General features: G+C 44.8%; 117 protein-coding genes, 1 riboswitch and 2 other annotated features (1 of these 120 running past the window's edge). Of the genes, 34 read left to right on the forward strand and 83 right to left on the reverse strand.

Going from position 1 to position 115,343, the window contains the following annotated elements:
• Positions 1-156: 156 nt before the first annotated feature.
• The 4 genes from AB1K89_RS03730 to AB1K89_RS03745 form a co-directional block, all read right to left on the reverse strand.
• Positions 157-1,005 (reverse strand): GNAT family N-acetyltransferase, encoded by an 849-nt coding sequence (locus AB1K89_RS03730; RefSeq protein WP_413053454.1) that lies wholly within the window; start codon positions 1,003-1,005, stop codon positions 157-159.
• 123 nt (positions 1,006-1,128) lie between these two features.
• Positions 1,129-1,569, reverse strand: a complete 441-nt coding sequence (locus AB1K89_RS03735; RefSeq protein WP_413053455.1) for a hypothetical protein — start codon at positions 1,567-1,569, stop codon at positions 1,129-1,131.
• Between the two features lie 6 nt (positions 1,570-1,575).
• Entirely contained in the window at positions 1,576-1,944 is a 369-nt protein-coding gene (locus AB1K89_RS03740; protein ID WP_413053456.1) for an ASCH domain-containing protein, read from the reverse strand.
• Positions 1,945-2,051: 107 nt separating this feature from the next.
• A complete protein-coding gene (locus AB1K89_RS03745; RefSeq protein WP_413053457.1) occupies positions 2,052-2,795 on the reverse strand; it encodes a FixH family protein in 744 nt (247 codons plus the stop codon).
• 161 nt (positions 2,796-2,956) lie between these two features.
• Here AB1K89_RS03745 and AB1K89_RS03750 point away from each other — a divergent pair, with 161 nt between their 5' ends.
• The 7 genes from AB1K89_RS03750 to AB1K89_RS03780 all read left to right on the forward strand — a co-directional run bounded on the left by AB1K89_RS03750 (position 2,957) and on the right by AB1K89_RS03780 (position 8,477).
• The gene (locus AB1K89_RS03750; RefSeq protein ID WP_252502536.1) at positions 2,957-3,634 is read left to right on the forward strand and encodes a response regulator transcription factor; all 678 of its coding nucleotides are present in this window, start codon (positions 2,957-2,959) and stop codon (positions 3,632-3,634) included.
• The gene (locus AB1K89_RS03755) at positions 3,634-5,043 is read left to right on the forward strand and encodes a sensor histidine kinase (RefSeq protein ID WP_413053458.1); all 1,410 of its coding nucleotides are present in this window, start codon (positions 3,634-3,636) and stop codon (positions 5,041-5,043) included. The genes AB1K89_RS03750 and AB1K89_RS03755 overlap by 1 nt, the downstream gene beginning before the upstream one ends.
• A complete protein-coding gene (locus tag AB1K89_RS03760) occupies positions 5,043-5,612 on the forward strand; it encodes an SCO family protein (protein WP_413053459.1) in 570 nt (189 codons plus the stop codon). Before AB1K89_RS03755 ends, AB1K89_RS03760 begins: the two co-directional genes overlap by 1 nt.
• Positions 5,613-5,684: 72 nt before the next feature.
• A complete protein-coding gene (locus AB1K89_RS03765; protein ID WP_413053460.1) occupies positions 5,685-5,984 on the forward strand; it encodes a hypothetical protein in 300 nt (99 codons plus the stop codon).
• Between the two features lie 71 nt (positions 5,985-6,055).
• Positions 6,056-6,376: a YflT domain-containing protein gene (locus AB1K89_RS03770; RefSeq protein WP_413053461.1), complete on the forward strand. Its 321-nt coding sequence runs from the start codon at positions 6,056-6,058 to the stop codon at positions 6,374-6,376.
• Between the two features lie 165 nt (positions 6,377-6,541).
• Positions 6,542-6,913, forward strand: coding sequence for a hypothetical protein (locus AB1K89_RS03775; RefSeq protein WP_413053462.1), 372 nt, complete (start codon positions 6,542-6,544; stop codon positions 6,911-6,913).
• Positions 6,914-7,055: 142 nt separating this feature from the next.
• Complete coding sequence (locus AB1K89_RS03780) at positions 7,056-8,477, forward strand: tyrosine phenol-lyase (protein WP_413053463.1); 1,422 nt, start codon at positions 7,056-7,058, stop codon at positions 8,475-8,477.
• Positions 8,478-8,525: 48 nt separating this feature from the next.
• On the opposite strand, the gene rlmN is transcribed toward AB1K89_RS03780, so the two are convergent.
• The 10 genes from rlmN to hisZ all read right to left on the reverse strand — a co-directional run bounded on the left by rlmN (position 8,526) and on the right by hisZ (position 16,614).
• Entirely contained in the window at positions 8,526-9,593 is a 1,068-nt protein-coding gene (gene rlmN / locus AB1K89_RS03785; RefSeq protein ID WP_252502529.1) for a dual-specificity RNA methyltransferase RlmN, read from the reverse strand.
• An 86-nt stretch (positions 9,594-9,679) separates the two neighbouring features.
• Positions 9,680-9,871, reverse strand: coding sequence for a hypothetical protein (locus tag AB1K89_RS03790; protein WP_252502528.1), 192 nt, complete (start codon positions 9,869-9,871; stop codon positions 9,680-9,682).
• 79 nt (positions 9,872-9,950) lie between these two features.
• Positions 9,951-11,024, reverse strand: a complete 1,074-nt coding sequence (gene hisC, locus AB1K89_RS03795) for a histidinol-phosphate transaminase (protein ID WP_413053464.1) — start codon at positions 11,022-11,024, stop codon at positions 9,951-9,953.
• On the reverse strand, positions 11,017-11,667 hold the full coding sequence (gene hisIE, locus AB1K89_RS03800) for a bifunctional phosphoribosyl-AMP cyclohydrolase/phosphoribosyl-ATP diphosphatase HisIE (RefSeq protein ID WP_413053745.1): 651 nt from the start codon (positions 11,665-11,667) through the stop codon (positions 11,017-11,019). Before hisIE ends, hisC begins: the two co-directional genes overlap by 8 nt.
• Positions 11,658-12,422 carry an imidazole glycerol phosphate synthase subunit HisF gene (gene hisF, locus AB1K89_RS03805; RefSeq protein ID WP_413053465.1) on the reverse strand — a complete coding sequence of 255 codons (765 nt, stop codon included), beginning with the start codon at positions 12,420-12,422 and terminating at the stop codon, positions 11,658-11,660. Before hisF ends, hisIE begins: the two co-directional genes overlap by 10 nt.
• Positions 12,385-13,134: a 1-(5-phosphoribosyl)-5-[(5-phosphoribosylamino)methylideneamino]imidazole-4-carboxamide isomerase gene (gene hisA, locus AB1K89_RS03810; RefSeq protein ID WP_413053466.1), complete on the reverse strand. Its 750-nt coding sequence runs from the start codon at positions 13,132-13,134 to the stop codon at positions 12,385-12,387. Before hisA ends, hisF begins: the two co-directional genes overlap by 38 nt.
• Positions 13,135-13,147: 13 nt before the next feature.
• On the reverse strand, positions 13,148-13,732 hold the full coding sequence (gene hisB / locus AB1K89_RS03815) for an imidazoleglycerol-phosphate dehydratase HisB (protein ID WP_413053467.1): 585 nt from the start codon (positions 13,730-13,732) through the stop codon (positions 13,148-13,150).
• On the reverse strand, positions 13,722-15,008 hold the full coding sequence (gene hisD, locus AB1K89_RS03820) for a histidinol dehydrogenase (protein ID WP_413053468.1): 1,287 nt from the start codon (positions 15,006-15,008) through the stop codon (positions 13,722-13,724). The genes hisB and hisD overlap by 11 nt, the downstream gene beginning before the upstream one ends.
• A complete protein-coding gene (hisG, locus tag AB1K89_RS03825; RefSeq protein WP_413053469.1) occupies positions 15,005-15,640 on the reverse strand; it encodes an ATP phosphoribosyltransferase in 636 nt (211 codons plus the stop codon). The genes hisD and hisG overlap by 4 nt, the downstream gene beginning before the upstream one ends.
• A complete protein-coding gene (hisZ, locus tag AB1K89_RS03830) occupies positions 15,640-16,614 on the reverse strand; it encodes an ATP phosphoribosyltransferase regulatory subunit (protein WP_413053470.1) in 975 nt (324 codons plus the stop codon). The genes hisG and hisZ overlap by 1 nt, the downstream gene beginning before the upstream one ends.
• 106 nt (positions 16,615-16,720) lie before the next feature.
• Between hisZ and AB1K89_RS03835 the strand changes: the two genes are divergently transcribed.
• On the forward strand, positions 16,721-17,515 hold the full coding sequence (locus AB1K89_RS03835) for a histidinol-phosphatase HisJ family protein (protein ID WP_413053471.1): 795 nt from the start codon (positions 16,721-16,723) through the stop codon (positions 17,513-17,515).
• Positions 17,516-17,601: 86 nt separating this feature from the next.
• On the opposite strand, the gene AB1K89_RS03840 is transcribed toward AB1K89_RS03835, so the two are convergent.
• The 8 genes from AB1K89_RS03840 to AB1K89_RS03875 all read right to left on the reverse strand — a co-directional run bounded on the left by AB1K89_RS03840 (position 17,602) and on the right by AB1K89_RS03875 (position 27,619).
• Entirely contained in the window at positions 17,602-18,183 is a 582-nt protein-coding gene (locus AB1K89_RS03840; RefSeq protein WP_413053472.1) for a YdcF family protein, read from the reverse strand.
• 63 nt (positions 18,184-18,246) lie between these two features.
• Positions 18,247-18,912, reverse strand: a complete 666-nt coding sequence (locus AB1K89_RS03845) for an ABC transporter ATP-binding protein (protein WP_413053746.1) — start codon at positions 18,910-18,912, stop codon at positions 18,247-18,249.
• A 1-nt stretch (position 18,913) separates the two neighbouring features.
• Positions 18,914-20,044 (reverse strand): ABC transporter permease, encoded by a 1,131-nt coding sequence (locus AB1K89_RS03850; protein WP_413053473.1) that lies wholly within the window; start codon positions 20,042-20,044, stop codon positions 18,914-18,916.
• On the reverse strand, positions 20,041-21,264 hold the full coding sequence (locus AB1K89_RS03855; protein WP_413053474.1) for an ABC transporter permease: 1,224 nt from the start codon (positions 21,262-21,264) through the stop codon (positions 20,041-20,043). The genes AB1K89_RS03850 and AB1K89_RS03855 overlap by 4 nt, the downstream gene beginning before the upstream one ends.
• A gap of 18 nt (positions 21,265-21,282) precedes the next feature.
• The gene (locus tag AB1K89_RS03860; RefSeq protein WP_413053475.1) at positions 21,283-22,872 is read right to left on the reverse strand and encodes a hypothetical protein; all 1,590 of its coding nucleotides are present in this window, start codon (positions 22,870-22,872) and stop codon (positions 21,283-21,285) included.
• A gap of 203 nt (positions 22,873-23,075) precedes the next feature.
• Positions 23,076-24,284: an argininosuccinate synthase gene (locus AB1K89_RS03865; protein WP_413053476.1), complete on the reverse strand. Its 1,209-nt coding sequence runs from the start codon at positions 24,282-24,284 to the stop codon at positions 23,076-23,078.
• A gap of 165 nt (positions 24,285-24,449) precedes the next feature.
• Positions 24,450-25,829: an NADP-specific glutamate dehydrogenase gene (gdhA, locus tag AB1K89_RS03870; protein ID WP_413053477.1), complete on the reverse strand. Its 1,380-nt coding sequence runs from the start codon at positions 25,827-25,829 to the stop codon at positions 24,450-24,452.
• Between the two features lie 506 nt (positions 25,830-26,335).
• Positions 26,336-27,619 carry a glycoside hydrolase family 18 protein gene (locus tag AB1K89_RS03875; protein ID WP_413053478.1) on the reverse strand — a complete coding sequence of 428 codons (1,284 nt, stop codon included), beginning with the start codon at positions 27,617-27,619 and terminating at the stop codon, positions 26,336-26,338.
• 159 nt (positions 27,620-27,778) lie between these two features.
• Here AB1K89_RS03875 and AB1K89_RS03880 point away from each other — a divergent pair, with 159 nt between their 5' ends.
• Positions 27,779-28,417, forward strand: a complete 639-nt coding sequence (locus AB1K89_RS03880; protein ID WP_413053479.1) for a spore coat protein — start codon at positions 27,779-27,781, stop codon at positions 28,415-28,417.
• Between the two features lie 202 nt (positions 28,418-28,619).
• Here AB1K89_RS03880 and AB1K89_RS03885 read toward each other — a convergent pair whose 3' ends face one another.
• Positions 28,620-29,519 carry an RluA family pseudouridine synthase gene (locus tag AB1K89_RS03885; RefSeq protein WP_413053480.1) on the reverse strand — a complete coding sequence of 300 codons (900 nt, stop codon included), beginning with the start codon at positions 29,517-29,519 and terminating at the stop codon, positions 28,620-28,622.
• Positions 29,520-29,625: 106 nt separating this feature from the next.
• On the opposite strand from AB1K89_RS03885, the gene AB1K89_RS03890 reads away from it, so the two are divergent.
• Positions 29,626-30,288: an HAD family hydrolase gene (locus AB1K89_RS03890; RefSeq protein WP_413053481.1), complete on the forward strand. Its 663-nt coding sequence runs from the start codon at positions 29,626-29,628 to the stop codon at positions 30,286-30,288.
• Positions 30,289-30,610: 322 nt separating this feature from the next.
• Complete coding sequence (locus AB1K89_RS03895; protein WP_413053482.1) at positions 30,611-30,769, forward strand: tRNA U-34 5-methylaminomethyl-2-thiouridine biosynthesis protein; 159 nt, start codon at positions 30,611-30,613, stop codon at positions 30,767-30,769.
• A 576-nt stretch (positions 30,770-31,345) separates the two neighbouring features.
• Here the strand turns inward: AB1K89_RS03895 and AB1K89_RS03900 are convergent.
• The 6 genes from AB1K89_RS03900 to AB1K89_RS03925 all read right to left on the reverse strand — a co-directional run bounded on the left by AB1K89_RS03900 (position 31,346) and on the right by AB1K89_RS03925 (position 35,629).
• The gene (locus AB1K89_RS03900; protein ID WP_413053483.1) at positions 31,346-31,660 is read right to left on the reverse strand and encodes a DMT family transporter; all 315 of its coding nucleotides are present in this window, start codon (positions 31,658-31,660) and stop codon (positions 31,346-31,348) included.
• Positions 31,660-32,001: a DMT family transporter gene (locus tag AB1K89_RS03905; RefSeq protein ID WP_413053484.1), complete on the reverse strand. Its 342-nt coding sequence runs from the start codon at positions 31,999-32,001 to the stop codon at positions 31,660-31,662. The genes AB1K89_RS03900 and AB1K89_RS03905 overlap by 1 nt, the downstream gene beginning before the upstream one ends.
• A gap of 99 nt (positions 32,002-32,100) precedes the next feature.
• Positions 32,101-32,706, reverse strand: coding sequence for a TetR/AcrR family transcriptional regulator (locus AB1K89_RS03910; protein WP_413053485.1), 606 nt, complete (start codon positions 32,704-32,706; stop codon positions 32,101-32,103).
• Positions 32,707-32,798: 92 nt separating this feature from the next.
• Positions 32,799-33,512 (reverse strand): YetF domain-containing protein, encoded by a 714-nt coding sequence (locus tag AB1K89_RS03915; RefSeq protein WP_413053486.1) that lies wholly within the window; start codon positions 33,510-33,512, stop codon positions 32,799-32,801.
• Between the two features lie 116 nt (positions 33,513-33,628).
• A complete protein-coding gene (gene metA, locus AB1K89_RS03920; RefSeq protein ID WP_413053487.1) occupies positions 33,629-34,537 on the reverse strand; it encodes a homoserine O-acetyltransferase MetA in 909 nt (302 codons plus the stop codon).
• 73 nt (positions 34,538-34,610) lie between these two features.
• A riboswitch (SAM riboswitch) is annotated at positions 34,611-34,717 on the reverse strand.
• A gap of 54 nt (positions 34,718-34,771) precedes the next feature.
• Positions 34,772-35,629: a YitT family protein gene (locus tag AB1K89_RS03925; RefSeq protein ID WP_413053488.1), complete on the reverse strand. Its 858-nt coding sequence runs from the start codon at positions 35,627-35,629 to the stop codon at positions 34,772-34,774.
• Between the two features lie 196 nt (positions 35,630-35,825).
• On the opposite strand from AB1K89_RS03925, the gene AB1K89_RS03930 reads away from it, so the two are divergent.
• Complete coding sequence (locus tag AB1K89_RS03930; protein WP_413053489.1) at positions 35,826-36,104, forward strand: AbrB/MazE/SpoVT family DNA-binding domain-containing protein; 279 nt, start codon at positions 35,826-35,828, stop codon at positions 36,102-36,104.
• 90 nt (positions 36,105-36,194) lie between these two features.
• Positions 36,195-36,923: a glycerophosphodiester phosphodiesterase gene (locus AB1K89_RS03935; protein WP_413053490.1), complete on the forward strand. Its 729-nt coding sequence runs from the start codon at positions 36,195-36,197 to the stop codon at positions 36,921-36,923.
• 199 nt (positions 36,924-37,122) lie between these two features.
• On the opposite strand, the gene AB1K89_RS03940 is transcribed toward AB1K89_RS03935, so the two are convergent.
• Positions 37,123-37,440: a thioredoxin family protein gene (locus AB1K89_RS03940; protein WP_413053491.1), complete on the reverse strand. Its 318-nt coding sequence runs from the start codon at positions 37,438-37,440 to the stop codon at positions 37,123-37,125.
• Positions 37,441-37,586: 146 nt separating this feature from the next.
• Between AB1K89_RS03940 and AB1K89_RS03945 the strand changes: the two genes are divergently transcribed.
• Positions 37,587-38,567 (forward strand): M23 family metallopeptidase, encoded by a 981-nt coding sequence (locus AB1K89_RS03945; protein WP_413053492.1) that lies wholly within the window; start codon positions 37,587-37,589, stop codon positions 38,565-38,567.
• Between the two features lie 37 nt (positions 38,568-38,604).
• Here AB1K89_RS03945 and AB1K89_RS03950 read toward each other — a convergent pair whose 3' ends face one another.
• Positions 38,605-40,650 (reverse strand): prolyl oligopeptidase family serine peptidase, encoded by a 2,046-nt coding sequence (locus tag AB1K89_RS03950; protein WP_413053493.1) that lies wholly within the window; start codon positions 40,648-40,650, stop codon positions 38,605-38,607.
• Between the two features lie 99 nt (positions 40,651-40,749).
• On the reverse strand, positions 40,750-41,265 hold the full coding sequence (locus AB1K89_RS03955; protein ID WP_413053494.1) for a DUF3231 family protein: 516 nt from the start codon (positions 41,263-41,265) through the stop codon (positions 40,750-40,752).
• 374 nt (positions 41,266-41,639) lie between these two features.
• Positions 41,640-41,860, forward strand: a binding site (T-box leader).
• 52 nt (positions 41,861-41,912) lie between these two features.
• Here AB1K89_RS03955 and AB1K89_RS03960 point away from each other — a divergent pair.
• Together AB1K89_RS03960 and serA are read left to right on the forward strand one after the other, a co-directional pair.
• Positions 41,913-43,076, forward strand: a complete 1,164-nt coding sequence (locus tag AB1K89_RS03960) for a pyridoxal-phosphate-dependent aminotransferase family protein (RefSeq protein WP_413053495.1) — start codon at positions 41,913-41,915, stop codon at positions 43,074-43,076.
• Positions 43,073-44,659, forward strand: a complete 1,587-nt coding sequence (gene serA / locus AB1K89_RS03965) for a phosphoglycerate dehydrogenase (RefSeq protein ID WP_413053496.1) — start codon at positions 43,073-43,075, stop codon at positions 44,657-44,659. Before AB1K89_RS03960 ends, serA begins: the two co-directional genes overlap by 4 nt.
• A gap of 46 nt (positions 44,660-44,705) precedes the next feature.
• Here serA and AB1K89_RS03970 read toward each other — a convergent pair whose 3' ends face one another.
• A complete protein-coding gene (locus tag AB1K89_RS03970) occupies positions 44,706-45,500 on the reverse strand; it encodes an HAD family hydrolase (RefSeq protein WP_413053497.1) in 795 nt (264 codons plus the stop codon).
• A 68-nt stretch (positions 45,501-45,568) separates the two neighbouring features.
• Positions 45,569-47,617 carry a catalase gene (locus tag AB1K89_RS03975; RefSeq protein ID WP_413053498.1) on the reverse strand — a complete coding sequence of 683 codons (2,049 nt, stop codon included), beginning with the start codon at positions 47,615-47,617 and terminating at the stop codon, positions 45,569-45,571.
• A 139-nt stretch (positions 47,618-47,756) separates the two neighbouring features.
• Between AB1K89_RS03975 and thpR the strand changes: the two genes are divergently transcribed.
• On the forward strand, positions 47,757-48,314 hold the full coding sequence (gene thpR / locus AB1K89_RS03980) for an RNA 2',3'-cyclic phosphodiesterase (RefSeq protein ID WP_413053499.1): 558 nt from the start codon (positions 47,757-47,759) through the stop codon (positions 48,312-48,314).
• A 19-nt stretch (positions 48,315-48,333) separates the two neighbouring features.
• On the opposite strand, the gene corA is transcribed toward thpR, so the two are convergent.
• Entirely contained in the window at positions 48,334-49,296 is a 963-nt protein-coding gene (gene corA / locus AB1K89_RS03985) for a magnesium/cobalt transporter CorA (RefSeq protein ID WP_413053500.1), read from the reverse strand.
• A gap of 275 nt (positions 49,297-49,571) precedes the next feature.
• On the opposite strand from corA, the gene AB1K89_RS03990 reads away from it, so the two are divergent.
• The 3 genes from AB1K89_RS03990 to AB1K89_RS04000 all read left to right on the forward strand — a co-directional run bounded on the left by AB1K89_RS03990 (position 49,572) and on the right by AB1K89_RS04000 (position 50,942).
• Positions 49,572-49,877 (forward strand): DUF3243 domain-containing protein, encoded by a 306-nt coding sequence (locus tag AB1K89_RS03990; protein WP_413053501.1) that lies wholly within the window; start codon positions 49,572-49,574, stop codon positions 49,875-49,877.
• Positions 49,878-49,985: 108 nt separating this feature from the next.
• Positions 49,986-50,687 carry a DUF421 domain-containing protein gene (locus AB1K89_RS03995; protein WP_413053502.1) on the forward strand — a complete coding sequence of 234 codons (702 nt, stop codon included), beginning with the start codon at positions 49,986-49,988 and terminating at the stop codon, positions 50,685-50,687.
• A 69-nt stretch (positions 50,688-50,756) separates the two neighbouring features.
• A complete protein-coding gene (locus AB1K89_RS04000) occupies positions 50,757-50,942 on the forward strand; it encodes an H-type small acid-soluble spore protein (RefSeq protein ID WP_060206206.1) in 186 nt (61 codons plus the stop codon).
• A 90-nt stretch (positions 50,943-51,032) separates the two neighbouring features.
• Here AB1K89_RS04000 and AB1K89_RS04005 read toward each other — a convergent pair whose 3' ends face one another.
• The 3 genes from AB1K89_RS04005 to AB1K89_RS04015 form a co-directional block, all read right to left on the reverse strand.
• Complete coding sequence (locus AB1K89_RS04005) at positions 51,033-51,767, reverse strand: sulfite exporter TauE/SafE family protein (RefSeq protein WP_413053503.1); 735 nt, start codon at positions 51,765-51,767, stop codon at positions 51,033-51,035.
• 96 nt (positions 51,768-51,863) lie between these two features.
• Positions 51,864-52,256: a hypothetical protein gene (locus tag AB1K89_RS04010; protein WP_413053504.1), complete on the reverse strand. Its 393-nt coding sequence runs from the start codon at positions 52,254-52,256 to the stop codon at positions 51,864-51,866.
• Between the two features lie 19 nt (positions 52,257-52,275).
• Positions 52,276-52,713: a GNAT family N-acetyltransferase gene (locus AB1K89_RS04015; RefSeq protein WP_413053505.1), complete on the reverse strand. Its 438-nt coding sequence runs from the start codon at positions 52,711-52,713 to the stop codon at positions 52,276-52,278.
• 142 nt (positions 52,714-52,855) lie between these two features.
• On the opposite strand from AB1K89_RS04015, the gene AB1K89_RS04020 reads away from it, so the two are divergent.
• Positions 52,856-54,310 (forward strand): alanine/glycine:cation symporter family protein, encoded by a 1,455-nt coding sequence (locus tag AB1K89_RS04020; protein ID WP_413053506.1) that lies wholly within the window; start codon positions 52,856-52,858, stop codon positions 54,308-54,310.
• A 68-nt stretch (positions 54,311-54,378) separates the two neighbouring features.
• Here AB1K89_RS04020 and helD read toward each other — a convergent pair whose 3' ends face one another.
• The 4 genes from helD to AB1K89_RS04040 form a co-directional block, all read right to left on the reverse strand.
• Positions 54,379-56,616: an RNA polymerase recycling motor HelD gene (gene helD / locus AB1K89_RS04025; RefSeq protein ID WP_413053507.1), complete on the reverse strand. Its 2,238-nt coding sequence runs from the start codon at positions 56,614-56,616 to the stop codon at positions 54,379-54,381.
• 177 nt (positions 56,617-56,793) lie between these two features.
• Positions 56,794-58,482, reverse strand: a complete 1,689-nt coding sequence (locus AB1K89_RS04030) for a methyl-accepting chemotaxis protein (protein ID WP_413053508.1) — start codon at positions 58,480-58,482, stop codon at positions 56,794-56,796.
• A gap of 140 nt (positions 58,483-58,622) precedes the next feature.
• Positions 58,623-59,306, reverse strand: a complete 684-nt coding sequence (locus tag AB1K89_RS04035; protein WP_413053509.1) for a GNAT family protein — start codon at positions 59,304-59,306, stop codon at positions 58,623-58,625.
• Positions 59,303-60,415: a mandelate racemase/muconate lactonizing enzyme family protein gene (locus AB1K89_RS04040; RefSeq protein ID WP_413053510.1), complete on the reverse strand. Its 1,113-nt coding sequence runs from the start codon at positions 60,413-60,415 to the stop codon at positions 59,303-59,305. Before AB1K89_RS04040 ends, AB1K89_RS04035 begins: the two co-directional genes overlap by 4 nt.
• An 86-nt stretch (positions 60,416-60,501) precedes the next feature.
• Here AB1K89_RS04040 and AB1K89_RS04045 point away from each other — a divergent pair, with 86 nt between their 5' ends.
• Positions 60,502-61,746, forward strand: coding sequence for a transcriptional regulator (locus AB1K89_RS04045; protein WP_413053511.1), 1,245 nt, complete (start codon positions 60,502-60,504; stop codon positions 61,744-61,746).
• 47 nt (positions 61,747-61,793) lie between these two features.
• On the opposite strand, the gene nhaC is transcribed toward AB1K89_RS04045, so the two are convergent.
• From nhaC to AB1K89_RS04095, 10 genes are all read right to left on the reverse strand, one after another.
• Positions 61,794-63,239: a Na+/H+ antiporter NhaC gene (gene nhaC, locus AB1K89_RS04050; protein ID WP_413053747.1), complete on the reverse strand. Its 1,446-nt coding sequence runs from the start codon at positions 63,237-63,239 to the stop codon at positions 61,794-61,796.
• A 320-nt stretch (positions 63,240-63,559) separates the two neighbouring features.
• On the reverse strand, positions 63,560-63,973 hold the full coding sequence (locus AB1K89_RS04055; protein WP_413053512.1) for a VOC family protein: 414 nt from the start codon (positions 63,971-63,973) through the stop codon (positions 63,560-63,562).
• A 75-nt stretch (positions 63,974-64,048) separates the two neighbouring features.
• The gene (locus AB1K89_RS04060) at positions 64,049-64,747 is read right to left on the reverse strand and encodes a hypothetical protein (RefSeq protein WP_413053513.1); all 699 of its coding nucleotides are present in this window, start codon (positions 64,745-64,747) and stop codon (positions 64,049-64,051) included.
• A gap of 25 nt (positions 64,748-64,772) precedes the next feature.
• Complete coding sequence (locus AB1K89_RS04065) at positions 64,773-65,669, reverse strand: ATP-binding cassette domain-containing protein (protein ID WP_413053514.1); 897 nt, start codon at positions 65,667-65,669, stop codon at positions 64,773-64,775.
• A 16-nt stretch (positions 65,670-65,685) separates the two neighbouring features.
• A complete protein-coding gene (locus AB1K89_RS04070) occupies positions 65,686-66,840 on the reverse strand; it encodes a hypothetical protein (protein WP_413053515.1) in 1,155 nt (384 codons plus the stop codon).
• A 27-nt stretch (positions 66,841-66,867) separates the two neighbouring features.
• Positions 66,868-68,076, reverse strand: a complete 1,209-nt coding sequence (locus AB1K89_RS04075; protein ID WP_413053516.1) for a hypothetical protein — start codon at positions 68,074-68,076, stop codon at positions 66,868-66,870.
• A gap of 280 nt (positions 68,077-68,356) precedes the next feature.
• On the reverse strand, positions 68,357-70,399 hold the full coding sequence (locus tag AB1K89_RS04080; protein WP_413053517.1) for a TRAP transporter permease: 2,043 nt from the start codon (positions 70,397-70,399) through the stop codon (positions 68,357-68,359).
• Positions 70,392-70,913: a DUF1850 domain-containing protein gene (locus AB1K89_RS04085; protein ID WP_413053518.1), complete on the reverse strand. Its 522-nt coding sequence runs from the start codon at positions 70,911-70,913 to the stop codon at positions 70,392-70,394. Before AB1K89_RS04085 ends, AB1K89_RS04080 begins: the two co-directional genes overlap by 8 nt.
• An 88-nt stretch (positions 70,914-71,001) precedes the next feature.
• The gene (locus AB1K89_RS04090) at positions 71,002-71,982 is read right to left on the reverse strand and encodes a TAXI family TRAP transporter solute-binding subunit (RefSeq protein WP_413053519.1); all 981 of its coding nucleotides are present in this window, start codon (positions 71,980-71,982) and stop codon (positions 71,002-71,004) included.
• Positions 71,983-72,142: 160 nt separating this feature from the next.
• The gene (locus tag AB1K89_RS04095) at positions 72,143-72,697 is read right to left on the reverse strand and encodes a phosphatidylglycerophosphatase A family protein (RefSeq protein WP_413053520.1); all 555 of its coding nucleotides are present in this window, start codon (positions 72,695-72,697) and stop codon (positions 72,143-72,145) included.
• A 181-nt stretch (positions 72,698-72,878) separates the two neighbouring features.
• On the opposite strand from AB1K89_RS04095, the gene AB1K89_RS04100 reads away from it, so the two are divergent.
• The 3 genes from AB1K89_RS04100 to AB1K89_RS04110 all read left to right on the forward strand — a co-directional run bounded on the left by AB1K89_RS04100 (position 72,879) and on the right by AB1K89_RS04110 (position 74,644).
• Complete coding sequence (locus AB1K89_RS04100) at positions 72,879-73,604, forward strand: alpha/beta hydrolase (RefSeq protein ID WP_413053521.1); 726 nt, start codon at positions 72,879-72,881, stop codon at positions 73,602-73,604.
• An 83-nt stretch (positions 73,605-73,687) separates the two neighbouring features.
• The gene (locus AB1K89_RS04105; RefSeq protein ID WP_413053522.1) at positions 73,688-74,203 is read left to right on the forward strand and encodes a YjcG family protein; all 516 of its coding nucleotides are present in this window, start codon (positions 73,688-73,690) and stop codon (positions 74,201-74,203) included.
• A gap of 3 nt (positions 74,204-74,206) precedes the next feature.
• Complete coding sequence (locus tag AB1K89_RS04110) at positions 74,207-74,644, forward strand: GNAT family N-acetyltransferase (RefSeq protein ID WP_413053523.1); 438 nt, start codon at positions 74,207-74,209, stop codon at positions 74,642-74,644.
• Positions 74,645-74,719: 75 nt separating this feature from the next.
• Here the strand turns inward: AB1K89_RS04110 and AB1K89_RS04115 are convergent, their stop codons facing one another.
• The 7 genes from AB1K89_RS04115 to AB1K89_RS04145 form a co-directional block, all read right to left on the reverse strand.
• Complete coding sequence (locus AB1K89_RS04115) at positions 74,720-75,025, reverse strand: hypothetical protein (protein ID WP_413053524.1); 306 nt, start codon at positions 75,023-75,025, stop codon at positions 74,720-74,722.
• A 176-nt stretch (positions 75,026-75,201) separates the two neighbouring features.
• On the reverse strand, positions 75,202-75,456 hold the full coding sequence (locus AB1K89_RS04120; RefSeq protein ID WP_413053525.1) for a stage VI sporulation protein F: 255 nt from the start codon (positions 75,454-75,456) through the stop codon (positions 75,202-75,204).
• Positions 75,457-75,471: 15 nt separating this feature from the next.
• The gene (locus AB1K89_RS04125; RefSeq protein ID WP_413053526.1) at positions 75,472-75,609 is read right to left on the reverse strand and encodes a YjcZ family sporulation protein; all 138 of its coding nucleotides are present in this window, start codon (positions 75,607-75,609) and stop codon (positions 75,472-75,474) included.
• Positions 75,610-75,684: 75 nt separating this feature from the next.
• On the reverse strand, positions 75,685-76,038 hold the full coding sequence (spoVAE, locus tag AB1K89_RS04130) for a stage V sporulation protein AE (protein WP_371922519.1): 354 nt from the start codon (positions 76,036-76,038) through the stop codon (positions 75,685-75,687).
• An 18-nt stretch (positions 76,039-76,056) separates the two neighbouring features.
• Positions 76,057-77,058 carry a stage V sporulation protein AD gene (locus AB1K89_RS04135; protein ID WP_413053527.1) on the reverse strand — a complete coding sequence of 334 codons (1,002 nt, stop codon included), beginning with the start codon at positions 77,056-77,058 and terminating at the stop codon, positions 76,057-76,059.
• Entirely contained in the window at positions 77,052-77,507 is a 456-nt protein-coding gene (gene spoVAC, locus AB1K89_RS04140; RefSeq protein WP_413053528.1) for a stage V sporulation protein AC, read from the reverse strand. The genes AB1K89_RS04135 and spoVAC overlap by 7 nt, the downstream gene beginning before the upstream one ends.
• Complete coding sequence (locus tag AB1K89_RS04145) at positions 77,507-77,905, reverse strand: hypothetical protein (protein WP_413053529.1); 399 nt, start codon at positions 77,903-77,905, stop codon at positions 77,507-77,509. Before AB1K89_RS04145 ends, spoVAC begins: the two co-directional genes overlap by 1 nt.
• Positions 77,906-78,027: 122 nt before the next feature.
• Here AB1K89_RS04145 and AB1K89_RS04150 point away from each other — a divergent pair, with 122 nt between their 5' ends.
• Complete coding sequence (locus tag AB1K89_RS04150) at positions 78,028-78,591, forward strand: CotY/CotZ family spore coat protein (protein ID WP_413053530.1); 564 nt, start codon at positions 78,028-78,030, stop codon at positions 78,589-78,591.
• A 111-nt stretch (positions 78,592-78,702) separates the two neighbouring features.
• Here the strand turns inward: AB1K89_RS04150 and AB1K89_RS04155 are convergent, their stop codons facing one another.
• Positions 78,703-79,041 carry a hypothetical protein gene (locus AB1K89_RS04155; protein ID WP_413053531.1) on the reverse strand — a complete coding sequence of 113 codons (339 nt, stop codon included), beginning with the start codon at positions 79,039-79,041 and terminating at the stop codon, positions 78,703-78,705.
• 107 nt (positions 79,042-79,148) lie between these two features.
• Positions 79,149-80,522 carry a magnesium transporter gene (gene mgtE / locus AB1K89_RS04160; RefSeq protein WP_413053532.1) on the reverse strand — a complete coding sequence of 458 codons (1,374 nt, stop codon included), beginning with the start codon at positions 80,520-80,522 and terminating at the stop codon, positions 79,149-79,151.
• A gap of 88 nt (positions 80,523-80,610) precedes the next feature.
• On the opposite strand from mgtE, the gene prpE reads away from it, so the two are divergent.
• Positions 80,611-81,351: a bis(5'-nucleosyl)-tetraphosphatase PrpE gene (prpE, locus tag AB1K89_RS04165; protein ID WP_413053533.1), complete on the forward strand. Its 741-nt coding sequence runs from the start codon at positions 80,611-80,613 to the stop codon at positions 81,349-81,351.
• Here prpE and AB1K89_RS04170 read toward each other — a convergent pair.
• Genes AB1K89_RS04170 through AB1K89_RS04185 form a run of 4 tightly spaced genes read right to left on the reverse strand, consistent with a single transcriptional unit; the run spans position 81,339 to position 84,148 of the window.
• Positions 81,339-82,256, reverse strand: a complete 918-nt coding sequence (locus AB1K89_RS04170; protein ID WP_413053534.1) for an RluA family pseudouridine synthase — start codon at positions 82,254-82,256, stop codon at positions 81,339-81,341. The two genes, prpE and AB1K89_RS04170, sit on opposite strands and share 13 nt — an antisense overlap.
• A gap of 7 nt (positions 82,257-82,263) precedes the next feature.
• Positions 82,264-83,064: an NAD kinase gene (locus AB1K89_RS04175; protein WP_413053535.1), complete on the reverse strand. Its 801-nt coding sequence runs from the start codon at positions 83,062-83,064 to the stop codon at positions 82,264-82,266.
• Positions 83,036-83,740, reverse strand: coding sequence for a GTP diphosphokinase (gene yjbM / locus AB1K89_RS04180; protein WP_252502454.1), 705 nt, complete (start codon positions 83,738-83,740; stop codon positions 83,036-83,038). Before yjbM ends, AB1K89_RS04175 begins: the two co-directional genes overlap by 29 nt.
• Positions 83,741-83,755: 15 nt before the next feature.
• Complete coding sequence (locus tag AB1K89_RS04185) at positions 83,756-84,148, reverse strand: UPF0738 family protein (protein WP_413053536.1); 393 nt, start codon at positions 84,146-84,148, stop codon at positions 83,756-83,758.
• Between the two features lie 144 nt (positions 84,149-84,292).
• Between AB1K89_RS04185 and AB1K89_RS04190 the strand changes: the two genes are divergently transcribed.
• From AB1K89_RS04190 to AB1K89_RS04200, 3 genes are all read left to right on the forward strand, one after another.
• The gene (locus AB1K89_RS04190; protein ID WP_413053537.1) at positions 84,293-84,994 is read left to right on the forward strand and encodes a lytic transglycosylase domain-containing protein; all 702 of its coding nucleotides are present in this window, start codon (positions 84,293-84,295) and stop codon (positions 84,992-84,994) included.
• Between the two features lie 94 nt (positions 84,995-85,088).
• Positions 85,089-85,481, forward strand: coding sequence for a globin domain-containing protein (locus AB1K89_RS04195; protein WP_413053538.1), 393 nt, complete (start codon positions 85,089-85,091; stop codon positions 85,479-85,481).
• On the forward strand, positions 85,478-86,284 hold the full coding sequence (locus tag AB1K89_RS04200) for a DsbA family protein (protein ID WP_413053539.1): 807 nt from the start codon (positions 85,478-85,480) through the stop codon (positions 86,282-86,284). The genes AB1K89_RS04195 and AB1K89_RS04200 overlap by 4 nt, the downstream gene beginning before the upstream one ends.
• A 652-nt stretch (positions 86,285-86,936) precedes the next feature.
• On the opposite strand, the gene pepF is transcribed toward AB1K89_RS04200, so the two are convergent.
• The 5 genes from pepF to AB1K89_RS04225 all read right to left on the reverse strand — a co-directional run bounded on the left by pepF (position 86,937) and on the right by AB1K89_RS04225 (position 92,968).
• Positions 86,937-88,751: an oligoendopeptidase F gene (gene pepF, locus AB1K89_RS04205; RefSeq protein ID WP_413053540.1), complete on the reverse strand. Its 1,815-nt coding sequence runs from the start codon at positions 88,749-88,751 to the stop codon at positions 86,937-86,939.
• A gap of 52 nt (positions 88,752-88,803) precedes the next feature.
• On the reverse strand, positions 88,804-89,958 hold the full coding sequence (locus tag AB1K89_RS04210; protein WP_413053541.1) for a competence protein CoiA: 1,155 nt from the start codon (positions 89,956-89,958) through the stop codon (positions 88,804-88,806).
• Positions 89,959-90,068: 110 nt separating this feature from the next.
• Positions 90,069-90,722, reverse strand: a complete 654-nt coding sequence (mecA, locus tag AB1K89_RS04215; protein WP_413053542.1) for an adaptor protein MecA — start codon at positions 90,720-90,722, stop codon at positions 90,069-90,071.
• A 241-nt stretch (positions 90,723-90,963) separates the two neighbouring features.
• Positions 90,964-91,362, reverse strand: a complete 399-nt coding sequence (gene spxA, locus AB1K89_RS04220) for a transcriptional regulator SpxA (protein ID WP_060206922.1) — start codon at positions 91,360-91,362, stop codon at positions 90,964-90,966.
• 400 nt (positions 91,363-91,762) lie between these two features.
• Positions 91,763-92,968, reverse strand: coding sequence for a putative glycoside hydrolase (locus AB1K89_RS04225; RefSeq protein ID WP_413053543.1), 1,206 nt, complete (start codon positions 92,966-92,968; stop codon positions 91,763-91,765).
• Between the two features lie 206 nt (positions 92,969-93,174).
• Positions 93,175-93,409: a binding site (T-box leader), on the forward strand.
• 200 nt (positions 93,410-93,609) lie between these two features.
• On the opposite strand from AB1K89_RS04225, the gene trpS reads away from it, so the two are divergent.
• Complete coding sequence (gene trpS, locus AB1K89_RS04230) at positions 93,610-94,596, forward strand: tryptophan--tRNA ligase (RefSeq protein WP_413053544.1); 987 nt, start codon at positions 93,610-93,612, stop codon at positions 94,594-94,596.
• Here the strand turns inward: trpS and AB1K89_RS04235 are convergent.
• The 3 genes from AB1K89_RS04235 to AB1K89_RS04245 form a co-directional block, all read right to left on the reverse strand.
• Entirely contained in the window at positions 94,553-94,771 is a 219-nt protein-coding gene (locus AB1K89_RS04235; protein WP_413053545.1) for a YuzI family membrane protein, read from the reverse strand. The genes trpS and AB1K89_RS04235 overlap by 44 nt on opposite strands.
• Before the next feature lie 89 nt (positions 94,772-94,860).
• Positions 94,861-96,096, reverse strand: coding sequence for a beta-ketoacyl-ACP synthase II (gene fabF / locus AB1K89_RS04240; protein ID WP_413053546.1), 1,236 nt, complete (start codon positions 96,094-96,096; stop codon positions 94,861-94,863).
• 98 nt (positions 96,097-96,194) lie between these two features.
• Positions 96,195-97,127, reverse strand: coding sequence for a beta-ketoacyl-ACP synthase III (locus AB1K89_RS04245; protein ID WP_413053547.1), 933 nt, complete (start codon positions 97,125-97,127; stop codon positions 96,195-96,197).
• A 187-nt stretch (positions 97,128-97,314) separates the two neighbouring features.
• Here AB1K89_RS04245 and AB1K89_RS04250 point away from each other — a divergent pair, with 187 nt between their 5' ends.
• Positions 97,315-97,500, forward strand: coding sequence for a DUF2929 family protein (locus tag AB1K89_RS04250; RefSeq protein ID WP_413053548.1), 186 nt, complete (start codon positions 97,315-97,317; stop codon positions 97,498-97,500).
• 101 nt (positions 97,501-97,601) lie between these two features.
• Here AB1K89_RS04250 and AB1K89_RS04255 read toward each other — a convergent pair whose 3' ends face one another.
• The 3 genes from AB1K89_RS04255 to AB1K89_RS04265 form a co-directional block, all read right to left on the reverse strand.
• The gene (locus tag AB1K89_RS04255) at positions 97,602-99,749 is read right to left on the reverse strand and encodes an ATP-dependent Clp protease ATP-binding subunit (protein WP_413053549.1); all 2,148 of its coding nucleotides are present in this window, start codon (positions 99,747-99,749) and stop codon (positions 97,602-97,604) included.
• Between the two features lie 274 nt (positions 99,750-100,023).
• Positions 100,024-100,332, reverse strand: a complete 309-nt coding sequence (locus tag AB1K89_RS04260; protein ID WP_413053550.1) for a metal-sulfur cluster assembly factor — start codon at positions 100,330-100,332, stop codon at positions 100,024-100,026.
• A gap of 50 nt (positions 100,333-100,382) precedes the next feature.
• On the reverse strand, positions 100,383-101,144 hold the full coding sequence (locus tag AB1K89_RS04265) for a serine aminopeptidase domain-containing protein (protein WP_413053551.1): 762 nt from the start codon (positions 101,142-101,144) through the stop codon (positions 100,383-100,385).
• Positions 101,145-101,348: 204 nt separating this feature from the next.
• Here AB1K89_RS04265 and AB1K89_RS04270 point away from each other — a divergent pair, with 204 nt between their 5' ends.
• Positions 101,349-102,167, forward strand: a complete 819-nt coding sequence (locus AB1K89_RS04270; RefSeq protein WP_413053552.1) for a Cof-type HAD-IIB family hydrolase — start codon at positions 101,349-101,351, stop codon at positions 102,165-102,167.
• A 22-nt stretch (positions 102,168-102,189) separates the two neighbouring features.
• Positions 102,190-103,041 (forward strand): DegV family protein, encoded by an 852-nt coding sequence (locus tag AB1K89_RS04275; RefSeq protein ID WP_413053553.1) that lies wholly within the window; start codon positions 102,190-102,192, stop codon positions 103,039-103,041.
• Positions 103,042-103,107: 66 nt separating this feature from the next.
• Here AB1K89_RS04275 and AB1K89_RS04280 read toward each other — a convergent pair whose 3' ends face one another.
• The 7 genes from AB1K89_RS04280 to AB1K89_RS04310 all read right to left on the reverse strand — a co-directional run.
• On the reverse strand, positions 103,108-104,559 hold the full coding sequence (locus AB1K89_RS04280; RefSeq protein ID WP_413053554.1) for an alpha-amylase family glycosyl hydrolase: 1,452 nt from the start codon (positions 104,557-104,559) through the stop codon (positions 103,108-103,110).
• Positions 104,560-104,899: 340 nt separating this feature from the next.
• Positions 104,900-105,274 (reverse strand): YisL family protein, encoded by a 375-nt coding sequence (locus AB1K89_RS04285; RefSeq protein ID WP_252502434.1) that lies wholly within the window; start codon positions 105,272-105,274, stop codon positions 104,900-104,902.
• Between the two features lie 72 nt (positions 105,275-105,346).
• Complete coding sequence (locus AB1K89_RS04290; RefSeq protein WP_413053555.1) at positions 105,347-106,246, reverse strand: fumarylacetoacetate hydrolase family protein; 900 nt, start codon at positions 106,244-106,246, stop codon at positions 105,347-105,349.
• An 81-nt stretch (positions 106,247-106,327) separates the two neighbouring features.
• The gene (locus tag AB1K89_RS04295) at positions 106,328-107,518 is read right to left on the reverse strand and encodes a DUF418 domain-containing protein (RefSeq protein ID WP_413053556.1); all 1,191 of its coding nucleotides are present in this window, start codon (positions 107,516-107,518) and stop codon (positions 106,328-106,330) included.
• The gene (gene addA / locus AB1K89_RS04300; protein ID WP_413053557.1) at positions 107,515-111,234 is read right to left on the reverse strand and encodes a helicase-exonuclease AddAB subunit AddA; all 3,720 of its coding nucleotides are present in this window, start codon (positions 111,232-111,234) and stop codon (positions 107,515-107,517) included. Before addA ends, AB1K89_RS04295 begins: the two co-directional genes overlap by 4 nt.
• Positions 111,212-114,703, reverse strand: coding sequence for a helicase-exonuclease AddAB subunit AddB (gene addB / locus AB1K89_RS04305; protein ID WP_413053558.1), 3,492 nt, complete (start codon positions 114,701-114,703; stop codon positions 111,212-111,214). Before addB ends, addA begins: the two co-directional genes overlap by 23 nt.
• Positions 114,704-115,198: 495 nt before the next feature.
• Positions 115,199-115,343, reverse strand: the final stretch of a protein-coding gene (locus AB1K89_RS04310) for a TVP38/TMEM64 family protein (protein ID WP_413053559.1). The gene runs 479 nt beyond the window's last position; the window shows 145 of its 624 coding nt (coding positions 480-624); the start codon falls outside the window, past its right edge; its stop codon occupies positions 115,199-115,201.

Here is a 115,343-nt window from a genome sequence, read left to right on the forward strand (position 1 = left end):
GTTGTTGTATTAAGGGTCAATACCCGTTTTTCAACGTAAGGTGTTTTTATTTGTCTCAATTTCTTATGTCAGTGCCACCTGAGGCGGGCTTTTTTGTGTACGAAGACGGCGGCTTTGGGTGCGGAACCACTCACTTTGAGCGCGCAGAAACCTATTTTATTTCTCAAAACCAATATGGATCGAGTCGGCAATATGTTTGTATCCAATTTCCTTATAGATCTTATTCGATGTCGGATTCATCATATCGGTGTAGAGCACGCAAAATTCATAGTCCTGCAACAGCTCCTTCGAACCTTGCGCGACCATCGTCCGGGCGTACCCCTTCTTCCTCTCCTCTTTCGGCGTAAAGACGAGCGAGACGGTGACGCTATTTTGAGTAGGTCTAGCTTTCTTCATCATCGAGACGACTTTCCCTTCATCTTCCCATAGGAATACTTCCCGCGCTTCAAGGAATGCGGCTACTCTCCCTTTAATGAGTTCCGGCGATGTCCTTACTAGGTTCGTATCTTCCTCGAATAATGCAAACCATTTTTCAATTAAGGTTGCATCCGCATCGGTTGCAAACCTCCAACTTCCCGGGCTCATTTCAAGTGTTCCCTCAACTTCATCCAACCGATAAAGCCCTTGATCCATGAGCAGTTTTTGCGTCTCCCCTGTTTGATGCTCCCATGCGTTTGCAAAAGTTGTCGCCCATTGTTTCAAACTGATGATAGACGGAACCATAATTGAATTCCTGCGCAATTCCTGGATGATGAAATCAATCACTTCATCCTTCTTACTTTCATCCACAATGACCAGATTCAATGGATGCGGCGGGGTCATTTGCAAAAGTGCAAGAACATTTCCTCTATTCGTAACGGCAGCCATAAAAGGATTTTCATATTTCCCCGCTTTTATCGCCTGCAGGATGCCATAGAAAAGACTGAAGACATCCTCTTTTTTTGCGATGATCGGTTCCGCCACTTCTGCAAATTTCTCAGCATCCTCGTATTGAATAAACTCCATCCAAATCTCCCCATTTCGTTTCTGAGCATTATATACTTGAAATAGAGAATTGTCACTCATCTTTTTCATAGAAATAAAAAAGGATATGCATCGGCCCTCTGCATATCCTCATTTTATGTAATTTTACCAAAGCACCGGTTTTTGCACCATGAGCCAAAGCATGATGAGCATCAATCCGATATAAATCCAAGATGTCCTCGTCAGTACGGTCAGAATTTCCCCTTTATTGCTATCGGGCAAATGATATCTTCTAAGTACCTTCGTGAATCCACTTGATAAAAAAACGCCGGATACTAGCAAGATAGCAAGGGTCGCAATGACCCAAGACGTGTACCAAGGCCACGGACCGGTGAGTAATAGCAATGCACCCGATACGACGAGCAGATGGCCGGCGTGCATGACGAGCCTAATAATGACATTGATAATCGTCAAGTATGCATTCTCGGTTGAAAGATCGACGTTCCGCAGCCTTTTAATCGTCGGCATTAATAAAAATAATGGACCGATGGCAAGTACTGCGGAGACGACGTGGACAAATACAATTGTCCCATACATGTATTTCATGCCATCTTACTTTTCGACTGGGCTGAACTCGTGAACCCAGACGCTCATTGTAGGAAGCCAAGGCATTTTCGGATGCAAGTCAAGAATTGATTGCTTGTAATCCTCCATGTTTGCAAACCCTTCCTGTTTCGCATGTTCATCTGTCATTTCCCCAAGCGTTTGCTTGTAGAGCTTATCGATTTTAAACTCTTTGCCATCCAATACCATGATTTCATCCGGATACGCATAGACGCCGTTCCGCCTTGTCGCTGTTTTTTCACCTTTCAATACTCTCTCGACATCCGCTGGAATGGTGACAAGCCGTTCAACCGAACAAGTCTTTTCCGGTAAATTATTCATCGTGCATCGCTCCTCTTCTGAATCTACCTCTATCATATCGATTCCCCATGTTAAATTCCATACACAGCAATCAAAACTTACGTTCATCATACGGAATTTCACATGAAAGTCACAATCCTCCACTTAGGTTATTCAATAATTGCCTACTTCACATCAAATGTAAATTCTTCGTGTTCATGCAAGCCTTCTTCATTTTTTACGTGGATTTTGACAGTATACGTGCCTGCCTCTTCGAATAGATGAACTGCGTTATATTCACCCGGCTTCACTTCATCGGCATCAATCCAAAGATGCTTTTCACCGAGAACATCGCTCGAAACCTCATATCGGACATCAGCTTTTTCAAGTGGTTGTCCATCGATCTCCAAATGGGTCATCATTTCCGTCTCTTTGCCAGCCACCGCGTTTTCCGGCTTCACAAAATGGAGAGCAAAACCTTCCGCATGTCCATGGTCATGACTTTCGCTCGGTTCCGAATCTCCGACTTGTGCGCCTTCACCGATTGTCACTTGCTTCACGGGCATCGTGTGCAGATTTTTTGCGTCTACATGTACTTGGATATGGAACAGTCCATCATGGTCAAATGAAGTTTCAGCTGTATAGGTGCCATCCTTTTCGTTCACGGATTCAATCATGACCGAATCGTCTTTCTTCCCTTCCTCCCACACTTCATAGACGACTTTATCGGCATCGACAACTTTTTCATCTCCGTATGTTACTAGGGCTTCCATATTTACTGTGTCACCGACTTCTGCCTGTTCGGTCACAGTCAACTCGACTTCCAAAGGCAGCACTTCGACTGCAGAGCCGTCATCTACGTCTTTTCCGCAAGCGGATAATATACCTAATCCGATAATTAGTCCAAACAGTTTGTATCTCTTTTTCATGATGTTTCCCTCCACCTTTTTCTTCTTTTAAATAAACGGATTTACCTAATATGATATTATCAAGTAAATACGAAGTAATTATGAAGTGCACCTTTTCATAAGTATTTCACAACTACCGAGTATATTATAATTGATTATATCTGTGAAATGAGGATATTTTGATGAACCCGTATACGATTTTAATAGTAGATGATGAACAACAAATGAGAAATTTAGTACGCACTTTCCTTGTCCCGGAAGGATATGTCGTTGAAGAGGCGACAGACGGCATGGATGCCTTATCCAAAGTGTATAAACTACAACCCCATTTATGTATTGTAGACGTCATGATGCCGTATATGAATGGTTTTGATTTTGCCAAAGAATTGAAACGGACAACGAATATTCCAATCATCTTTTTATCCGCAAGAGGAGAGGAATGGGACAAGGTAGAAGGCTTGAAGATTGGCGGCGATGATTATATCGTCAAGCCGTTCATGCCAGGCGAGCTCATTGCAAGGGTTGAATCCGTCCTAAGAAGATCGTATCAACACCAACGTATGTCACGGGTGTTGACAGTCGGTCCGATCGCCATCGATCATCTTGCACATAAGGTTACCTTGAATAACGAACCGGTTTCGTTAACGGTGAAGGAGTTCGGCATCCTTGAGACACTTGCAAGGAAACCCGGCCGTGTCTATACGAGGGAACAGATTTTGAGCCTCGTTTGGGGAGATAATCATAAAAGCACAGACCGGACGATTGATACGCATATTAAGACATTGCGATTGAAATTAGGAGAAGCGGGAAGCATGATTGAAACGGTATGGGGAATCGGATACAAACTTGAGGTGAAATGATGAAAAAGCTCACATTGAGCAAAAAAATATTAGTCATCTTACTATCGAGCCTTGCGTTCACGATTCTTTTTTCATTCTTCTTCATTCATTTCCTTTATTCCAAGCTCTATTTGGCGAGTATTGAAGAATCGATCGTCTATCAAGGAAAACGGACTGCATCCCATTACCATTATGGAGAGTTGAGCGACGAAATCATTGATAAGATCCAATGGTATAACATCGTCTCCGAATATGAAGTGATCGTCGTCGACCACCTGGATGACCTATCTTCGTACTTCCCCTATAAGATCAATTATGAAAATCTTGTAGATAATGCCGATCGTGAAAGTTTGAACAAAGGTGCCTACATAATGAAAAAAGGATATGTCGAGGAGCTCGACCGTGAAATTCTCGGAGCCATTTTTCCAATCAAGGGCGAAACAGGCTTAATCGGTTTCATTTACATATACGTCCCACTCGCGGCTATCCAAGATGTCTTCCGAGAGAGCATCCCGATACTGGTCATCGTCGGCACATCGTTCTTTTTCGTCCTTTTCCTAGGTTTAAATTGGGCATGGCAATCGCTGTTCAGGCCGTTGCAGGACCTTCAGCGGCTATCGGCAGAAGTTTCAAAAGGAAACTATAGCAGCCGGGTTGAAACCGATCGGGAAGATGAAATCGGCCAATTGACGAATGCTTTCAACTTAATGAGCCTGTCGCTGGAAGAACAGGAGAAGCGGAAGAAAGAATTCACGTCCAATCTGGTGCATGAGCTACGGACGCCTTTGACGTATATCGGAGGGTATACACATGTATTGAAGGAAAAGATCTTTTCATCACCTCAGGAAGCGGAAAGCTACTTGACGACGATTGAAAAAGAGACAATCCGATTGAATAAATTAATTAATGATCTCGTCGAGCTGAATCATCTCCAGGAGGATTTATACGTGCTCGTGGAAGAACCGATTGTCATCTCGCAAATCATTTTGGACACGCTTGATTTGTTCAACATCTTAATTTCTGAAAAAGGATTGGACGTGCAACTCGATCTGGAAGAGGATCTGATCCTTACTGGAGACCCGAAAAGGATTGAACAGGTTCTCTACAACATCATTGACAACGCTGTTAAATACTCCGTCGACGAAGGGATATTGCGCATTCAGCTAATTTCTGTCGGGGAAATTATCGAATTTAAAGTGACAAATGATGGGATTGTTATACCGGAAAATGATATTGACAGAATCGGGGAACGTTTTTTCCGCACTGACAAAGCTAGGAACCGGACGACTGGAGGATCTGGACTCGGCCTGTCGATCGTAAAGGAGATCATCCGGCTCCACGGCGGCACTTTTTCCATCCAAAGCGCCCCTGCCACTGGAACTACGGTCACTGTCCGTTTTGTGAATACGATGAAAGATGGAGATGAATAATGAAAACAATGAAATTGCTGTCCGTTTTTGTCATTGCCCTATTTCTTTTGTCTGCATGCGGCCAGCCGAAGCAAACTGGCAGACAAGTCACCTCTTTCTCATTCACCGATCAAAATGGCAAGCCGTTCGGCACCGATCAACTTGCCGGAAAAGTGTGGATCGCGGATTTTATCTTCACAAACTGCAATTCTGTCTGTACTCCGATGTCACACAAAATGGCTGATTTACAGACAACATTCAAAGAGAACGGACTCGAAGTGGAGCTCGTGACGTTCACAGTTGATCCGGAAACCGATACGCCTCAAGTGTTGAAGGAATATGTCGGCCAGTTTTCGGATGACGAATCGAACTGGCATTTACTGACGGGCTATTCACAAGAAACAATCGAGCAATTGGCAATGAATCAGTTCCAGACGATTGTGCAAAAGCCTAATGAAACCAGACAAGTCATCCACGGAACCAATTTTTTCATCATCGATCAAAGAGGTATTATTGTGAATGAATATAGTTATGTCGAGGAATCCTTTGATGAGCAGATGATCGATGAAGTGAAGCGCCTCGTGAAATGATGTCGGATTGATTGGCTCTGAAGCATAAAGCTGGTAGCATGGAAACAATAATAAATACCGGGAGGAATCCGCTTGAAAGACTCAATATCATCTCTAAATTATTTTACAATCGAGCGGTCAATTGATTGGTTTGAGCAGAAGCATCGGCAAACAGCCCGCACCCTTCTGCTATATGAGGAATCGATTGCCTCGTCGGATCATACGTTTTCTTTGGAGCATGTGCATGATGTCTCATATCGCCCATTTTCTAATGGAACAGGGCTTTTCTATCTTCATACGAACCGCGGGGTTTTCACGTTCGGTGTGAATGAAAACCCGAAAGAATTCATCAATTCATACAGGCAACTCAAAGGAGACCCTTTCGCTTTTTGACTCTTCCGTTTGTTTAATTTGTCCCAGTAGAGGTATAGATAGTACAAATACAAATGGGAGGTAATTTTACTATGGTCTTGAAAAAAATCGTTGAGAATGCCGTGCAGGCAAAAAAGGAAATTGAAGAATTGGCAACACAAGGTTACACGCATGATGACATTTATATTTTCGCCCACGATAAAAAAAGAACTGAGCATATTACGGATGCCCTTGATACGGAAAGCGTAGGCATGAAAGAGCAAGGATTCCTCGACAGCATGAAAAACATGTTCACATCCCGTGGAGACGAGCTCCGCAGCAAGATGGAGGCAGCTGGATTGACAGCAGAAGATGCCGCCGATGCGGAAAAGGAACTCGATCACGGAAAACTTGTACTGATTGCGAAGAAATAAATAAGGTGTAATGCACACTTTTGAGTGAAGCAGCTAAATATACGGCCGTTCCTTTCTAGGATGTACTCCTAGAGGGGGACGGTCGTTTTAATTTGCATTGTCACTTCCCCCTACACTTCCCCATCGTTTTCCGTTATGATATGTACTGAAAGCGGGTGCACTTCATTGGATAAGAAATTATGGAAAATAGGTTTTTTTACCGGTTTGACTTCCTTCGTACTGCTCATCTTAGGAATTCGGACCATTTTAGGGACTGAATTGGTGTTCAAAAATTACCTGACGTTCGCTGTATTCAGTTTGACTGTCGGTATTCTAGCATCTTCCCTTCTCTTCTATAAATTTAAAATCGCCTTCAGAATTTTCATGGCTGCCCTTATACTAGGCTTCGTTGAGTTTTTCAGGAGCTTCCTTATGGATAAGAACGGATTTGGCGATTTAATCGGTGTCCTTTCCTTATTCATCATTTCGACTTTCGGATTCGGGCTCGCCATTATTGTACAATTCATCGTTATCGGCATACAAAAAATAAGAAAATAGGAATGGATGAACGGCCGCCTCATATATATGGAGTGCGGCCTTTTATCGCTATTGAATAGAACTATTTCAAATTAATTGAATAATAGTTTTTCAAGGGATATAGTGAAATTGGGGAGAATTTTTTATAAAGGGGATGTTTTTATTGAAAAGAAGAACTGCTGAACCTTATAAGATTAAAAGCGTGGAGACGCTCTCCATGCTATCTTACGAGGAACGCAAAGAGTCTCTCGAACGCGCAGGGTATAATACGTTTTTAATTGACTCAGATGATGTGTACATCGATCTGCTGACGGACAGCGGAACAACGGCGATGAGTGATGCACAATGGGGAGCGCTTATGACAGGCGATGAAGCGTATGCCGGCAGCAAGAGCTGGAAGCGGCTCGAGCAAGCTGTCCGTGATGTATACGGCTATCGATACGTATTGCCAACACATCAAGGTCGTGGAGCCGAAAATATTTTGTCGCAGTTGAAAATTAAAGAAGGCGATTATGTGCCCGGCAATATGTATTTCACGACGACGCGTGCCCACCAGGAGATGAATGGCGCCACGTTTGTCGATATCATCATTGACGAAGCACATGATCCATCGATCGACCTCCCTTTCAAAGGGAATGTCGATCTGGATAAACTACGTAATTTGATTCAGAAAGTCGGAGCTGAAAAGATCCCTTACGTCTGTCTTGCCGTCACGGTAAATCTAGCAGGCGGACAGCCCGTCAGCATGCAAAATATGAAAGAGGTATATGAGCTGTGCAAGTCCCACAATATCGACGTCATGTTCGACGCGACACGCTGTGTTGAAAACGCTTACTTTATTAAGGAGAGGGAGATTGGGTACGCGGATCGCCCTGTGTCAGAAATATTGAAGGAAATGATGTCTTATTCCGACGGTTGCACGATGAGCGGGAAAAAGGATTGCCTTGTGAATATCGGTGGCTTCCTCGCGATGAACGACGAGGATCTCTATATCCGTTCACGTGAGCTCGTTGTCGTCTATGAAGGGATGCCTTCCTATGGCGGTATGGCTGGCCGGGATATGGAAGCGATGGCAATCGGCATACGTGAAGCGGTCGATGACCATTATATCGAGCATCGTATCGGCCAAGTGAGGCATCTCGGGCAACAGCTGTTGGATGCCGGCATTCCGATTGTGCAGCCCATTGGCGGCCATGCGGTATTTTTAGATGCGCGTGCTTTCCTTCCCCATTTGCGTCAGGAGGAATTTCCGGCCCAGGCGCTTGCCGCTGCCCTTTACTTGGATTCCGGTGTCCGCAGCATGGAGCGCGGCATCGTTTCCGCGGGACGGGATATACAGACGGGCGAGCATAACCGGCCGAATCTTGAGCTCGTACGCCTGACAATACCGCGCAGAGTGTATACGAATAATCATATGGATGTCGTCGTCGATTCGATTTTGGCATTATATGAGAAAAGGGATGCAATTTGCGGGTTGAGCATGGTCTACGAGCCGCCGACACTCCGATTCTTCAATGCAAGATTTGCGCCGCTGTCGGAAGATGGAGAGTTGATTAGTGAGGAAAATAGGAAAATCAACGCGTAACAATACAAAAACGCATGCCAATTATTTTTCAGGCATGCGTTTTATAATTTATTTTACCGTTTTTTCTTTTTTAATTTGCTTGCTTCGCAGTTGTCCGCAAGCCGCGTCGATATCGGAACCTTGTTCCCATCGTACTCCGCAGTTGATGCCACGTTTTTTCAGCGCTTCGTAAAAAGACTTGATCGCTTCCGGTTTGCTTCGTTGGTATTGTCCGTGCTCATCGACCGGGTTGTACGGGATGAGGTTGACGTACGACAAATGACGTTTATTATAAAGCAGTTTTGCCAATTGCTCGGCTTCAGCGATATGATCGTTCACGTCATCCAATAGGATGTATTCGAAAGTGATTCGGCGGTTTGTCGTTTCCAAATAGTAATCGATAGCTTCCATCAGCTTTTCAATCGGATATGCTTTATTGATTTTCATAATGCTCGTCCGTAGTTCATTGTTCGGCGCATGGAGAGATACCGCCAAATTGATTTGGATATTTTCTTCCGCGAACTCGCGGATTTTCGGTGTGAGGCCGCTCGTTGAAACGGTAATATGGCGCGCACCGATCGATAAACCTTTCTGGTCATTGATGACACGGAGGAAGTTCATCAAATTCGTGTAGTTGTCGAACGGTTCGCCAATTCCCATTACGACGATGTGGCTGACTCGTTCCCCTTTGCCGACCTCGTCAAGGTGCTGTTGCACTTTCATAATTTGACCGACGATTTCCCCGCCATCCAAATCCCTGTTTTTCTTCAATAAACCGCTGGCGCAAAAACTGCATCCGATATTGCATCCAACCTGTGTCGTAACACATACTGAATATCCGTATGGGAATTTCATCAATACAGTTTCAATCAAGTTCCCGTCTTGCATTTTAAATAGGAATTTGATCGTCCCATCTTCTGAAACTTGCTTTACGGATTGCTCGAGCGTCTGTATAACAAAATTCTCATCCAATACTTGAAGGCATTCTTTATTTATATTCGTCATGTCTGCAAAGTTGGTGACACGCTTTTTATAAAGCCAGTCCCACACTTGTGCAGCACGGAATTTCTGTTGTCCATTTTCGACAAGCCAATCTGTCAGCTGTGCCAATGTCAAGCCGTAAATTGATTTTTTCATGTCAATTCCTCACTTCTCACTTTTGCATTCAGTCAGTATAACATAAAAGGAGTAAAAACAGAAGAAAAAAGCTGCATCATATAATGTCAGCTTTCGTTAGTTTGGCTCATTCGCCTCGTTTTATCCTGTTTTATTTTCATGACGAGAACGAGTACATTCATGAGTGCTAAGACAGTGAAGAAAATGGCAATGCCAGTCTGTCCTTTTGTGAATCGGTCAATTGCAAAATAGCCCAAGAAAATGATTAATGCAATATCGATGAATTTCGGTGTTGTCATCTGGATGCTCCTCCTTTACGCCAAAACTTCCGTTTGACAACAGTATAGCAGTTCCCTATCCCGTATTGCCATCCTCTTTTTAACGTTGCCTAGGGACTGGCAGCAATTGTTGGAGTTTTCTTAGTAGACTATGAATCTGTTCGTCTGTGCCAATTGAAATCCGCAAATAGTTTTCAATATCAGGTTGATTGAAATGGCGTACGAGGATTCCCTCTCCTTTCAACTGCATATATAACTCGACTGCTGCTCTTTCGGCATGCGAGGCAAAGACGAAGTTCGCTTGTGACGGTAAAACGTGGAAACCCATTTCCTCTAAAGCCTTTATGAGCCGCTGCCGTGTCTTTTTAATTTTCTTTACCGTGTAGTCGAAGTATTCCCGGTCCTTGAATGCAGCAGTCGCACCTGCAATCGCAAGCCTGTCGATCGTGTAGGAATTGACGGAATCCTTGATTCTAACAAGCGCCTCAATTAAGTCAGGATGCCCAATTGCATAGCCAACACGCATACCTGCCAGCGAACGGGATTTTGAGGTCGTCTGGACGACGAGGAGATTGTTATACGACTTTACCAATTCCACAGCAGAGACTGTTGCAAAATCGATATACGCCTCATCGATGATGACGACGGTGTCGGGGTTATTGATTAAGATCGATTCAATCGATGAAAGCTCCATATAAAGGCTCGTCGGCGCATTCGGATTCGGAATGATGACGCCTCCTTCAGATCCGAAGAAAGATTCCGCACGTAATGTGAAGTCTTCATTCACACGGACGAGCTCATATGGAATGTTAAACAGTTTGGCATATACCGGATAAAAGCTGTATGTGATATTCGGAAAGCGGATCGGCTTGCCAGGATGAAAGAAGGCCATGAATGAGAAGGCGAGCACTTCATCCGACCCGTTTCCTACGAAAACTTCGTCCTTTGACATACCGTACGTCTCCGCAATGGCGAGTCGCAATCCATCCGCTGTCGGGGATGGATACAACCGGAGCTGTCCCTCCAACTCTTCCAAAATCGCTTCTCTCACGAGCGGACTTGGTGGATAAGGGTTTTCGTTCGTATTCAATTTGATGATGTCCGGTACATTCAATTGTTCGCCCGGCACGTATGGCTCGGCTCGTTTCACCATATCGCTCCAAAACTTATTCATTCCGGGACACCTCATCATTCTTTGGCCTTCTATCCTCAAGAATCGCCTTCACGTCATCGACCGTCACATCTAGCAGTTCCATTAGGACAAGTGTGTGATACGTCAAATCCGCAAGTTCATTCGTCAATTCATCCTTATCGTTATTTTTTGCGCCGATGACGACTTCCGTAGATTCCTCCCCGATTTTCTTCAACACTTTATCCACTCCTTCACGGAACAGATACGATGTATAGGAGCCTTCGATTGGGTTCGCGCGTCTGTCCTTGATTTCATCCGCGATTTCATGCACTACGCCGCGTACCGAACGGTTCTCTTCAAACCCGATAGTATGAAAGCAGCTTGTTTCACCTTTATGGCATGCAGGTCCTGAAGGTGCCACTTGAAGTAGGATCGCATCGTGATCACAATCAATGGATAGCCGATTGATGATTTGCCGATTGCCGGAAGTTGCGCCTTTATTCCAAAGCTCTTGCCTGGAGCGGCTGTAAAACCAAGTTTCTTTCGTTTCAACTGTCTTTTGGATGGATTCCCGGTTCATGTAGGCGAGCATGAGCACTTCGCCTGTCCGTTCGTCCTGGACAATTGCGGGAATCAAGCCGTTTTGATCAAATGAAAGTACATCTATATCGATATTCATCGTAATTCATTCCCAACAACTTGTTTTTGTTCTTTTAAGTACGTTTTTAATTCCCCGATATGGATTTCTTCGAAGTGGAATACTGAAGCGGCAAGTGCAGCACTCGCCTTTCCTTCCGTCAATACATCCACGAAATGCTCGGGCTTGCCTGCTCCACCGCTAGCAACAATCGGTATGCTGACCGCAGCTGCCATCGCCTTATAGAGCTCGATATCATAGCCATCCTTCACGCCGTCTTCATCGATGCTGTTGACGACGAGCTCACCGGCACCCAATCGCTCGCCTTTTTCTGCCCACTCGATTGCATCCAGTCCCGTCTCTTCCATGCCGCCTTTTGCAAAGACGGTCCATTTTGCGGGGCCGGTTTTCTTGACGTCCATTGAAAGCATAATACGCTCTGAACCGAATTTCTCCGCCGCTTCTTGTATGAGCTCTGGATTCAATAAAGCGGCGCTATTAATGGACACTTTATCCCCGCCGATACCTAAGATTTTCTCCACATCATCGGCTGTGCGGATACCTCCTCCGACGATGAAAGGAATAGAGACTTCCTTTGCAATCTCTTCAATTAAATCGAGGAACATTTCCCTGTTTTTCGTCGAGGCGGATATATCGTAGAAGACCAGTTCATCCGCGCCATCTGCGACATATTTTTTCGCGAGCGCAAGCGGGTCAGCAACCTCGATTACGTCAAGGAACTTTCTCCCTTTCACGACTTTCCTATTATCGACGTCCATGCAAGCTATAATTCGTTTTGTCATCGCTGTAGCCCCCCAATGCAGTTTCCAAGGATAGATTCCCTTCATACAATGCCTTTCCGATAATGGCGCCATACAGATCCATCTGTTTCAGCTTGGCGATGTCTTCAGTCGTCGAGACGCCGCCGGAAGCGATGATGTCCATATCGGATGCTTTGTTGATTACATATAATTCATCGAAATTTGGACCTTCCAACATCCCATCTTTCATGATGTCGGTATACACAACCGTTTTGACGCCGATGTCCTCAAGCCATCGCAACAATTTTACCGCTTTGACGTTCGTCGTTTCCGTCCAGCCGTCAGTCGCAACGAATCCATTTCGTGCGTCGATCGACACTGCGATTTTCTCGGCATATTTGGCGACCGCGTCTTCGACGAACTGTGGGTTTTGAATAGCAGCCGTTCCGATAATGACTCTGCTGACGCCGCGTGCGGTAAGTGAATCGACCGTTTCCATCGATCTTATCCCTCCGCCGACTTGCACAGGGATTTTCACAGCCTTCGTAATTTCCCTAATCGCTTCAGCATTCAATGAATCCCCGGTTTTTGCTCCGTCCAAGTCGACGACGTGTATGTACTCGGCGCCTTGCCTTTCCCATTCCTTCGCCATTTCAGATGGCGATTCATGATAGACGGTTTCCTTTGCGTAATCACCTTGTATAAGACGGACGCATTTGCCTCCTCTAATATCGATTGCCGGAAATAAAATCATCGTCGACTCCCCCTTATAAAATTCCCTTTGTCGATGGAATCCCTTCAATTTCAGGATTGATTGAACTCGCAATGCGCAATGCCCTTCCAAAACTTTTGAAAATCGATTCAATAATGTGGTGGCTGTTTTTCCCGTATTGCAAACTGATATGCAACGTCACATTTGCATGTCTCGTGAATGCTAGGAAAAACTCTTCCACCAGCTCGGTATCAAAGTCCCCTACTTTATCTTTCAATCCTTCTACGTTGTAGACGAGATAAGAGCGTCCGCTTATGTCGAGTGATACAGTTGAAAGTGCTTCATCCATCGGTGTTGAAACCATCGAATATCGTTCAATGCCTTCCTTCTCTCCAATGCAGCGATTGAATGCCTGGCCAAGCACGATACCGATATCTTCGACGGTATGGTGCTGATCGACGGCGAGATCGCCATCACACGCAACCTTCAGATCGAATCTGCCGTGTTTCGCAAACAAAGTCAGCATATGGTCGAGAAAACCGACCCCCGTCCGTATATCCGTTTTACCAGTTCCATCGATTGAAAACTCCAATTCAATCGAAGTTTCCGCAGTGCTTCTCGATATCCTTTCACTTCTCATTACGCTCCCCCTTCCGCAACCGGATTGATTCGGCGTGAGCAGTTAATCGTTCCGCTTCCGCCAATAATATTATGTCATCCGCCACTTCCTTAAACGCTTCCTCTGAATACTGGATGATGCTCGACTTTTTGAGAAAATCGCAAACGCCTAACGGAGACGAGAATGCGGCGGTTCCGCTCGTCGGCAATGTATGGTTCGGTCCAGCCATATAATCGCCCAATGCTTCGGGAGAGTATGGGCCGAGGAAGATTGCCCCCGCGTTCCGGATGAACGGCAGTTGCGCCATCGGATTCTCCACCATGATCTGCAAATGCTCTGGTGCGATCCCGTTCACTACTTCGATTGCTTCCGTCAGCGAATCAACGACGATGATCCTGCCAAAATCGTTTATGGAGCGGCTCGCTATTTCCACTCGCTCCATTTCGGGCAACCGTTTTTCCACTTCCGCGACAAGCTTTCGGGCAAACTGTTCGCTAGTTGTCACACAAATGGCTGCCGCCCGCTCGTCATGCTCCGCTTGAGACAATAGATCTGCCGCCACGTACGCAGCGTTTGCCGTTTCATCTGCCAACACACAAATTTCGCTCGGACCCGCGATCATGTCGATTCCAACGTCACCGAATACCCATTTTTTCGCTCTAGCAACATATGCATTACCCGGTCCTGTTATTTTCATCACTTTCCGGATTGTTTCCGTGCCATATGCCATCGCCGCAATCGCCTGTGCACCGCCCACTTTATAGACGACTTCCACACCAGACTCCTTCGCTGCGACCAAAACGTGCGGATTCACTTTTCCGTCCGGTTGCGGTGGTGTCGTGATGGCAATATGACCGACTCCGGCGATTTTTGCAGGGATAACATTCATAAGGACAGTGGATGGGTAGGCCGCCTTCCCGCCAGGCACGTAAATACCGGTCCGCTCGATGGGAGTCACTTGTTGACCGAGCATAATGCCTTTCTCCTGTCGGATGAACCAGGAACGTTCCTTCTGTTCTGTATGAAAATCAATGATCCGTTGTTTCGCTTTCAGTAGAGAGGCGATGAAGGCCTCCGAAACGAGCGTATAGGCCTCGTCGAATTCATCATCAGTAACGATGAAGTTTTCCAACTTTACTCCGTCGAACCGCTCGGTATACATTTGTAAAGCCGTATCCCCGTTCATGCGGACGTCATTGATGATCGACAGCACTTTCTGATCAAATTCCAGATCTATGGATTGCTCGTTCCGCTTCTCAATTTCTACTGCATAGTCGGCTGCCGTAATGATTTTCATGAATACACCTCCAGCCCTGTCTTGACGTCAGCAATGAAATTTTGGATACGCTCTGTTTTGATTGCGAAGCTTGCTTTATTCACAATCAATCTTGCACTCACTTCCGCGATTGTCTCGAGAACAACCAATCCATTCTCTTTCAAGGTAGCACCTGTTTCGACGATGTCGACAATGACGTCAGCCATTCCGATGAGCGGCGCTAATTCAACCGACCCATTCAACTTGATAATCTCGGTGCGGATACCTTTTTGATTGAAATGCATTTTTGCCAGACTTGGATATTTTGAAGCTACAGTCAGTTGAGAACTGTTAACTAGGTTTTCTCCCGGGAACCCTGCTACCGATAGTTTGCATTTCCCAATGCCAAGATCCAGTAGTTCATATACATCTTTCGGGTCTTCAAGCATGACATCCTTGCCGATCACCCCGATATCCGCGGCGCCGAGCTCCACATACGTCGGGACATCAACCGCCTTCACGAAAATCAGCTTGACGCTTCGTTCTTCGTCTGTGAAGATGAGTTTCCTACTTTTTTCATCAAAGTCCGAAAATAGGATTCCAGCAGTCTCAAGCAGTTTAATCGCCTGATTGGCAATCCTGCCTTTTGCCATCGCGACAGTCAAACTTTCCATCATGCCTCCTCCTTTCCATGGACTATTTTCTGGTTATCGGAAGCCTTCAATAACGTTTCAACTTCGCAAGCAAATCCGATTGCCGGCAAATCAGCATCAAATTCATGGCCCAAACGATCATATCGCCCACCCATCAATACCGGCTTGCCGAAACGTCCGACGTACCCTTGAAAAACGATGCCCGAGTAGTAATCCATTCGGTTGATTAATCCGAAATCGATGACAATATGTTCGTCAAACCCGTGTAACGTCAACCGCCTGCAAACCTCATCGAGATAGGAAAGGGTAGCTTGCATTCGGGAAGTGTTGGCAACTTCCTTTGCACGGTCCAGAACTTCCTCCGGCTTTCCGTAAAGTCTAGGAATTTGCGTGACGGCATGTTTGATTGCCTCGTCTGCATCCAGAGTCGTCAGCAGCGCTTCAATTTCAACACTGTTTTTCGCCCGTATAAATGCCTTCAGACGATCGCTTTGGTATTCTGTCAACTTAAGCTGAGTGATCAATTCATGGAAGAAGGCGGTATGCCCAATCTCAATTTTAATGTCATCGAACTTCAAATCCTTCATCGTCTCGAGTGCCAATAAGATCGTTTCCGCATCGACCTCCGGCGACCTTTTGCAAAAATATTCAATCCCCGCTTGTGTCCTCTCGGTTTTTTCTGCCGAGTCGGGCGATCTTCGAAACACTTCCTGAACATAATAAAACCGGTGTTCACTTGTCAGTTTGCGGTGTGCATGAGACAATTCCTGTGTAATCGGTATTGTAACGTCCGGTCTGAGGACGAATACCTCCCCCGATGGATCGATCACTTTCACCATCTCTTTCCGATTGACGGAACTCGTCACCTTTGAATAGAGGTCATACCGTTCGAAAGCCGGAGTTTTAATTCGTTGGAACCTATTTGCAGAAAATCGATTGCTTAATGTACCGATCACTTGCTCGAACTTTTCAGCATCAATCAATTCTGAATTCATTTACATACCACCTCGCTTGTAGACTTCATCACTTTACTACGTTAAAGTTATAACGTACTATAAATCTATTTTTTAATTTTGTCAACCGATAGGAGGAATTTTTCAAATGTTTGATTACCATATGCATAGTTCATTTTCTGGAGATTGCAAAGTAGATATGGAGGATATGGTGAAAGGGGCGATAACAAAGGGCCTTTCTGAGATATGTTTTACGGAACATATCGATTATGATTATCCTGATGAATCGATTGAATTTGATTTCGATAAGCGGAGATATGGTGAGCGTATCGATGAATTACGTAAGCGATATGACGGAATGATCCGTATTAAGAAGGGTGTCGAGATTGGTGTGCAGCCGCATTTATTGGACCGTTATGACAAAATGCTGAAAGCGGAGAATTTTGATTTCATCATTTGCTCCATGCATACAGTCGAACGGAAAGGATTGCATTACGGGGATCTTTTCAGAGGGATTACGGTGGAGGAAGCCTCTTTGAAATATTACAATGAATTGCTGCATTGCGTGAAAGACTTTACAAACTACTCCATTTTAGGACATGTTGATTTGATCAAACGGTATGCGCCTGAGGTCGTCGATAATGATTTCCACGATGTGTTGCGCGAAATCTTTAATATTATCATTCCAGCCGGAAAGGGGATTGAGTTGAATACGTCCGGAGTCCGTTATGGTTTGCCGAACGGATTGCCGAGTGATGATGTGTTAAAGCTGTATAAGGAATGCGGCGGGGAGATCATAACGCTCGGTTCGGATGCGCACAAGCCGGAAGATATCGCATTCGATTTCAACGAGTCGCTTGAGCTGTTGCGTTCAATTGGTTTCCGATACATTTCAACGTTCGAAGGATTGAAACCCACTTTCCATCCGATTGATATGCTTTGAAGATTCGCTTTAGACGCTTGCCATTTGAGATAACAAATAAAAAGGACTGCCTCGGAATTAATTCCGGTGCAGTCCTTTTATTGAAATCATTTCCCTACAATAACCGTCTTGATCAGGGCAAGCCGTTCCCTTATGTGATACTTCGCTTCCACTGATTTCGGTGTCTTGGCTGGCAATGCGTCCGTCTCGAGATCGAGGCTATCCGCAATCATCCTTGCCCGTGCGAGATGAAAATCGCTTGTAATAATCGTTACGGCATTTACATCCTCCGGCAACAGTTTCTTGGAATACAAAAGATTCTCGTACGTCGATGTCGACTCGGTTTCGAGCAGGAGCCTTTCTTCTTTCACGCCATTCTCCGTCAGGTATCGACGCATCGCTTCCCCTTCGGCAATGTCTTCGTCCGGACCTTGACCGCCCGACAAGATGAAGTTCACGTCAGGATAGGTTTCCGCATAAGATAGCGCTTTTTCCAATCGGTAGCGCAACGTGAGTGAAGGCGTTTCCCCATTCACTTTGGCACCAAGGATGAGCGCATATTCATTTGATCCATCTGCCACAGGCTTCTGGCCATCTGCCATCCATTTGCCCAACAACAACCATGTTCCAAAGCAGAGCAACACTGCTGCAATTCCGATTGTCATCCCCAACTTCTTTGTTTTCGTCACTTGATCACCTATTCAAGTCAATTTTAGTATATGAGGGGCTCGGCGGAAAAATGGCTAATTCCGTCATGATAGCTGTCCCACTTTGATTCCGCGTTCCTTCAGCAAAGTTGGATAAAATGGATCATCGCCAATTGAATAGACACGGTCGCATACATTCGTAATTTCATCCATGTCATGCGACGTATAAAGAATCATCTTTCCTTCCTTCTTAGCCAAATTCAGCAAATAGCTGCCGATTTCTGTTTTTGATTTCAAATCAATGCCGACAGTCGGTTCATCCAATAAAAGAAGAATTGGGTCATGCAGTAGGCTTATTGCCAAGTTGAGCTTGCGCTTCATTCCACCTGATAGCGTATGGACCGGTTCCTTCCACTGAGTCAACTGCATATCGAGACAGAGGTTCCTGCACTCTTCCAGCGATTGCCTTTTCCACGAAAGCTTTTCGAAAAAACGCATATTCTCTTCGACTGTATACTCTTCCCAAACTGAAATGTCCTGGGGTACATACCCGATCATCTGCCGTAATCGCTTGAAATCATCCGCGTATCGCTTACCATTTAAACGCAATTCGCCAGCGGTAGGTTCCAGTGCTGTCGCCAAGATTTGCAATAATGTCGATTTTCCGGCACCGTTCTCGCCGACAAGGCCGACAATTTCCCCTGCTTTCATTTCAAATGAAATATTTTGCAATACACTTTTCCTTCTGTATCGCTTTTGGACGCCTTTCACTTCAAGCAATCCGTTTCCCCCCTTTCATCATCCAGGCAGCTAGCATCAAAATTAACAACGAGAGCCAGGCGATCGGGACCGTCGTCGTCATCAATGAGCGTACGGGACTGATAATCTCCACCCATTGCGCTCTTTTAGACAATGCATCAAGCGGCACGACAGCCCCTCCTGTAACGGTCAGTAAAAGGGCTGCGGCAATTCCTGTCATATAGTACATGAACAATTGACGAAAAACGATTGCAAACAGAAATGCGAAAAGATTCAATGTCATTCTAAATGCGAGCATAGGGAGGATGAAAGACAATGTAACGGGATCCTTTAAGACAAAGTGGAAAACAAACAAAGTAAGCCCGTCCGACAAGATCGTTAATAATGAATACAAACCTAACATCCGAACTGCATGGCTTTTAAACGATGTTGACGTAAACAGCCACCTTACTTGCATCGAAGGCCGGCTTTCCTTGATCATCCAATCGAACAGGAAAAAGGCGGCGATAATCGTAAAAAATGCCCAAACCCCTCTGCCGTTCAATAATTCGAGCGGCTTTTCATCGGACCGTCCTTCTTGCTTACCGTATGAAAAGCTCGTTTCAAGCAGGCTTTCATTCTTCTGCTTCTCTACACTTCTTTGAATGATTTCTTCGTAATCCCATTCATACTCCATGCCATATTCAAGGAACAGCTGACGGATGACCATGGCCGCTTTGGACCTTGAAACATCTTGCTGCGCCAACGACATGATCGTTTCGGAAATCGCCGGATATGCGAAGGAGCGATTGGAAGAATATGCTTCTATTAACCCGTTCCGACGATTCGCCAACACAGATTCGCCGTAGCCTTCCCGAATGACGAATACACTGTCAAGTTCGTGTTGCTTCAACTTATGTAAGGCATCGTCCAGCTCCATATAGCGAACAGACAACATCTCATTTCTCTCTATTTCTTGTGCCAATTGCATTGCCAACGTTGAGGTATCTTCAACGATGAGCGCAATGGGCACTTTTGACTCCTCCTGTAAAGCGCCGAATGTCTTCATGACGACAACCGTCAACAGAATCGGGGCAAGCAGCCACCAAATGACACTTTTCCATTCCTTTTTCAATCTGAAAAATTGAGCGGGCATTCGCATCATCGGTTCCACCTCTCTTTCCAACTGACCGACATCCAAACGACGACGAATGCAATAATCGAATAGATTGCCAACGATGTGTAATTCGCATAATTACGCCCTTCCAGCACTAGATCTATCATCCATCCAAGTGCGATCGGTGAAAATAGAAATGGGAGGAGATCTTGAAACGACTGCGGAAAATACAATGTCGGAATCAATGCACCGCTCACGAGAACGACGCTGAATACGAAGATGCATTGCAGGAAAAGCCCTATCCTTTTGGATGCTGACACTACATCGATGAGCGCAATGCCACATAGCAAGATAAAGGCATACAACAATGCAAATAAACCGAAGCGCACCATGTCGATAAGGAAAAATTCAACTTGGAGCAATTTAATTATTATTAAAAAAGTGATTCCCCCGAGCAAAGAACTAACAAATAGGGAGACGAGCAGCCTCCCCGCCACCCGCTGGCCAACCGTTACGCCGAAGAGCTTCATCCTTATAGCCATCGACTTAGACTCAACATCGGCCAATACGATGTAAAATGATAACAGCCAGAAAGAAAAGACGATGAGCCAACCTGATAATACAAAATAATTGGTTGGCGACGAGGTTGCCGAGTTCTTCAATTCTTCTTCATCTAATAGCTTATCTTTTCCTAATGTAAAGAGCGTAAAATCGACAAATTGCTCAAACATCATCTCCATCCGCTCTTCACGAGGCATCGGAGTCTCTTTTGCATAGTCATTGATTACAAGAATATTCGCTTGTGCAGCGGCAATGTATCTGGCCAAGCTATCGACTAGCTGTTTCGTGATGAAGCTGTCGACAGGCCTCGATGGATTTCCGATCATCGGGATTGTCACAGATTCTCCTTCGTACAAATCGTCCGTAAAATTTTTCGGCAATGAAAAAGAAGTGCTAATTTCATTCCGTTCAATTAACAGCCTGGCTTCCTCTCCCGACGCGGGAAAGATTTCTATTGTATTTTGACCGTTTGTTGTCTCCGTCAGCAAAGAGCTGATCAGCTTCGATTCCTTCGTCCCGTCTTCGTCGACCAAAGCGACACGAATCGGTGAATTCTCAGTAGGTACAATCAGCCCTGCTGCAAGGCCGACTAACAATCCGATCAAACAAAGCGGAAATAGAAAAAGAAGAAGAAGGGTCGCCCGCTTCTTCCTCAGCTGTTTCAAGTATTCATTCGTAAAAAACATTGTTTTCTGTATCGATTGCAAACAGCCCACTTCCAATCATTAGAAGTTTTCAAGCTCGCTTTGGAGGTCACCCATTAGTTCAGTAACCCACTTCTCGAACTCTGCAGCCAATTCATCTTCTAGGTCATCCATTTCGTCACTGCTCATCTTACCGACGTCTACGAGATTTTTGGATTCGTCCGGCATCTCCACCTTCTTCACGACTTTTCCTTCCTGTTTCAAGCGAAGATAAATTTCAGATTCGGAAATGGATCCGGATGGATCTATGATTGTGAAGTCGTGATCCGCCTTCATCGAATCTTTTTCATGAGTCGCTTTGCCGCTCCAAACAAGCTTAGGGGCAAAATCTTCGTCAGATACCGAGAATTCGCGGTTGAATGTACGGACTTTTCCGTCCAATTCTTCCTTTCCTTTATACGTAATGGTCGTATCTTCAACGGTGATGGTAATCGTATCATCCGACTTTCCATCTTTCCACGTCAAGTCCCCTTTGAAATCGATGACTGCGTCTTCCTGCATAGTAGGGTTCGTGCCGGTGAATGAATACTCCCATTTCTGGCTGGAATTATCCAGTAACTGGACGCCTTCGATTTTCAATGTGGCGATATCGTCTTTAGTTTCACCGATTGACATAGCGAACTCTCGCTTGACGATGCTGCTGGACTTATGCCAGATTGTGGACTCGATGCCATTGGGGATATGCCATCCATTCACCTTATCGATTGCTTCGTCTAGTGAGTCTTCGAAATCACGAACGAGCTCGGTCAGTTTCCGATCGGAAATATCGTCTGTCATCGTCGAAAAGGCGATCTGTTCCTTCAATAACGCCTTCAACTTTTCATCTTCACGGGCTTTCTTGAAAAGATCCACAAGCAGAGACTTAACTTGTTCTTCGGAAAGTTTCATTGCTACTTTTTCCGTCTTCATCTTCTCGCCGAACAGTTCAATTTCTTCTTTTTCATTTGTAAACGCGTCTTCTGGAAGCTCATGATAAAGGTATTCCATATACTCCTCTTTCACGTATGTTTGGAATTCCCCGTCCATGGAAAATTGCTCTTCAAATAAGCGGGATAGACCGAGCTTATCTGGACCTTCATAAAAAGCATCCGTTTCCCTCATCATTTTCCCGTAGTCCTCATCCATGAAAAACAGGAGTTTATCTGTAAACGGCAATGCCGCCATCATTTTCTCAGGCGTGAAATACAAGGTTGCGAAGTCCGTTGAAACGCTTCCGAATTTCCCACTGAAATTCATTTCCCATTCCTTCTCCACAGGATCTTTCACTTGCGACATGGAAAATGTTGTATTGTTGAGGATTCTTTGCAGTTCAACCATGTCATAACCAGCGCTCGGATCGTTCCATTCCGCTGATAAGTCATAGGTCGATTCAACCGGCTTTTTCTTCTGGACATCCAACCAGTCTACTTCATTTTTATATCGTTCTTCGAAAAGGTCACCGATTTGAGTGAACGTCTTAGTTTCAGCCAATAAGTATTTCACTTTTGGCGACTTGTTAAATAAAAAGAAAGCTGAAACGGCACCGGCACCTATTACTAACACGGCTGTCAGCACGGCAATCAATAATGCGGGCGATTTCCTCTTCACTTTTGTTTCTTGAACATTCTCCACTAAACTTCCTCCCTATCGTAAATATCTTGCAAAGATTGGTAATCTCATACTCATAGAAATTCTACTATAAAAAAAGGATAATTGTTCCTTAAATTATAAATTGATTATTTATAGCTAGTTAGCAAGCATGGGGATTCCAGACTATTAACCGCATATGACAGTAAAAACCTCCTGCAATTACTATCTGCAGGAGGCATGGTCGATTAGTTTTTCACTTTTTGTTTCTTATTCACCGTGCTGTGCACTTCAGTCGGAAGTCCCCATAGTTGGATGAAGCCGACCGCTGCCGATTGGTCGAATTCGTCATCAGACGTATATGTCGCCAGTTTTTCATCGTAAAGGGAATTGGATGATTTTCGGCCTTCGACGATTGCATGCCCTTTGAATAATTTAACACGGACAACACCGTTGACGTATTGCTGCGTATCTTTTACGAATGCTTCCAATGCATTTCGCAATGGTGAGAACCACAGTCCATTATAAATCAGTTCACTGAGCTTCTGGGAGACGAGCGGCTTGAAGTGGGCGACGTCTTTGACGAGCGTAATGTCTTCCAATTCCTTATGCGCCGTCAGTAAAGTCACTGCGCCTGGACATTCGTACACTTCGCGGGATTTGATGCCGACGAGACGGTTTTCGACATGGTCGATTCTTCCAACACCATGCTTTCCGGCAACTTCATTCAACTTCAAGATCAGTTCGCTTAATGGGTACTGTTTTCCGTTAATGCTGACAGGCACCCCTTTTTCAAACTCGATTTCAATAATATCCGGTGTATCAGGCGCGTCTTCGATTGATGCAGTCAAACCGAATGCCTCTTCCGGCGGCGCAGCCCATGGGTCTTCTAAAATACCGCATTCGTTGCTACGACCCCATAAGTTTTGGTCAATGGAATAAGGGCTGTCGAGATCGATTGGAATAGGGATATTCTTCTCTTTCGCATAAGCGATCTCCTCTTCACGCGACCAGCTCCATTCACGGACGGGTGCGATGACTTCAAGCGTTGGGTCTAGCGCTTTGATTGCGACTTCGAAACGAACTTGGTCATTCCCTTTTCCTGTACAGCCATGCGCTACTGCAGTCGCATTTTCCTTATGCGCCACCTCGACAAGCTTTTTGGAAATCAATGGACGTGAAAGGGCAGAGACGAGAGGATACTTTTCTTCATAATACGTGCGCGCCTGCAATGCGAGCAATGCATATTCCTGTGCAAACTCCTCTTTTGCATCGATGACGTAGCTATTCACCGCACCGACTTGCAATGCCTTCTGTTGAATGAAATGCAAGTCTTTCCCTTCCCCGACATCTAAGCAACAAGCAATGACATCATACCCTTTATCCGTCAACCATTGAACCGCCACCGAAGTATCAAGACCACCTGAATATGCCAATACAACTTTTTTATTTCCCATTTATTTCGTCCTCCTTCATTCATGTTTTTGTATCTTTATTCATCTTTATGTATTTTTATAATACCACACTAATTTTAAATATCAATAGATTTGTATGAAGAAATAATTTTTGGGGATAAAAAAACTACCTTACATCCAGTCGTAAGGTAGTTTTGGTAGTTTCGATTATCTAATTCCATGGGCAACCATTGCATTTGCGACTTTTAGGAATCCTGCAATATTGGCGCCCATGACGAGATTGCCGGGTTTGCCGAACCGTTCGGCTGCGTCCTTGCAGCTTGCATAGATGTTTTCCATGACCGTTTTCAGGCGCATGTCCACTTCTTCTGCTGTCCAAGCGAGCCGCATGCTGTTTTGCGACATTTCCATAGCGGAAACAGCCACTCCGCCTGCATTTGCCGCTTTTGCGGGGGCAAAAAGGATGTTATTCTCGAGGAAAATATTAATCGCTTCAATATTGCATGGCATATTAGCGCCTTCTCCAAGCGCTTTCAGGCCGTTTGCTATAAGCATATGTGCTGCGATTTCATCGATTTCATTTTGTGTCGCGCAAGGCAGGGCGATGTCACAAGGGATGGACCAAATCTGTGAGCAATCCTCATGGTATTCAGCGTCCGGATGCTCTTTCGTATATTCCCAAATCCGTTTATTTTCCACTTCTTTCAACCGTTTCACAGTATTGAGATCGATGCCGTTCCGATCGATAATATATCCGGTTGAATCACTGCATGCAACAACTTTCGCCCCAAGTTGTTGAGCTTTTTCCATGGCGTAGGTCGAAACATTTCCGGATCCCGATACGACGACAGTGCTATCTTTGAAGGAAAGCCCGTTTTCATTCAACATTTCCTCGACAAAATAGACCGTGCCGTAACCGGTCGCTTCCTTCCGTCCTAATGAACCTCCATGATTTGGATCCTTCCCAGTCAGGACGCCAGCCTCGTAGCCGCCCTTCAACCGGTTGTAGTGGCCAAACATATAGCCGATTTCCCGTCTGCCGACACCGATGTCACCCGCAGGAACGTCAATATCGGGTCCTATATATTTGCTTAACTCGGTCATGAAGCTTTGCGTGAAGCGCATAATTTCCCTTTCGGACTTCCCTTTCGGATCAAAATCAGAGCCGCCTTTCCCCGCCCCGATCGGTTGCCCTGTCAATGCGTTTTTAAAAATCTGCTCGAATGCAAGGAATTTCATAATGCTATTATTCACGGATGGATGGAAGCGTATGCCGCCTTTATATGGTCCGAGGTCGCTATTAAATTGCACGCGGTATCCCCGATTGACATGCACTTTCCCTTTATCATCTTCCCAAGCGACACGGAATGAAATGATCCGCTCGGGCTCCGTAATGCGCTCTAATATTCCGTTTCGAATATATTCAGGATGCTTGGCAAAGACCGGGCGAAGCGAATCGAATATTTCTCTCGTCGCTTGCAAAAATTCCTTTTCATCAGGATTTCTTTTCTTTACCAGTTCATATACTTCATGAACATAATCATTCGCCCGGCTCCGGTTTTCTCGGGTGTTATCCATTTTCGTCATTTGCCTCATCCTTTCTTGAAAATAGCGAAGAAAACAAGGGTGGTGTATAAATCTTCCATGTAAATTAATATTTCAAAATCGTTTCTTCGTTTTATTTAGTATTACTGAAAATATGAATATATACAACAACTTTTTCAGTTTACGCATATTTAGGATGCAATTTATGTCATTTTCAGTAATCATGTCGAAATTAGTAATACGAAAATAAAATCATTTTCATCGAGTTAAACATAGATTATTATTAGGCACATCCAAAGCCCAGATTCCTGCGATTTGGAAAACAACTTTAAAGAGAAAGAGGAGATGCTTTTTGACATTTAGCAAAATACTACGCGCCGTAATAGGAGCCAATCTAATCATTCTAATGGCTTTCGCATTCCTACCTGCTCTGTTGATCAATCCTAATGTGGACTTTTTCCAAAGCGCAATCAACTTTATTTCAAGAGAATAATAGCCGACTCACCAAATGAACCATATGTGCAGCTTGCACATATGGTTCGTTTACGTTATCGCTTTCGGACAGTAAAATTGTCAGTGAGTAGCAACCAGTTTTGAGGGAATGCTAATCCCAGCTTCCAATACATTATTCCACGTAAGTTAAATTCCTTTATTAAGTTGAATTTGGCTTGGATGCTGCGTGCATCCTCAAACCAAACGTCGTGTCGTACACCATTATTATCCCAATAGAGGAAGAATGGTGCTTGGGCAACGGCATCGAATTGGATATTCGCATTCCGGCTGATTGCCAAATTGGTCGCTTGTTTTGGACTGAGCGCTCTTGCTGCAACCCCTGTTACAGGCGGATATGGGTACGTCCAATCATAGCCGTATAAATTTTGTCCAAGGAAAATCTTTTCCGATGGAATCTGACTGACTGCATATTCCACGACTCGGCGTACTTGGTTCAAGGGACTGACGGCTTGCGGGTCACTATAGGAATACCCCCATTCGTATGTCATTAACGTAACGAAATCAGCAATTTCCCCGTGCGCTGCAAAATCAATTCCTCCGTAAACCCCCGTTGGAGCGTCTGAATTTTTCGGTGGCAAAGCGGTCGATAGTGTAAAGCCGGCCGCATGTAAACGTGTACGTGCATTTCGAAGAAACGTATTATACAATTCCCTGTCGGCAGGTCTAACGAATTCAAAATCGAAATGGATATCGGAGTAGCCGATTCGGTTAGCGGTTTGGACAATATTTTCGAATAACCGGTTTTGTACTGTCTGGTTTGTAAAGAGGAAATTTGCTAGATCTGGGCTAAAAGCGAAATTTTCCAAGTTGGTGACGGCCATTGCATTTAAAACTCCCGCTCTCGCGGCTATTTCAGGGATATCATCAATGGGAGGAGCTTTCAACGATCCATCCCTCTGCGCCTCATAGCTGAACATCCCTAAATACGTCAAGTCCTCTACCCTGTTCCTCACTTCTTGGACAGTTGATTCGATTGTCGCTGCCCTTGGCTCTACATATAGGAATACATCGATGATCGACTTTGTCCTTTGCGGTATATACAATCGTTGACCTATCTGTAACATGCTAGTCGGAGAGATTTGATTGATTCTCGCAAGCTCCTCAATCGTTGTGCCATATAATCGAGCAATGCTATAAAGTGATTGACCCGGTCTGACCAAGTGAAAACTGCCTGTAATCGGAATGACAAGTGCTTGGCCAACAACGATTCGCGCAGGATCAGTCAATTCATTCGCCCTAGCGATATCCTCATATGGAATGCCATATGCTTGCCCGATACTGTAAAGACTTTGTCCTTGTTGCACGACATGTATTTGCAATTTTATCCACTGCCTTTCATTGACAAAATGTCCTTTATCCTATGCTATTTTAGAAAGTCAGTGATTATGCGTATTCAGAAATTTTTACACGCATATAGCCTCTCTTTGAAGCCATACTACTCTCGATTGAAAACCATTGATAAAAGGAGGATACCTATATTGACGCAAAATCAGTTCGGTGAAACGCATCAAAATATGCATACAGGGGCAGTCCCGCCACAGATGAACCATGGAGGCCATGAGCTGTTCGATGTCCATGAGACACTTTCAGGGACGATTGCAGCATTAAATCAGGCAATGCTATTACGGCCGCATGTAAAAGATCCTGAGTTGCTCGATATTTTGGACAGGCAATACCGTTTTACGTTGGATGAATATAATATTACGGTCGAATGTTTTAAGACGGGCAAGGATCCGTCCCATCCGACAGGCAGCTACAAAATGAAGCAAGGGAACGATTTCGTCTATGGCATGAAGCAATCTCAACCGAAGAAACCAATTCAAAATGCGAATGAGATTAATGACGAAATTATTTCAGGCTTCCTTCTTGGATCTGCTAAAGCAGCTGCATCGATGAAAACGATGACGGCACTTGAAGCGACAAACCCGGTTGTCCGACGTGTATTGGCGGATTCGGTTCCGAACTGCATTGAGATGGCGTATGAGCTTTCGATTTATCAGAACAAGCACCATTATTATCAGGTGCCTCAGCTTGCTCAACAAGATATGCAAGCTCTTTTGAATGCGTTCGCCTCTTCGGTAGGCCAACCAGGCATGCCGAATAATACGGTTCAATAAAGAAAAGCTATTGTCCAAACGAAAATCGCCAGAAAGGCTCCCTTTCCGCGGGCGTTGCCTCAGCCTCCTCACTTCGTTGCGGGGTCTTCAGCTAACGCTTTTCCCGCAGGAGTGTCGCCTTTTCTGGCGATTTTCTTAGTTTGTATATAATAAAAAAAAAGCAGTCTAAATTCAGACATTTGAATTTAGACCACCTTTGTGTTTATAAAGATTTATTGATAAATGATGAGGGTATTGCTGATTCGAATTTCATTACTTCTTTTGTTACCGGGTGAACGATTGTTAATGCTGTTGCGTGTAGGCCGAGTCTTTTGATTGGATTGACGGTTGAGCCGTATTTCTTGTCTCCTACGACGGGATGGCCGATTTCTTCCATGTGGACACGGATTTGGTTTTTCCGTCCCGTCTCCAACATGACCTCAAGTAATGAATACTGACGGTTCGATCTTATTTTCCGGTAATGGGTGATTGCAAGTTGGCCTCCGTTGTCTGTTGGGTTCGAATACACTTTGAATGTTCTTGTTTCCTTTAGCCACGATTTGATTGTGCCTGACTCTTTACGGACATTCCCTTCCACTAATGCAGTGTATATCCTTTCCTTCACCATTTCGTCCCAATGATCTTGCAATGTCATTTTCACTTGCTCACTTTTTGCTAACAAGAGGACACCTGACGTGTCGCGGTCAAGACGATGGACGATGAAGACCCGCTGTCGTGGATCCTGTCTTTTGACATACGCGGATACTTCACTGAATGCCGTTCTTTCGTTTTTATCTTTTGCGGCCATTGATAAAAGGCTTGCTTCCTTATCGATAACGATAATCGAATCATCCTCGTAGATGATGGACAAACCTGTCAATTTGCTTTCGTTCAAAGCAGCCTTATTTGCTAGTATCTCCACTTTTTGTCCTGGCAGCAGGGGATGATTGTGCTTTGTCACTGTCTGGCCGTCCACGGAGACTTGCCCTCTCGTCAATATGGATTTGATGGAGTTACGGCTGTTCTTCTTCATGTTTTCTAATAAAAACGGCAAAAGTTCCGCTTCTTCATTCACTGAAAATAGAAAGGAACCTTCCCTTCTCTTCCTCTGATTTTTATGCATGTCCAGTCTCCTCACTCTCTCCATCAATTATCCACAAATTGCCCTTTAATTTCAAACGCTGTATCATCATTACTAAATGCTTTGAACAAATAGGGGGATATATTCAATGAAAGTTGCGATATTCGATTTCGACGGGACATTATATGCAAAAGAGACTTTTCAATTGTTAATGGATCATTTAAAGCACCATCCGACTTACAGCACCAAATATAAGAGTTTTTTTCGTGAAATCCTGCCCATTTACATTGGGTACAAAGTAAAAGTCGTTCCTGAAGCGAAAATGCGGGAGCGCTCGATGCAAATCTATGCAAAAGCCTTACATACTTTATCCAAAACAGAGCTTGAGCGTTATTTTGATGAAATGAAGATAATCATGCAACAGGATTTAAATGAGGAAGTTGTAGCGAGGGTCCGACAGCATCTTAGCGATGGGATGCATGTAATGCTTGTTTCAGGGGCTTACACGCCATTATTGCATGCGGTGACGGACGGCATTGTGTTCGATACGGTAATCGGAACTGACATACCGTTTACGGCAGACGGCACGTTTGACAATCATACGAAAATTTACCATATCCAAGGCAAGCGGAAGACCGAAATGATTATGAAATCGTTGCAAGGAAAGCAAATCGATTGGGAGAATAGCTTTGCATACGGTGACAGCTATTCCGACCTTCCCGTACTTGAGCTAGTCGGAAATCCGGTTGCTGTCAAGCCTGAGGAAAGGTTAAAGCGTATTGCTTTGGAAAGAAATTGGACAATCTTGTAATGTAAAAAAGGAGCTCACAGTGTAACGCTTCGGTTGATGGGGAGAAAACAATAAAAAACACAGCATTTGGGGACACAATTCCATATGAATCGGTGTCCCCGTTTTTGTTGTTATATCGACGTTTAGATGATTTACATAGTCGAGCATAAATTTATGTGCCTTTGCTAATTCACTTGTTAAAACACGTGCTGATTGGATATTGGAAAGAAAAATATAGAAGAAAGATGAGAAATCTATGTTAAAATATATTGAACATTATGAAATGAAATAGACATATGTTAATATAAAATTTAAACAACATAGACTTATGAGGGGGACAACTTTGAAAAATTTATCGATAGCAATATTGGGTGCAATTGTAGCGTGGTTAGTATTAAGTTTTATCGTAAAAGATTTTGAAATCATTCCTATATTTACCCTTATCATAGGCACTGCACTCGGGTATAGTGTCGGCAAGAAAGAAGGAGCAGAATCGAATTAGGAACTTTCTAACTTAAAAGGAAATTATTAGAGGGACGTTAATCCATTAAGGATTAATGCCCCTTTTTATAGAATTAATTGAACTAAGCAGCGGGCAATTGAAGAAAGTAATGAACGGAGTTGGAGTATATGAGTGAACGATATGAATTAAGTTTTAAAAACAAGGAAGTAAGAATGTATGTTTATTTGCTTATACCAACACTTATCATAGCAAGCATCCTTATATTTTATGGCGAACAGAATTATCACTATATTCCTTTGTTAGCGTTTTTAATTACCTTTTATCTATGGCGTTATTTTTACAGGAGAAAGCGGAAGAATGAAGTAGAAAAATCTTCTTAAACTTACAGGTGCTTTAGTTCAATAAGGATAGTGGAATATTATACTAAAAAGCGCTCAAATTTCTAAGCGCTTTTACTTGTTATTCATATGGCTATTTCAATGTTGAAATATATGCTAATTAACCTGTTATTTACGTTGTTAATTGCACTTTACTCCCCATCAACCGAACCCGTTACTCACAGTAGGGCTCCTTTTTGTTTAGTTGCCTATACAGTTACATAGCTTCTTTTTATCATTAAGACAAAGCTTTTAATCCAACAACACCGATAACAATCAAAATCACACTGGCAATACGCCCTACGCTTCTTGATTCTCCGAAAAAGAGCATATTGATGAGTACTGCACCCGCAGTTCCGACACCTATCCACACGGCATATGCAGTGCTCACTTGTAAATAGTTGAAGGACATATAGAGAAATGCGAATGCCGCTCCAAAGCCGCCCCCGAAAAGAATTGTATTGGTGATTGTCTTCCGCTTACTATACTTATTCAAACCGACAACACCGATAAACTCACTTATTGCTGCCGCAAATACAAATAACCAACCCATCACTTAACAAATCCTTTCTTTTCTTCCGCACCGTCAGCAATCTTCAAGCCGATTACACCCACAACTAAAATTAGGATGAAGAATATTTTACCTACTCCCAGAGTTTCTCCGAACAAGAAAACATCCATTAATGCGGTCCCTATCGTACCAACCGCCGCAAATACTGCATAAACAGTACCTGTCGGGAGATTTTCACAAGCCTTCGCCAAATAATGAAAGTCAACGAAGATGAACAAGACGATCGGGATCCAATGCCACCATTCTGAGGCGACATTGAAACCGAATATCCATACTAATTCGAAAAAACTTGTCAGCGCGACGTATAACCATGATTTGTTCATTGCAAATTACCCCTTACCAAATGACTGACTGTCATTCATTTTAATATATATGAGCTCCAAGACGTAGTAGCATAGCTAACATCCTGGAACAAGTCGAATCTATTTAATCGCCAAAGCGTGCTTCAAGAAGTTCTTCACTTCATTTTTTTGTATGACCGCCTCATCTTCCTTGTCGGTATCATATAAATATATTTGTTCGGCTGCAGATTCTACTAGACCGATGACGAGTCTAGCTGTCCTATCGGGATTGACGGAATTTCGGATTGCCCCTTCGCCAATCGCTTGCTGAAGGCCTTCACTTACCCACTTATAAAAAGGTGCGTATACCGTTTCCCAATCTTTCAGATGTTCTGTTGAAGCTAATCCCGAATAAATGAGTGCTTGAATTTCATGATATTCTTCACTCACTTCAAAAATGGCGTCGACGAGCTGCTCCATCCGTTTTGGAAATGGTGCATCATCCGATACCTTATCCGTGACTATCTCCAAAGTTTTTGCGACCATCACTTCAGCAATTGCAGGCATCAATGACAGTTTTGATGGAAAATATAAATAGAATGTTCCTTGAGCAATGCCTGCCACTTTCACAATATCAGATATTTTCGTTTTCTCGATCCCTTGCTTACGAAAAACATCAATGGCCGCCCGGACGATTCTTTCTTTTTTATCCAATGATTGATTCCCCTTCCGCTGACTGACTGTCATTCATTATAACATAAAAAATCCATCTAAGGGGCAGACGACCTTTCTCCCTTAGATGGATGTCGAAATGGGAATGGGGCGTATCCCTTAAGTCCCTACTTCTCTTCAGTTCGTTGGTCGATATGGAGAGTGCCGTCTGTGAGGATTTCTGCATAATAAACTTGTTCCACTTTGCTGAAACCGTTTTTCTTCAGCTGCTCATAAACCCATTCTTCTGTCAGTTTGAGCTCGGTCAAGTTTTCTTTGATTAATTTTCCATCTGAAATGATTTCTGTCGGTATATATTTTGGCTCATTGCCGGGTGCTTTCACGTCTTTGCGCGTCGCGGTCTCTTGAGCCGCTTTTTTCATGACACTTAACTGGCCGTTCGTCTCAAGAATTGCATAGTTAACGTCTGCAACAGCGAAAATGCTTTGCTCGCGGAGCATCATGTTCAAATCATTCAATGTTAGACGAGCCTTCTTCATCCCTTTTTCACTAATTTTGCCTCTGTGTATAACAATGGTCGGCTGATCATCGAATAAGATTCTCGCTTTTTTCGATTTTATTGTTAGGAAGTTCACAAAAACGGTTAGTAGAGCCCACCAAATCATTGAGACTGCCCCATCCAGAAATGGGGTTTCCGTTTGAGCGGATATCTCAGCCGCAACGGAACCAATTGTAATACCCGTGACGTAATGGAAAAAAGTAAGCTGTGAAATCTGCTTTTTCCCCATCATTCTGGCGAGGAGCATAAGAATGATAAAAGCAAAAATTGTTCTAAACGTCATTTCCCAAAAATCAATTTTAGAAATTGCATCTGAAATCATTTTTGTACACACCTCCACAACGGTAGTGTGTGATAGAACTATTACAATATACAGAGAAAAAAACAAGCAAAGCAGGGATTTCATCTATTCCCGCTTTGCTGCTTTGTTTTAGATTTTCATTCCCATACGTACGGAGTTTCTTGGTAGACGTAATAATTTAACCAGTTTGAGAAAAGAAGATGAGTATGTGAGCGCCATGTGTTCAATGGTTGCTTTTTCGGATTGTCATTTGGGAAATAGTTTTCCGGCATATCTATATCGATCCCTTTTTTCAAGTCCCGTTCGTATTCTTCGGCGAGCGTGCACGCATCATATTCCAAATGGCCGGTGATCATAATATGTTTGCCGTCTTTAGACAGGACGATGAACGCGCCTGCCTCTTCCGATACCGCTAATAATTGAAGTCGCGGCTCCTGTTCAATTTCTTCAATTGAAACAGACGTATACCGTGAATGGGGTGCGTTGAATAGATCATTAAAACCACGAGCCAGCTCAATTGTCGGATCGGTCAACTGATGACTATAGACGCCAGATAGCTTTTTCGGCAACTCAAATTTGTCGATTCCGTAATGATGGTAAAGAGCAGCTTGCGCTCCCCAACAAATATGCAATACAGAAGTGACATTTGTCGTCGACCAGTCCATAATTAGTTTCAACTCATCCCAATAGGCGACATCTTCAAACTGAAGGTGCTCGATTGGGGCTCCTGTAATGATGAGCCCGTCATAACGGCGATTTTTAACACGGTCGAATGTCGTGTAAAATGATTCCAAGTGATTTTTGCTCACATTTTTAGATTCGTACGTCGCTGTATTCAAAAATGAAACATTCACTTGCAATGGCGTATTGCCGAGCAGACGAAGCAATTGAAGTTCCGTCTTTTCTTTTTCCGGCATTAAATTCAAGATGAGGATATTTAACGGACGGATATCTTGGGTAGTTGCCCGCCGTTCATCCATGACGAAAATCTTTTCTTCTTTCAACAGCTCACGTGCCGGTAATTGCTCAGGTATATTGATTGGCATTGTTGCTCCCCCTTTATAAAATAAAAAACCCCGCTCCCAAAGATAGGAACGAGGATTTGCATCTGTTTCTCCGTTCTTATCTCTCAAGATTCACATCTTGTTGGAGGTAGCACCTTCCTGCAATCGCAGAGGTTGCTGAAGCTTCAACGGGCCAAATCCCTCAGCTTCTCTTGATAAGAATTATTCAATTGTGACTATTATATCATCAATCATGGGATTGTATACTGATTTGTTTCAACGATGCACTTTCGCTTTTGAAAAACCAAGCCCTAATATTTCGGAAGCGTTTAGGAAAATGACAAATGACGACGGTTCAGCAGCTTGAAGTAGTTTCTTCAAATAGACAGCCTCCGACTGTTCGACAACGCAAAAGATCATTGTTTTTTCGTTGTTTGAATAGCCTCCTGTCGCCTTCATTTTCGTTAATCCCCTGTCAATTTCATTTTGGATGACCGATTGAATTTTCTCTTCATGGTCGGTAATGATAAGGACTAGCTTTGTCGGTGATGTTTGGAGCTGGACGAAATCAATCACCTTGCTCGTTACATAAATTGACATAAGTGCATACAAAGCAAGTTCAAAATTAAACACGAAAGCTGAGGTGACAACGACAATACCATCGACAATCAATTGTGAAAAGCCACTTGAGATGCCTGTATACTTCTTCAGTAATTGGGCGATTAATGCAGTTCCTCCAGTCGATCCATTTCCTCTATAAACAATTCCCAACCCAATACCGAGCATAATACCGCCATAGATGGAACTGAGTAGCGGATTATCGACAGACAATTGGATTCCACTCGTCAAATAGATGACGAATGGGACGAAAAAAGTACCGACAATCGTTTTTGTGCTGAACTCCTTCCCCGCAAGCAACAGTCCCAACGCGATAAGAGGAATGTTGATCATCCATTGAACGTAGGCAGGATTATATTCGAATAGTTCATACAAAATCGTACTGACACCTGAAATGCCTCCTGCAGCTATACGGGATGGCAATAAAAATATATTGAATGAAAGTCCGACCAATGACGCTCCTAGGATGATCTGAACATAGTCGAAAACGACCGGTCTTTTCTTGATGAATGACATAATTGGTTCCCCTTTCTTAAAAGACTTACCTATTCTATCAGAAAAAATCCTGGCCAGAAACGTTTCAAAGGTAGCATAAGAGGAATAGAAAGAATAGGAAACTGAAAGAAAGTATATTCATTTTTTTGTAATTTCCTAATTTACTGGTATAATAGTTGATATATTTACAAAAAAACATAAAGTCAGGGAGGATAATATGCGAAGCTTAGGCATTGTCAGAAAAGTAGACCATCTCGGCCGGATTGTGATCCCGAAGGAATTGAGAAGCACCTTGAAACTCGATAAAGGCGCACCAATGGAAATATTCGTTGATGACGATATGATCATCCTGCGGAAGTATGTAGTCGATGCGGCGTGCATCGTAACCGGAGAAATCACTCCCGAGAACACAAAACTTTCGAATGGCATGTACATTAGTCCTAAAGGTGCAGAAATCCTAAAAAAAGAAATTGAATCGAATAAGACTTGGGAATGAGCATTTCCAAGGGCAGAGGGCAACGGTTACAGCACCGTCGCCCTTATGTCACGGGCCTTATGTTAGTTAAATGAAATCGGAGGAAGCAAAATGGAAATCTTCGCACATAGAGGCGCTTCAGGTAACTTTCCGGAGAACACGATTGCTGCATTCAAGGAGGCGGCACGTCTTCCGGTTTTCGGTGTTGAATTCGATGTACATATGGCAGCAGATGGCGAACTTGTCGTCATCCATGATGAATCAATCGACCGTACGTCAGACGGCACAGGTTATGTGAAAGATATGTCTATAGCGGATTTGAAGAAACATGATTTCGGAAGCTGGTTCTCACCCGGATTCCAAGGAGAAACAATACCGACACTGTCAGAAGTCCTCGATGTATTCGATTCAACTAACCATAAACTGAACATCGAATTGAAATCAGATATTTTCCCATACGAAGGAATGGTCGAAAAAGTGCTCGATTTAATTGAGACAAGACGAATGGAATCTCGCGTTATTATTTCGTCATTTGATCACGCTGCCATTCAATTCGTTAAGCAGCTCAATCCTCACATCGAAACGGCCGCACTATTCATGGAAGTACTCGTCCACCCGTTGGACTATCTACACAAAATTCCAGCGAATGCTCTTCATATCCTCTTCCCAGCAGCAATCCGCCCGTCCATGGCCGAAGTAATCAAGAGCGGCATGCCGATCCGAACATTCACAGTCAACGACGAAACATACGCAAAAACTTTAAAACAAACCGGAATCCAAGCCATCTTCACCGACTACCCAGAAAAAATGAATTCCCTTTTATCTTCTAATAAAAATTAAAAGAGGATGGAGGAGGGATTGAAACGGAAGGCGGCGACTCCAGCGGGAAAAGCGTCAGCAGAAGACCCCGCAACGGAGCGAAGCGGAGTGAGGAGGCTGAGGCGACGCCCGCGGAAAGCGTCCGCCTGGAGTGGAAATCGTTTTCATTATAAAAAGAGAGATACCGCCATCCCTTCTAGGATTAGCGATATCTCTTTTTTCATGCATCCAAACCGTTAATGAACGCCTCGATTTCTTCCTTCGTCTTCCGGTCCTTGCTTACAAAACGCCCGACCTCTTCACCATTATGAAACGCGATAAAGCTCGGTATTCCAAACACATCCAATTGCTGACAAACATCAATAAAATCATCACGGTCCACATAAATAAACTGATACTCCGGATAATCCGCCTCTAGAGCAGGCAAGAACGGCTCGATCACCCTACAATCCGGGCACCAATCCGCCGAAAACATGAACATTGTCCGTTCCTCATTTTTCAACTGCTCAAACTGCTCAATCGATTGAAGTTTTTCCATTCGTCCTCTCCCCTTCTCATTTCATCTCCTTGAGTATATCACTCAAAAAGAAATCCATCATATGACGACCAATGAAAAATGCAAACAAACAATCATGAAATCGTGCAATTGGGGAATTCTAATCATTCAACAAAGGAGGTTTCCACTTGCGTATCCATTATATGATTGCTTACTTCTGTGCAATGATCTGTCTCTGTCTTCCTCTTAACATCGCCTCCGCCTCCGATCAACGGACCGAAAAGGAGATTAAGGAGGAGCGGATGGGTTTTTATTTGCAATTCGCAAATGAACTGGTTCCGTGGTACCACCTTGCTGCGATCGATCAATATGAAAGGAATATCCAGCAAGTACGTAACGACCTTCCAAAAGTGGACGGACCAATTTCCATCCATGTTCCTGTTGAACATTGGTTCGGTGCTTTGAATCCGGATCTATCCGACACTTCCCCGAACACTATCGCATTTTTTGGCGGGTACGGAATAGATGGGAATGGGGATGGTGCAGCAGACAAATCCGATCCAACAGATGTGCTATTGATGATGTCTTCTCACCTGGCCATGTACGGTCCCGATGAAGACGATTTTAAGGCGGCTTTATGGCATTATTATAAACGGGAAGCGACGGTCAATCAGATTGTGACAATAGCCAAACTGTACAGGCATTTTGAAACTGTTGAATTGGATAAGCACGTATTTCCAATTCCGAAAGGACACAATTATTCTTATCGTGGCACATGGGGGTCAAGCCGCGGATGGGGCGGACGCCGGATTCATGAAGGCACGGACATTTTTGCCGGTTATGGTGTTCCAGTTGTCGCCACTTCTTACGGCGTCATCGAAGTGATGGGATGGAACCAATACGGAGGTTGGCGCATCGGTATACGCGACAACCATAACACGTATCATTACTTTGCCCATTTGGCGTATTTTGATAAAGGTATTAAAGAAGGCGATGTCGTTGAGCCAGGGACGCTTCTCGGCTTTGTCGGCAGTACAGGATACGGAAAAGAAGGGACTTCCGGTAAATTCCCTCCCCATCTCCATTATGGAGTATATAAATACAACGGACGGGTTGAATGGGCCTTCGATCCATACCCTGCCCTCCGTAACTGGGAGCGCCAAAAATAGGAAGGGGCTGTCTCGATTTTTGAGACAGCCTCTCTTTTTACAATTGAACGTCCAAAATTTTGAAGAGAAAAGAATAGACATCTGTCTGCTCTTCGATGATTTTGACAGTCGGCTTACCGAGACCGTGTCCTGCATTCTTTTCCACGCGGAGCAGAATTGGATGATCTCCTGTATAAGCAGCTTGCAGCGTTGCCGCGAATTTCAATGCATGCGCCGGAACAACGCGATCGTCCGTATCAGCCGTCGTAATTAAAGTCGGCGGATATTCCACGCCTTCCTTAACATTATGGAGCGGTGAATATTTGATCATGTAAGCAAAATCTTCGGCATTTTTTTCTGCGTTTCCATAATCCGTCACCCAATAGCGTCCTACCGTAAATTTGTGGTAACGGAGCATATCCGTCACCGGCACTTGGCAAATTGCCGCTCCAAACAAATCGGGACGCTGGGTAATGCTTGCGCCAACAAGCAAGCCTCCATTGCTCCCGCCCATGATTGCAAGCTTTGCCGTCTTCGTATAACCTTCTGCGATAAGCCATTCGCCAGCCGCTGCAAAATCATCGAAGACATTTTGTTTGCGCGCAAGCGTCCCTGCATTGTACCACTCTTCGCCGAATTCCCCGCCGCCTCTCAAATTCGCAACGGCATATACGCCGCCTTCTTCAATCCACATGCGTACTGCAGGAGAGAAGGAAGGTGTCAAACTGACATTGAACCCGCCGTAGCCATATAGAAGGACCGGATTCTCGCCATTCAGGACCAAGTCCTTCTTATGGGTAAGAAACATCGGGATCTTTGTCCCGTCCTTCGATGAATAAAAGACTTGAGATGTCTTGAATCCTTCTGTTTCGAATTTGTCCTCATCCTGAAACACTCCGGTCAGTTCGTCTTGTCCGAAATTATAGCTAGCCACTGCACTCGGCGACAAATAGGACGTATAACTGAAGAACATCCAATCTTCCTCTTTCTTTCCTGTCAACCCGGTCAATGAAATATATCCCGGCAATTGGACGTCATTCTCATGCTTGCCATCCAAACTGAAAATCTTCAGTTCATGATGTGCATTATGCAAATAGCCGACCACGAGTCGTCTGTTAATCATTTTTCCGAAGAACAACACATCGTCTTTTTCCGAAATGATATCAATCCAATTTTCCTTCGAAGGATTATCCAAGTCGACTGCAATGATTTTTTCGCGTGGTGCATCGACATTTGTTAGGAAATAGAAAGTTCGCCCTTCATTGCCGATGAAATTATATTCTCCATCGCCCTTATCAAACAGATAGACAAATTCCCCATCTTCTTCTAGGTCTTTATAATAAATTCGGCTTTTATTTTCGGTGCCTTTCCAAACGTTCAGGATCAAATAACGATAATCATCCGATAATATCGGGTTAAACGAGAATTCCTTGTTGTCTGGATCTTCGTAAACGAGTACATCTTCTTCCTGAGATGTTCCTACTTCATGCAAATACACTTTATTGTAAAAGCTTTGTTCTTCAGGTGAAACTGTTGATGGATCGGGAAAACGGTTATAATAGAAGCCTGTCCCTTCTTCATTCCAAGCGATGCTTGAGAACTTACAAAAACGGATCAGATCCTCTTCGTCTTTCCCAGTCTCCAGGTTCCGCACTTTGATTTCCTGCCAGTCACTTCCGTTGACCGAAATACCATATGCCAATCTCTTGCCGTCTTTAGAGAAAGAAAGATTCGTTATAGCAGCGGTCCCTTCATCATTCATCGTATTCGGATCCAAAATAACTTCCAATTCCTTAGTATCAAGATCTTTTGTACGGTAGAAGACTGCTTGGTTTTGTAGACCGTCGTTTTTATGGAAGTAAAAATAATCCCCTTCTTTTTGAGGAACAGTATACTTTGCATAGTTCCACGTTTCCGTCAGCTTACTCTTCACTTTTTCGCGATCCGAATAAGACGCGAGGAAATCCTGTGTCTGTTTGTTTTGTTCATCAACCCACTGTTTAACTTCGGGGTCTTCCGGATTTTCCAGCCATCTGTACGGATCTCGGATTTCAGTTCCATGGAAATTCTCAACTACATCCTCTTTTCTTGTAAATAGAACCACAACATATCCCCCTTTACTATCTTACAATTGACATTTTACCATATTCTTCAGAAAAGTGAGCATAAATAAAAGCAGCTGAATAATATCAGCTGCTCCATCTCATTTACTATTTGGGAATGCTGCACCATGCATCGGAGGTGGGATGATCCAACCTTTTTCCTTGTTCAGACGAAGTAATCTCATTCCAAACAATAGTCGGTCTGCATGAAATTTACTGAACATCATTGCAATGTCTTCTCTGAGGCATTGGCCGATCACTTGACTGCATGATACAAGACCTTGTCCGACGTTTATAGAAACGGCTCCACTGATTTCCGGATCCATATAACGTGCTCCTACAGGAATGTCTTCCGCTTTTGCAACTGCACGATCAGGCAATGTTGGAGGAGGTGTTACACCATTCTCTTTAAGTACTTTTTCAACAGCTTCATTTTCTTCTTTCATCATGTCAACCGCGTCTTTTAGAAGCTCAATCAAATCCTTGTCGCCAGCATGATTGATGAATCCCTGATAACCGCTAATTAACCCTTTGTTCGCGCCTACATATGCCCAGCAACCGAGGACTTCACCATAGTGCATTGGCTCTTCTTTCGGATTTCCATTTAAAATGCCCAATTTTTCTCCCTCTTTTCTTAAACTTTTCCATTAATGATTATGGTACTGCAATTATGATGTGAAGACTGTGTTATTTTATACATCGAATTAGCGATAACTAAATTTCAATTGACATTTTCAAATTATTTGGTAATATACAATGCAATCATTTTTTTATTATTATTGGTTATGCTAAATCTACTCTTCCATACATTGCGCCATCAAAAAGCAATATTTATTTCCGTATGTTTTTCAATAATCTATATGAATAGTTCGTATTACAACGGATTCAACTCTTCGAATTAAGAATTCAGGATATTTTATTTCAAAATTACCGAATGATGGGTTGACATTCAAAAACAACATGTTATGATTGTCAATAATTAAATAACTCACAAATGATCTTGACGGAGACAGGCTTTGCGGAACGGAATCTTTAGAGAGCTGATGGTTGGTGCGAATCAGCGTTTCTGACGCAAGGCAGCACTCCTGAATCGGTGGACTGAAACTTCGAGTAGGCTCACCCGGAACATGCCCGTTATGCATGCAATGAAGGCTGTCGTCATGACAGCGAAAAAGGGTGGCACCGCGTAGCTTATAGCTTTTCGCCCCTTGCATATAGTTGCAAGGGACGGAAGGCTTTTTTATATTCCAAGGAGGAGATTGACATGTTGCAAGATCAACAATATTTACGAATTCCGGGACCGACTCCCATTCCGCCAAGTGTTCAGCGGGCGATGGCGCAAACGATGATCGGCCATCGAGGACAGGAGACGTCAGAGTTGCTCCGCTCCATCAAACCACGTCTAAAAAAAGTGTTTGGAACAGAACAGGACGTATTGATCGTTACGGGAAGCGGAACTTCCGGACTGGAAGCGGCTGTTGTCAATGCTGTGAAACCGCTGGATGAGGTGCTTGTCATTGTAACAGGTGCATTCGGTGCCCGTTTTGTAAAGATTTGTGAAGCGTATGGAATCCGCGTCCACACGTATGAAGTGGAGTGGGGGAAAGCCTTTGACCCTATTGAAATCAAGGAATATCTACAAAGTTTCCCGAAAATAAGTGCTGTTTTTGCAACGTATTGTGAAACGTCGACAGGCGTCATGAATCCGATACATGAATTGGCAGCAGCAGTGAATGAAGTATCCGATGCACTTATCATTGTGGATGGTGTCTCTTGTGTCGGTGGCGTGGAAACGAGAATGGATGATTGGGGCATCGATATTATGGTGACCGGCTCTCAAAAAGCGTTCATGCTGCCAGCTGGACTGATGTTCATCGCCGTAAGCGAGCGTGCATGGGATGTCATTCATTCCAATCCGAACCGCGGTTTCTATTTGGATTTAACGAAGTATCGAGATGATCTGGCAAAGGATACGACACCTTTCACCCCTGCCCTATCCCTTCTTTTTGGGCTCGATCAAGCGCTAGCCATGATGGACAAGGAAGGGCTTGAGATTGTGTATGGCCGCCATTCCCTCATGAAGGAAATGACTCGTGAAGCTTTCCGGGCACTCGGAATCCCTTTATTGACGAATGATGAAGATGCCTCCGATACGGTCACCGCCGTCCAACCTGAAGACTTTGACGCAGAGGAATTCCGCAAAGTGATCAAAAAGGAATTCGGACTTTCGGTTGCAGGCGGACAAGAGCGGTTGAAAGGGAAGATTTTCCGCATCGGACATATGGGCTACTGCTCCCCTGCCGATGTGCTCCAGACGCTCGCCATGATCGAACTTGGTCTGATTAAATCCGGAAAAAGTATTGAACTCGGCCGAGGCGTGGCAGCAGCTCAACGAATCTATTTGGAAAAAGGGGAGAATGACCGATGACTTATCATATATTGATTGCCGACCCGTTAAGCGAAGAAGGCATCCATCCATTGCGGCAAGCAGATGGGTTTGAAATTACAATTGCCACCGATTTGTCGAAAAACGAGCTGCTTGAAAGGATCAAAGGCTTCGATGCTTTGCTTGTCCGCAGTCAGACCCAAGTGACGCGGGAAGTAATTGAAGCTGCGAGCAATTTGAAAATTATCGGACGTGCCGGTGTTGGAGTAGATAATATCGATTTGGACGCCGCCACGGAGCATGGCATCATCGTCGTCAATGCACCTGACGGCAATACCAATTCCGCGGCAGAGCATACAATTGCAATGTTGACCGCATTGGCGAGGAAAATACCTCAGGCGTTCAACTCATTGAAGAACGGCAATTGGGATCGCAAATCGTTCATCGGTGTCGAGTTGAAGAACAAAACGCTCGGTGTCATCGGCCTTGGAAGAATCGGTGCGGAAGTGGCTGCCCGTGCGAAGGGGCAACGGATGAATGTCATCGCGTATGACCCATTCCTGACAGAGGAAAAAGCACGAAAGATGGGGATCGGTTTCGGGACCGTGGAAGATGTGTTAAAAGCGGCAGATTTCATCACGATCCATACACCTTTATTGAAAGAAACTAGGCATTTATTGAATGACGGAGCTTTCGCAAAAATGAAGGATGGTGTACAGATCATCAACTGTGCTAGAGGAGGAATCATCGACGAAGATGCACTATACGGAGCAATCGTGTCAGGTAAAGTTGCGGGTGCAGCCCTCGATGTTTTTGAGACGGAACCTTTTGTCGACCATCCGCTGCTCACGCTGCCTGAAGTAATTGCAACACCGCATCTAGGAGCCAGCACGGTGGAAGCGCAGGAAAGCGTAGCGGTCGATGTCAGCCTGGACGTCGTGAACTTCTTCAAAGGGGAAGCTGTGCAAAATCCAGTCAACCTTCCTTCCGTCCCGAAAGAAGTGTTGGCCAAAATCGCACCTTTCTTCGACTTGGCTGAAAAGCTCGGGATTTTCCTGTCCCGAATGACCGACGAAGCGATAGAAGAAGTAAATATCAAATTCGCTGGAGAACTGGCCAACTACGATGTGCGCGCATTGACCCGCAATACGGTAAAAGGCATTTTGAAACGCAACCTCGGCAGCCATGTCAATGACGTCAATGCGAAGTTTTTAGCCGAGCGGTTCGATATTAAAGTGAATGAGCATAAGACGACGGCTGGAAAAGGATTCCTTCATTTGATCACTGCGGAAATCGTCACGGCGAAGTTTACACATCGCGTGGCGGGCACTTTACTGAACGGTCTTGGCGCGCGCATCGTCAAGGTAGATGATTATGCGGTCGATGTCGTACCGGAAGGACATTTGCTATTCATTAAACATAAAGACCAGCCGGGTGCAATCGGGCGCGTCGGGACGTTATTAGCACAGAAGGATATTAACATCGCAACAATGCAAGTCGGACGTTCGACAGTTGGTGGCGACGCCATCATGATGCTAACCGTCGACAATCAAGTGGCACAGGAGGAAATCGCCGACTTGATACAGCTTGCAGACATTTATGAAGTGAAAGCGATCGATTTATAAATGGATGAATTGAATCTAAAAAAGAGTGAGTCCCCTTAATGGGAACTCACTCTTTTCTCAACTTGTCCAAAATCGGAAAAAGCTCTTCCAAATGGCGTATTTCAAAAGTCGGTTGTATTTCCGGATTCTCCGGCTTCTCTTCGCGGTTAATCCAGACGGAGCGCATTCCTACCTTTGACGAGCCTAAAATGTCTGTCATCAAATTGTCGCCGACCATTAGTGCCTCTTCTGAAGATGTTCCGGTTTCCTCCAATACATGCTCGAAGATGGATGGATCGGGCTTCCCTTTGCCAAAAGCCCCCGAAATGACAATCTTATTGAAATAAGGGGCCATCTCCGGGGTGATTCCCAATTTAGTATGTTGGAGTGACGGGGATCCGTTTGTCAAAAGAACAAGTTCATATTTGCCTTTCAACTGATCCAGGACCGAAAATGTCTCATCGTAAACGAAAGGCGATTTCTTTCGCTCCTCTATGAATCGTGCTGCAAGTTCCTTACTAAACTCGCCGTCAACAATGCCGAGCTTCTCAAGCCCTTTCGTCCACGAATCGTGCTGGTACTCTTGTATAATTCCCTTCATCTGCTGAAATTCTTCGCCTGGGTCGTCGAATGTGCCCCATAATCCCTCGAAAGGGTTGATCCCGATCATTTGAGTGAATGCATATGTATCATAGGTAGCATAAAGTTCCCTTGCGGCTTCGCGGACCGCTGCCTCCAATTCCGTTGCATTGGCATTTAATCTTTCTGCCGCGTACTGACAAGTATTAGCGAATGCTGTCGCAATGCTTTTCTTATCCCATAACAGCGTGTCGTCCAAATCGAAAATGATTGTACGAATCATTTGTCATCTCCCCCTTTGCTTCATTATACATAAAAAACCGCCCCAAGAAGGAATTGGAGCGGTCAATTTCAATCGGAGTATATATTCCGGTCCCAAAAGCGCTGTTGAGTGATGGCTTGGATAAAGTCCATCGGAAAATCGGACCCAGATGCAGAGGCGATAACAATGCCCGGGCCCGGCTTCGCATCGGATCTTTTAAAAATGGCTTCCCCTGTCGAGGCGATGCCAATCGGCTTATAATGTCTATATGCCTCGTTGATAAATTCTTCTATATCCTTATCGAATTTCGCCTGATTCTTCGCTTCTCCGCCAACGATATATAACGAATCGAAAAGGACAGGTGATGTTGTGGTGAGGGTTTCATTCAACATAACCTTTACACCGTCCGCTCCCGTGAGGCTGCCTAAACGCTCGCCGATAATATCGACAGCAACTCCATGATTCATTAACGTTTTTACGACCGCTTTCACTTCCCTGCCATTGAAGCCGTTGCCAATTATGACCCCTACTTTGAGCGTATTCGGATACTTGGGCGTCTTCTCTTGGCTGAGTGCTGGGGATGCAGCTGAAACATTGACTTGTTGACCTTCCGGACGGTTGACTCCGACCGCATCGGCTATGACTGTCGCCAATTCCTTATCCACATTGACAAACATATCGACGACTTGTTGCCTGACATCCGCAGATTTCACTTTCCCGACTTCGAAGATGAATGCATCTGTAATATGTTTCTTTTCTTGCTTTGTCATACTGTTCCAGAACAGGCGCGCTTGCGAAAAATGGTCTTTGAATGAATCGCTTCTAGCCTGAATGACACGGCCTTCCACTTTCTCTGCGTAATGGACAAAGCCTCCCTCTTTCCATGTGGAGGTGGAAGGTGTATTCCCTGCGAGTGAATTTTTATGGTAAGCGACTTGGCCCACGTCGATTCGTTGGCGGCTGAACCCATCACGTTGATTATTATGGAACGGACATATCGGGCGATTGATCGGAATCTCAGCAAAATTCGGTCCTCCAAGACGAAGCAGTTGCGTATCCAAATATGAAAAAAGTCTTCCTTGCAGAAGCGGATCATTCGTGAAGTCTATGCCTGGTACGATATTGCCGAGATGCATTGCGACTTGTTCCGTTTCCGCAAAGACATTATCTACATTCCGATTTAATGTGATTTTGCCGAACATCTGGACGGGAACGATTTCTTCTGGCCAAATCTTCGTCGCATCTAAAATATCGAAGTTGAACATGAACTCATCTTCCTCATTGATCATTTGTACTCCAATTTCATATTCGACGACATTTCCATGCTCAATGTTTTCCCACAAATCACGTCGATGGAAGTCCGGATCCTTCCCGGCAATCTTCTGCGCTTCATCCCAGACTAGCGAATGAACACCAAGGACGGGTTTAATGTGGAATTTGATGAATTTTGCTATCCCTTCCTCATTGACAAAGCGGAACGTGTGAACACCAAATCCTTGCATCATCCTGAAACTTCTCGGGATGGCCCGATCGGACATGAGCCACATGATCATATGGGCCGTTTCTTGGTTATTTGCGACAAAATCCCAGAACGTATCATGGGCAGATGATGCTTGCGGTATTTCATTATGCGGTTCAGGCTTGATGGCGTGCACCATATCCGGAAACTTGATTGCGTCTTGTATGAAAAAGATAGGAATATTATTGCCGACGAGGTCGAAGTTTCCTTCTTCGGTATAGAACTTTATCGCAAAGCCTCGAACGTCCCTCACCGTATCGGCGGATCCTTTGCTTCCGACAACTGTTGAAAACCGGATGAATACAGGCGTTTTTGAGCCCGGATTCTGAAGGAACCCCGCTTTCGTAAATTCCTTCATGGATCGATGTAGTTCGAACTCTCCATGTGCTGCAAATCCCCTTGCATGTACAACTCTCTCAGGTATCCGTTCATGGTCGAAATGGGTGAGCTTCTCCCGCAGGTGAAAATCCTCCAGTAATGTCGGTCCGCGCACTCCTGCTTTCAAAGAATTTTCATCATCCGACACTTTCACTCCTTGGTTCGTCGTCAGCTTCTTTCCGTAGTTATTTACTCGGAACTGTTCTAGCTGTGCGTTTTTTTGGTTTTGATTTTTCTCCACAAAATCCCCTTCCGAATATTTCTAAGCCACCATTTCTATTTATATGCAAGTTGAAAGCTCCCGGGCACTTTCCTCATGTTTCACCAAATCAGAATTAGGCTACAATAGGAGACGAGATACTTATGAGGAGGCGCGAACAATGCATAATCATTATTTTATTGGAATTAAAGCCCCTGCTTCAATTGAAGAGATTGTAAAACAATACAGAGAAAAATACCGATTATCGAATAACTATAAAGCGATTCCGCACTTGGATGATTTGCATATTACATTGCTGTTTATCGGGGCGCTTCCTGAACAGCAAGTTGAACCTTTGCAGGAAAGTCTCGCTGCGCTAGCGGACAAACATAGTGATTTCCATCTGATCGTGGATGGCCTTTCCTTTTTCGGTTCTCCGAAAGGTCCACGAGTCGTTTATTTGTCCGTCGAGCAATCGAACGAGCTCGATGCTTTACAGCAATCGGTTGCCATGATCGGGGCAGATCAGTTAGGCATCGAACCCGATAAACGCTTCACTCCTCATATTGCAATTGCAAAAAAGCGCAAGATCAATGGAGAGTTTCCCATTCAAAAAGAGTCATGCACACCACATCCATTTCACGTCGATGGATTTTCACTCTTCAGGATTCATCCATCTAAAACTCCAAAATATGAAGCTGTTCAAACCATTACATTAAAAAACCCTCTCAATAAGTGAGAGGGTCGCATTACGTCATTTATGTCTTATTAATCCGGAACCATCCTTTGTACGTAAACCAACCAATCATCGCGATTCCTATAATGAGCATCACGATAAGTACAACAGGATATCCGTACTGGAAATGGAGTTCAGGCATACGGTCAAAATTCATGCCATAAACACCAGCGATGAATGTTAACGGAATAAAGACCGAAGATATGATTGTCAGCGTCATCATGACGCTGTTCATTTGGTTGGAATTGATGGACAGTTGGCTATCGCGTATATCCGAAGTCAACTGCCTGTTTGAATCGATCATGTCACTCAATCGGATGAGATGATCGTAAATATCCGAGAAATACGTATGCTCATGGGGAATAAAATCCAATCTTTTTGATTCGAGCATCCTATACAACAACTCCCTCATCGGATAGATCGTCCTTCGGAGACGCAGCAGATCGCCACGTACTTCAAATACATATTCCATCGATAATTGGACAGTTGTCGGTGATAATTTTTCCTCAATTTCGTCCAAATGGTCTTCGATATTATAAAGGATCGGAAAGTACTGATCGACGATTTTGTCTATTATTTCATACATGACATAGACATGTCCCCGTTCCCACTTCCGAGGATTTTGCATAATTGCCTCTCTTGCCTTGTCAACTTCCTGTAATTGTGTGTAATGAAATGAGATGATAAAATTTTCTCCTAAAAACAGGTCCACTTCTTCAGCAATCAAATCTTCATGACAGATGGAATGCAAAGCAAAAAACGTATAGCCTTCATAATGATCCAGCTTCGGACGCTGAATGCGGCCATAACAATCTTCCAATGCTAACGGATGGAACTTGAATAACGATTGAAGCAATGAGGCTTCTTCCGCATCCGGCTGATCAAAATCAACCCAGTACCATCGTAAAGAGAGACCGGAGATTTCCTGTACTGGAAAGTCGTAAATGAATTCATCGTCCGTCGTTAGTCCCATTGTCCAGATCATGTTTCCACCTTCTTTTCGCTCGTAATGAACTTTCCCTAGCCAGAATTCGATGATTGTCCTTCCTGTATCTTAACCATTTTCCACTCACATACTACATCTGACAAAGTTAAACGTAAACATAAGCCCCAAAAACAATAGGTGCTCAAACAATTATGGCAAAACGGCTTGGATCATTACCAAGCCGTTTCTATTTCTAGTTTCATGCAAATTTTTCTATGTTTACTTTACTACTGATAAGCGCACTGTATGAGTACAACGACAAAGGAGTGTTTGTTATGGAAATGAAAGATAAAGTACAAAAGGAACTGGCAAAGATTGATGGCGAAGATAAAGATCAAATTCTGGAGAACTTCAATCGATTCAAACAGTACCTCTCCGAAAAAGTGGAGCTAGGTGAGAAAATGGGCTTGAGTGATGAAAAGCTTGCGAAAACGACTGAGATCGTTGCAAGTTATCTCGCCAATCACGAAGAACCTCGTAACCGCGAAGAAAAAGTTCTTATGGAGCTTTGGAAATCCGGCTCTAAAGAAGAACAGAGCGTGCTTTCACATCTTCTTTTGGAAATGGTTAGGAGAGCTTAATTTACAGCGATAAAGGCAATGGTAAAGAAGCTACCACTAAAAATGTGGTAGCCTTTTCCATAAATATTGTTCATTGAATTCGGATTGCATTATGGGATGTGAGCATGGATGGATTTTTTCTACGGACAGGAAACATTGACAGCCATTCAATGGGTGCTGCGTGCAGTAATCGCTTTTCTCTTTTTATTACTCGCGTCAAAGTTGATGGGCGAGCGATCCATTTCCCAACTACGGTTAATTGACTTTACCATCGCCTTAATTATCGGAAATATTTTAGCCCATCCTTTGTCCGATGAAAATTTAGGGATGAAAGGGTCACTAATTACGACAACAGTATTGATCATCCTGTATCTTTCTTCTGTATATGCAACGTTAAAATGGGGGAAGTTGCGCAAGATAATGGAACCGTCCCCTTATCCTCTTATCAAGCATGGGGAAATCGTGTATGCAAACTTAAAAAAAGCGCGGATTACAATCGACCATTTGCTATCAGAACTACGAAAGGAAAAAATAGAAGAAATCCAGAAAGTAGCATTAGCATTATGGGAACCCGATGGGACGATTTCATTCTTCCTTACCCCTCAGCATCAAGCATTGACCCCACAAGTTATGCAACTCGTTACGAATCCATTTTCCTATCCAACGATAGTTGTGAAAGAAGGAAGAATTGATTTTGAAACGTTGAAGAGTACAAGCAAAGATATGGATTGGCTGCAGAACAAATTGACACTTTATAATGTCCGAGCTTCAGACATATTATTGGCGACCGTTGACGGAAGCGATAACTTCAAGATTTACCTATATGAGTAAGGAGTAATTTTCAATTTTTCACCCATAGTATGAGGGATAATGTCTAACTTCTGAATGGAGGTATTTATTTTGGATAGTCAACGTGCACGTCAGATTGTGTCGTCACCGGATGAGATCATGGTCAGTTATAATGGCGTTTCTGTATGGATTGATAAGGTCCACGAGGATGATCGGACCGCTACGGTTCATTTGCGCCAAGCGATGGAGGAAAGATCGGAAGTTGCGATTTCGGAATTGAAGGAACACAGACAATAACGATTGAAGCTGTCCAGAAATTTTCCGGACAGCTTCGTTTTTCTATTCCAAAAAGTAAAAACCTCTACCGACGTAGAAGTTTTTATGCTGTTAACCGATATTCTCTACGATAATTTGTAAGATCAACGCGACTGTCACAACCCGCAAAATTGGCTTCACAAACTTCGGTTTCAATTTTTCCGCAATGCGTACCCCTGTCTGCGCTCCAGTAATTGACCCCAACATCAACATAAGCGTAAGTGGCCAAATGATTTTCCCTGCTGCAATATAAGTAATCGCTGCACCGAAACAACTTGCAAATGTTGCAAGACGGACGTAGGCGACTGCACGCATATAAGCCACTTTCAAATGGCCGAATAAATAAAGCATCAACGTGCCTTGCCCTGGACCGAATAGTCCATCGTAAATTCCAATCCCATACAATCCAGGTACACTCACTTTGCTGAATTTCAATTTCTCCTGTCCATCGAAATCCCCTTTTCCGATGAACGATGTAATGAAGGCAAACGATAGAAGAATGATCGCCAATATATATAAATGGTCTTCTGAAAGCATTGTTGCAATGAACCCCCCGCTAACCCCTCCTACAAGACTTACAGGGATAATCCAAAAAGATTCACGTAATGAAATCTGTTTATGTTTCAAAAGGACAAGAAAGCTTGAGAACGAGCTGACCGTGTTCGATACTTTATTCGCACCGATTGCAGAATGAATTGGAACGCCGAGCAGCAGCATCGCTGGAAGACTGATGAGCCCGCCGCCCCCTGCCAATGTACCGATTGTCGTTGCAATGGCCCCAATGAAAAAGAGTGAAATGTATTCCATCATGAACACCCCCTGTGTATAATTCTATTATACTCCCCTAACAATCATTAGAAAAGTCGATAGTTATTATACAAAGGCATAACATTTACTTATAAACTAAAAACCGATTTCATATTTTTCTCCTTCTTCATTGACGACTGTCAACTTGCCGTTTTTACGTTCAAGACCGATTAGAATATACGGATTAATCTCTTCACTGTCCGCTTCTACTTCCCTTACAGTAACGATTGTCTCATCATCCAATATTTCAACGTCTACAACTTCAAGTTCGAGTTTATTCGTTCCGGTTGAAACAACAACCATCTGTTTGCCTTCCGCAATATCAATAAGTTTAAAAGCTTTTCTCTCCGGCATTTCCTTTTGCAAGTAATTAACATAAGACCTGACTCCTGGCTCTTTATCTATTTCTTTCTTGTTCCATACCCAATATTCTTTACTACAACCAGTCAAAATCATCATGATAGCGAGTAAGGTTAACACTTTTTTCATGCCTGTTTCCCCCTTTTTTCTACAACCTTTTTTCCAATATAATTCGATGAATCCCCTCATCGTCAGTAAATGTTTCAGTTATATCGAAGCCATATTTGATATTCAATATCAACATCTCTCTCCACTTATTTCTTGTCTTTGTTTCGATTGTTTCATAACCAGATTCCTTGACGAGACGATGTTGGAGCTGCATAAGCCTGGAGGCAACCCCTCTTCCCCTGTATGCCCCATGAACTCCCCCGTACCAACTGTAATAGCGGTCAGCTGATAGACTATATCCAATCTTATAACCGACTACTTGATTGTCTTCCATCGCAACGATAAATAGGACATCCGGCACTACTGAAACCTTTTTTACAAATTCATCAGCGTTAGCAAAAATCTTATTATGTAATTGCAAAATCCCATCCATTGTTCTTTCATCAGGCAATCCCCAGAAATAGTAAACGTGTGGCATAGCAATATCCTCCCTTTCCAATATTATACTATAAATTAAATCTATTCACATTTTAAAGATTATGTATCATTCTTTCTGTACTTTCATACCATAGGCAAAAGATTCTGACTGGGGTAAAATAGGTTAAAGGGGGAGAAATAGAATGGATCAGATTTTAGAAACAATTGTCGGGTGGTTATGGGGACTGCCACTCATTTTCACAGTGTTATTCGTCGGACTTTATTTCACAATCGGGAGCAAGCTTTTCCAGTTCAGTTATTTGCCGCATATCTTCAAATCTACATTTGGGAGATTATTTTCTAAGAAAGACGTGGACGAGAATGCAAAAGGAATCTTAACCCCGTTTCAAGCAGTAAGTACAGCGATTGGCGGTAGTGTTGGCGTCGGAAATATTGGTGGCGTGGCAACGGCCATCGCAGTAGGCGGACCAGGTGCTGTCTTCTGGATGTGGATCACTGCCCTTTTAGGCATGATGACAAAGACGGTCGAAGTGACGTTAGCTGTCCATTATCGAGGGACGGATGAAAAAGGGAATCCGTACGGCGGACCGACGTATTATATGGAAAAAGGGTTAGGTGAGGAGAAGAAGTTCAAGTATTGGAAGATTCCAGCCATCCTTTTCGGTTTCGGTATATTTACTACGTTTTTTATTACTCTTCAAAACTATACGGTTTCTGAAGCTGTCAGCTCTACATTCAATATCGGAATGATTCCGTCTTCGCTTATTTACGTCACTCTTATTTACGTGGTCATCTATGGGGGCATTAAGCGGATTGGGGAGATTGCGTCAAAACTTATCCCATTCATGAGCATTTTTTATGTATTGGCGTCGCTCTTCATCATCCTTAAGAATTTCGATCAAATCATTCCCGTCTTCGGACTTATTTTCGAAAGTGCCTTTACAGGAATGGCCGCTGTCGGAGGCTTTACGGGCGCGGTCATCGCACAAGTAATTCGGATGGGGGTTGCACGGGCGGTATACAGTAATGAAGCCGGCTGGGGAACTTCACCGATGATTCACTCAACAGCAAAAACAAATCATCCGATCAAGCAAGGAATGTGGGGGGCCATGGAAGTATTCATCGATACAATCGTCATCTGTTCGATGACCGCTTTCACTATTATCATTACTGGCGTCTGGTCGTCCGGTCTTGACGGAGCGGCACTCACTTTATCGGCTTTTGAGGCAGGCATCGGACAAACAGGCAGGTATATCATCGCCTTGTCCGTCTTCCTATTCGGTTTGACGACGACGACCGGCTGGTACACTTATTACGAAATCATATTGCGCCATCTGTTCGGCGGAGAGAAGAAAGTCAAAGTGAAAAACAAGACGATTTTCTTCTATAAATGGCTCTATCCAATTCCGGGCTTACTCATGGTTGTCTATGCCGTCTATTATGATATGCCTGGTAAGGCGGTCTGGTATTTCGCGGACATCACGACTGCGATTCCGACGTTCATTAACTTAATTGTCATTATGGTTTTGAGCAAGAAGTTCTTTGAGTTGCTAAGGGATTATAAGGCAAGGCATTTGAATATCGGAACAATCGACCCGAATTTCAATGTGTTTTATGAGGACAAGAGTAAAAAGTGATTTTATTTGTACAATAGAACATTTTATAAAGAGACGGGTGAAAAATAGCAAACGCTATTCTTCACCCGTTAATTTCTGCGTTTCTGCGTTATCAACGGCAATAGAGAATCGGACAGCAGATGGAGCTCATGCATCGGCCTAGTCATCGCTACATATAACAGTTTTCGATCGATTGGATGGTCGCGGAATGGTTCATCGAAAGCGGCGATAATGACAGCGTCAAACTCGAGACCTTTTGATAAGTGGCTTGGCACGATGAGCAGGCATTCGCCGTTTATGTCGGAATCCTCGCCTAGTAATTGGACAGGCATGCCCGACTTTTCAAGTTGCTTGTAAAGCATCTCAGACTCTTTTCGAGTTTTACATATTAAAGCAATCGAGCGGTGTCCCCTACTAAGAATTGCTTCATAGATTTCACTCACTTTGGACGTATCGAGGTTTGGCATATCATAAAATTCCGGTTCCCTGCCGTGTCGGACGACCGGTTCTACGAGCGGCAGATCTTCCTTCATCTGCTCGAGAACTTTGTTCGCTAATTGCATAATCTCAATTGTCGTCCGGTAGCTTTTTTGCAACGTCGTGTAAGTTGCCCGTGGAAACATTTCCCGCACCGGCTCCCATGACGTCAATGCCCGGTAGCTGTGGATTCCTTGTGCAAGATCCCCAACCATCGTGAACATATCCGTTTCCAGTCCGTCTTGTAATGCCGCAAGCTGGAATTCGCTGTAATCCTGCACTTCATCAATGAATACGACGCGCATTTTCCATTCATCCGCCACACCTTTCAACTTGGCATGCAAATAATAAAGGGCAGCCAAGTCTTCCGTCTCCCAAGAATCACTAGCGTGCGCGGCAAAAAAAGCATCCCTTTCCGTTTCGGACCAGTGGCATGCCAGTTCAGTATGTAATTGCGGATTTGTAAGCCAATCCCTGTACAGTTTTTTAATATTGAACTTTTTAAATCTGCGCATATAAGAGGATACCGTCTTTTTCCCTTCCTTTTCAATAGAAGGAAGCCGTTCGTCACGTTCATCCATGACCCTCGTAATTCGTGCCTTTCGCTTTTCTTCATCCCGGATGCCGTACAGCGCTTTGTCGAGTGCTTCTTCATATTTGTCGGATAAGAGCTTATACAGCTGTTTCCGTTTTCGGTTCACTTCGGTCTGCATAACGAGCTTAATGCGCTCAATCCTTTTCTCAAGAGGCATATAGTTGAAGTCATCAAGGAACAATTTCTTCAGACGAGATGCGCGCATGATCCGGTATTTTTCGATATAGACGTCTTCGAAGAGTGCCGCTGTTTCCTGTTCGAGCCTATCCACGTATGTTTGCATGATTTCACGGTAGTGGAGTGTTCCTTTCATGCGTGCAATGAAAAGATGTTCTTCATTCACGGAATCTATCGCAGTCAACAACTCCAGCTTTTTATTCGGATCAACTAATTTCAGCTTTATTCCTGTCGCTTCCAGTACATATTCAGCAAAAGTAGTTTGACAAATCCGTCCCACGCCTAACTCAGGGAGTACGTCGCCGATATATTCCATGAACAGGCGGCTCGGTGCCAGAATCATCAGCTTCTCCGAAGGGAAGTCGGTGCCCATCGTATAGAGGAAATAGGAGATCCGGTGAAGAGCGATCGTCGTCTTACCACTTCCAGCGGCCCCTTGAACGATGATCGGCTGGTTCAGGTTCGCTCGGATGATTTCATTCTGCTCGGCTTGGATTGTCGAAACGATTTCAGTCAACCGTACATCCGCTTTCCCTGCCAAAGCTTCCTGAAGCAATTCATCATTCGTCGTCAAATCGATATCAAGGATGTCGATAAGCTCTCCTTCTTCGATTTTATACTGCCGTTTCGAGAAGAGATGTCCGCTGATTTCTTCGTCTCGCACTTTATACGTCAAGTCTCCCAGCCTGCCATCATAGTAAACATTGGCGACGGGTGAACGCCAGTCGACGATGATCGGATCTTGGGTTTCCTGATGGAAGACGGACGTTTTGCCAATATAGAGGAATTCATCCTTCTCCCCTTCCGTCTGGAAATGGATACGGGCGAAATAAGGCTTCTGCTGGATCGCTTCGAGGCCTTCCTTCTGCGAGCGGGCCATTTCAAAAAATCGGGTATTCGTCAGAATGTTAATGTAGCTTAAACTGGAATCCAAATAATCCAAGTCGGCCATTGCATGCCGGATTTCATCTTGCGAGGATTGCACATCACGCATCGACTCTTCCAGGAGTCTTTGCATGTAGTGCTTCGTGTAGTCAAGGCGCTGCAATTCAAACTCAAAATCGGGATGTTTCTGCATATACAGTCCTCCGTTTTGCGTATTTTGCGTCCTGCTCTTTTGGTGAGATGTTGGGGTAGAAATGAAACAGAAATTGATTGTACCATTAGGAGATAGTTTAGGCAATACCATTTATTCAGAATCATCGTAATTGAACATGTGAAAATTCTCCACGCCGCGTTTGGCGTAGAGAATTCATTAGACTGTAAAACGTCCCATATCATTTTGCAGTTTTTCTGCTACTTCTGATAGCGTTTGCGCACTTGAAGCAATTTCTTCATTTGAAGCCAACTGTTCTTCTGTTGCTGCGCTAGTCGACTGTGCTTCCACTGACGCTTGCATGGCAAGGTCCTGGACTTTTGCAGCACCTTCCGTCACTTGCTCACTCATGGAGCGAATCTGAACAATGGCTGCTGAGACAGTTTCAACCTTCTTATTTACGTCGTTTGATGCCAATTCGATTTGATGGAAGACTGTGTTGGTCTTTTCGGTAATTCCTAATCCTTCTTTCACACGTTCCGCACCGACTTCCGTGCTGTCTACTGCCAAGGAGACGTTTTGAATAATGGTGTCAATCATTCGGCCGATTTCTTCCGCCGATGCTTTCGATTGTTCAGCAAGATTCCTCACTTCATTGGCTACAACAGCAAAGCCTTTGCCATGCTCTCCCGCACGCGCTGCCTCTATTGCTGCATTCAAAGCTAAGAGATTCGTTTGCTCGGCAATGCCCCTAATGAGCCCAGTCACTTTTCGGATGCTCTCCGAATGTACCGACAAATCGCTTATAATATCAGCGGATTGGCGGATGGATGTCGAGATGGTAGACATCTGATCTGTTACATCCTTCATGAGGGCAGCACCTTCCCCTACTAATCGGGATACCTCATCTGAAGAACCAAGCATTGCTTCATTGTCATTTGTAATTTGATTGATACCGTTAGCCATTGCATTCATTGCTTTTGTTGAATCATGTACGAGATTCACTTGCATATCGCTTGATAATAAATTCTTTTCAGCGATTTCAGCGACCATTTCGGAAGCGGCAAGACTTTCCTCTGCGCTTGCCGTCAACTGTTCGGCCTGTGAAGCTAACTGGCGCGATGAATCTCTTGTGTTGGTAATGATACTTCGTAAATCTGCCTTCATTTCATTGAGAGCTGTCGCCATTTCACCGATTTCATCTCGATTTTTAATAAGCAATGGCTCCGTTGCAAAATTCCCTTGGGCAAGCTCCTTTAATGCTTTCGTCATTTTTCCGACAGGCCGAGTTATGTTTTTGCTAATCATATAAGCGATGATCATACTCAAAATAGTGACAAGGCCGAGAACTCCAATAATGTAAAGACCAGTCGTTTTTATACTTTGTTCAATTCTATCTTCAGCCTCAAGCATCTGCTCACGTTGGTACCGAATCAACCTATCTGCATTTAACATAATATTTGCCTGATAAGGCTCCGCTTCTTCCGCTAAAATAAGCGCTTCCTCATCTCTTCCATTATTAAAAGATGTGAGTGCTTCTTCAGATAAAGTTCGGTACTGCGTTGTTGCTACAGTTAATTCTTTTAGCAATTCTGCGCTTCTCTCTGATTGGAAGGTTGCATTCATCGTCTTCAATTTTTCTTCAACTGATTCAAGCAATTCGCTGCGATTTTTGAGATACTTCGTTTCTTTATATAGTAAATAGCCTCGCAGATCATTTGAAAGCTCAGTTTGATCGGTTGTTAGCTGTTCAATCAAAATTACTTTTTCCATCCGGTCGTCAATAAATGATTTATACTCATCACTCACATATGGAATGGCTAAGTAATTTAAAATTCCTGCAGTGATCATTAAGAGTAATAAGGATAAGAAGCCTGTCCATAACTTTTTACTTACTGAATACCTCATTGTTTTCCTCCTATATGAATAACCTAGCACCATTATAAACTACTACTTATTAATCGTATAGTCCTAGTCATATAGAATGTTAAAAACAGTCTTTATTCACAAAAACCGTATAGAGCAAATACACTCTATACGGTTCCTGTTCATTTGTTTTTTTGGAATTTCACTTTCCACGTCCCATCATCCTCTTCCAGGCCGACGCCGATCCATCCATCATTTAATAAGGATTGCTGCTCCATCACATCCGACATGTCCACGACGACGTTGAGGTTTCCTAATTTTTCTGGGGCACGTAGATCTTTCATTAATGTGTAGCGCAAAAGATTTCCATATTTCTTTTCCAATGAAATGATGTGCATGCCTAGAGCGAATTTATCCTTCAGACTTGCGATGTTGAATGGGGCAACAGTTGTGAACACATAACGATGGCGTTCTGTATCGACATTTTCCATTAGGATTTCGCCAAGAATTCGTTGTAGGCTGTTACCTCTATACTCGGGATCCACATTTGTTATTTCAGAATATAGCACAGACGGCAATTCTGAATCAGGCAAGCCAGCATCTTTCCCTAAATGATGCTCGTCAATTTCAGGTTCGAGCATTGCCCTGAATGCGATGAGACGGTCTGCGTGGAATGCACCGATCATTGATCCATTGCCGTTCAAGATAAAGCTGAATTCCTCTTCGGATAGCGGTTGCAAAAAAGAAGTGACCGTCAATGAGGCAATCACTTTCTCCTGCAAATCCATAATTTCCTCGAGATCATTTTCGGCAAGGCTCCTAATGGTGACTGATTGGCCATTTCTCAAGATCATCTCTATTTTCATCCAATCACCTTCTCGGAGAAGAGAGTCAGTTTATCCAATACAGCTTCGTCAACATCGACGCCGAGTCCTGGTTTTTCCGTTAAGCGGATGAACGGAACGTCATACTGCAAGTTTCCAATGTCTTCGCTAAATTTCAATGGCCCTGTCAATTCAACACTCGTCATAATCTTTTTTGAAAAAGCGACATGGAATCCTGCCGCTGAGCCGACGGAAGATTCGACCATTGAACCGACCTGGCATTCCATTCCAGCCATCTCCGCCATATGGGCAAGCTTCATCGCCGGATAGATGCCGCCACATTTCATCAATTTGATGTTCACTTTATCTGCGGCGCGCTTGGCGATGATCTCCCTCATTTCACGAATCCCTCGCAGCCCTTCGTCAATCATGACTGGCACGGATGTTTTCGACTTGATTTCCACCATTGCATCGATGTCATCCGCTTTTACAGGTTGCTCCAGCCAATCGAGTGAGCAATCTTCAAGTTTCTTTAATGCTTGTAATGTAGTCGAGCTGTTCACCCATCCTTGATTCACATCGATACGGATGGCGATCGACTCCCCTACCCGCTCACGGACCGCCCGGATTCGTTTTACATCATCCCACACGTCCGTTCCGACTTTCATTTTCAAAGAACGATAGCCCTCTTGAACGCGCTGTTCCGCTTCTTCGGCCATATGTTCAGGTGTTCCAATGCTGAGTACGTGCGTGATCGGGAATTCATCGTGATACCTTCCGCCCAACAAATCATAAACGGGAATGCCCAACGCTTTTCCGACCGCGTCGTAACAAGCAATGTCTATAGCAGCTTTCGCTGACGGCACCCCGTAAATTTCTGCGTCCATACGCTCGTGGATCTTTTCCATTTGAGCAGGATTCATCCCGACCAGCTTCGGCGCTAGTGTATTTTTTAAGACTGAATATGTACTTTCCCAACTTTCACCGGTGACATGCTCATCCGCCACTGCCTCCCCATATCCGATATGGCCGGTGTCCGTCGTTAGTTTAACGATGATCGAAGGCATGTAATCATATGTTGCATAGCTTATTATGAATGGCTCTCTTAAAGGCAAGTGAATCGCAAAAATCTCTATTTCCAAAATTTTCATTAATATCTTTCCTTTCTTATTGGGAATCGGCTATAATTATTGTATCACTGTCGTTAAATAGTCGCTAATAGTTAGGAGGTAATTTATTGAGAATCAAAATTGCTGTTATCGGCTCTGAACATTTTTGTCGACGCGCAGAGGATTTATCCGTGAATGAAGGGGATTTTGAGCTGGCATGCCATATATATACCGATCCTAAAGAAGCCGTTGACATCATCAAGACACTTAAACCAAGTGATGCCATCCTTTTTTCAGGTTCGCTGCCTTATGCCTATGCAAAAGAGGCTGTTCAACAATTCAGCGTGCCGACGTTCTATTTGAAACAGGATGAAACCGCTGTCTCTACGACATTATTATCTGTTTTGGCAACTGAGTGGGTTTCATGTGAACGGATTTCTATGGATGTCGCCGAGCAGTCCCATATCGATCATGTGTTGAATGACTTGAATGGAACGATTGAACTACCATACATTCATGTTTTACAGAATGGTGGATCAATCGAGGACGTTATAAATTTTCATCAACGGTTGTATGATCAAGGCAAGACGGAAATCGCAATTACAAGTATCCATATTGTCTACGAAAAGCTGTTGCAAAGAGGTATAACTGCCCGTATGATGATCGACCCGGAAAGCTCGATTATTAGGAGTCTGCGTTTTGCGCAGCAAAAAGCGGTGTTACAGAAAAGCTCTTCTGCCCAAATTGCCGTTGGAATCCTTCAATCATCCGGATTGCCGATCGTGCCTTTTGTAACAGAGCTCTCTTCCATATTGCAAGCGCATTGGTCAGAAACCGACGGGGAATTTTCGCTGTTCACAACGAAGGGCATTATAGAACATTCCATCAAAAACCCGGGATTCATGAATTTTTTCCACCGTCTCCCCCGGAATGTCAAGATGGCTTTCGGTTACGGTGAAACGACGATGAAAGCCGCCGAACATGCACGACTCGCATTGGATTTCATTCAAAGTGGTGAACTGAACAGCTTTTATATTCTCGACTCCAATAAAAGGCTTCATGGCCCGTATCCACAATCGGACGGTGCAATCGATATGAAAGTCGATCATCCCGTACTAGTGGAAATTGCGGAAAAAACAAAATTGGGCCCTGCCAATATTTCAAAGCTGTTGCAGTTCCGCCAATCGAGGACAACGAACCAGTTTTCAGCAATCGATCTTGCCCTCTATATGAACGTTTCCAGAAGGACTGCAGAGCGTACATTAAAAAAGCTCGTAGAATTTGATTATGTCCGTATCGTGGGCGAGGAGATGACTTACAAGCAAGGAAGGCCGCGTTCTTTGTATGAAATGAATTTCGCCATCCACTACTAGAAAGCCGCCCAGTGCCAAGCATCGGCATTGGGCGGCTCTCTTTATACTTATACGTGAACCGCTTCAATTGACTTATCTTCTTCTGTTTCTGTTTCTGATTCAGCTTTTTCTATTTCCTCTTTTGTCAGCTTCACGATTGTAAAGCCAGTTGCTGCGTAAAGGATGGAAATAAACGGAATGAACAAATTCAAGATTGCATACGGTCCATACTGCGCAACCCCTACTCCGAGTGTTCCCAAGATGAATACGCCGCAAGTATTCCATGGAATGAAGACCGAAGTGAGCGTTCCGCCATCTTCTAGTGCCCGTGACAAGTTTTTAGAATGTAAACCCATCTTCTTGTAAACTTTCGTGAACATTCTAGATGGTACAACAATTGAAATATATTGCTCTGCGCACGTTGCATTCGTAAGTACACAAGCGCCGATTGTAGATGTAATCAGTGTGAATGATGATTTCACAACCTTCAGGAGCTGATTCATGATTGACTGAAGCATTCCCGAGTATTCCAAAATACCGCCAAATGTCATTGCCACGATTGTCATAGAAACTGTGTACATCATAGAATCCAAACCGCCGCCATTGAATAGTCCATCGACCATTTCATTCCCGGTTTCAATGGCAAATCCACTTTGTAACGCAACAATCGAATCCGCCAAAGATCCCCCTTGAATAAAAATCTGTGAAATGAAGCCAAGAATAATACCGACGACCAGAGCCGGAACAGCAGGAACCTTCATAGCTACCATGACAATTACCGCCAATGGCACAAGCATCAGCCAAGGGGAAATCAAAAAGCTGTCCTTCAGCACAGAAGCTGTCTGTTGGATATTTTCCAAGTCTATATTTCCACCTGCAAAACGTCTCCCTAAAAATGTGTAAACGCCAAGGGCGATAAGCAATCCGGGAATAGTTGTGTAAAGCATATGCTTAATATGATCGAATAGATCTGTCCCTGTTAAACCTGAAGCAAGGTTTGTCGTATCGGATAAGGGAGACATTTTATCACCGAAATAAGATCCTGAAATAATGGCGCCTGCCACCATGCCTGCAGGAATCCCCATGCTCAAGCCGATACCCATTCCAGCGACCCCGATGGTACCCATCGTCGACCAAGAGCTTCCAATTGCAAGAGAGACGATTGCACAAATGATTGTAATGGCAACTAAAAACCAACCAGGTGTAATAATCTGCAATCCGTAATAGATCATTGTTGCGACAATCCCCCCACCCATCCAAGAGCCGATTGTCATTCCAACCAACATAATGATGACGACAGCAGGCAGGGCTAGCTTTATCCCTTTGAACATCATTTCTTCTATTTCTTTCCACGTAAAGCCATAGCGCCAAGCAACCAAAGCAGCCACAGTTGTTCCTATGATGAGTGGCATATGCGGGCCTTGCTCAAGTTTCACAACTGTGAACAGCATGACGATGATCATAATGATCAATGGCAGAATCGCCATTAGAAAACCTATTTTCTTTTTCTCCATATTCTCCATTCCAATGCCCCCAAGGTGAATATAATTTTGTCGCTATATAGTCGTTAATTGAATATTAAACACTTTCAAATAAAAAGTCAATTGTTTTTTGAAAGCGATTTCAGTAATATACAAATTTTATAGTAAATTTAAACCGAAAAGGGTCGCGCTTGCGAAAGCATGATTGCTTTGTAACATTCTTTAGTAAAGAACATAAAATAGAAGTCATGCCTGCCTATTTAAAATTAGTAATTAATGGATCTATTCTATATGGCCATAAAAAAACGGCGAAGGATACGTATCCTTGCCGTTTTTCATTTACCTATATTCACTTATGCTTCGTGGCTAATTTGCCATTCGATGCCGAATTGGTCCTTCAATGAGCCGTAGCTTTTACTCCAGAATGTCTCTTGCAAGTCCATCTTCACTGTTCCGCCTTGCTTCAGTTTATCAAAGACGTTTTTGATTAATTCAACGTCCTTGCTGACAAAAGCGAGGCTGACATTGTTCCCTTCGATGAAAGGAGATCCTGGAAAAGTATCCGAGAACATGACTCTGCTTCCGTCGATTTCCAACCGCGCATGCATGACCAAATCCTTCGCTTCTTCAGGCAGCTCATAATCAGGGTGTTGAGGAGCCTCGCCGAATGTCATGATTTGAGATACCTCCGTATTGAACACCTCTGCGTAAAACTCCACAGCTTGCCTGCAGTTACCATTGAAATTAAGATATACCTCTACTGCCATTTCCATGACCTCTTTTCCAAAATTCTTTTCATTCAATTCAGTTTATCATGTACAAGCTATCTTGCAAAACGATAATTATTTAGTCGATTCGGACCGTCCATCCAATGGTTTGAAATCTACTATTGAAACTTTCGTGATTCTAAGCTTTTGACCATCTTTCAAATCAACATGACTTTCCGATTTGATCTGTTCCCCACCGATGATTTCAAAGAGTCGCGGCTCTTTCCCCTTTTCATGGATTTCCAAGTAGCCTAATCCCCATGGACTTGTTACTGCATATTCCCCTGCTTCTATGTCTAATCCGACTTCCCAAACGCCAGCCGACAATTCTTTAGAAAACACTGTCGGATACGGTTCTGCGGTAAAAGCGTCATAGCCGCCGTCTACGTGAATGGAATATGAATTATCGATATCCATAACGAGGTTCCTCACACCGGCGGAGCCCCCTACGATCTCCCGAATAATTAGGTTACCTTTTTTGTCATAAATAAAAACATTGCCTACTGGATATCCATGAAGCAAATACCTGCCGCTACGAAGAGAGAATCGTTTCCCGTCTTTCGATATTATTGGTGCAGTACTTTCCCCTATATGTTCATTGCTTCGATCGACAGTCGTGAAAAAAGCTGGATTCACTTCGCCGATCAATTCATCTCTTTCAGTTCCGATGATTTCAAAATTCTTTTCATAATTGCCATTTGCATCACCCGCTCCTTGTAAAGGGTAACATCCGGCGAGTGTGAATAGGCATGCCGAAAATAATACGATTGCCACACTCCGACCGACGCCCCTTTTTAACTTAAACCATTTCCGCATAGTATTTATCATAATACTCCACCGTCCCCAATGGCCCGACCGTCAATTCTTTTTCATTATAATGAAGCATCCGCTCAATCCATTTCGTTTGTTCCGCAATGCTCAACCCTTCCAGCGGGATGCATAATAGATGTTTGGCAATGTACAAATAGTCGGTCGGCAATTTAATCTCTTTCTTAAGTTTTTCATACTGCCCAGGATCTAATTCAATTTTCAGGAACGTCTCGTTTTCGTCCGTGAATTTCTGTTCATGGACAAATTTCCCGTCTTTTAGAAAGAGTACGCGATCCGCATAAAGATCCAAGTTCTCTAGTAAATGGGATGCAACAAAGATGAGTTTGTCCTTCTTCATCTCCATTAGACAATCGGATATCAGTGCGACATTGGAAACGTCAAGGCCATTCATCACTTCATCCATCAGCATGACAGGCGTATCTGCGGCCATCATCATCGCAAAGCATAGGCGCTGGCGCATCCCGAGAGAATACGTCCTCACTTTCCGTTTTACGTAATGCCCCATATGAAGCCGTTCAATAACATCCTTTACATGCTTCGTCGACCCTTTCCACATATTCGCATACAGCTTCAGATGATCGACGCCCGAAAGCTCCTCGAACAGATCTTTCTGCTCCGGAAACGTAGCCAGTTGCTTGTGAATCAGCAATTCCTCTTTCTCATTCCGATATGCGTATTTTCCGTTAAACAGGACATGACCGGAATCCGGCTTAACGAAATTCGCCATCACATTGAACATCGTCGTCTTGCCGGTTCCATTCGGCGCGGCAACCCCGATGATTTCCCCTTTGCTTGCCGTTAAATCCAATTGGTCCAAGACAACTTTCTCATTATAGGCAATCGATACATTTGATAGTTTCAGCATTTACCTTCTCCACCTTTTAGCTTGTTTTCAATAAACCTTCCACTTTTCTCATATGCACCAATTTATTCCCAAAATACAGCGCGGAAGCCACAATTACATTCATGGAAATGAGCCAGATGTATGAATTCTTGAAGTCCAACTTCTTATTACCAAACTCCAGAGCAGCATCCCCATTAAGGACGTAGCCGATGTCAATAAACTTCAATGGATAAAGCCAGTTGACCTGTACTTCTGCCACTCTCATCAAATCAGGCAGTAGAAGAATGACTAACAATATAAATGCAGATGCATACAGATTTTTCGTAACGACGTTAATCAATGCAAAAGCTAATAAAAGGAGCAATGTGATCAATGCAAACGCAATCAGCATGTAAATGATATAGCGCGTTGTTGATACGGCAAAGAAGTCGCCGTCCTGGTAAATAAGGACAGGCGCGGTGAAATTCCCGATTTCCGACTTCTTGGCGACATAGTACACACCAGCAGATATACCAGTAAACAGAAAAAGCATAATTTGTACGAAGTGGATGGCTACTTTACTGCACACCTTTTGCATGAATGAAACTGGAAATCCACTCACGACGGAACGATGCACTTGATCCTTCACTAGCATGCTGCTCCCTGCCACTAGTACGAGAAGGCAGAACAGCAGTCCACTTAACAATCTCAATGTGACGGGCAAATAATTGCTCGCAGCCAATGGATTGGGGATGAGCGGCAGATCATTCTCTTGGTAATATCTTAATAGTGCGCTCTCCCTTTGAATTTCGTCCTTCGGGATGATGTGATTCGGATGAATCCCTTTATTCCCAAGTTCGTGCAATTCCAGCCGCAATTCATTCAACTTAAGTCCATTCTCGATAAATTTGTCATAATGTTTCTTTTGCCAAAGATAAAATCGTTGCATATCAATCATCATGATTTGTTGAGTCAAGTTGTTGTAAATGCCTTCCCCTTCCGGCGTATGCCGCAACTCTGTCGGAAATGCATTGAAGATTGTATGGAATTGCTGCGAGTCCAAGTTCTTCTTCTTTAACAAATCTTCTAAGTCAGTCTGGCTATAGTGTAAATAATATAATGGGAAAAATAAGATGAGGGCGATTCCTAACAGCCAATTTTTCCGATTATGCATTAGAAGTTTTGTTTCAAATAATAGATATTTCCAAAACATGATCGTATCCTTCCTCGCAAGTTATTTTCACACTCGGTAGAATCGTCTTTTATTAATGATTCTGGAACATATGAATAAGACAATCTCGATGACAGCTACTGTAATGAGCAATACTGCAATCCCTTTTGCGTATGTGATCGTTTCCATATTCAATAAATAATTTTTCTCCCCATCCGTGATTTTCCCGAAATCGAAATACGTCTGTGGAAATAAGCTGATATCTATGGCAAAGATTTCCCTCGTTGTCCTCGTGAAGTACAGACGTTCTGAAAAGAGAACTAGACTGCCGATAAGAAGGACGAGCCATTCATTTTTCAAAAGCAAACCCCAGACTACATTTAGGCGTATAAATAGGAAGATCAATAGAGGAATTACAATCAACGTTTTCCCTAAATACGTGGCGATTGTAATAACATCATAATCCTCAAGGTTGAATTTCTGCTGCGCAATCATTATCGGCACGTGCAGATCAAAATGGCCAAAGCCGAATTGAATGGTCATGACAAGTACACCGATCACGATTGTTGCAAGAACGACAATTAGCGAATATAGGAATGCGGAGAACGCTTTCAAATTCAATTGCCGGTACCAGGACAACGGCAACCCTTGAAGAACAGTCCTGTATTTACGGTCCCTCGCCAATATGTCACTGCTGAAGTAAATGGCGCAGAATACGAGAAAATATACCCCGTACCCCTGGATGAACTTTGTCAAAGCTTGCAAGCCTGTCTTCTCGTACATTAACCCGTATGTAACCGGGTAATCTTGTGTCAAATAATTTTCGTAGCGCATCATCGTCTGATAATACAAGTGCTCTCTATCTTTCCCCGGAAAAGGAGAAAGTTTGAACAGATTATAATCTCCTACATACTCCCACGAGTTCCCATCAAGCTGAAAGTGGCGCAAGTACAGATAGCGGAAATAGTTCCGATTCTCATGTGCCATGACCATTGCGTGGTAGAGACGATAATAATAATCGTTATTCGCAAAGACCGGCTGGCCTGTCATATGGACGATTCCCGTATTCCCTTTGGATTCCCTTATTTTCTGTTCCACCTCAAGATCGCTAAGGTAACTTTTTGCCCATTCCACATCAAAGGTCTCTTTTGTCTTTTCGTTTGGCAACATGATTAAGCAATAACCTAATAGCAAGGCTCCTATAAACAATACAAAAGGAACATTCCGCCTGCTTCTTGCAGTAATAAGAAACTCATGTTTAAAATATGTCCAGTTCATCCCAGCTTCCCCTTTTGATAGTAAAGTATTGAAATTTCCATATATTTGTCTATGTCACTCTACTATAGACATACTATTTAAACATTTCAATAGTTTGAATCACCTTTTCGGTTTAAACTATTTGAATTAAATGTGGAATTAGAATAACTTACTAACTTTGTAGATAAACCCTATTATGTTCTTGGTATAATAATTTTGGGAATTGACCTAGTTATGCGTGTGATGAATTAGAAAAGGCCGTCACAATTGTCGAGTTGACAACTGTAACAGCCTTTTTTGTTTATGATGTTACTGCCGCTTTATTTTTCGGCTTATTATCCTTCGTTTTCCACTGGATTGCAACTTGGATAGCGAAGAGGACCAAACCAATAATATCCGAAATTGTTTCAGGATAAATCAACAATAATCCCGTTACGACAGCAAGGATACGCTCGATCCAATTACATTTTCGATACCAATAGCCGATCATTCCCGCTCCGATTGCAATCATACCTACAATAGCGGAAAAGGTGACCCATACTATTTCAAAAAGACTGGCATCGATCATGAGCATAGCCGGATTGAAGACAAACATATATGGAATTATGAATGCCGCAATGGCGAGCTTCGCAGAAACAACACCGGTTTTGATTGGATCCCCGCCGGAAATGCCTGATGCGGCGAATGCTGCGAGAGCAACTGGCGGTGTGATATCCGCGATGATTCCAAAATAGAATACGAATAAGTGAGCAGAGATAGCAACTACAACTGGAATTGTCGTGCCTGGTCCCATTTCACCGCCCATAAGCAACAAGATGATAGCTGGTGCTGCAATTGTGGATGTAATGACATAGTTTGCTGTCGTAGGTGAACCCATCCCCAATATAAGTGCTGCAAGCATTGTGAAGATGAGCGTCAATAGGATATTTCCGCCGGCTGCGGATACAAGGCCGTTAGCAAGGCTAAGTCCTAATCCCGTTTTCACGACGACACCGACGATGATGCCCGCACAAGCCGTTGCAGCGGCTACAGCCAATGCAGTACGAGCCCCGTCGACTAGCGCCATGATGACATCTTTCGGGCTAAGTCTCGTAGACTTATCAAAGAAACTGACAACGATTGTTAAGACAATCCCCAGCAATGCAGCTTTCATTGTCGGAATTCCAATTAACAGGAATACGATTATCCCTAAAATCGGCAAGAGGAGGTAGATCTTTTTCAGTGTCGCCTTTCGGTCAGGCATTTGGTCTGGTGACATGCCTTCAAGACCGACACGCTTCGCCTCAAAATGAGTCATGATCCAAATTCCCGTGAAATAAAGCAATGCAGGAATAGCTGCAGCTTTCGCAATTTCCCAATACGTAATGCCGCCGATGAATTCGACCATTAGGAATGCTGCAGCACCCATAATCGGTGGCATAATTTGCCCGCCTGTCGAAGCAGCTGCTTCAACACCGCCTGCAAATTCCTTACGGTACCCCAGCTTTTTCATCATCGGAATCGTATAAGAACCTGATCCGACAACGTTTGCAACTGAGCTTCCTGAAATCGTCCCTTGCAATGCACTTGAGAAAATCGCAACTTTAGCGGGTCCGCCTGTCAAGCGGCCTGCGAGGACGACAGCCAAATCATTGAAATAGTTACCGACTCCTGTTTTCACAAGGAATGCACCGAATAATAGAAAGACGAAAATGAACGTAGCGGATACGCTAATAGGTGTTCCTAAAATACCGTCTGTCGTAAAGAACATAAGCTGGACAAGACTTTTCAGATCTTGGCCGCGGTGCGCCAGGAAGCCGGGAAAGTAACGTCCGAAAAACGCATAGATCAAGAAAACTGTCGAGATGATCGTAATCGGCATTCCAACCGCCCGTCTTGCGGCCTCCAATGTTAACAGCACCGCTACGATGCCGATGAACAAATCAATGTCCGACACCCTGCCGACACGGAAGACGAGATCATCATAAAATAGTGGCCAATACAAACCGACCGCAATGGCAAGTAATGATAGGATGACATCGTAAAAAGGCACATTATCCTTCTTAACACCCGGTTTTTTAATTGCCGGGAACAATATGAAAATTAATGCGAGAGCGAATCCTAAGTGAATCGATCGCTGAATATATGCAGTGAACGGTGTCCCGATGGATGTATATAATTGAAACAAGGAGAATGCCAACAATCCTGCAAAGACGATGATTTTAAATATCCCTTTCACATTCCGGGTATTCGATTCGGGATCGTATTTTTGCAAAATTTCAAGCTGTTGTTCTTCTGTCAACGTTTCAATGTTGTCGTTTTGGGATTCTTGCTGAATATCTTCTAGCTTTTTATTTTTAGCCATTCATATTTACTCCTTTCATTAATTGGTAGAATGATTGGCGTTGCACACGAAATGTGTACGATTTCCCTCTAGTTAGGTACGTTTTCAGATTGATCTCCTTCCCTTTATACCGGAAAGCCAGGCCTGCATTGACATCGCCTACGAAAAGGACAAAAGAGTCGATGATGTTGTTTTCATAAGTAAGCGTATACATTCCATCGTTGACAGTCAGTGACTGCTCTTCTTCGGCATAGCCAGGCAGGCCGATTCCAACATCTTCATATTGCATGGAAAGTGATTGGATGGCGTATTGACCGGTGACCCGATAAGACTCAATGACATCAGTCAGAAAGATGGAGTGCACGTAGCGTATTTGAAAATCCTGCTCATCTGCCATCTTTACGTAATAGGTTTTTGGATGCTCAGTTCGATATTCTGTAAAGGTGAATACCTTATGTATCGGCAGAAAGAAAAAGACGAGGACGACCAACAATGCAGAAAGAAGAATGGGGAGAATCAGTTTCAGCCTTTTCATTCCCTTCTCCCTTTCTCGATAGCATGAAGAATGGGACGGCTGAAGCATATAGCTTCACCGCCCCGTTCAACTATTTGTCTGTATTCAATTATTTCTTTTCGTCAAAGTATTTTTGAGCGCCTGGATGAACAGGAATCCCGATACCATCAAGTCCTGTTTCCGCTTTGATCAAAGCGCCTTTTGGATGCGTCAATTTTGATGCATTCTCGTAGATCGCTTTTGTGATTTCATATGCAAGGTCTTCAGGAACGTCGTTTTGAATGATCAACATCGCACCAACAGAAACAGTCGGCGTGTCTTCTGCAATTCCATAAGTCCCTGCAGGAATGACTTCTTTTGCGTAATATTGATATTTAGAAATTAATTCGTCAGATTTTTCATCGGATACAGGTACGATGTAAACTTGAGCGACAGCGTTCAAACCTTCAACCGCGCCAGTTGGAGTACCTGCAGTGATGAATGCAGCGTCAATTTGTCCTGCTTGCAAACTCTCTTGGGATTCACCGAAATCAAGGTTTTGCGGTTGGATATCGCTCATTGACAAACCGTGAATTTCAAGAAGCTGTTCTGCGTTCGCATACGTACCAGAACCAGGTGCTCCTACAGAAACCTTTTTACCTTTCAAGTCTTCAAACGACTTGATGCCAGACTTCTCCAATGTAACTAATTGAACTGTTTCAGGATAAAGTGCACCGATTGCTGAAACGTTGTCGATGACTTCCCCGTCGAACATCATTTCACCTTTTGATGCATAGTAAGCAATATCAGTTTGTACGAAAGCGATTTCAGCGCCGCCGTCTTTTAATGCAGTCATATTCGCTGCAGAGGCTTGTGAAACTTCAGCAGTTGTTTTAATGCCGGTCTCTTGAGAGATTGTATCAGCAAGCGCTCCCCCAAGTGCGTAGTATGTACCTTGTGTACCACCTGTCAAGATACTGAGAAAATCGTAATCTTCTTTCGTTTTCCCTGAGTCGGATCCTTTGCTTGAATCATCCGAGTTGCACGCTGATAGGACTAATAGCGCGATCATCGAGATGAATGCGAGGATACGGAATCTCTTTTTATTCATTCTTTCATTCTCCCCTTTTGAATAATAGTTTTGCAACTTAACACCTATTCTACCACGAATGGTTAATCGCTTGTCAATCCTTCTTACAAATTTTCAGTAGATTGCAAGCGATTTCAATAGAAAAAAGGAAGATGAAATGCTTCATCTCCCTCCAAATGGCTTATTTTTCCCCTTTTCTATCTACGTCCAAATACGTGATGCCCGCTTCATCCAAGTCACGCTTCCTGTGAGCGAGGCGAGATGCGGCACATGATGCAACACTCGCAACGAGGTCGTCGAGAAACGTATGGACGCCCTTTCCTTTTTTCGTATCCAACTCATTAATAATCCCGATTTTGTTTTTATCCAAATGGCCGAATGTCGTGACAGCAATGGACCCATATGTGAAGACGGCTCCTAATGCGATAGTTTCATCCACGCCAAACAGGCCTTCGTCAGATTCGACGATTTGTTGAAGCGGTGCGGATAGTTTCCCTTGTTCTGCTAGCTCATCCAATTCAATTCCGACGAGGATTGCATGTTGAAGTTCCCGTTTTCTTAGGACCCTTTCAACTGAATCTACACATTCGGCAAGGTCGAGCCCTTTGTTATAAGGGACCTGCATTTCATATACAATTTTAGCTATATCCTCCAATGTGACGCCTCTTCGAATTAACGCTTCTTTTGTAGCTTCTGCCACGACATCGGAGTGGACAATATTTTTTCCAGTGAACATTAATCACTACCTCCTCAATTCTATCCTTCGTCCGTCACGTATCATATGACGGTAAACGTAAGGATGCTTATTCAATTTTGCGATTGTTTCTTTTTTCATGCAACAGGCTATTCAAGCATTATACCTGTACATTCGCTTATGTTACAATCTTCTTACATCATACAACTAGGAGGACCTGCGGATGAAATACGGAAAAATTGAAGAGATACATTTTTATAGCAAGGCGCTCGATGAGGATATGCAGCTTCTCATCCACTTGCCACATCAGTATTCACCACTATACAAGTATTCAGTTCTAATCGCTTCCGATGGAAAAGATTATTTTCAATACGGAAGAATCGGCCGGGTAGTGGACGAATTAGTTTCCGAAGGCGACATAAATAATATGATCGTCGTCGGCATACCGTATAAGAGCGTCGAGGAACGCAGAAGGATGTATCACCCGGATGGCGACCGGCATGAAGATTATATCCGTTTTCTTGCGCATGAGCTTGTCCCTTACATCGATGAGAATTATCCAACGTACCAAGTCGGCGCAGGCCGGGGGTTGATCGGTGATTCGTTGGCAGCGACGATTTCATTGTTAACTGCTTTGAAATATCCGAATTGCTTCGGTAAGGTGATTCTCCATTCTCCATATGTGGATGATTATGTGATGAAAAAAGTGGAAACCTTGAAAGATCCATCCTCTTTTTCAATTTACCATGTCATCGGTGAAGAGGAAACTGAAGTGAAAACGACTCAGGATGGCACCCAGGATTTCCTCACACCGAACAGAGAATTGAATAAGTTGATCAAAAGAAAAGGGTTTTCATACTTCTATGAAGAATTTAAGGGGAACCATACATGGAAGTATTGGCAGCAAGACATTCGAAGGGCGATTAAAGAATCCTTTCAATACGAATGATGCCAAACATTTCAAAGAGTAGCTCATTCTGCTATAATTATTTACATGATGTATGTAAACATACTACGAGGAGGTCTTTTATAATGAAATATGGCATTGTAGCTTTCCCTTCTAAGAAACTCCAAGATTTGGCGAACGGGTACAGAAAACGTTATGATCCACATTATGCGCTTATCACGCCTCACATGACCGTTAAAGGTGTATTTGAAGCTGACGATAAGGAAATTGAACAAGTGGCGGAAGCGATCCATAAGGTTGTTCGCAATCACAAACCCTTTGAATTGCAAGTGTCAAAAGTGAGCACGTTTGCACCGATTACCAATACGATTTTCTTTAAAGTGACACCTAATGAAGAAATCCTTTCACTCCATAAAGACCTGAATGAAGACTTTTTCGGTGAAAAACCTGAATATTCCTTCGTTCCGCATATTACAATCGCCCAAAAACTAAGTTCCGGTGAGCATGACGATATCATCGGCCAAATCAAGATGTTCGGTGTAGATCATACCGAAATCATCGATCGCATCCACCTTCTCTATCAACTTGAGGACGGGTCATGGACAGTTTATGAAACTTTCCGTCTCGGCGAGGAAAGCTGAAGATTGATTGAAGTGAAGATTGCCTGTTCCGAGCGTGAACGGGAAGATGCGTATTATGTGCGAAAACAAGTTTTTGTGGATGAACAAGGAGTACCGTTAAGTCTTGAAATTGACGAGTTCGATAATACAGCTTCCCATTTCATTGTGTATGACGAACGGCAGCCGATCGGAGCTGGGCGCATCCGTGAAATCGGTCCGGGAATCGGTAAAGTGGAGCGTGTGTGTGTGTTGAAGGAATTGCGCGGGAAGCATCTTGGCAACCTGATCATGCTTGAACTTGAAAGACATGCAAAATCAGCGGGAATGACGAAAATCGTTCTGAACGCACAATCGTATGCCGTGCCATTCTATGAAAAGCTCGGTTATACGGTCACGTCACCTGAGTTCATGGATGCGGATATTCCGCACAGAGCGATGGAAAAGGAGATCACTCCTGAATAAAGATTGATTTACGAATGAAAAAGAGCAGAAATGCAAACCGTTTATCGGTTGCAGTTCTGCTCTTTTCTCATTCATTTACGCGTATTCGTTCACTGTGAGGCCTTTTCCTACGAGATGTGCAATTTCTGGCGATAGGTTGGCAGGATTCGGATAAATAAATCCTTTTAAGTAAGGAGGGCGGGATTCGGCAACGTTCGGTTCCCTTTCCTCCACGATCCGCTCCTGCTCATGGCGAAGCGAATCCTCGAATTTATCCATCAGATCCGTTTCAAATTTCACTTTTTCCACCCGATCGACATATGCAAAATTATTGCGCTCAGCATTCATTCGATTCGCGTAAATTTCGGCTTGCATCGGCTGGACCGGTAGAATATAGCCCATATCCCACACCCCTTTACATTATTTCCTCACATACCCTTTAACCCTATTCATAACTTATGAAACATAGTTATGAGAAATACTCGGAAAAATGATGTATTTCTACTAGTTTCACTGGGCTACATAGGTTGAACGTCTTTATTCCACTGGGTCTTACGGGTACGAGGTTGTAATGCGGATTAGGATTGGCCCATCATTTTTTGTATGTCATTGAAGTTTACTGAGCTGCCGTTCTTGACGATCGATTTTACGAGTTCATCTTCCATATGCGGTGGGACTTCTTTGTTAGCGAGCCGGCCTACTTTTCGGACGATTTTCCGCACTTGTCGCTCGTCACTGAAATCCGCATATTGGATTGCGTTTGCCAATGCGAATACTTCTTCCATCGGAACGCCGGTTTTTGATTCTATCTTTTTAAAAAAAGAGTCATTCATATTCTATCCTCCCCCTTAGCAAAAGCTACTGCCGACGATGATTAACAAGATGAAGAGAACGACAATCAGTACGAAAGTGGAACCGCCATATCCCTTTCCATACCCGCCATATCCTCCGCCGCCGTGACAGCCAGAATAGCATCCACCGAACATAAAAAATCCCTCCTTCCCTTCCGTCTATCCTATGCAGATAGCGGAGAGAAGAAGGGGGCGTTTGCACAGGCAAATTTAAATGGTGCCCTTTGGCTTGAAAATAAATGATGCGATGAATCCGAATAGGATGGCGGCGCTTATTCCCGAACTTGTCACTTCAAACATTCCGGTCAAAACACCGATAAGGCCATGTTTTTCAGCTTCGGCAAGCGCTCCATGGGTCAATGCATTGCCGAATGATGTAATTGGAATCGTCGCACCAGTGCCTGCAAAATCAATCAACGGTTCATACAAGCCGAAACCGTCTAAAATAGAGCCCGCCACGACCAGTGTGCAGAGAGTATGTGCCGGTGTCAGCTTTGCCACGTCAAACATGAGCTGGCCGATGACACAAATTAGCCCGCCGACTATGAAGGAGGTAATGTAAATCGAAAACAATCAGACCACTCATTTCATCGTTAGTTCGACCGCGTGCGCGATGCACGGAATCGTATCGCCTTGCTGGTACGACAAAGGGGAAAGTAGCGCCCCGGTAGCTATTAGCAGAACTTTTTTATATTCCTTATCCATCAGCTTCTGATAGACATCGGAAAAATAGACGGCAGCTGAGCATCCCGCTCCGCTAGCACCTGCCATGAAATCAGGATTATTTCCGTAAAACTCCATTCCCGCGTCAACGAAGTTTCCAAGTTCCGTTATCCCCTGGTTTTTGGCCAGCTCCTTAAAAATTGCAAAGCCCACCTTCGCTAAATCCCCGGTCATAATTAGATCATAGTCGGTCACAGAAGTCCCATGGCCTTCCAAATGCCGCTTCAACGTATCTGCTGCCGCAGGTGCCATGGCAGCTCCCATATTCAACGGATCAGTCAATCCCATATCAATCGCTTTGCCAATCGTTCCGCGTTCTATGGAAGGAACTCCTTCTTGGTAGGGTGCAACAACTGCTGCTCCTGCTGCCGTCACAGTCCACTGGGCTGTCTCCCCTTTCTGCGTGCCATATTCTAACGGATACCGAAATTGCCTTTCAATCGCATTATGCTGGCTTGATGATCCAGCAATGGTCAGTTTCGACATTCCCGATTCCGTTAAAAGTGCAGCGAGAAGCAATGAAGAGACCGAAGTCGCACACGCCGAAAACATGCCGATATACGGAATACCGACAGTTGTCGCAAAGAAGCTCGAAGGCGTCATTTGATTGACGAGGTCTCCAGTCAATAAAAAATCGGCATCCGCCGGTATTTTATCGACTTTACTCAAAGCGATCATACATGCATCTTCCATCAGCTTTGCATGACCTTGTTCATTCGTTTTCATACCGCATCGTTCGTCTTCAAATATCTTATCGAAGCCTGTCTTGTAAGCACTTTTCTTTTCAAGCGGACCCGCAGTTACGCCGGTTGCTACGATGGAAGGTGTCGAAGGGAATGTCAACAGGCCTTTCATTACCATGAAACGACCCCCACCTTCACTAATATCGTCTTAATGAGTGCTACGAGAAAGGCTGAAAATACGCCATACAAAATGACGGAGCCCGCCAGTTTAAAGATGTTTCCTCCGACTCCTAACACATAGCCTTCAGATCTATGTTCGATCGCCGCTGACACGACAGCGTTGCCGAATCCAGTAATCGGGACTGCTGCACCTGCTCCGCCAATTTGCCCGATTTTTTTATAAAGGCCAAATCCGGTTAGCAGCATCGAAATGAAAATCATCGTCGCTACTGTCGGGTTGCTAGCTGTCCGTTCAGTGAAATCGAAGAAGGTCATATAGAATAGCGCAATGAACTGGGCGATGAGACAAATGGTGCCGCCTACGAGGAATGCTTTAATGAGATTTTTCAGGATCGGCGGTTTTGGACTGATCCCCTGCTCGAGCTTTGCATATTTGTCTTTGTTCATTATGTCTCTTCCTCCGCTAGGGTTATCAAATGATGGATTTTTTTCTTCAAACCTCTTTCATCATTTTTCAAAATTAGTTTATTCGTTTCTGTTAAAATTTTGCTGTCTGCAGAAACGAATACCGAGAGATCCGGATATTCTTTTTTCAGCTTCTTTTCCATTTCGGCGGCGATTTTCCTTTTATTGAACCTGGAAAAGGTCTTTACACGAATTCCAACAAGTAAATGATCGTCATGAAAAAGCGCAGCAACCCCTTTGATCCGATCATCACCCTTCAATAACTCCTCCGCCTCACTTGTGTCCTCATCTGTATAATTCTCGAATTTATATTCATTTGGAATACATCCGGACAGCAGAAGGAGCACGCAAAGCATCGTTATCAATTGACGAATATCCATCATCCCCTTTTTTTAACAGTATGGCGATTACACATGTTTTTTATTCAGTTCGTGATGTTTGCCCTAGCTCTGAGCTATCAAGCGCATAAAGTATAGGGAGTTGAGAAAAGGAGGTGGAATGAATGGGATGTGGAAGAAATGAAGATGTCGGTGATGTACGGGATGTGCGGCGCCACGACAATTGCATCTGCGAAGTAGTCCGCGCGATTAAGCGTGTGCAGGATATTCGAGATGATCTTGATTGTGACGACTGTAGAACCGACTGTTTCCTGACTCCGCTCGGTAGCCTTGTAAGCCCTGCACGACAACGGGCCAATACGCGTGTGTTCATGCTATTGGACGAAAAAGGTAATCCATTCAAAGCAATGTTCAAGAGAAGAAGAAGGTTCGATGATAGTGATAGCACAACCTCCGACCAAGGTCGCAGAGACTGTGCAACATGTTTCTCGATTTTCTTCAGAGTTCAAAACATTTTTGACAATTGCTGCGCAACAATTCAAGTACTCGAACCGCGTGATTCTAGAGGACGTAGAGTCGATTTGTTCAAAGATGGCAAATTAGATCTCGATGCAGTATGTGAAGTGGAAAACTTCGAAGCAACAGGCACTTGCGTTACAGTTGACTTGAAATGCTTCTGTGGAATCCAATGCGTGAAAGACGTTTTCATCGATTGTGACGACGATTGAAGGAATAACCTGTGATGCTGACTCTGCCCGATCGAATTCCGATCGGGTAGATTTTTGATTTATTGGAGACGAAAAAACAAGGCGGACCGGTTTTGCCGGTCCGCCTTGTTCTTATGATCTCGTGTTAAATGGCTGCCCGCGCCATAGGACGTCTTCAATCTTCGCTATTTTAATTTCAGTTATCATGTCATTGGATTCGATCCACAAAATGTCATCCTCCACTTTTTGAATCGTACCTTTGACGATATCGCCTTCCACGATGAATTGAAGCGGTGAGTATGCCTGTTTCTGAAAAGGTTCGCTCAAGTAGCGTATTTTGCTCATAATAGCGGGATTGGCAACATCGCTTGCTGATTGGACGGTTGGCTTGATGTCGATTGTCTCCCTCATCGATTCATCTTTCGGGACGAAGACGGACGTGCTTTCTTCCTCATAGACGGACACCTTCACATAGACAGGAGGCCCCTGCACAAATATCAACGGTTCATTGTAGGAAATGTTGATTCCCCCTTTTTCCGTAGTATATGCGCCTATCGGGAATGAAGTTCTTTTCCCATTCAGAGGCTGCCGATGAACATCGTTGCCAATCCGAGATAGATGATGATGCTGATTACGTCATTCAAAGTCGTAATAAACGGGCCGGACGCGACGGCCGGGTCGATTTTCATCCGGTGCATGAACAGCGGAATGAACGATCCGGAAATCGTAGCAACAAAGATCGATATAAATATGGCCGCACCAACGAGCAACGCGATGATGAATTCATGCTTCCAAATGAAAATGAGGCCAACGACAAAGATGGCGCAAATGAGCCCGGTTATCAATCCCGTGCCCGCCTCCCGCAATAAAAGTCTGAATTTGCTTTCATCCTCAACGTCACGAGTCGCGATTCCGCGGACTGCAACCGCGAGCGCTTGTGTCCCGCTATTTCCGGCGGTCCCGGAAATTAATGGAATAAAAGCAGCTAACAAAGCGACTTGCGAAATCGTATCGGTGAAAAGATCAACTAGATTTGCAGTCAGCATGCCAAGCATCAACAGGATGATCAGCCATGGGATTCTTTTCTTTGCAGCTGAAAGCGAAGTTTTGTCAAACGAGTCCATATTGGATACGGCGGCAAGTTTGGAGTAGTCATCGGATGCTTCTTCATCTAAAACGTCGATAATATCATCGACTGTAATGATCCCGAGCATATGCTGTTGGAAATCGACGACCGGAACTGCGAGCAAGTTATAGTCCTGGGTCGTCCGTGCAACGTCTTCCTGGTCATCCGAGACGAGCACGCTGACGACGCGCTCATTCATGATCGACTGTATCAACGTGTCCTCATCCGTAATAATCAGATCCCGAAGCGAAACGACTCCTGTCAAACGATTATCCTCATCGACGACGAACACATAATAGATCGTTTCCGCAGACGGGGCTTCATTCCGCAGAATTGTCATGGCAGATCGCACAGTCGAATATTGGGGAATTGACACATATTCCGTCGTCATGATTGAACCGGCGGTATACTCTTCATAATGCAAGAGGGATTTGATTTGTGCAGCCGCTTCTTTGTTCATTAATGTCAAATAGCTGGCGATCTGTGCCTTATCAAGTTCTTTCAGGACATCTACCGCATTGTCGACGAACATGTGGGAAATCATGTCCGCGGCATAAGTCGTGTCCATCTCCTGAAGGAACTGCTTATATTCGTCTTCATCGATTTCACTCGTCTCGAATATTTCCGCCAACTCTTTAGGAGAGAGGAAAAAATACATCGTTTTTCGATGATGTATGTCCACCTTCTCATAGAAAACAGCTCGATCATATGGGTGAAGCATTAAATATTCATCTCGGAACGTTTTAATATCTTGCTGTTCCAATGAATTTATCAGTTTTTCTTCGTCGATAATACTTTCATCGCGAATTTCCTCATTTACAGTCATGGCTGCACCTTCCTTTCCGCTCGACATGCTTGAAATACAGTAATAAAGGTATGATAGTACGTAACAACTCTTAAAAAGGAGAATCGATATGAAACTCGATATTATTGGCGATATTCACGGATGCTACGATGAATTGCTGTCGCTCATCGATAAGCTCGGCTATTCATTCACATCGGGATTGCCATTACATAAGGATGGAAGGCAGCTCGCTTTTGTTGGCGATGCAATGGATCGGGGTCCTTCATCATTGAAAACGCTGGAATTGATGTTCAAGCTGCAAGATAATCATAGACTTATCTATTCCCCTGGTAACCATTGCAACAAACTTTATCGTTTCTCAAAAGGCCGCAATGTCCAACAAAAAAATGGACTTGAAACGACTGTTGCGGAGTTGAATGCATTGTCTCCGAAGGAAAAAATGTGCTTTTTGGATCGCTATAGACAATTCTATGAAGCTTTGCCTTTATACGAAAATCTGGACAACGGAAAACTTATTATCGCACACGCGGGAATCCGTGAACAGATGATTGGAGAACCATTTTCAAAAAAAGTACAGTCGTTTGTCCTCTACGGAGATACGACCGGCGAAACGCTTCCGGACGGCCGCCCCGTCAGAAGGGACTGGGCGAAGAAATATTTCGGAGACGCATGGATTGTCTATGGGCATACTCCGGTTACGGAAGCAAGATTCGTCAACCGGACTGTCAATATCGATACGGGATGCGTGTTCGGCGGAAAACTGACCGCCGTACGCTATCCGGAAATGGATATTGTCTCCGTCCCTTCTAATCAAGCGTTCATCCCTGAGAAGTTCACTCACTTTGATTGACTTGAAACAGGATTCAACTGCACCATGTCTGCGGGCAAATCGCTCATAAATGTCATCGGCTCATTCGTCAACGGATGTCGAAAGCCTATGCTAGCGCAATGCAGAGCCTGCCGACCGATCAACCTGCGCGTGCCGCCGTACAAGTCATCCCCGGCGAGCGGGTGGCCGAGCCATTGCATATGGACGCGTATCTGATGAGTCCGACCCGTATGCAGCCTCAAGGAAACGGATGTGTATGGCTCGCCATTCCGTTCAAAGCGGCTAAGCACTCGGACATCTGTCCTTGCATACTGGCCATTTTGCCGGACCGTCCTTTCGATAATACTGCCGTCCTTCCGTCCGATCGGCTGTTCAATGATGATCGTATCCTTCTCTATATACCCTTCGGCAATTGCAATATAACTGCGCTCAAAACCGGTCGTTTGCATCTGACCACTGAGCAGATGGTGAATATGACGGTTTTTCGCTATGCAAACAAGGCCTGATGTATCCGTATCCAGCCTTGTAACGACATGCACAGTCGATGGGACATGCTCAGCTTCGAATTTTCCGGCCACAAAATTCGCAATTGTCCCGTTCGGCTGATCACGTGATGGAATTGTCCCTTGGGCGGCCGGTTTATCGATGATCAAAATCGCCTCATCTTCATAAACAATTGCCAGATTGCCAGTTTCAGGAACAAGACCTACACTCGGCTCTTCCGAAGGGAATTGGACTGTTACGGTATCCCCCTTCTTCAACAAATGCCGGACCGTCTGCTCCGAACCGTTCACGAGCAGCAGACCACCGTCATATTTCACCGCCGTCAATGTCCGTTTGGATATCCCGTGGCTATGAAGAAATTCCCGGAGCAGGACCCCGTCCTGTTCGACGATGAATTCGAGGATGAACTTCTTTTTATCCATAACCGCTTCACTCATCACTAGCGATGAAGGAATCGTGGACCCTCGTCCAAAACGGGAACGGGCGGAATCTGCCAAAGCGGACCTTCTCATCCGCCACCTTATATTCGATAGATTTCACATCTTTATGCAACAGTTGTAAATGATCGATCGTCACCATGAAATCCGGCCCTTTGACCGGCGTCAGCACACAACTATGATGCGCAGGGAGGACGAGCGGAGAGCCGACTGTCCGGAACACCCGGTTGTTGATCGAAGCCATTTCGGTTAATTGAATCGCATGCAAGGACGGGTGGATAATCGCGCCACCAAGAGCCTTATTATAGGCGGTCGAGCCCGATGGCGTTGACATGCATAGTCCGTCCCCGCGGAATCTTTCGAAATGCACACCATTCAATTCCACGTCCATGACCAACGTCACTTCAGGTGATTTCACCGTTGATTCATTGAGCGCCAAATATTTTGCGACCTTTTCGGAATGGCGATAATTGATCGTCACTTCGAGGAGCGGGTATTCGATGACGTTGTACTCTTGACGGGCAATGAGCAGGACAAGCTTTTCCAATTCGACAGGCTTCCAATCGGCATAGAATCCGAGATGACCGGTATGGATGCCGATGAAAGCTGTATCTTTTAAGCGATGGATATACTTATGGAATGCATGCAGCAGTGTACCGTCCCCTCCGATAGACAAAACGATATCAGGTTCATCTTCGTTGAAGACAAGCCCGAAATCAGTCAAGTATTCCTTCGCTTCATCTTTTAACCGATTCGATAATGAATCATTTCTCGTCTGGATGGCGAATTTCATCATTGACTCCCCTTTTCCGATTCTTTTTGCCGTCGTAGTTCCTCTCGTTCGTTTCCTTGAAAGCGCTGAAGTATTGCTGGGCATCATGTATTTCATCCCGAATCAACGACATTTCCTCATCTAACCTGAAAGCGGCTTCGGCAGCCCTTTCCAGCCGATGTCTAATTTCGTCCGGCAATTCGCTTTGATATTTATAATTCAAGGAATGCTCGATGGAAGCCCAAAAGTTCATTGCCAACGTACGGATCTGAATTTCTGCAAGTATCGTCTTTTCTCCGTGGATCGTCTGGACCGGATACTCGATGATCATATGGTAAGACCGGTATCCGCTCGGTTTTTTATGTGAAATATAATCCCTTTCCTCGACGACTTGCATATCAGTGCGTTGCCGTAATGTCTGTACAACTTTGCCGATGTCATCGACGAACTGGCACATAATACGGAGGCCGGCAATATCCGGCAATTCCTCCGCCAACTCCGCCGAAGGTTTGAATGGAATGCCCTTTTCAAGGGTCTTATCGTAGATGCTTGCGAGAGGTTTCACCCTTCCCGTCACGAATTCCACAGGCATATGGACGCCTTCGAGTTCGTATTGTGCACGAAGCCCCTTCAACTTCACTTTCAATTCGGCAACAGCCAATTTATACGGTTCAAGAAATTGCTTCCACTCCTTCATGAGTAGCCCTCCAAACTATAGGTTGATGTTTTGGAGGAAGGCCTCGAATTCCTGCTCCACTGCAGTCGTGAATGCCTCTCCATAATTGTCGTTCCCTTCGATGTTATAAACGAGCATCGTCAGCTCCTCTACAAAACCTGGCAATGGGAGTTCTTCATCATGCCAGATGAGGACCGGATCGTTGCCGGTTTGCAACGCCTTCGCCATGTACGGCCAAGTATCTTTCGGGAAATGTATGTATGTATAACCTTCGTCAATGTCCATCAAATAGACAAAAGCGTGCTCATCGGAATCGGTTATCATTTTCTTTGCAGGAGTGCCACTCGGACGGTCAGCTTTCTCGTCCAATAAAAACTGGATTTCATTGCCGTTTTCTTGCCCTTTTATCACTCGGTTTTGGATTCGCATAGGTCTTCTTCCTTTCAATGATCTTACGTTTAGTCTACCATATGATGGCCTCTGGTGCAGTCTGTAGCATGCGTTTTTATCTCGGACTTGATATACTTGATTCAAATGCAACTTCAGATAGTCCTAAAGAAAGGGAGTAACAAAATGGATGCACGCACAATACGTACATTAATGGATATTCAGGCGATGCAGACACTCGGTTCGGTGCAAACTTTTGCGAACAGTCAGGAGTCAACCTCTTCCCTGTTCAGTGTGATGATAAATGATATTTTAAATGGTATGACGAGCGATGCCCCGAGGACGGAGACGATTCCATTTCAGTCATTCGGCATGCTTGGAAGTCTACAGACGATGAACAGTCTCCAATATTCAGGGCCGAACAGCGTTTATTTGCCGGAAGGGTTTCAATCGGCCGTCTTCACTTCTCAGGCAATGAGTCGTGGAGCTGCCGTTTTAACAGGGGAAAATGATTTTCGCGACTTCATTAGACAAGCCGCGGAAACATACCGCCTGCCTGAAAACTTAATCGCATCCGTCATTAAGCAGGAGTCCAATTTCAACAGCAATGCAGTAAGTCGTGCGGGTGCGATGGGCTTGATGCAGCTAATGCCAGGCACCGCAAGAATGTTAGGTGTGAAAGACGGATTCGATGCGGAGCAAAACATTATGGGCGGCGCGAAATATTTACGTCAAATGCTCGATCAGTTCGGCAATGTCGAGATGGCGCTGGCAGCTTACAACGCCGGTCCCGGCAACGTCAGAAAATATGGCGGAATACCGCCTTTCAAGGAAACTGAACAATATGTTTCCAAGGTGCTAAACTACTATAATCATTTTGAAGTATGACAACTTTTCAGTCCGCGAGAAGGCAATTTGTTTGTGAAAGAATTGTTTGGTTGTTAAAATGTCCATACAGTCAGAACAAAGGAGATTGACATACATGACTCGAAAACCTTTGATCCCTTACGAGGAAATCGGTGCTGAAAAATTATCGGAGCTCATCGATCGTTTTTATGAAAAAGTGGCTGTCCACCCGGACCTATATCCGATTTTCCCTGAAGATCTGACGGAAACAGCACGAAAGCAGAAACAATTTCAAACACAATATTTAGGCGGACCGAATTTATTCACGGAAGAGCACGGCCATCCGATGATGAAAGCGCGTCATATGCCTTTTCCGATAACTCCTACCCGTGCAAAAGCATGGCTCGCCTGCATGGCGGAAGCGATGGACGATGTAGGCCTGGAAGGACCTTTGCGGGAAGTGTATTACCATAGGCTCGCCATGACTGCGAACCATATGGTGAATCGAAGCGAGGGGGATGAGCGGTGAACCGGGAAACTCTGTTGGAAAGCAACGCAACTTCTTCAGCCTCCTTGTCAAAGCCCATCGAAATTTACGTATTCGTAGATCCTTTATGCATGAACAGCTGGGCGTTACAGCCATTGCTTAGGAGATTGCAAGTCGAATACGATCGATATTTCACACTGAAGATTGTTCTCCGCACTTCTTTGACGAAGACGAACTCATGTTGCATCGTCAACATGAACGATGCGAAGGCTTGCAATAAAAACCATCCGGCGTTTCCGAGCATCGCATTGAAAGCGGCGGAATTCCAAGGGAAGCGCGCAGCTTTCCGATTCCTTTCCAAGCTATTCGAGTACACATATTTGAAAAATAGGAACGTCCTCTCCTTTTCAGTACTTGTTGAAATAGCTGAAAGCCTCGGTCTAGATGTCGACGAATTCATACTCGATTTCTCGTCACAACACGTATTGCGCTCCTTGCAAGTCGATTTGCATTTGGCGAATGAAATGGAAGTGGAAGACGCGCCTTCCTTCGTTTTCTTCAATGAAAACATTGAAGATGAAGGGTTGAAGGTGAACGGAATCCATTCCTATGAAATATACGAACAGATTTTGGAAGAGATGGTCGGTTGTGAGATCTTCCCAGACACTCCACCGACTCTAGATGAATTGTTCCAGCGTTTCGATTCACTATCGACAAAAGAAATCGCTAAGATTTACAACATCCCGGAAAAATCTGCCGAACGCGAATTAAAAAAGCAGCTCCTTCTCCAAAAGATCGAAAGGCTGCCACTGACAAATATGACATTATGGCGCAAACGCCGTTAATTGAAAAAAGCAGATTGCATGGTTGATATGCAATCTGCTTTTTTCTGTGCGGAAGTGGAGTATATGATCACTTGCTGGAATATATGATCACTTGCTGAGATATATGATCACTTGCAGAGATATATGAGCACTTACAGAGATATATGATCACTTGTTAAGATATATGATCACTTGCAAGGATATATGATCACTTGCGAGGATTTATGATCACTTGCGGGGATATATGATCACTTGGCGGTAAGCGGGCCCACCACTTTCCACTCGGAGCAATAATTTTTTCAACAAAAGAAAAGAGCATCCGCTCTTGGGGGAGAGGGATGCTCTTTTACAAAGGGAATGGGAGAAATGTTCACGTTCAAACAAAAGGGGTGTATGTTTGGTATGTGATTTATTTCACATCTATAACTTATCATAAAATAATAGTAACATCAACATTTCACATAAAATTTCACATCTCTGTCACAAATAAAATATGAAACAAACCCCATACCTAATGACTTATTAGAAGTCATAAAATTGAGCCTACATTCGTTCAATAAAATGAAAGCGCTTAACTTATTGTTATACCAATATAATCAAATAAGCACGAACCGAAAAAACCTGACTTAAGCGCCAAAAACGCTCAGTCAGGTTCATTTACACTGCTTCACTCTTATCCGAGCAATTCTTCCAACTCGTTCAATCTTTCTCCGAACACCCGGCACGCTTCTTCGATTGGTTGCGAGCTTGTCATATCGACACCCGCTTTTTTCAAGACTTCAATCGGATAATCGGATGATCCCGCTTTTAGGAAATGATTGATGTAACGGTCGACGGCAGGCTGCCCTTCCGTCAGGATTTGATGGCTGAGTGCAACCGCAGCACTAAAGCCCGTCGCGTATTGATAAACGTAGTAATTGTAATAGAAATGAGGGATGCGCGCCCATTCAAGTGCGATTTCCTCGTCATCTTCCACTGCATCTCCAAAGTATTTCTTGTTCAGCTCAAAATACTCTTCCGACAACTTATCGGAGGTCAATGCAACGCCATGCTGGTCGAGCTGGTGGATCAGATGCTCGAACTCCGCAAACATCGTCTGGCGGAAGACCGTCCCACGGAAACCTTCAAGCCAATGGTTCAGTAAATAAATGCGCTTTTGCTTGTCATCGATTGTTTTTAATAAATAATCGTTTAAAATTGCTTCATTTACCGTAGATGCGACTTCAGCGACAAAAATGGAGTATCCGCTATAGTTATACGGCTGAGTTTTGCGTGAATAGTAGCTGTGCACGCTATGCCCGAATTCGTGGGCCAATGTGAACATATTGTTGACGTTGTCCTGCCAGTTCATGAGGATGTATGGATTTGTTCCGTATGATCCCGATGAATAAGCGCCTGAACGCTTCCCTTTATTTTCACGGACGTCCACCCAACGGTTTTCAAGTCCTTCTTTGACGATTGAAGTGTATTCTTCGCCAAGCGGATGGAAGCTTTCGAGCATTGTTTTTGTCGCTTCCTCGTAAGGGATTTTCATCTCGACGTCTTTGACCATTGGCGCAAACATATCCCACATATGGAGTTCATTCAGGCCAAGGACCTTTTTACGTAATGCGACATATCGATGATGCAATCCGATATTTTTATTGATCGTATTGACAAGGTTATCATATACCTGTTCCGGAATATGGTTATTCGATAGAGCCGCTTCCCGCGCAGAAGAAAACTTCCGGATGCGTGCATTAATGTTATTCCGTTTTACATTTCCGTTCAATGTGGAAGCGAACGTGTTCTTGAACTCGCCGTATTTGCTATACATCGCTTTGAATGCATCTTCACGGACCCTTGCATCCTTGCTTTCAAGGAATCGGATATACCGGCCGTGTGACAGTTCAGCCTCTTCCCCGTCTTCGTCTTTCACAGTCGGGAACGTCAAGTCGGCATTGTTCAGCATGCTGAACGTTTCCGACGAGCTGCCCGTCACTTCGCTCATCTGCGCGAGGATCGCTTCCTGTTCAGCCGGAAGGATATGCGCACGGAAAGCGTTCATTTCCTCGAATTCATGCTTATATATTTTCAAATTATCGTTAGTTTCGGCGAGACGGCTCAATTCCTCTTCTGGGATGGACAGCAGCTCAGGTGTGAAATAGGAAAGCGCTGTGGAGATTTTCACATACAATGTCTTCGCACGGCTCTCCATCGCTTGGTAGAAGCTGTTTGTCGTGTCCTGGTCGCCTTTCAGATGGGCGTACGTATACAGTTTCCCTATTCTCTGATAAATTGTATCACGATAGGAAAGCGCCTCGAACAATGCATCTGCGCTTTGATTCAACGTACCTTTAAATGTTTCTGCTTTCCCTGAAAGCTCTTCTATTTCCTTGAATTCCTGCTCCCACTCTTCGTCAGTCGGGAAAATATCCTCGAGACGCCAAGTTTCTTCAACTTTTACTTGATCACGCGTCAACACTTTGTTTTTCGAATCAGCCGTCATTTAAAAATCCTCCCCATCATCTTTCTTCGTAAATCGAATCATTATTATTCTCTCAATTATATCCATCATTTGCAAGGAATCTTTCCGAAATTAATTGCAAAATTACATTTTCTCTGAAGAGTGTTTTTTGATCTACAGATTCAATGCCGCAATTGTTCAAGAATGCGATATAATGCTCGCATGCACGCGATTTATCGTTGGAATTCCCGACGAACCCGTTGACAAAACGGTCGATTGAATACGGAGACACATCCGAAAACGGGATATTATTACGCGTAAGGAAATGGATGAATCGGAACTGCCATTCAACATCCGATTCCCGAAATGAATGATTTTTAGGTACAGGCACCCCTAACCATGGCGGCAGCTGAGTCGGGAGCATTTTCATTTCATAGCAGCTTCTTAAGAATGGGTCTTTAATGCCTCTTCTATTCAATAAAATTCGATTTTGCAGCTCCTTCTGCCGATATGTTTCATAAAGATCACCATATTGTCCTACATCCTTCTCAGTTGGTGCCTTCGGACGCGCAAAAGGGAAAATTTGAAAATCGAGCGGTAGAATGCGGTGCATTCCGATATAGCGCTGTCCGGCTACATGTAACAGGCTGCTGAAATAGTGGAATTTTTTTGTGTGGGGATTAAAGGTGAGGAGAACGGCTCCTTCAGGCGGGGTGCTGACAATAAACCATTCTTGGAACTTCGAAAACTGGAATAGGCCGACACCTTCAGAAAGGTTCGTAAGTTTCACGGGTGTATGCAATATCCAGATCGGCTCCATGCCCGCTCGGCGATAGCCATCTGTTCGCTGTTCAAGATCAGAAATGGGGATTGTGCTGCATTGGAATTCAATCGGAACCTTTGTCTTTCCTAATTTGACGAGCAGATCGGGACGCTGTGAAATAGTATCCAATAACGGTTCTAGTTCCACTTCTTGAGGGCCTGCCGATAGGAACTGATACAATAATTGCTTTCCCTTCAAGTGTTGCGGTGATTCCCCTTCAGAAAAAGATTCCCTACACGTCGTATCTTTTCGATGCGCAAAATGAGGAATGATAATGTCTCCGACTTTCAACTGGAGCGGCTCTTTGCACTGCGGACAATAAAAGCTGTGGGTCTGCCTCCACCTTCGCAGTTCATGCTTTTCCAGTTCCGGGGATAGGATGATCAGCCGGCCTTTATCGGACCAAGCTGTTAGAATTGCCCTCACTCCTTTCAATTGTATTGTAAGGAACGGGACAAGTTATTTCAAATATTATGAATTCATCGCCATCAAAAAAACTGTTCCCCATTTTATCGGGGAACAGTTTTATGTTGATATTAGTCGAAGTATTTCTTAACAGTTGCCATTACGTCAGATTCCATGATGACTTTGCCGTATTCTTCGAGGCGGTGGATCGTCACTTGGGATAAGGAGCCGAATTCTGAAATGAGACCGCAGAAATCGGATTTATCGTCATCGTCCATTTTCGATTCATCATAGACTACGTACAGGTAGAATTTATTTTCAAATGAATAAAGAGATGATTTGACTGCGTATGGGGGAATGTTCTTTGACAGAGAAATGAGGTTTTCGAATTCATCAAATACGAACATATCGGAAGTCCATACTACAGGATCATCATTCAATTCATTCATAAGCTGTTCGGAATTGGTAAACATGCTTGGATCCGGTTCGAAATTCTTCCGGTTATCGTCTGAACCGAATGGCGCATCCGATTCATCATTATCCGAAACTTGTGCCCGTGTCACTGTCACTTCAATTCCGTTATTCATCGCATGGACTTGGATCCACAGCGGACCTTCAACTTCAAACTCGGTCTCGTCGTTGATTTCGTCCATCATCTCCCAGAAGAGCTCTTCGCTTTTATCGCGATTGTACCAAACTTCTTCTCGGGTAAAGCCTCGTTCCTCAATGTCGATATACGATAAATAAAACTTTACGGTATTATCATTGATTCGCTCTATTTCCATCCCTTTTCTCTCCTTTCCTTACAAACAGGCTTTAGCCCATTTCGTTTTTTCTGCAATAAACCTGCAATGCTTATACTTACTATATGACCGTCCCGCATGTTTTGAAAGGGTTATCCACCGGTATCAGTCTAATGTTACTAGCATTGTAGAGAACATCAGCCAGCAAAGCAAGGAGAAAATAAAAAGCCGATAGGATTGGCATATGCCTGTAAACTCCCTATCAGCTTTACTACGTCTTAAATTAGTTTACCATGCGCCGCGCTTCAAGCAGCTGATAGGCCCTTACTTTTCGAGGTAGGAAGCGTCTGATTTCATCTTCATTATACCCTACCTGAAGCCTTTTTTCATCTAGAATGATCGGTCTTCTCAATAGGCCCGGATGTTCTTGGATCAATTCATACAAGCGTTGCAGTGGAAGGCTTTCCACATCTACATTCAGTTTTTGGAAGATCTTGGAGCGAGTCGAAATGATTTCGTCCGTTCCATCTTCTGTCATACGTAAAATTTGTTTAATTTCATCGATATTCAAAGGCTCCGAAAAAATATTCCGTTCAGAATACGGTATTTCGTGCTCTTCCAACCACGCCTTCGCTTTTCTACATGATGTGCAACTAGGTGAGGTGAATAATGTAACTCCCATTCGCTGACACTTCCTTTCAATCGACTTACTATCTTATATTTAGAAAATTAAATTAGAATAATTTTAAAGTAATTAGCTTAACTCCTATTATACACATATTCATTCTCAGTGAATACACTTTTTCGAAAAAAAGTGGAACAGATGATTGCCTTGTCACATTTCCGCAATATTATAGGGTTTCCAGCTCCTTAAGTTATGTACTTTGATACTTCTTTACTGTTATACCCGCAGGAAGAATAGTTTAAACATCCCTGTTCCAAAAAGATCATTTTCTCATTTAGAAATATTGAAATGAAAACCGTCATTCCCCACTTAATAGTACGGCACAAAGGTATAAAAAGTTTCAGTAAACATAGGAAAAAATCCGGAAAACCTTTTAATTAAGGCTTCCGGAAAAAGATTAAGGCGTATAATCGACACCCTCTGTATATTTATTCCTCGCGTTCCATAAAAGGAACTCATCAATTCCATTTTCTTTCAACGCTTTAATTTGCGCTTCGACTTCTTCTTTCCCGTAGTGGAGGTAGTTCCCTCTTCCAAGCCATGGAGCACTGAAGTCCTGCAGCCAAGGCCGTGAAACAGGTGGATTTTCAAGAGCTCCCAGCTTGGCGTTTTCCACTTTCGCATACTCTGCCACGAGTCGATATGGTTCGAGATCGGGCTTTGAAATGCCGAAGTAAGAAGTCCAATGACTAGGATAAATCATCGACGAGATGACATCGACATTCTCGGAAATCTTCGAGAAGTTTTGTCCAATGCCAGGCGCTTCAGGCAAAGTAGCCGAGTAGCCGAAAATATCGACAGACACATCTACACCATACGGCTTCAGCTGTTCTCTTGCATACGCAACGAAGTCCGTTACCGCTTCAACCCTGCGCTGGATCGGGTCTAGCTCTGATTCAGCATAGTCGCCCATCGAGTATTTCAATGTTTCATGCCGTTTTTCGAATCCTTCCGGAAAACGTACATAATCGAACTGTATTTCCTTGAAACCCATCTTGGCAGCTTCAATTGCAATTTCGACATTATGATCCCATACTTCCTTCATGAACGGGTTGACGAATGATTCTCTTCTCCCGTTCTTCCACACTTGATCGCCTTCCATGAATGACAGTTCAGGTTGCTTCTCCGCAAGCACGCTATCCTTGAAAACGACCACTCTTGCAATCGGATAGACCTTTTTCTCTTCAAGCGTCTCCAACATTTTACGTGGGTCTTTTATGTATGGCTGCCCGATTCCCATTTTGAATAATGGCGAATCTTCCTGCGGTTTATACGTCAAATAGCCGAAGTCATCCTTAATGTCGATGACCATTGCATTCAAGTCGGTCGAATCAATCAGTTTCAATAATCTTTCGAAGGCAGAGCCGCCTGCCGAATGTCCCGTCACGTAGATTCCACGCACTGCATCCGGATATTCAAATACAAGGCCCGAATCATAGCTGTATAGCTTGGAGCTGACAACCATTCCTTCGTCTATTGTTTCAAAACCGTATGTACGTTCAGCAAATTCAATACCGATTTTCGACCCGTCGGCTTGCACCGCCATTGGGATTGCGATTGCGCTTGCAAGCATTAAGGAGCTCATCCACTTTAATTTCTTCATTCGACACTTCCTCTCTTTCACTCATTCTATCAAAGCAAAAAAAAACAATGAATAGGTAAAGTAATCTATTCCCTAGATTTCTCGTCGAAAAACCTGTTATTATGTCGAACAATCCTTATGAAGCTTGCGTTTGCATATAGTAAGCATCAAAAATATTTTTGATTTGCTTTATTCCACAAGTCGTATTATACTTTTGACAACTATTACGAAAAGCGAAGACGGAGTGAGTATTCTTGTCGCAGCATTGAAGAGAGCCTGTGGTTGGTGCAAACAGGAATGACGGACAAGAGGAATTGGGTTCCCGAGCTTGATTGGCGAAAATGGATTGTTTTATCCATCGAGTAGCCTTTCACGTCCCCCCCGCGTTAAGGGGTTTGAGTGGCCTGCTTGCAGGCTAATTCGGGTGGTACCACGGTTGATTCAACATCAGTCGTCCCTTTTTTAGGGATGGCTGATGTTTTTTTATCTTAATTTTTATTTAAGTGATTGAGCCGATTGGAGTGGAAGGCGGCGACTCCAGCGGGAAAAGCGTCAGCAGAAGACCCCGCAACGCAGCGTAGCGAAGTGAGGAGGCTGAGGCGACGCCCGCGGAAAGCGTCCGCCTGTAACAGAAATCGACTATTTTCAGAGGAGGAATTTGAATGAAAACTATTTTTTCGGGCGTTCAACCCACAGGAACAGTAACATTAGGGAACTATATCGGGGCATTCAAACAATTTACGGAACTTCAGCATGAATACGACTGCCGGTTCTGCATCGTCGACCAGCACGCAATTACAGTACAGCAAGATCCGGAAGAATTGGCGAAGACAATCCGTTCGCTCGCTGCCATTTATATTGCCAGCGGAATCGATCCGGAGAAATCGCTTCTTTTCATCCAATCCGAAGTGCCTGCGCATGCCCAGGCAGGATGGATGATGCAATGCATTTCCTACATCGGCGAACTTGAGCGTATGACTCAATTCAAAGACAAATCCGATGGGAAAGAAGGCGTCTCAGCCGGACTTCTTACGTACCCGCCCCTAATGGCAGCGGACATTCTCATTTACAATACGGATATCGTGCCTGTCGGAGACGACCAGAAACAGCACGTCGAATTGACAAGGGACTTAGCCGAGCGCTTTAACCGACGATACGGCGAAGTGCTTACGATCCCGGAAGTACGCATACCGAAACATGGAGCCCGCATCAAATCATTGCAGGACCCATTAAAGAAAATGAGCAAATCGGATCCGAATAAAAAAGGGACGATTTCGCTATTGGATACACCGAAGCAAATCGAGAAGAAAATCAAGAGCGCCGTAACGGATTCGGATGGCATCGTAAAATTCGATGTTGAAAACAAGCCAGGAGTGTCCAACCTGCTAACAATTGAATCTGCATTAAGCGGCATCTCGATTGCCGACCTCGAGTCGAAATATGAAGGGCTTGGCTATGGTGCATTCAAAACGGGTGTCGCCGAGGCAGTCGTCGGACATCTTACACCTATTCAAGAACGCTATGATGAGCTTCTCAATTCATCGGAGCTTGACGTGCATCTTGACCGAGGAGCGGAGAAAGCGAATGCGATCGCGTCCGCCACACTTAAAAAAATGGAGTCTGCGATGGGACTCGGACGAAGACGGTAATAATTAGAAGGATGACCGCCATCACGAAAAGTGTGAAGTCACTCGTTTGGACAATGAACAGCAGGATTTGCCTCCAGCTGTAGCCGAGCGATAGATAATTGAAATAGAAGATCATATGTGTAACCGTAATGACGATTAGTCCGTAACTAATGAGGAAGAAGAAGATGCGCATCATATACATCGCCCTTTTGCTTTTCTTCCATTGTATGAATGAAAGCTCCCCTTTTAGAAGAATTTTAATAGGAGAGCTTTTTATCTTTATGCTTATATTTTCTTAAATACGAGTGAAGCGTTATGTCCACCGAAGCCGAGAGAGTTGCTCATCGCATATTCGATATCCACTTTTCTTGCTTTGTTGACGACATAGTCAAGGTCGCATTCAGGATCTTCATTCACATAATTCATCGTTGGAGGAAGAATCCCTTCCTGCAAAGCTTTCACCGTGAAGATCGCTTCCAATCCACCGGCAGCACCGAGCAGATGTCCTGTCATCGATTTCGTCGAGCTCATTGCTAGCTTATACGCATGTTCGCCGAAAACCGTTTTCGCTGCCATCGTTTCGAACAGGTCGTTGTACGGCGTGCTCGTTCCGTGTGCATTGATGTAATCGATTTTGTCCGGATCGATTTCCGCTTCAGCGAGGGCCTGACGCATTGCGCGTGCCCCACCTTCGCCTTCAGGAGCCGGCGCGGTAATATGGTGGGCATCTCCTGTTGAGCCGTAACCGACCATTTCCGCATAGATTTTGGCACCGCGTTTCACCGCATGCTCGTACTCCTCCAGAATGAGGATGCCGGCACCTTCCCCGATGACAAAGCCGTCCCTTTCCTTATCGAACGGACGTGAAGCTGTTGCTGGATCAGGGTTCAGTGACAATGCAGTATTTGCACAGAAACCAGCTACTGCCATCGTCGTGATCGGGGCTTCTGCACCGCCCGTGATCATGACGTCGGCATCTCCGCGTTTAATGACTTCGAATGCATCCCCGATTGAATTTGTTCCGGATGCACAAGCCGTCACTGTACACGAGTTGATGCCTTTTGCGCCTAAATGGATTGACACTTGCCCAGAAGCCATATCAGGAATCATCATCGGGACGAAGAACGGGCTAACCCGGCGGTACCCTTTTTCTTGGAATGTCTTGAACTGCTGCTCATGTGTTTCCATGCCGCCGATACCCGAACCGATCCAGACACCTGTGCGCAATCCAGTCTCTTCATCCAATTCGAGATTTGCATCTTTCATCGCCATGATGGATGCTGCTAACGCATAGTGCGTGAAGCGGTCCATCTTCCGCGCGTCTTTACGCGGGATATATTCTTCAATATCGAAATCTTTCACTTCTGCCGCAACTTTCACCGGAAATTGTTCACTGTCCAGTCTTGTGAGTGGTCCGATTCCGGACTTTCCGTTCAATACCGCTTCCCATGATTCTTCCGCGGAATTTCCTACTGGAGAAACTGCTCCAACTCCCGTAACGACTACACGACGTTTTTCCATTAATGAAAACTCCCCTTCATTTTTACAAATAATAATTAACCATTTTGCTTCGGTCTAAAGTGTATCTCTTATTTAATGAATTATATAGTAATCCGATGTTATCTTCCCCATTTAATACATAGGGCGCCCCATGTAAGCCCTGCGCCGAATCCGACGAGCACGATAACGTCATCATCTTTGACGCGGCCTTCCTGCAGATCGTCGAATAACGAAATCGGAATGGATGCAGCCGAGGTGTTTCCGTATTTATGGACGGACTTGGACATTTTTTCGATAGGTAAGCCGAGCCGTTCACGTGATGCTTCCATAATGCGGATATTCGCCTGGTGTGGAATTAAATAATCGACATCCCCAGTTGTCAGTCCTGCCTTTTCCGTGACACTTACAGCTGATTCGCCCATTTGTCGGACTGCAAATTTGAAAACTTCACGTCCGTTCATATGGAGGTATTTATCTTGGTATAGGTGTTTGCCTCCCGTACCATCGGCTCCTAATTCGAAAGATAGGATTCCCCGTCCTTCGCTCACTTGTCCGACTATCGCGGCACCGGCTCCATCCCCGAAAAGGACTGCCGTGTTGCGGTCTTCCCAATCTGTAATCTTCGACAGTTTCTCGACCCCGACGACGAGTACATGTTTATACGTTCCCGCCTCCACGAAATGCTTAGCCGTTACAACGCCGTACATGAAGCCTGCACAAGCTGCGGATACGTCCATTGCTGCGGCATTTTTCGCGCCTAATCGCTCTTGGATCATTGTCGCAACGGATGGGAATGGACGGTCTGGCGTCACGGTAGCAACGATGATCATTCCGATGTCTTCCGGGTGGATGCCCGAATTTTCAATAGCACTTACCGCCGCTTCATACGCCATATCGGACGTATCGGTATTCTCATCGGCGATGCGTCTCTCTTCGATGCCTGTGCGTGTGCGGATCCATTCGTCCGACGTATCAATGCGCTTCTCAAGATCATGATTTGTCACAACATGCGAAGGAACAAACTTCCCTATGCCAATCAACCCTGCATTCATATTTCATACCCCGTTCCTTATCATCTAATATTAGTACCTGGTATTAATTATAGAAGATTACATATTACTTTTCAACATGTCGACACGATTTCGCCAAAGAAAAAAATAGATAGCATATTATTTTGTTTATTGAAGGGACGTGCTATGGTATGATGAACGAGGAAATAGTTACGATGGGGTGAATTTGATGAAATACATCATTACGTTTATTTGGTCTTTTCTACTTGTAACGATGGTCAACTACGTAGCCGGTTCAATCGCCGGTATCCAATCTTTCGACTTCGTTGGCGGAATCATCGCTTCAATCGTCTTGGCAGTTCTTATTCTTTGCATCACTGCAATTACTCCTGACGAGCAAGTCGCAGATTATTGATCCATCAGTAAAGCCGTTCACTTCGTTGTGGATGGTTTTTTTATTTGTGAGGAAGCAAAAAGCCTTGGACAGCGATTTGAAATCGGCATCCAAGGCTTTTATTATTTCTTATCAATCTTCAATTTCCCATCATCCATCGTCAACACCAATTTTTGGCCATCTTTCAAGTCACCTTTGATGATTTCCTTTGCGACAGCTGTTTCGACATGGCGTTGGATGAATCGTTTCAACGGTCTTGCACCGAACTCGGCATCTGTACCTTCCTTGACGATCCAGTCGAGAATGTCCTCGCCATACTCCAAGTCCACTTCCTGTTCATCCAGCCGTTTGACAAGATCCTCGAGCATTTTCTTGGCAATTAAACGGAATGAGTTGCCTGACAACGAATGGAAAATGATAATATCGTCCATCCGGTTCAATAGTTCTGGTTTGAAATGGCGACGCAATTCCGCCATGACCAAATCCTCTGCCGCATGCTCATCCGAATCGAACTGGCCTTGCAGCAAGTAGGCGGAGCCGATGTTGGACGTCATAATGACGACCGTATTCGCAAAATTGACGAGCCGTCCTTGACTATCCGTAATCCGGCCGTCATCCAAAATTTGAAGCAATATATTCGATACATCAGGATGCGCCTTCTCGATTTCATCAAGGAGCACGACCGAATACGGATTGCGGCGAACCGCTTCCGTCAACTGTCCGCCCTCTTCATAGCCGACGTATCCCGGAGGAGCCCCGACGAGCCGGGATACACTATGCTTCTCCATATACTCGGACATGTCAATTCGAATGAAGTGGTCTTCTGAATCGAACAACGTTGCAGCGAGCGTTTTTGCAAGCTCCGTCTTCCCGACCCCGGTAGGACCGAGGAACAGGAACGAACCGATCGGCTTATTCGGATCCTTAATGCCCGCGCGTGCACGCCAAACCGCTTCCGTGACGAGCTGCACGGCGTCATCCTGACCGATGACCCTCTCTTCCAATGTCTCGCGCAGTCGGAGCAATTTTTCCCGCTCCCCTTCCACAAGCTTCGTGACAGGGATGCCCGTCCAGCGAGCAACGATCATCGCAATTTCATCCTCTGTCACTTCTTCCCGCAACAACCTGCTATCGGAGTTAGTTACGAGTGACGCTTCCAATTCTTGAAGTTGTTTTTCAAGAGCCGGAATTTTGCCGTATTGCAGCTCGGCGGCTTTATTTAAATCAAAACGATTTTGCGCATCTTCCAACTCGCGGCGGAATCGGTCAAGCTCTTCACGCTTCACTTGGATTTCGCGTAACGCCTCTTTCTCTTTGTTCCATTGCTCCCGCATGCCGGCGGAGGAATCTTTCAGCTCCTGCAACTCGGTGCGCAGCGCTTCTAGACGCGTCTGGCTAATGGCGTCCTTTTCTTTTCTCAATGCTTGCTCCTCGATTTCAAGCTGCATGATCCGGCGTGTGACCGAATCGAGTGCTTGAGGCATCGAGTCAATTTCCGTCCGAATCATCGCGCTCGCTTCATCCATCAAATCGATCGCCTTGTCCGGCATGAACCGTTCTGTCAAATAGCGATCTGATAACGTAGCGGCCGCCACTAAAGCACGGTCATGGATACGGACTCCATGATGGAGCTCAAAGCGTTCCTTCAAGCCTCGCAGAATCGAAATTGTATCTTCCACCGAAGGTTCGCGGACGAGCACTTGCTGGAAACGGCGTTCCAATGCCGGATCTTTCTCAATATACATCCGGTATTCGTCAAGCGTCGTCGCTCCGATGCAATACAGTTCGCCGCGCGCAAGCATCGGTTTCAACATATTTCCTGCATCCATCGCGCCTTCCGTTTTCCCGGCGCCGACAATCGTGTGAATTTCGTCGATGAAGAGGATGATTTCCCCGTCACTTTCCTTCACTTGCTTCAAAACGCCTTTCAGCCGTTCTTCGAATTCCCCGCGGTATTTCGCACCAGCAATAAGTGAACTCATATCCAATTCAAAGATCTGCTTATCCTTCAACCCTTCCGGCACATCGCCTTTGACGATCCGTTGGGCAAGCCCTTCGACAATTGCTGTTTTACCGACTCCAGGCTCCCCGATCAGTACAGGATTGTTTTTCGTTTTTCTTGATAAAATCCGGATGACATTCCGTATTTCTTCATCCCGCCCGATGACCGGATCCATTTTACCGTTCTTCACATCTTCAACGAGATTTCGTCCAAATTGTTCAAGTGGTGTGCGTTGATCTTCTTGTACGCCATCCATTCTCATATCCATTCACCTCTATACTTTGACTTTGACTATCTTTGATTAATTAAATTATATGCCTTACTCATTGATTAGTAAAGCCATTCGCATCCATTATTTTTCCCTCTCCCCAACAGAATAAACACAAAACAAAAAGGCTGCTTGACGATGAGTCAAACAGCCTTCAGAGTGTAGCAAAGTCGTTTTTTGACTTTGTCTACACTCATTTTTAGGATAAAACATAATAACTAGGCATATCCTCAGCCTGATTGACGATAAGTCAAACAGCCTTTTTTCCGATCTATTAACGTACGCCGAGCGCCATCTTTGCATAGCGAGACATCATGTCCCTCGACCAAGGCGGGTTCCAAATGATGTTAACTTCAGCGTCTTTCACTTCAGGCAATTCCATCAGTTCCTGTTTGATGTTAGCAACGATTTGCGGTCCCATTGGACAACCCATTGATGTCAATGTCATTGTCACTTTGGCAGTGCCTTCCTCATCCAGCTCTGCATCATAAACAAGCCCCAAATTGACGATATCAATTCCAAGCTCGGGATCGATTACGTTTTCCAGAGCACCCATCAAGCTGCCCTTCATATCATCACTCATTGAAATTCCCCTTTCCGAATCTGTTCTAACTTCATCATAGCAAGGATGGCCTATTCATTCAAATAAGATGCGAACCAATCAACGGATTGCAGCATGCCAAGTCTTGAAACGGCGTGCCCCGCATTCGGGTCTTTGTAGAATTCGAACCGCTCAGGCGAATCCTCGTAATCCTTCTTAGCCGCCTTGTAAAAATTGAAAGTCGGCTCAAACGGAACCGTCGCATCATTTTCCCCGTGCCAGAAGAAAACGGGACGATTGTTAAGCTTGTGCCTTTGCTTTGTTAAATCAAAAATAGCGAGTGTATCCAGCAATGTTTTCCGTTCTTCATCAGTAATCGGCAACTTGAAGCCGCGACGTTCAAATTGGGACATCTGTGCTTTAGCAAGCTCCACATAACCTGGTGCTCCCATCATGACTGCCGCTACATCGATCCACGGATAAGCGGTCAAGCAGCCGAGCGTCGTTATGCCGCCCATGGAAGTGCCACCCATGCCGATTTTCTGTACGCCTCTTTCCTTTAATTCCTTATGGAGTATAGCCATTTCCTCGATGGAAGTAAGGACGATTTCCCAAAAACGCAAGCTCAGCTGGACTTCATCCAACTCTTCTTCCCGCGAACCGTGCAAATGGGCATCCGGCAACAGGACGCGGAACCCTTTCTTTGCGATATTATATGCGTAATGCAAGTTATGCTCTTTGGCACTCGTAAAGCCATGCAAGAAGATCACGGCTGGTAGTTTGCTATTTTCCATTGTTTCATCCACAATATGCAACAATGGTATATTACTCCAGTTTTCCTCTTTTACAATCATTCGAACACCTTCTGTACTTTTTCTAAATCGTACCAAAGTTTTACTAGAAAAACAAAAAGGATGGTTTCCCTCCGGAATGTTTTGACTTGCTCCGATAGATAACGATAAACTGGACAATATATATATAGCAAGCCTCAAAATCGTTATGAAGCAGTTGAGGAAATGGGTATACAACAAAGATACTTTCCAAAAGGGGGCGGAATTATGAAACCGCATTTGATTGTCCTCGACTTGGACGGGACATTGCTGACGGATGAAAAAGTGATATCGGAGGAAACTGCACATACATTGAAACGGGCGGAAGAACAAGGGCACCAGGTGATGATTGCGACCGGCAGGCCCTATCGCGCAAGTTCGATGTACTATCGCGAGCTCGGACTGAAGACGCCGATTGTCAACTTCAATGGTGCCTTCGTCCACAATCCAACCGACCGTTCATGGAAAACATTCCACGAAACAATCTCCCTTCCTGTCGTCAATGATGTCGTCGAAGCGATGCAAGATTTCCGTTTCCACAATATAATTGCGGAAGTGATGGACGATGTGTATTTGCAGTATCACGAGCAAAAGCCATTGGACATCGTCACTTTCGGAGATCCGGTCATCAAGCATGGGGACATCCGGGAATCGCTGCAAGTCGAGCCTACGAGCTTGCTTATTCAAGCTGATTCTAAATATGTCGAACCGATTCGGAGACATCTGGCTGAAGTCCATGCAGAAGCGATCGACCATAGACGATGGGGAGCACCATGGGATATCATCGAAATCGTACGCCATGGGTTAAATAAGGCTGTCGGCATTTCGCTCGTTGCGAAATGGCTCGGAATTCCTCGGGAACGCATCATCGCTTTCGGAGATGAAGACAATGATCTGGAAATGATTGATTACGCCGGTGTCGGAGTCGCAATGGGCAACGGGATAGACAGGCTAAAATCGATTGCGGACGAGATAACGTTAACGAATAACGAAGATGGCATCGCAAAAGTGTTGAAGGAACGATTGTTGTTAACAAAGAAAATATAAATAGAGAACTGAGGGATACGAAATGAGAATATTTGCTGATAGTGGTTCAGATTTACCGAAATCATTTTTCGAAGAAAACGATGTGACGCTCATTCCGTTGCGTGTGTTGATCGACGACAAGGAAGGCGATGATGTCCTTGACATCGATTCAAAGGAAGTGTTTGACGCAATTCGCAACGGGAAACACCCGAAAACATCCCAAGCCTCACCGGAGTTATTCCATTCCACTTGGAAAGAGCTTGCTGAGTCGGGAGAGGATGGACTGTACATCGCTTTTTCATCCGAGCTGTCGGGCACGTATAACACTGCCGTGATGATGAAGGATCAAGTGAAAGAAGTAAATGCGAACATGAACCTCGTCCTCATCGATTCACGTTGCGCTTCCCTTGGATGCGGCCTTCTCGTAAAGGAAGCTGTCCGTCTGAGAGATGCTGGCAGAGACGTGCGTACGATTGAACGTAAAATCCGTGACATGGCCAATCGCATGGAGCACCTTTTCACAGTCGAAGACCTTGATTACTTGGCGAAAGGCGGACGTGTTTCAAAGGCGAGCGCATTCTTTGGCGGCCTCTTGAACATTAAGCCCCTCCTTCATGTCGAAGGCGGAAGGCTCGTGCCAATCGAAAAACATCGGGGTCGCAAAAAAGTTTTTCGCCGCATGATTGAACTGATGGATGAACGCGGGGTAGAATTATCGAAGCAGACAATTGCCATCAGTCACGGGGACGACGAAAGCGCTGCTCTTGAAGTGAAAGCGATGATTGAAGAGAAGTTCCAGCCGAAAAATGTGGAAGTCCATATGATCGGCTCGGCCATCGGATCCCATGCAGGACCCGGCACAATCGCCATTTTCTTCTTGAATAAATACAATTAATAACACCCTATAAAAAATGCCTTTTCAGACATGGCTACAACCAAGTCCGAAAAGGCGTTTTTTTATTTACGCTGTCTTTTTTTCCGTCCGTCTTCTTTCCCGTCCTTTTTTGATAACTAGGAACAGGAAGCCGAGGAACATGACATAAACAAGAGTGGATGCGATTAAATAAGGCGTATTGAATCCTTTATCTTCATCCGCAATATATACTTCCGCAAGTTCCCTATCCAGAACGACACGGAACATCCCGTCATCGGATTCCCGGATGAGATCGCCATCCAATACTCCACGTAATTTCTTGTTTTCACCGATTTTTTCGACCGGAATTGCCGCACTCACCGTCTTGGATGTGTTGTTGATGGCAACTAGCCACGTTTCATCCTCTGAAGTCCGCGTGTAGATGAGAAAACCATCTTCATTATGCAGCATTTCAAACTTTCCGCTGCGGAGGGTCTCCGATTCATTGCGGAGTTCATTCAAATTGCCGATCAGATCCTTGAATTCCATATCCGTCTTGAAGTTGAAAAGTGGGTGGCTTTCAGGTGCTTCCTTTCCGTTTACTGCAATTTCCGTTCCATATGTCATGAGCGGAACGCCTGGTAGCGTAAATAACGCGGTTGCCGCCACCTTCCATCGGGTCGGCGGGAACATCCGGGCTTCCACGATATCATACGTAAACCGCGATCCCGTCAAGTCATCGAATTGGAGAATTCCCATTTGGCCATTATCAATGAAATTATCCATAGGAGATGAATCCGGGTCCGCTCTTACGAATGACTGACGAAGAGCGTCCATCTTCGCATCGCTTGGCTTCAAGTCAAAGGCAGCCCCGCTCTCTTCATTCGTCAATACGTAAGCGCCTTCCTTGGCGTCATGGATGGCATTGATCATTTCATTCAAGAACGCGTCGTCAAATCCTTCAAGATTCGTCAAACGGATTCCATCCAAGCCATATTCAGTGATGAAGTCAACCGCTGCTTGTTTCAAAGCGTCCTGTACGTTCGCATCAGCCGGATCCCAATCCACCGTACCATCCGCAGAAGGGATGAACTTATACGCCTGCCCTTTCGTCCATTCATGATTAGCGCTAACATTTCCTAGAGGGAAATCGGCGACCACTTTCATGTTCTTCTTATGAGTTTCCTTCACTAGCGAAACTAACTCTTCTTTCGTACCGAAATGAGGTTCCAATTCGTTATATGAAAGAACGCTGTTTCCGTCATACGTCTCCGTCTTGAAGACGGGACCTAAAGAGATCATCGTAAAACCCATATCGATAATATGCTGCAATCGCGCTTGGATACCGATAAAATCGCCCCCATTGAAGGCATTTCCTTTATGCGTATCAACATCGATATCGTTCTTTCCTGCGCCGTTATTGAAACGGTCTACAAGCAAGTCATATATGCTCTCATCCATTATGCCACGCTCACTCTCGGCAGAAGCGGCGGCCGGCATCATTGTGGAAATGAACAATAAAAAAATGGCTGCTACGCCAATCAAACGTTTCCCTATCACAATAAAGCCTCCTCAAACAAGCTATCTGTAGCCATTTTAACAAAACAGGGCTCTCCCCGCCATGTAATGAAAAGAAAATTCCATGTGTGCTTAAGAAATGAGTCGAATTTGTGTATATACAAAAGCGGAGGGCGCTCGCTAAGTTGCGACAGGCATAAGACAAAGATACGAAGTGGCGGTCTTTGCCACGCAGTAGCTTTGACTTATGACCCGAGCGACTAGCGCCCGGAGTCTAGACGGAATCAAAAGCGTAGGGCGCCCGGAGTCAAGACGATAACACACCATAAAAAAACCGCCGGCAATTTCGCCGGCGGCTTTCATGTTCAATAGATCATTTCAATTAAAAGAATTCAAAGCCCATCGGCAATTTGAAGCCGTAGAACATCGTTGCGAAAAGGAAGACAAAAAATAAAATCCATAACGTTGTAACTTTCTTCCCTTTTTCAGAACGAACAAGAACCATTTCCATCATTCCGATCGTCAATAAGCCGAGCAGGAATTTAATGCCGTATTCGGCACCCATTCCATAATCCATCCCTTTAATGAAAAGCGCGATGCCTGAAATGAGGATGAGCACGTAAAATAAGCGTGCAATCATATGAGTAATTTTTTTCCCTTTGGTTCCGTTCGCCATCACTGCCGAAACGAGGAAAAGGATAATGCCTACGACCCATGTGAAAATATGAAAATGGGGCGTGCTTGATAAAAAGTCCAAACTGTTCACCTCATCAATAATAAATTCATTTCAATCCTATCATAGAAGAGCTTTCCTTAGTAGGAAATGAACTCATACAAAGCGATTGACGAGCGTGCCGATACCTTCGACAGAAATCTTCACCGTATCGCCCGTTTTCAGGAACTGCGGCGGATTCATCCCTTTACCGACTCCTGAAGGCGTGCCCGTCAAAATGACGTCGCCCGGCTCGAGTGTGACAAATTTCGAGATTTCGGCAATCACATCGTCGATCTTGAAGATCATGTCAGATGTATTTCCGTTTTGACGAACTTCATCATTCACTTTTGTTACGATCGATAAGTTATGCGCATTCGGAATCTCGTCCTTCGTAACGATATAAGGACCCATCGGGCATGCGCCGTCCAAGCTTTTACCGAGGAAGAACTGCTTATGCCCAGTTTGGATATTTCTCGCCGTTATATCGTTCGCAATCGTATAGCCGAATACGTGATCATACGCGAGCTGCTTCGGGATATTGCGCCCTTTCTTGCTGATGACGACCGCTAATTCCCCTTCATAATCGAGGGTATCCGTAAGGTCTGCGTGCACCGAAAGCTCCTGCTCATCTGCAGCGATCGCAGTAGGCGATTTCGTGAAAATCAACAATTTTTCAGGCGGCGCTTCAGAACCCATTTCGGCGGCATGTTCGGCATAGTTCTTACCGACGCCAAGGACATTTTTCGGTGTGCGCGGTATCGGGGACAGCCATTCGATATCCGTGAAAGCATACTTGAATTGTTCCGGATTTTCACTATTCCGAGCTTGCTCGGCAAGTTTCCTCACCTTCTCAACAAACTCCAAACCTCCTGCGATGCCTTCGATGATTGTTGAAGGGAAATCCGTTTCGCCGAACGCTTCAGCGATCGATTTCACATCCCAGACCGCTTCCTCTTTCTTCACTTTCGGACCGAATAATGTTTTTCCTTCAAACCGGAACGATAAAAGTTTCATGTACAAGCCCATCCTTCCTCATAATATGAAAATATTTTCATTTTACTACACGAACATAGTTGTCAATCACATACTACAATTCTACAAAGCTTGCTCTTTCTCCTCTTTTTTCGGCATGTTTTTTCCGTAGACCCCTTTTCGCCATAGCCATTCGAAAGGCCCCATCCGGAATTTCAACAACCAGAGCTCCGCGAAAATGACCTGGATGGCAAAGATGCCGACAGCAATCATCGTACCTGTCTCCAAATCCACTTTTCCATAGAGCCCGAAACCGTAGCCGTAAAAGAGGAACGTCGCAATAATCGACTGCATCAAGTACGTCGTTAACGACAATCGCCCCGCCTTCCCAATCGGCCGGAAGATCGTCCGGAAAATAGGCAATGTACAGAGCAGAATGATGACGCACGCATACCCAATCGCCAATATCGGGCCGCCGATCAGCTGCTGGATCAATCGATTGTAAAATTCATACCCATCGATATACGGCCATGATTTAATGAAAATCCCCGCTGCTAATGTAATAATGCCGACAACGGCTATTCTTCCTTTTAATACAGCCGCGCGTTCAAACAGCTTCCACTTCGAGAAAGCGGCACCGAGCATAATCAATGGCAGCACCATGAAAATGCCTATGAAGGAGTTCGTCAAACCGATGAAGAGCCACTCCGATATCCGGAAGACGAGCGCCTCGCCATACGTCCCGTGTGCATATGCCGTGATCGCCAATTCTATTCGCTGGATGTCGACAAACCCTTCCATCAACTTATTCGGGTCATGCTTCGTCAGTAAATAAACGCCTCCAATGAATAGGAAAGTCGGAAGCAAATAGACGATGAGTGCAATCCATAGGAGCCATCTTTTCGGAACTCTAACGACCGCCAGCATGATGAATCCCATCAGCGCATACGTGAATAATACATCTCCCGACCAGATGAACAGCGCATGGATCAGGCCGAATCCCATGAGAATCGCCATTCGTCTCGCCATCATCGGCACGTATGACGTCCCATTCGCAATCGCTTTTTCATATTGCATATTCAATCCGTACCCAAACATCATTGCGAAAATCGGGTAGAAACTCGCTTCCACGAATAGATTGATCAACTTGTAAGATGCCACATCACTCGGCGTGCTGAAATACGAATGTGGATCTATATAAAAATAAGGTGAATGGAAAGTGAGCATATTCGCGATGAATATGCCGAGAAGCGCAAAGCCCCTCAGTATATCCAACGATTCAATGCGGTTTCCAATCGTAGGTGTTGCGTTCAAACAGATTCCTCCTGAACATGCATAATCCTCTCTCCGTCAAACAAGTAGAGGACCATTTCTTTTATTGTAATACCCGCAATCGATTCGATCGCTTTTTTATAAAGGCTCAATTGGATGCCGTACCGCTTTTGCATTTCGACTTGAATCTCTTCTTCAGATTTGAATCTTCCTCGGATCCTGTCCGTTTTATAGTCAAGCAGCACCCAGCCATCTTTTTCTTCGAACAGGCAGTCGGCGATCCCTTGCAAAATTTGGTGATCGCCGTCATTTGCGTCGAATGCGTACGTAAACGGCACTTCTTTCAACATCCTTGGAGATCCGGACATCCTCTTATACAGGGGCGTCTCGAAAAATCGGACGACCGCCTTCACATCGACAGCATTCGCTTCTTCCATAGTCAACAATTGGCGCGTCGTCAACTCGGTGACGAACCGATCCACGTCTTGCACGGTATGCGCCTTCGACAGATCGATATGCTGCATAATCGTATGCATCGCCGTACCGATTTCCGCCCCCGACAGCGCCCTTGACTGCATGAACGCAGGACGGTCATGTAAATAAGGAGTGCTCACTTCATCATCCTTCGTCGAGAAGAAATCGTCAAAGTCCGGTTCCATCTCGAGCAGCGCCACCCTTTTCAAGTCGCTCACCGTCTGCTTGGAGCGCTTCTCAACCGAAGTCATGTATGGATAGACATAGTCGAATCTCCGCTTCACTTCATCGGACCATTCTGCATCGATAATATTCTCCTTTCGTGCAGGTGCCGGTCTGTCAACGGTTTCCTCCTCTTGTTCCTCCATCGTCAAGAAAGAAGAAACAGGATACGCCGCTATTTCCCACTTTGACGGATCGTCGACGGAACGGCCACCGTACATGAACCCGAATTTCTCAAAATCCGGATGGCGTGCAATGGCAGGTCCAATCCAATCCAAATAGCCGTTTGCACGAGACCTTGTATATTCCGGCAGCATTTCGCCCGCCTCAATCAGCTGCGCATCTTGCCAACTGCCGATCGACTTTTCAATATCCTTAACGGTGGCAATTAATTCAAGATGCTCCTTCGCCCTCGTCATCGCCACGTAGAGCACGCGCATTTCCTCCGCCCGCATTTCGAGCTCCTTCTTCTCTTTCATCGCTAGGAACGGAAGGGATGTATACGTAATACGCAACTCCGGGTCGATCGCCTTCACCGCCAAGCCGAAATGCTGGTCAAATAAATAAGGTTCATTGAAGTCCATTTTATTGAACTGCCTGCCCGCTCCCGCGACGAAAACGTACGGGAATTCGAGTCCCTTCGACGAGTGAATCGTCATGATACGGACAACGTCTTCCGTTTCGCTTACGTAACGGGCAGCACCGAGATCATCCCCGCGTTTCTGCATCCGATCGATGAACCGAAGGAAACGGAAAAGCCCGCGAAATGACGTCTTCTCATAATCGATGGCACGATCATGCAACGCGCGCAAATTCGCTTGCCTTTGTTTCCCGTTCGGCATCGCGCCGACCATTTCATAGTAGTGCGTATCGGCATACACTTCCCAAATGAGCTCCGATAACGAACCGCGCCGAGCGAGATTGCGCCAATCCTCAAACATGAGGAAGAACCGTTGCAATTTCACTTGCGTTTCCGCGGCAATTCCCGCACCGCCTGTCGCCATGAACAGTTTCAGCGCTTCGTAAAACGGCTTGTTCTTCGCGGCGAGGCGTACTTGCGCCAACTCATTTTCCGTCATGCCGACGAACGGCGCACGAAGAACCGACGCTAGCGGAATATCCTGATACGGATTATCGATGACACGAAGCGTGTTAAGCATGATCATCACTTCGATCGCCTCGAAATAGCCGCGCGACAATTCCGCGTAGATCGGGATGCCCGCAAGCTTGAACTCTTCCGCGATTTCTCCTGACCATGTCATCGAGCGCATGAGGATGACGATATCCCGGTATTCGAGAGGACGCCTTTTATCCGTGAACGCATCTGTCACTTCTGCGCCCGAAGCCATCAACTCCTTAATTCTCCGAATCATATACCTTGCTTCTGCCTGAGAGCTTTTCAAGCTTTGCCCTGTAAGCTCCGTCGCCTCATCTTCCATATCCTCTTCGTCGGCCTCGTATAACAACGTCAATGCGGCAGGCGTTTCCTTATCGGGATAACGGGCGCCGTACTTCAAAGCGGCGGCTTCATCGTATTCGATTTCACCGACCCGTTCCCCCATCACTTGGGAGAAGATGAAATTCGTCGCATCCAACACTTCCTTCCGGCTTCGGAAGTTCGCATTCAAATCGATTTTCAGACCATTTTCTCCATCATCCGACGTAAATCGATTGTATTTCCCAAGAAATAACCCAGGTTCCGCCAATCTGAAACGATAAATCGATTGTTTCACGTCACCGACCATAAACAAATTCCCGTCTGCCTCACTGCCACGCTTGACGAGCTGAATGATCGCCTCTTGCAGCAAATTGACGTCCTGGTATTCATCGACGAGCACTTCCGCAAACCTGTTCAAATAATCAACCGCGATATCGGACGGCACAAGCTCCCCGTCCTTCTCCGCCGCAAGAATCTGCAGCGCGAAATGCTCAAGATCCGAGAAATCGACGAGTCCGCGGTCCATTTTAACTTCTCCGTACCGCTTCCCAAAATCGATGACGAGTTCGACAAGCGTATGCATCATCGGCGCCATGAGACGGATTTCATCCAGTAGACGCTTCGGTGTCCTTGTAAAATACGACTCTTTCAACGAATTGACGATTTTCTTCACGGAATCCCTGAGCGATTTCGCCCGTTTCGCCAATTCCTCATCGCATGTATTTTTCCGAATCGTGCCCGCCTTCACCCATGTGAGCGACCCGAAAAACGCATACGTCTCTTCCCATGTCCCTTCTTCTATCCGCCGCTTCGCCTCCCGGATCCATTGCAGATCCGCATCAGCTGTAGCAGCTAACGGCTCGGGACCTTCAGGCATTAATGCAATCCGCTTCATATCTTCTGTCAGATGGATTGCTTCCTCAAGCGTATGGCGGATCGCCGTTTTCAACGGGCCGATGAAATCGAGTTCATCGATCGTCACATCGTCATCCAACTCGTATTGCATCGGAATCATCCTGAGCCATCTTTCTGGTGACGGATGCACCCGCGAATAGTCGTACAGCCTGTCGATGAGCGTTTCGATCGACTGGTCGTTCCTGTCCGATGTGAAGCTGTCTGCAAGCCGGTACATCGCTTCCGGATTGTCTGCGTTATAAGCGTCCTCAAGCACTTCACCGATCGTATCGTCCCGCAGCAACGCCGCTTCCGTGCTATCCGCGATGCGGAACCCCGGGTCGATGTCGATCAGGTATGCATATTGGCGGACGACGTTTAGACAGAATGAGTGCAATGTGGAAATCTGTGCTTTATTCAACAAGCTTAACTGTCTTCTCAAATGGATGGAACCAGGATTTTCGGCAATCGCCTCTTCCAATGCTTCCGCCATCCTGTGTCGCATTTCTGCAGCTGCGGCATTTGTGAATGTGACGACAAGCAATTCGTCCACATCGATCGGATTGTGCTCACTCAACACTTTCTCGATCATCCGCGTAATGAGCACCTTCGTCTTCCCGGAACCGGCCGCAGCCGACACGAGCACATCTTTCCCCGACGCCCATATCGCCTTCCACTGGGCGTCCGTGAATGTCACGTCCGCCGGTTTAACTGGAATGTTCATCATCATTCACATCCTTCCGCATCATTTCAAGGGATTCTTCCGGATTCATGCTCTCATAATGCCTGTATTTCTGCTCGGGGTCCGTTGGGTCGAACTGGCATACCGAACGATACGAGCAATATTGGCACGGCATTTTATCCTTCAACCGGTACGGATACACCCGGGCATCCCCCGCAAGCATTCCATCTCCTGCCTGCTGGTGGCGCTGCCTCACAAACTTCCGGACGATTTGCAGATCATCCGTCGACAGCACTTTAGAGGCTTTTGTAAATGTCCCGTCCGTCTTCAAAGCGGCCGGAATGACAGTCGACGACTTGCCGAGCTGCGCATCCATCCCCATGACGACTTCGGGATCATCGAGCAAATAGCCCCTCATCTTATAGGATTTCAATATCTCTTCTTCAATCAAATCTTCTGTCAGCTCGAGCTCCGTGCGGATCATCGGGTTATGGACATGCAAGTAAAGCACTCCCGCGGGATCCGCCTTGAACCCGATCCACTCCTCCGCATGCTCGACGGCGACATCGAGATACGTCAACATCTGCAAGGAGATGCCGTAATATACGTCGGTCAGATCCAGCTGTTTTGAGGACGATTTGTAATCGACGATCCGTACATAATTCTTTCCGTCGATTTCCGTCGCATCCACCCGGTCAATCCTCCCGCGTAAATTCATTTGATTGCCACGGCGCAATGGAATTTCAAGAGGCGGCAGCTGCTCACCCGGTCCGAATGCCGCTTCGATGGCAATCGGACGGAACAGGCTTTTTGTCGCTTGTTTGCCGAGCGCAAAAATCGTGCGTGTCACGATATGGGTCAATTTCCGGCGGATGTAGTGGTAGCGGCTTGTCGAAAGCAAAATGCGGTTGAAGAACATCGGCGCAATATGCTCCATCGCGTCCCGCGCCAATTGCCAGCATTGCTCCTTCGATAACTCCGTCCATGATCTTCCCGTCCGGTTCATTTCATCCGACACCCATTTTAAAGCCGCATGGAACAGATCTCCGATTGATGGCGCCTCGAGTGTGAATTCCATCCGTTCCTGCAGTCCAAGCCCATAAGAAGCGAAATGCTGGAACGGGCAGCTGTAATACGATTCGATTCTTGATACGCTCGAGACGAACGTTTTGCCATACAAGCCTTCCGTGATAGCTGGCGCGAGCCGCTCCGTTTCATTGCGGTCCATCATCGGCTTCGTAATGTATTCCAAGACGGAGGACCATAATGGGTCTTCTTCGTAATAGGCGAGCACTGCCCGCCATTCGGCTGCAAGCTCGCTCGTCTGCTCCGCTTCCTTCACTTTCATCGATACGTAAGGGAGCGCTGTACGAGGGTGGATAATATAATCAGCCTGCTCCTCTTCATTCAACAATTCGGACGGATCCGACACCGCCAACTGCAGCCCGACCCCTGGTAATAGTTGCTGGAAGCGAGAGATGTATAGCGAAGGCAAAAGCGACTTCCCTTCCTCATCCGCGATTGGATACGAAATGAAAAGCTTTTCCCTCGCCGACGTGAACGCTCGGTATGCCATATACGATTCATCCATGAGCTTCATTTTCGAAGATGGGGCAAGCTCCAGTCCGCTCATCGCGAACCATTCCCGGTCCGAGTCGGATAAAATCCCCTCGGCATCGATCCGTTGAGGGAGCACACCGTCATTGACGCCGATGACGAAGCCTACTTCGATCTCCATGAGGCTCGCGAGCTCGATCGTCGTCACCGTCACTTGGTCGAGGGACGGCGGAATGCGGATGAACTCAAGCGTATCGAACCCTTCATCCAAAATCCGCGCGGCTTCCTTCAACTCCATCTCCTTGTCCCCGAACATGAGGACAAACTGGTCGAGGACATTGATCCATGAATTCCAGGCCTGTTCATGCTCGGTCGCGTTCAACAGACGGCCCGCACGCTCCTCCTCCGCCCGCAAGTCGATAATTTTATCGAATACTTGCAGCGATTCCATGAATAAAAAGAGCGCCTCTGCGACATCCCGTCCATTTTTCGAACGCTTTAGCCTACCTTCGAACTGCGTAAGCGGCTCCCGGATCAGATCGCGGATCAAATGCAGCTCCCGCTCCAACTCCAGTTCCTCATCGGTCTGCACTGTCGTATGCAATTCCAAACCACGATATCGTTTCACTTTCCACCGTGCCTCATCGAACCACCGATTGCCATAGATTCCATTTGCAAGAACATAATTTTCCAGACGATCCGCGCGCTCCCGCCAAAGGAGCTTATCTTCCCGGTGTGGAAAGAACAGATCTGTCTTCACCGCGCGGAATACCGATTCATACGACCAACCCGATGTTACCGCTTCAAGGACGGACCTTGTAAATTCGATAAGCGGATGGTGGAGCATCGGCTTTTTCCGGCTAATGAATACCGGGATATCGTATTGTGAAAATATCGTTTCAATAAGTTCATCGTATTTATCCGGCTGTCGATATAAAATCGAAATCTCCTTATACCGTCCGCCCTTCATGACGAGTTCCCGGATTTTCCTTGCTACTGCATGGATTTCCGCCCGCCGGTCCGTCGCTTCGATCAAGGAAACTGATCCTTCGGATGGCCTGTCCTTCGGAGGATATTTCTCGAACTCGTTTTCGAAATGGCGTAGCTCGTCATTTTTGAACCGGAGAGGTACACTCATATGAATTCCCTCTTCGATGTCGACCGCTTCATTGCGCGCAATTTCACGGAGCTTCAATGACGTCCGTACAGGATTAAAGAACAGCTCATGATCCGCATGCCCCGACAAATCGGACTCCATCGGCAAGACGACCGTCACCCGATTGCCATGCTTCATCAGTTCCGTAATGATTTCATATTCCCTCGCTGTGAAACTCTCAAATCCATCTATATAAAGATGTGCGCCTTTTATAAGTTCCGAGTGTTTGATTTGGGACGCCAACAACGCCAAATGCCCTTCACTATCGACATAGGACGTGCCGAGGCGCTCCTCGATTTTCGAGAGCAGCAATGAAAGATCGCTCACCTTGTCCTGCAAAGTCCTCGGGGCATCGGCTGTGGCCAGTTGTTGGCGGAACTCGGCCAACGTTTCCCGATCGAGGCAATAGCGGCTGAACTCTTTCATGAGATCGCCGATTTTTTCAGTGAAGCCCCGCTTGTTCGCAGCTTGCTTGAACAGCTTCAGCTCCTCCCGGTTCTCCTCCAGCACACTCCGCACGAGCATCCTGTACCCGAACCCATCGACTTCCTTCCGCGTAATGCCGCCCGTTTCCTGCAGCACCCGCCATGCAAGCCGCTTGAAAGTGGAAACTTGCGCGCGGATCAAGCCATTCAAACCGAAATTCACCGACAAGCTCAGCTCCATGGAATATGACATCTGATCAGGCACAATCAAGATGACCGCCGACCCCAATGGTTCCCGTTCAAGCTCCGCGGCAATCTCCCGCTCGATGACCGTCGTCTTCCCTGTTCCGGCTCGTCCGGTCACAAACCGCAATGTCATGGCACTCTCCCCTTTCTATAAATCAATTACGCCTCGGCGTAATTGCGTCCAGATTTTGAATTGTGAATCGAACAACGAAGGGTTCGATTCGCAATTAACTCCCTTCAAAATCTGTGACATCCGCCGGAGGCTTTATCTTCGTTCAGCAGGTGTTTTAAACCTTTTGAACAGAAAACGCATTCATATACCCACTCTATAAGCGGGAGTGCTGAATGAAGATAAAAAAAATCCTATCATCCTTCCCTTCATTGTACCGAAAGTTTAGGAGGACAGGAACTATTAACATTGATTCATTGATTTGTAAAATGCATCCAGCGCGCCAAGCAGAACGCGGGAATGAAATACCCCCGCGGTTCACGAAACACGCATAAATTCATTTATTCACGCATAAACCGTAAGAAAAACGCATAAACAGCTAAAATTGCGCATAAAACCGATTTTTCACGCATAACGCGCTAAACTCACGCATAAACGGAGAAATTTGCGCATAACCGCTCAATCTTTCTCTTCCTCTTGAAAGATCGAACTCGATTCCTCTTCCACTTTCCTGTCGAGCCGCTTCTCCAACCACTTGCCTACAATCCATAACAGAACAATGATCCCGATGACGATCCCCGTCCGCACTGGTTGTGTTAACAAC

This window comes from Sporosarcina pasadenensis, from assembly GCF_047228845.1.
GTDB lineage: Bacteria > Bacillota > Bacilli > Bacillales_A > Planococcaceae > Sporosarcina.

Coding starts and splice junctions, on each gene's coding strand:
- AB1K89_RS04055 (WP_413053512.1), bottom strand. CDS start 63,973: ATGGCAGTAGAGGTATATCTTAATTTCAATGGTAACTGCAGGCAAGCT.
- AB1K89_RS04030 (WP_413053508.1), bottom strand. CDS start 58,482: ATGAGGTATTCAGTAAGTAAAAAGTTATGGACAGGCTTCTTATCCTTA.
- nhaC (WP_413053747.1), bottom strand. CDS start 63,239: ATGGAGAAAAAGAAAATAGGTTTTCTAATGGCGATTCTGCCATTGATC.
- AB1K89_RS03850 (WP_413053473.1), bottom strand. CDS start 20,044: ATGATGCGAATGCCCGCTCAATTTTTCAGATTGAAAAAGGAATGGAAA.
- AB1K89_RS04150 (WP_413053530.1), top strand. CDS start 78,028: ATGGGATGTGGAAGAAATGAAGATGTCGGTGATGTACGGGATGTGCGG.
- fabF (WP_413053546.1), bottom strand. CDS start 96,096: ATGGAAAAACGTCGTGTAGTCGTTACGGGAGTTGGAGCAGTTTCTCCA.
- spoVAC (WP_413053528.1), bottom strand. CDS start 77,507: ATGAACAAAGACAAATATGCAAAGCTCGAGCAGGGGATCAGTCCAAAA.
- AB1K89_RS04125 (WP_413053526.1), bottom strand. CDS start 75,609: ATGTTCGGTGGATGCTATTCTGGCTGTCACGGCGGCGGAGGATATGGC.
- rlmN (WP_252502529.1), bottom strand. CDS start 9,593: ATGAAAAAATCAATTTACGGCTTGACATTGGCACAGCTGACAGATTGG.
- mecA (WP_413053542.1), bottom strand. CDS start 90,722: ATGGAAATAGAGCGAATCAATGATAATACCGTAAAGTTTTATTTATCG.
- AB1K89_RS04115 (WP_413053524.1), bottom strand. CDS start 75,025: ATGGGCTATATTCTACCGGTCCAGCCGATGCAAGCCGAAATTTACGCG.
- AB1K89_RS03770 (WP_413053461.1), top strand. CDS start 6,056: ATGGTCTTGAAAAAAATCGTTGAGAATGCCGTGCAGGCAAAAAAGGAA.
- AB1K89_RS04290 (WP_413053555.1), bottom strand. CDS start 106,246: ATGAAACTTTTATCGTTCCGGTTTGAAGGAAAAACATTATTCGGTCCG.
- AB1K89_RS03990 (WP_413053501.1), top strand. CDS start 49,572: ATGGAAATGAAAGATAAAGTACAAAAGGAACTGGCAAAGATTGATGGC.
- hisC (WP_413053464.1), bottom strand. CDS start 11,024: ATGAATAAGTTTTGGAGCGATATGGTGAAACGAGCCGAGCCATACGTG.
- AB1K89_RS04065 (WP_413053514.1), bottom strand. CDS start 65,669: ATGCTGAAACTATCAAATGTATCGATTGCCTATAATGAGAAAGTTGTC.
- AB1K89_RS04260 (WP_413053550.1), bottom strand. CDS start 100,332: ATGAGTGATGATATGAAGGGCAGCTTGATGGGTGCTCTGGAAAACGTA.
- metA (WP_413053487.1), bottom strand. CDS start 34,537: ATGCCAATCAATATACCTGAGCAATTACCGGCACGTGAGCTGTTGAAA.
- AB1K89_RS03925 (WP_413053488.1), bottom strand. CDS start 35,629: ATGTCATTCATCAAGAAAAGACCGGTCGTTTTCGACTATGTTCAGATC.
- hisA (WP_413053466.1), bottom strand. CDS start 13,134: ATGATTTTATTTCCGGCAATCGATATTAGAGGAGGCAAATGCGTCCGT.
- AB1K89_RS04020 (WP_413053506.1), top strand. CDS start 52,856: ATGGATCAGATTTTAGAAACAATTGTCGGGTGGTTATGGGGACTGCCA.
- hisG (WP_413053469.1), bottom strand. CDS start 15,640: ATGGAAAGTTTGACTGTCGCGATGGCAAAAGGCAGGATTGCCAATCAG.
- AB1K89_RS04070 (WP_413053515.1), bottom strand. CDS start 66,840: ATGTTTTGGAAATATCTATTATTTGAAACAAAACTTCTAATGCATAAT.
- AB1K89_RS04090 (WP_413053519.1), bottom strand. CDS start 71,982: ATGAATAAAAAGAGATTCCGTATCCTCGCATTCATCTCGATGATCGCG.
- addB (WP_413053558.1), bottom strand. CDS start 114,703: ATGACATTGCGGTTTGTGACCGGACGAGCCGGAACAGGGAAGACGACG.
- AB1K89_RS03745 (WP_413053457.1), bottom strand. CDS start 2,795: ATGAAAAAGAGATACAAACTGTTTGGACTAATTATCGGATTAGGTATA.
- AB1K89_RS03865 (WP_413053476.1), bottom strand. CDS start 24,284: ATGGGAAATAAAAAAGTTGTATTGGCATATTCAGGTGGTCTTGATACT.
- AB1K89_RS04195 (WP_413053538.1), top strand. CDS start 85,089: ATGACTCGAAAACCTTTGATCCCTTACGAGGAAATCGGTGCTGAAAAA.
- AB1K89_RS03730 (WP_413053454.1), bottom strand. CDS start 1,005: ATGGAGTTTATTCAATACGAGGATGCTGAGAAATTTGCAGAAGTGGCG.
- pepF (WP_413053540.1), bottom strand. CDS start 88,751: ATGACGGCTGATTCGAAAAACAAAGTGTTGACGCGTGATCAAGTAAAA.
- AB1K89_RS03905 (WP_413053484.1), bottom strand. CDS start 32,001: ATGAACAAATCATGGTTATACGTCGCGCTGACAAGTTTTTTCGAATTA.
- hisB (WP_413053467.1), bottom strand. CDS start 13,732: ATGAGAAGTGAAAGGATATCGAGAAGCACTGCGGAAACTTCGATTGAA.
- AB1K89_RS04105 (WP_413053522.1), top strand. CDS start 73,688: ATGAAATATGGCATTGTAGCTTTCCCTTCTAAGAAACTCCAAGATTTG.
- AB1K89_RS04175 (WP_413053535.1), bottom strand. CDS start 83,064: ATGAAATTCGCCATCCAGACGAGAAATGATTCATTATCGAATCGGTTA.
- AB1K89_RS04145 (WP_413053529.1), bottom strand. CDS start 77,905: ATGGATATTCGTCAATTGATAACGATGCTTTGCGTGCTCCTTCTGCTG.
- trpS (WP_413053544.1), top strand. CDS start 93,610: ATGAAAACTATTTTTTCGGGCGTTCAACCCACAGGAACAGTAACATTA.
- AB1K89_RS03750 (WP_252502536.1), top strand. CDS start 2,957: ATGAACCCGTATACGATTTTAATAGTAGATGATGAACAACAAATGAGA.
- AB1K89_RS03960 (WP_413053495.1), top strand. CDS start 41,913: ATGTTGCAAGATCAACAATATTTACGAATTCCGGGACCGACTCCCATT.
- AB1K89_RS04190 (WP_413053537.1), top strand. CDS start 84,293: ATGGATGCACGCACAATACGTACATTAATGGATATTCAGGCGATGCAG.
- AB1K89_RS03755 (WP_413053458.1), top strand. CDS start 3,634: ATGAAAAAGCTCACATTGAGCAAAAAAATATTAGTCATCTTACTATCG.
- AB1K89_RS04275 (WP_413053553.1), top strand. CDS start 102,190: ATGAGAATATTTGCTGATAGTGGTTCAGATTTACCGAAATCATTTTTC.
- AB1K89_RS04085 (WP_413053518.1), bottom strand. CDS start 70,913: ATGAAAAGGCTGAAACTGATTCTCCCCATTCTTCTTTCTGCATTGTTG.
- AB1K89_RS04120 (WP_413053525.1), bottom strand. CDS start 75,456: ATGAATGACTCTTTTTTTAAAAAGATAGAATCAAAAACCGGCGTTCCG.
- AB1K89_RS04010 (WP_413053504.1), bottom strand. CDS start 52,256: ATGAAAAAAGTGTTAACCTTACTCGCTATCATGATGATTTTGACTGGT.
- AB1K89_RS04075 (WP_413053516.1), bottom strand. CDS start 68,076: ATGAACTGGACATATTTTAAACATGAGTTTCTTATTACTGCAAGAAGC.
- hisZ (WP_413053470.1), bottom strand. CDS start 16,614: ATGAATTCAGAATTGATTGATGCTGAAAAGTTCGAGCAAGTGATCGGT.
- AB1K89_RS03915 (WP_413053486.1), bottom strand. CDS start 33,512: ATGATTTCAGATGCAATTTCTAAAATTGATTTTTGGGAAATGACGTTT.
- AB1K89_RS04035 (WP_413053509.1), bottom strand. CDS start 59,306: ATGAAAATAGAGATGATCTTGAGAAATGGCCAATCAGTCACCATTAGG.
- AB1K89_RS03735 (WP_413053455.1), bottom strand. CDS start 1,569: ATGAAATACATGTATGGGACAATTGTATTTGTCCACGTCGTCTCCGCA.
- serA (WP_413053496.1), top strand. CDS start 43,073: ATGACTTATCATATATTGATTGCCGACCCGTTAAGCGAAGAAGGCATC.
- AB1K89_RS03760 (WP_413053459.1), top strand. CDS start 5,043: ATGAAAACAATGAAATTGCTGTCCGTTTTTGTCATTGCCCTATTTCTT.
- helD (WP_413053507.1), bottom strand. CDS start 56,616: ATGCAGAAACATCCCGATTTTGAGTTTGAATTGCAGCGCCTTGACTAC.
- AB1K89_RS04235 (WP_413053545.1), bottom strand. CDS start 94,771: ATGATGCGCATCTTCTTCTTCCTCATTAGTTACGGACTAATCGTCATT.
- AB1K89_RS04005 (WP_413053503.1), bottom strand. CDS start 51,767: ATGGAATACATTTCACTCTTTTTCATTGGGGCCATTGCAACGACAATC.
- AB1K89_RS04255 (WP_413053549.1), bottom strand. CDS start 99,749: ATGGATATGAGAATGGATGGCGTACAAGAAGATCAACGCACACCACTT.
- AB1K89_RS03835 (WP_413053471.1), top strand. CDS start 16,721: ATGTTTGATTACCATATGCATAGTTCATTTTCTGGAGATTGCAAAGTA.
- AB1K89_RS04095 (WP_413053520.1), bottom strand. CDS start 72,697: ATGTTCACTGGAAAAAATATTGTCCACTCCGATGTCGTGGCAGAAGCT.
- corA (WP_413053500.1), bottom strand. CDS start 49,296: ATGATCTGGACAATGGGACTAACGACGGACGATGAATTCATTTACGAC.
- thpR (WP_413053499.1), top strand. CDS start 47,757: ATGCATAATCATTATTTTATTGGAATTAAAGCCCCTGCTTCAATTGAA.
- AB1K89_RS03890 (WP_413053481.1), top strand. CDS start 29,626: ATGAAAGTTGCGATATTCGATTTCGACGGGACATTATATGCAAAAGAG.
- AB1K89_RS03910 (WP_413053485.1), bottom strand. CDS start 32,706: ATGACAGTCAGTCAGCGGAAGGGGAATCAATCATTGGATAAAAAAGAA.
- AB1K89_RS04135 (WP_413053527.1), bottom strand. CDS start 77,058: ATGGTAATGAAAGGCCTGTTGACATTCCCTTCGACACCTTCCATCGTA.
- gdhA (WP_413053477.1), bottom strand. CDS start 25,829: ATGACGAAAATGGATAACACCCGAGAAAACCGGAGCCGGGCGAATGAT.
- AB1K89_RS03740 (WP_413053456.1), bottom strand. CDS start 1,944: ATGATAGAGGTAGATTCAGAAGAGGAGCGATGCACGATGAATAATTTA.
- AB1K89_RS04015 (WP_413053505.1), bottom strand. CDS start 52,713: ATGCCACACGTTTACTATTTCTGGGGATTGCCTGATGAAAGAACAATG.
- AB1K89_RS03885 (WP_413053480.1), bottom strand. CDS start 29,519: ATGCATAAAAATCAGAGGAAGAGAAGGGAAGGTTCCTTTCTATTTTCA.
- AB1K89_RS04040 (WP_413053510.1), bottom strand. CDS start 60,415: ATGAAAATTTTGGAAATAGAGATTTTTGCGATTCACTTGCCTTTAAGA.
- AB1K89_RS03935 (WP_413053490.1), top strand. CDS start 36,195: ATGGAAATCTTCGCACATAGAGGCGCTTCAGGTAACTTTCCGGAGAAC.
- AB1K89_RS04270 (WP_413053552.1), top strand. CDS start 101,349: ATGAAACCGCATTTGATTGTCCTCGACTTGGACGGGACATTGCTGACG.
- AB1K89_RS04250 (WP_413053548.1), top strand. CDS start 97,315: ATGAAATACATCATTACGTTTATTTGGTCTTTTCTACTTGTAACGATG.
- AB1K89_RS03970 (WP_413053497.1), bottom strand. CDS start 45,500: ATGATTCGTACAATCATTTTCGATTTGGACGACACGCTGTTATGGGAT.
- AB1K89_RS03790 (WP_252502528.1), bottom strand. CDS start 9,871: ATGACAACACCGAAATTCATCGATATTGCATTAATCATTTTCTTGGGC.
- hisF (WP_413053465.1), bottom strand. CDS start 12,422: ATGACAAAACGAATTATAGCTTGCATGGACGTCGATAATAGGAAAGTC.
- AB1K89_RS04185 (WP_413053536.1), bottom strand. CDS start 84,148: ATGCGAATCCAAAACCGAGTGATAAAAGGGCAAGAAAACGGCAATGAA.
- AB1K89_RS04170 (WP_413053534.1), bottom strand. CDS start 82,256: ATGGATAAAAAGAAGTTCATCCTCGAATTCATCGTCGAACAGGACGGG.
- AB1K89_RS03900 (WP_413053483.1), bottom strand. CDS start 31,660: ATGGGTTGGTTATTTGTATTTGCGGCAGCAATAAGTGAGTTTATCGGT.
- AB1K89_RS04080 (WP_413053517.1), bottom strand. CDS start 70,399: ATGGCTAAAAATAAAAAGCTAGAAGATATTCAGCAAGAATCCCAAAAC.
- AB1K89_RS04225 (WP_413053543.1), bottom strand. CDS start 92,968: ATGAAGAAATTAAAGTGGATGAGCTCCTTAATGCTTGCAAGCGCAATC.
- mgtE (WP_413053532.1), bottom strand. CDS start 80,522: ATGACTGTAAATGAGGAAATTCGCGATGAAAGTATTATCGACGAAGAA.
- AB1K89_RS03930 (WP_413053489.1), top strand. CDS start 35,826: ATGCGAAGCTTAGGCATTGTCAGAAAAGTAGACCATCTCGGCCGGATT.
- AB1K89_RS04265 (WP_413053551.1), bottom strand. CDS start 101,144: ATGATTGTAAAAGAGGAAAACTGGAGTAATATACCATTGTTGCATATT.
- AB1K89_RS03995 (WP_413053502.1), top strand. CDS start 49,986: ATGGATTTTTTCTACGGACAGGAAACATTGACAGCCATTCAATGGGTG.
- addA (WP_413053557.1), bottom strand. CDS start 111,234: ATGATGATGAACATTCCAGTTAAACCGGCGGACGTGACATTCACGGAC.
- AB1K89_RS04100 (WP_413053521.1), top strand. CDS start 72,879: ATGAAATACGGAAAAATTGAAGAGATACATTTTTATAGCAAGGCGCTC.
- spxA (WP_060206922.1), bottom strand. CDS start 91,362: ATGGGAGTTACATTATTCACCTCACCTAGTTGCACATCATGTAGAAAA.
- yjbM (WP_252502454.1), bottom strand. CDS start 83,740: ATGAAGGAGTGGAAGCAATTTCTTGAACCGTATAAATTGGCTGTTGCC.
- AB1K89_RS03940 (WP_413053491.1), bottom strand. CDS start 37,440: ATGGAAAAACTTCAATCGATTGAGCAGTTTGAGCAGTTGAAAAATGAG.
- AB1K89_RS04245 (WP_413053547.1), bottom strand. CDS start 97,127: ATGAATGCAGGGTTGATTGGCATAGGGAAGTTTGTTCCTTCGCATGTT.
- hisD (WP_413053468.1), bottom strand. CDS start 15,008: ATGAAAATCATTACGGCAGCCGACTATGCAGTAGAAATTGAGAAGCGG.
- prpE (WP_413053533.1), top strand. CDS start 80,611: ATGAAACTCGATATTATTGGCGATATTCACGGATGCTACGATGAATTG.